69 protein-coding genes and 1 riboswitch (1 of these 70 cut by a window edge) are annotated in these 81414 nt (G+C 52.1%); of the genes, 46 read left to right on the top strand and 23 right to left on the bottom strand.

What is annotated here, in order from left to right:
- From H8K27_RS16400 to H8K27_RS15205, 7 genes are all read left to right on the top strand, one after another.
- Window positions 1-241, top strand: a 241-nt coding sequence (locus H8K27_RS16400) for a hypothetical protein (RefSeq protein ID WP_222610694.1), incomplete at its 5' end; no start/stop codon positions are given.
- A 32-nt stretch (window positions 242-273) separates the two neighbouring features.
- The gene (pilV, locus tag H8K27_RS15230; RefSeq protein ID WP_186864024.1) at window positions 274-846 is read left to right on the top strand and encodes a type IV pilus modification protein PilV; all 573 of its coding nucleotides are present in this window, start codon (window positions 274-276) and stop codon (window positions 844-846) included.
- Between the two features lie 2 nt (window positions 847-848).
- The gene (locus H8K27_RS15225) at window positions 849-1901 is read left to right on the top strand and encodes a PilW family protein (RefSeq protein ID WP_186864023.1); all 1053 of its coding nucleotides are present in this window, start codon (window positions 849-851) and stop codon (window positions 1899-1901) included.
- Between the two features lie 7 nt (window positions 1902-1908).
- Complete coding sequence (locus H8K27_RS15220; RefSeq protein ID WP_186864022.1) at window positions 1909-2562, top strand: pilus assembly PilX family protein; 654 nt, start codon at window positions 1909-1911, stop codon at window positions 2560-2562.
- Window positions 2563-2609: 47 nt separating this feature from the next.
- Window positions 2610-6530 (top strand): pilus assembly protein, encoded by a 3921-nt coding sequence (locus H8K27_RS15215; protein ID WP_186864021.1) that lies wholly within the window; start codon window positions 2610-2612, stop codon window positions 6528-6530.
- 7 nt (window positions 6531-6537) lie between these two features.
- Window positions 6538-7020, top strand: a complete 483-nt coding sequence (locus tag H8K27_RS15210) for a type IV pilin protein (protein ID WP_329604418.1) — start codon at window positions 6538-6540, stop codon at window positions 7018-7020.
- Window positions 7020-7586: a GspH/FimT family pseudopilin gene (locus tag H8K27_RS15205; protein ID WP_186864019.1), complete on the top strand. Its 567-nt coding sequence runs from the start codon at window positions 7020-7022 to the stop codon at window positions 7584-7586. The genes H8K27_RS15210 and H8K27_RS15205 overlap by 1 nt, the downstream gene beginning before the upstream one ends.
- Window positions 7587-7661: 75 nt before the next feature.
- Here H8K27_RS15205 and nrdR read toward each other — a convergent pair whose 3' ends face one another.
- Window positions 7662-8153, bottom strand: coding sequence for a transcriptional regulator NrdR (gene nrdR, locus H8K27_RS15200; protein ID WP_186864018.1), 492 nt, complete (start codon window positions 8151-8153; stop codon window positions 7662-7664).
- Window positions 8154-8255: 102 nt separating this feature from the next.
- Window positions 8256-9506 carry a serine hydroxymethyltransferase gene (gene glyA / locus H8K27_RS15195; protein ID WP_186864017.1) on the bottom strand — a complete coding sequence of 417 codons (1251 nt, stop codon included), beginning with the start codon at window positions 9504-9506 and terminating at the stop codon, window positions 8256-8258.
- A 115-nt stretch (window positions 9507-9621) separates the two neighbouring features.
- A riboswitch (ZMP/ZTP riboswitch) is annotated at window positions 9622-9747 on the bottom strand.
- A gap of 205 nt (window positions 9748-9952) precedes the next feature.
- Between glyA and H8K27_RS15190 the strand changes: the two genes are divergently transcribed.
- The 8 genes from H8K27_RS15190 to ribA all read left to right on the top strand — a co-directional run bounded on the left by H8K27_RS15190 (window position 9953) and on the right by ribA (window position 21837).
- Complete coding sequence (locus H8K27_RS15190) at window positions 9953-10705, top strand: SDR family oxidoreductase (protein ID WP_186864016.1); 753 nt, start codon at window positions 9953-9955, stop codon at window positions 10703-10705.
- A gap of 105 nt (window positions 10706-10810) precedes the next feature.
- Entirely contained in the window at window positions 10811-11230 is a 420-nt protein-coding gene (gene ybgC, locus H8K27_RS15185) for a tol-pal system-associated acyl-CoA thioesterase (RefSeq protein WP_186864015.1), read from the top strand.
- Window positions 11231-11382: 152 nt separating this feature from the next.
- Window positions 11383-12078: a protein TolQ gene (gene tolQ / locus H8K27_RS15180; RefSeq protein ID WP_176804419.1), complete on the top strand. Its 696-nt coding sequence runs from the start codon at window positions 11383-11385 to the stop codon at window positions 12076-12078.
- A gap of 15 nt (window positions 12079-12093) precedes the next feature.
- Complete coding sequence (locus tag H8K27_RS15175) at window positions 12094-12537, top strand: ExbD/TolR family protein (protein ID WP_186864014.1); 444 nt, start codon at window positions 12094-12096, stop codon at window positions 12535-12537.
- Between the two features lie 6 nt (window positions 12538-12543).
- Window positions 12544-14439: an autotransporter assembly complex protein TamA gene (locus H8K27_RS15170; protein WP_186864013.1), complete on the top strand. Its 1896-nt coding sequence runs from the start codon at window positions 12544-12546 to the stop codon at window positions 14437-14439.
- A 1-nt stretch (window position 14440) separates the two neighbouring features.
- Window positions 14441-18715: a translocation/assembly module TamB domain-containing protein gene (locus H8K27_RS15165; RefSeq protein WP_186864012.1), complete on the top strand. Its 4275-nt coding sequence runs from the start codon at window positions 14441-14443 to the stop codon at window positions 18713-18715.
- Window positions 18716-18990: 275 nt separating this feature from the next.
- The gene (ilvD, locus tag H8K27_RS15160; RefSeq protein WP_186864011.1) at window positions 18991-20868 is read left to right on the top strand and encodes a dihydroxy-acid dehydratase; all 1878 of its coding nucleotides are present in this window, start codon (window positions 18991-18993) and stop codon (window positions 20866-20868) included.
- Between the two features lie 327 nt (window positions 20869-21195).
- Window positions 21196-21837 (top strand): GTP cyclohydrolase II, encoded by a 642-nt coding sequence (gene ribA / locus H8K27_RS15155; RefSeq protein WP_186864010.1) that lies wholly within the window; start codon window positions 21196-21198, stop codon window positions 21835-21837.
- 86 nt (window positions 21838-21923) lie between these two features.
- On the opposite strand, the gene H8K27_RS15150 is transcribed toward ribA, so the two are convergent.
- The 4 genes from H8K27_RS15150 to zwf all read right to left on the bottom strand — a co-directional run bounded on the left by H8K27_RS15150 (window position 21924) and on the right by zwf (window position 26089).
- Complete coding sequence (locus tag H8K27_RS15150) at window positions 21924-22751, bottom strand: HDOD domain-containing protein (protein WP_230419374.1); 828 nt, start codon at window positions 22749-22751, stop codon at window positions 21924-21926.
- Between the two features lie 166 nt (window positions 22752-22917).
- Window positions 22918-23811: an SIS domain-containing protein gene (locus tag H8K27_RS15145; protein WP_186864008.1), complete on the bottom strand. Its 894-nt coding sequence runs from the start codon at window positions 23809-23811 to the stop codon at window positions 22918-22920.
- 101 nt (window positions 23812-23912) lie between these two features.
- The gene (locus H8K27_RS15140; protein WP_186864007.1) at window positions 23913-24590 is read right to left on the bottom strand and encodes a 6-phosphogluconolactonase; all 678 of its coding nucleotides are present in this window, start codon (window positions 24588-24590) and stop codon (window positions 23913-23915) included.
- 38 nt (window positions 24591-24628) lie between these two features.
- The gene (gene zwf / locus H8K27_RS15135) at window positions 24629-26089 is read right to left on the bottom strand and encodes a glucose-6-phosphate dehydrogenase (RefSeq protein WP_186864006.1); all 1461 of its coding nucleotides are present in this window, start codon (window positions 26087-26089) and stop codon (window positions 24629-24631) included.
- Window positions 26090-26533: 444 nt separating this feature from the next.
- Here zwf and edd point away from each other — a divergent pair, with 444 nt between their 5' ends.
- From edd to ppc, 4 genes are all read left to right on the top strand, one after another.
- Window positions 26534-28384, top strand: a complete 1851-nt coding sequence (gene edd / locus H8K27_RS15130) for a phosphogluconate dehydratase (RefSeq protein ID WP_186864005.1) — start codon at window positions 26534-26536, stop codon at window positions 28382-28384.
- Window positions 28385-28548: 164 nt separating this feature from the next.
- Complete coding sequence (eda, locus tag H8K27_RS15125) at window positions 28549-29190, top strand: bifunctional 4-hydroxy-2-oxoglutarate aldolase/2-dehydro-3-deoxy-phosphogluconate aldolase (protein ID WP_186864004.1); 642 nt, start codon at window positions 28549-28551, stop codon at window positions 29188-29190.
- Window positions 29191-29320: 130 nt separating this feature from the next.
- Entirely contained in the window at window positions 29321-30955 is a 1635-nt protein-coding gene (pgi, locus tag H8K27_RS15120; protein ID WP_186864003.1) for a glucose-6-phosphate isomerase, read from the top strand.
- A gap of 223 nt (window positions 30956-31178) precedes the next feature.
- Entirely contained in the window at window positions 31179-33965 is a 2787-nt protein-coding gene (ppc, locus tag H8K27_RS15115; RefSeq protein ID WP_222610693.1) for a phosphoenolpyruvate carboxylase, read from the top strand.
- Between the two features lie 79 nt (window positions 33966-34044).
- Here ppc and H8K27_RS15110 read toward each other — a convergent pair whose 3' ends face one another.
- Window positions 34045-35169, bottom strand: a complete 1125-nt coding sequence (locus H8K27_RS15110) for an ABC transporter substrate-binding protein (RefSeq protein ID WP_186864002.1) — start codon at window positions 35167-35169, stop codon at window positions 34045-34047.
- 189 nt (window positions 35170-35358) lie between these two features.
- Between H8K27_RS15110 and mobB the strand changes: the two genes are divergently transcribed.
- The 3 genes from mobB to H8K27_RS15095 all read left to right on the top strand — a co-directional run bounded on the left by mobB (window position 35359) and on the right by H8K27_RS15095 (window position 36769).
- Entirely contained in the window at window positions 35359-35898 is a 540-nt protein-coding gene (gene mobB / locus H8K27_RS15105; protein WP_186864001.1) for a molybdopterin-guanine dinucleotide biosynthesis protein B, read from the top strand.
- Between the two features lie 52 nt (window positions 35899-35950).
- Complete coding sequence (locus H8K27_RS15100) at window positions 35951-36151, top strand: YjfB family protein (RefSeq protein WP_186864000.1); 201 nt, start codon at window positions 35951-35953, stop codon at window positions 36149-36151.
- 186 nt (window positions 36152-36337) lie between these two features.
- Entirely contained in the window at window positions 36338-36769 is a 432-nt protein-coding gene (locus H8K27_RS15095; protein ID WP_186863999.1) for a hemerythrin domain-containing protein, read from the top strand.
- Between the two features lie 3 nt (window positions 36770-36772).
- On the opposite strand, the gene H8K27_RS15090 is transcribed toward H8K27_RS15095, so the two are convergent.
- Together H8K27_RS15090 and H8K27_RS15085 are read right to left on the bottom strand one after the other, a co-directional pair.
- The gene (locus H8K27_RS15090; RefSeq protein WP_186863998.1) at window positions 36773-36991 is read right to left on the bottom strand and encodes an RNA-binding S4 domain-containing protein; all 219 of its coding nucleotides are present in this window, start codon (window positions 36989-36991) and stop codon (window positions 36773-36775) included.
- A gap of 37 nt (window positions 36992-37028) precedes the next feature.
- Window positions 37029-37301: a hypothetical protein gene (locus H8K27_RS15085; protein WP_186863997.1), complete on the bottom strand. Its 273-nt coding sequence runs from the start codon at window positions 37299-37301 to the stop codon at window positions 37029-37031.
- A gap of 188 nt (window positions 37302-37489) precedes the next feature.
- On the opposite strand from H8K27_RS15085, the gene H8K27_RS15080 reads away from it, so the two are divergent.
- From H8K27_RS15080 to H8K27_RS15070, 3 genes are read left to right on the top strand one after another with little or no spacing between them, the layout of a single operon-like run.
- A complete protein-coding gene (locus tag H8K27_RS15080; RefSeq protein ID WP_186863996.1) occupies window positions 37490-37747 on the top strand; it encodes a BufA1 family periplasmic bufferin-type metallophore in 258 nt (85 codons plus the stop codon).
- A 39-nt stretch (window positions 37748-37786) separates the two neighbouring features.
- Entirely contained in the window at window positions 37787-38707 is a 921-nt protein-coding gene (bufB, locus tag H8K27_RS15075; RefSeq protein WP_186863995.1) for an MNIO family bufferin maturase, read from the top strand.
- Window positions 38694-39467 carry an HvfC/BufC N-terminal domain-containing protein gene (locus tag H8K27_RS15070; RefSeq protein WP_186863994.1) on the top strand — a complete coding sequence of 258 codons (774 nt, stop codon included), beginning with the start codon at window positions 38694-38696 and terminating at the stop codon, window positions 39465-39467. The genes bufB and H8K27_RS15070 overlap by 14 nt, the downstream gene beginning before the upstream one ends.
- Before the next feature lie 46 nt (window positions 39468-39513).
- Here H8K27_RS15070 and H8K27_RS15065 read toward each other — a convergent pair whose 3' ends face one another.
- Window positions 39514-42492, bottom strand: a complete 2979-nt coding sequence (locus H8K27_RS15065) for a hybrid sensor histidine kinase/response regulator (protein WP_186863993.1) — start codon at window positions 42490-42492, stop codon at window positions 39514-39516.
- A 17-nt stretch (window positions 42493-42509) separates the two neighbouring features.
- Window positions 42510-43334, bottom strand: a complete 825-nt coding sequence (locus H8K27_RS15060) for a substrate-binding periplasmic protein (RefSeq protein ID WP_186863992.1) — start codon at window positions 43332-43334, stop codon at window positions 42510-42512.
- A gap of 513 nt (window positions 43335-43847) precedes the next feature.
- Between H8K27_RS15060 and H8K27_RS15055 the strand changes: the two genes are divergently transcribed.
- Window positions 43848-45374: an alpha/beta hydrolase family protein gene (locus tag H8K27_RS15055; RefSeq protein WP_186863991.1), complete on the top strand. Its 1527-nt coding sequence runs from the start codon at window positions 43848-43850 to the stop codon at window positions 45372-45374.
- Window positions 45375-45389: 15 nt separating this feature from the next.
- Window positions 45390-46067 carry an OmpW/AlkL family protein gene (locus H8K27_RS15050; protein ID WP_186863990.1) on the top strand — a complete coding sequence of 226 codons (678 nt, stop codon included), beginning with the start codon at window positions 45390-45392 and terminating at the stop codon, window positions 46065-46067.
- 107 nt (window positions 46068-46174) lie between these two features.
- On the opposite strand, the gene H8K27_RS15045 is transcribed toward H8K27_RS15050, so the two are convergent.
- The 3 genes from H8K27_RS15045 to H8K27_RS15035 are packed head-to-tail and all read right to left on the bottom strand — an operon-like array spanning window position 46175 to window position 48369.
- Window positions 46175-47146 (bottom strand): GGDEF domain-containing protein, encoded by a 972-nt coding sequence (locus H8K27_RS15045; protein ID WP_230419373.1) that lies wholly within the window; start codon window positions 47144-47146, stop codon window positions 46175-46177.
- Between the two features lie 48 nt (window positions 47147-47194).
- Window positions 47195-48049, bottom strand: a complete 855-nt coding sequence (locus H8K27_RS15040; RefSeq protein WP_186863988.1) for an HDOD domain-containing protein — start codon at window positions 48047-48049, stop codon at window positions 47195-47197.
- Window positions 48046-48369 carry a hypothetical protein gene (locus tag H8K27_RS15035; RefSeq protein ID WP_186863987.1) on the bottom strand — a complete coding sequence of 108 codons (324 nt, stop codon included), beginning with the start codon at window positions 48367-48369 and terminating at the stop codon, window positions 48046-48048. Before H8K27_RS15035 ends, H8K27_RS15040 begins: the two co-directional genes overlap by 4 nt.
- Window positions 48370-48590: 221 nt before the next feature.
- On the opposite strand from H8K27_RS15035, the gene H8K27_RS15030 reads away from it, so the two are divergent.
- A complete protein-coding gene (locus H8K27_RS15030) occupies window positions 48591-49238 on the top strand; it encodes a DUF1345 domain-containing protein (RefSeq protein ID WP_186863986.1) in 648 nt (215 codons plus the stop codon).
- A gap of 31 nt (window positions 49239-49269) precedes the next feature.
- Here H8K27_RS15030 and H8K27_RS15025 read toward each other — a convergent pair whose 3' ends face one another.
- On the bottom strand, window positions 49270-49719 hold the full coding sequence (locus H8K27_RS15025) for a hypothetical protein (RefSeq protein WP_186863985.1): 450 nt from the start codon (window positions 49717-49719) through the stop codon (window positions 49270-49272).
- Window positions 49720-49928: 209 nt separating this feature from the next.
- Here H8K27_RS15025 and H8K27_RS15020 point away from each other — a divergent pair, with 209 nt between their 5' ends.
- Window positions 49929-51167: a nucleoside recognition domain-containing protein gene (locus H8K27_RS15020; RefSeq protein ID WP_186863984.1), complete on the top strand. Its 1239-nt coding sequence runs from the start codon at window positions 49929-49931 to the stop codon at window positions 51165-51167.
- Between the two features lie 62 nt (window positions 51168-51229).
- Here the strand turns inward: H8K27_RS15020 and H8K27_RS15015 are convergent, their stop codons facing one another.
- On the bottom strand, window positions 51230-52993 hold the full coding sequence (locus tag H8K27_RS15015) for a M14 family metallopeptidase (RefSeq protein ID WP_186863983.1): 1764 nt from the start codon (window positions 52991-52993) through the stop codon (window positions 51230-51232).
- Between the two features lie 63 nt (window positions 52994-53056).
- Window positions 53057-54376, bottom strand: a complete 1320-nt coding sequence (locus tag H8K27_RS15010; protein WP_186863982.1) for a TRZ/ATZ family hydrolase — start codon at window positions 54374-54376, stop codon at window positions 53057-53059.
- A gap of 155 nt (window positions 54377-54531) precedes the next feature.
- Between H8K27_RS15010 and H8K27_RS15005 the strand changes: the two genes are divergently transcribed.
- Both H8K27_RS15005 and maiA read left to right on the top strand, forming a co-directional pair.
- Window positions 54532-55230 carry a fumarylacetoacetate hydrolase family protein gene (locus tag H8K27_RS15005; protein ID WP_186863981.1) on the top strand — a complete coding sequence of 233 codons (699 nt, stop codon included), beginning with the start codon at window positions 54532-54534 and terminating at the stop codon, window positions 55228-55230.
- An 11-nt stretch (window positions 55231-55241) separates the two neighbouring features.
- Window positions 55242-55898: a maleylacetoacetate isomerase gene (gene maiA / locus H8K27_RS15000; protein WP_186863980.1), complete on the top strand. Its 657-nt coding sequence runs from the start codon at window positions 55242-55244 to the stop codon at window positions 55896-55898.
- A 57-nt stretch (window positions 55899-55955) separates the two neighbouring features.
- Here the strand turns inward: maiA and H8K27_RS14995 are convergent, their stop codons facing one another.
- Window positions 55956-56594, bottom strand: coding sequence for a response regulator (locus H8K27_RS14995; RefSeq protein WP_186863979.1), 639 nt, complete (start codon window positions 56592-56594; stop codon window positions 55956-55958).
- A 336-nt stretch (window positions 56595-56930) separates the two neighbouring features.
- Between H8K27_RS14995 and H8K27_RS14990 the strand changes: the two genes are divergently transcribed.
- Together H8K27_RS14990 and H8K27_RS14985 are read left to right on the top strand one after the other, a co-directional pair.
- The gene (locus H8K27_RS14990; RefSeq protein WP_186863978.1) at window positions 56931-59672 is read left to right on the top strand and encodes a PAS domain S-box protein; all 2742 of its coding nucleotides are present in this window, start codon (window positions 56931-56933) and stop codon (window positions 59670-59672) included.
- A 179-nt stretch (window positions 59673-59851) separates the two neighbouring features.
- Window positions 59852-62101 carry a TonB-dependent receptor plug domain-containing protein gene (locus H8K27_RS14985; RefSeq protein WP_186863977.1) on the top strand — a complete coding sequence of 750 codons (2250 nt, stop codon included), beginning with the start codon at window positions 59852-59854 and terminating at the stop codon, window positions 62099-62101.
- An 81-nt stretch (window positions 62102-62182) separates the two neighbouring features.
- On the opposite strand, the gene H8K27_RS14980 is transcribed toward H8K27_RS14985, so the two are convergent.
- On the bottom strand, window positions 62183-62671 hold the full coding sequence (locus H8K27_RS14980) for a pilin (protein ID WP_186863976.1): 489 nt from the start codon (window positions 62669-62671) through the stop codon (window positions 62183-62185).
- 182 nt (window positions 62672-62853) lie between these two features.
- On the opposite strand from H8K27_RS14980, the gene pnuC reads away from it, so the two are divergent.
- Together pnuC and H8K27_RS14970 are read left to right on the top strand one after the other, a co-directional pair.
- Entirely contained in the window at window positions 62854-63441 is a 588-nt protein-coding gene (gene pnuC, locus H8K27_RS14975; protein ID WP_186863975.1) for a nicotinamide riboside transporter PnuC, read from the top strand.
- 2 nt (window positions 63442-63443) lie between these two features.
- Window positions 63444-63959, top strand: a complete 516-nt coding sequence (locus H8K27_RS14970) for an AAA family ATPase (RefSeq protein ID WP_408058461.1) — start codon at window positions 63444-63446, stop codon at window positions 63957-63959.
- A gap of 100 nt (window positions 63960-64059) precedes the next feature.
- On the opposite strand, the gene rpoD is transcribed toward H8K27_RS14970, so the two are convergent.
- On the bottom strand, window positions 64060-66483 hold the full coding sequence (gene rpoD / locus H8K27_RS14965; RefSeq protein WP_408058462.1) for an RNA polymerase sigma factor RpoD: 2424 nt from the start codon (window positions 66481-66483) through the stop codon (window positions 64060-64062).
- A 1009-nt stretch (window positions 66484-67492) separates the two neighbouring features.
- On the opposite strand from rpoD, the gene H8K27_RS14960 reads away from it, so the two are divergent.
- A complete protein-coding gene (locus H8K27_RS14960) occupies window positions 67493-68398 on the top strand; it encodes a hypothetical protein (protein WP_186863973.1) in 906 nt (301 codons plus the stop codon).
- 26 nt (window positions 68399-68424) lie between these two features.
- Here H8K27_RS14960 and pstS (H8K27_RS14955) read toward each other — a convergent pair whose 3' ends face one another.
- Window positions 68425-69468: a phosphate ABC transporter substrate-binding protein PstS gene (gene pstS, locus H8K27_RS14955; RefSeq protein ID WP_186863972.1), complete on the bottom strand. Its 1044-nt coding sequence runs from the start codon at window positions 69466-69468 to the stop codon at window positions 68425-68427.
- A 182-nt stretch (window positions 69469-69650) separates the two neighbouring features.
- Between pstS (H8K27_RS14955) and H8K27_RS14950 the strand changes: the two genes are divergently transcribed.
- From H8K27_RS14950 to H8K27_RS14940, 3 genes are all read left to right on the top strand, one after another.
- A complete protein-coding gene (locus H8K27_RS14950; protein ID WP_186863971.1) occupies window positions 69651-70079 on the top strand; it encodes a hypothetical protein in 429 nt (142 codons plus the stop codon).
- Window positions 70080-70256: 177 nt separating this feature from the next.
- Window positions 70257-71018 carry a GNAT family N-acetyltransferase gene (locus tag H8K27_RS14945; RefSeq protein WP_186863970.1) on the top strand — a complete coding sequence of 254 codons (762 nt, stop codon included), beginning with the start codon at window positions 70257-70259 and terminating at the stop codon, window positions 71016-71018.
- A 3-nt stretch (window positions 71019-71021) separates the two neighbouring features.
- The gene (locus H8K27_RS14940) at window positions 71022-71891 is read left to right on the top strand and encodes a UDP-2,3-diacylglucosamine diphosphatase (protein WP_186863969.1); all 870 of its coding nucleotides are present in this window, start codon (window positions 71022-71024) and stop codon (window positions 71889-71891) included.
- Between the two features lie 67 nt (window positions 71892-71958).
- On the opposite strand, the gene H8K27_RS14935 is transcribed toward H8K27_RS14940, so the two are convergent.
- On the bottom strand, window positions 71959-72438 hold the full coding sequence (locus tag H8K27_RS14935; protein WP_186863968.1) for a SixA phosphatase family protein: 480 nt from the start codon (window positions 72436-72438) through the stop codon (window positions 71959-71961).
- On the bottom strand, window positions 72438-74657 hold the full coding sequence (ppk1, locus tag H8K27_RS14930) for a polyphosphate kinase 1 (RefSeq protein ID WP_186863967.1): 2220 nt from the start codon (window positions 74655-74657) through the stop codon (window positions 72438-72440). The genes H8K27_RS14935 and ppk1 overlap by 1 nt, the downstream gene beginning before the upstream one ends.
- A 198-nt stretch (window positions 74658-74855) precedes the next feature.
- On the opposite strand from ppk1, the gene pstS (H8K27_RS14925) reads away from it, so the two are divergent.
- The 7 genes from pstS (H8K27_RS14925) to phoR all read left to right on the top strand — a co-directional run.
- Window positions 74856-75899 (top strand): phosphate ABC transporter substrate-binding protein PstS, encoded by a 1044-nt coding sequence (gene pstS / locus H8K27_RS14925; protein WP_186863966.1) that lies wholly within the window; start codon window positions 74856-74858, stop codon window positions 75897-75899.
- Between the two features lie 233 nt (window positions 75900-76132).
- Window positions 76133-77065 carry a phosphate ABC transporter permease subunit PstC gene (pstC, locus tag H8K27_RS14920; protein ID WP_408058460.1) on the top strand — a complete coding sequence of 311 codons (933 nt, stop codon included), beginning with the start codon at window positions 76133-76135 and terminating at the stop codon, window positions 77063-77065.
- A complete protein-coding gene (gene pstA, locus H8K27_RS14915; RefSeq protein WP_176804372.1) occupies window positions 77065-77937 on the top strand; it encodes a phosphate ABC transporter permease PstA in 873 nt (290 codons plus the stop codon). Before pstC ends, pstA begins: the two co-directional genes overlap by 1 nt.
- A gap of 13 nt (window positions 77938-77950) precedes the next feature.
- Window positions 77951-78730, top strand: a complete 780-nt coding sequence (gene pstB / locus H8K27_RS14910) for a phosphate ABC transporter ATP-binding protein PstB (RefSeq protein ID WP_186863965.1) — start codon at window positions 77951-77953, stop codon at window positions 78728-78730.
- A gap of 36 nt (window positions 78731-78766) precedes the next feature.
- A complete protein-coding gene (phoU, locus tag H8K27_RS14905) occupies window positions 78767-79477 on the top strand; it encodes a phosphate signaling complex protein PhoU (protein WP_176804374.1) in 711 nt (236 codons plus the stop codon).
- A gap of 8 nt (window positions 79478-79485) precedes the next feature.
- Window positions 79486-80172, top strand: coding sequence for a phosphate regulon transcriptional regulator PhoB (gene phoB, locus H8K27_RS14900; RefSeq protein ID WP_186863964.1), 687 nt, complete (start codon window positions 79486-79488; stop codon window positions 80170-80172).
- Between the two features lie 204 nt (window positions 80173-80376).
- A protein-coding gene (gene phoR / locus H8K27_RS14895) for a phosphate regulon sensor histidine kinase PhoR (protein ID WP_186863963.1) crosses the window boundary here: on the top strand, window positions 80377-81414 show its 5' portion. The gene runs 258 nt beyond the window's last position; only the first 1038 of its 1296 coding nucleotides appear in the window; the start codon lies at window positions 80377-80379; the stop codon falls past the right edge of the window.

The following is an 81414-nucleotide window of genomic DNA, read 5'->3' as shown; positions in this document are numbered from 1 at the left end:
GCCACTGCCTGAGTGCTGCCGTTCTCCCGAAACCCGAAACCCGAAAACGTGCAGTGCTCAGACCGGGCGCGGCCAGTGCCGTGCCGGTCAGTCAAAGCCGTCTTCAGAAGGGGAAGCCGGCCTTGAGAACTGCCAGGTTCGCTCCAGGGTTCGGGTGCTTGATGGTTGTATTTTCGATATTTCCGATCAATGGATGATAATGGGAGACGAAAGGTATCTTGCAAATAAGAAAATATATTAAAATGAAATCGTTAAATATTTCTTGTTGGCATCATGATTTCAAATCAAACCCAGGGTTTTTCGCTGATTGAGGTATTAGTTGCTGTGTTTGTACTTGCGCTGGGAATTATTGGTGCAGCCGGGCTGCAGCTTGCTGCGGTTAGGACATCTCAACAAAGTGGATACCAGACTATTGCGGTGGAGCTGGCGAATGAGCTTGCGGATAAAATGCGCTCTAATGATGCACAGATGAAATTATCTGATGCCGCCAATGTTTTTGCTTCAATTAATTACAATTCAGCAACAGATCCCGATCCCACAACACCAACCCTTTGCTATACCTCCGCGGCAAATTGTAACGCGACGGATTTAGCAAAAGCTGATATCTATGAATGGCTGGTTCGTGTCAAAAAAACTTTGCCTGCAGGCCGGGTGCTGGTTTGCCGTGATTCCTCACCTTTTGATAGCTCTACCAAAGCACTGACTTGGACCTGTACCTCGGATCCGAATGCTGGCCTGACAATCAAACTGGGTTGGAAAAGCAAAAATCCTGATGGCAGTTTTGTATTAACGAATGGTGTTAATCCCCCCAGTGTGGCAGTGACTGTGGAATCTTACGTCAAATGATTATGAAATCAATTTCCAGGAATTTTGCTGTCACACATCATATTTCCATCGTGAAATATCGTCAGGCAGGTCTGACATTAATTGAATTGCTGATCTCCGTTTCAATTGGCTTGTTGGTAGTCTTCGCCGCAACCAGTCTGGTGGTTTCAACCAAAACCCTTTTCATGACGCAGACTGACGGGAATGATACGCAGGATATTGCCCGGTTTGGTTTGGATAACATTTCACGTTCGCTGCGTCAGGCGGGTTATGTTAACTATGATTTCAATAATTCCCCGCAAATTACGCCATCTACTGCCAGTGCAGATCTGAGTGGGATGGATGCCAACAGTGTTTCTGCAACATCGACGGATATTTCCTCTCCATTAGGGGCATCGGTCAATTTTAGCGATGTATTGGCGGTACGTTTTTTTGGTTCAGGAAATACCGGAAGTGGTGATGGTACGGTGATTAACTGTGCAGGATTTTCAGTTCCGGCTCCGGTCTCATCCAATACCGCCGATCAGGATAGAGGCTGGAGCATTTACTATGTCGCTAACGGGGCAAGTAATGAACCTGAATTGTTTTGCAAATACTATAACCCTGTATCAGGTAACTGGAGCGCACAGTCTATCGTCAAAGGCGTGGAGTCTTTTCAGGTTTTATATGGTGTTGATACGAGTAATCCTACCGATGGGACTGCGAATAAGTTTCTAACTGCGACGGCAATTAATGCACTCGATGCCAGTCTGGTATTAACTGGGACAACCGCTGCGCAACAGGCACAGGATTTAAACCGCAAAACCTACTGGAAGAAAATCACAGAAGTGAAAGTGGCTATGCTCGTCAGCGGTACGCAGAATTCAAGGGTTGACACAGCGACCACCACTTACAATCTGTTCGGCCCTGATTATGCAGCCGCCAATTCCGGTGTTGACAAAGGGACGACCATCAAAGATCAGGATCTCCCGTCTTCCAGGCAGAACCGTGTCCGCAAAGTGTACACGGCAACTGTCTTTATCCGGAATATCTGTAATGTTGACCCTGTCAGGGGTACCTGCCTTCCTCCAAATTGAGTCCGTTATGTCCAACGAAAAATTTATCTCTTTTCACAGATACGCATATCGGCATTTACCGGGAAATCAAAGGCAGACGGGCGTTTCCCTGGTCGTATCTTTATTAATGTTGATCGTCGTGCTTGTCCTTAGCATGTCGTTGACAACAATTTCTTTGCAAGGTGAAAAAGCCTCACGGAATGACCGTGACAGGCAGATTGCTCTGATGTCGGCTGAGGCAGCGTTAAAAGATGCGGAAATGGATATTGATCCTCAGGTTGCTCTGGCAAACGGACGCAGCAATGTCTTTGATGCGACCTCCAATCTTTTTTTTGAGGCCGGTTGTGCAAGTGGTGATGGCAATCTGTATCAGGGAATGTGTTTGCCAGCGGCGAATGGTCAAACGCCGGTATGGCTGAGCATTGATTTGTCGAATGACGCTTCTGGTGCCCCTAGTGTTAAATACGGCCGCTTTACCGGACAGACGATGGTGACCGGTAAAGGTGCTTTCCCGGCTAAATTGCCACGCTACATCATAGAAGCTGTGCAAGACGTCGAGGCCGGAGGAAAGGCTGACGAACAGACTAAATATTTTTTCCGTATCACTGCAATTGGTTTTGGTCCGAATCCGAATACCCAGGTTGTATTGCAGTCCTTTTATAGAAAAGCTGTCAGATCTTAAGTCATGTGCGTAAAGTGCAGATGAATCATCCTGACCGGAGAGTCAAATTGAATAAATTGTTTAAATCGGCGATTGCCAGTTACCTGATCGTGATGCAAACGCTTGTCTTTGCGGCACCACCCGTCGTACCTCTTTCAAGTACCCCGTTGTATTCCGGGGGGGGTAATGTCCATCCTAATTTACTGCTTGATCTATCGGTAGAGTTCCCAACCGTCAAGGCCGCATATAACAACGCCAGTGATTACAATAAAACACTGGACTACATTGGCTATTTCAATACCAAAAAGTGTTATATGAATGGTGCCGGCCTGAGATTGTTTACCCAGGATGCATATGGCGATCCAATTTCACGTTCAGTCAGTACTTCTGATATGACGAATGGCTATTTTTATATCGTCAAAGATGCGGACGTAAACCATGAATGCGGAGGAACCGCTTTCAGTGGAAACTTCATGAACTGGGCTGCATCTTCTGCTATTGATATGTTGCGTCTGGCGTTGACTGGTGGTGACCGTTTTATCGACTCTACAACTCAGACAGTTTTACAGAGAGCATTTTTGTACAACAGTTTTTATAACAATGGCAGTTATTTTAAGAAAAAAATCGTCACAGCCAGTTCAACAATGAGCGCGCCATATGGAGTTACGCCATATAACGTGTCAACCCTGTATGTCCTGAATTGCGATAATAAAATTTTATTCAGTGACGTCAACACATCATCTTCCTGTGCAACACAGAGAACTTATCCGGATAATATTCCAACGACAGATACCCAGCTTGATACGTCGACGGACCGCGTTCTGGGGGAGTTTCTGGTACGTGTTCAGGTTTGTGACAGTATGGAAAATACGACACGCACAGATCTTTGTCAGCAATATCCAAATGGTACTTATAAACCTGTCGGTAATATGCAGCGTAATCAGAATAGTGTCCGTTATGGCGCTTTCGGTTATTTGATCGATCAGGTGAATACACGTTATGGTGGTGTGCTGCGAGCCCCGTTGAAGTATGTCGGGAGTAAGCAATACCGTCCTGTGAACGGCTTTGCTGAAGAGGTCAATGATCGCCCGGAATGGGATGCGAATACAGGGATTTTTGTTGCTAATTCAGAGAATGATGCAACGGGAAACAGCGGAGTTGTTAATTATCTCAATAAATTTGGACGTACCGGCAATTACAAAGCTTACGATCCTATCAGTGAGTTGTATTACGAAAGTATCCGTTATTTACAAGGCAGAGCACCGACGGCGAATGCGCTGACTGGTAAGACTGCTGCGATGCAGGACAACTTTCAGGTCTTATCTACCTGGGTTGATCCGATCGAAGCATCCTGTCAGAAGAACTACATCATTGTGATTGGTGATGCGAATACCCATCAGGATACGTATATTCCAGGGGGAACTCTGAATGGAAATGGTCGTGGTCTGCGTTCTGCGGATGTCGCTTCTGCACAATGGCCGGCATTTGATGTCAAAGCGCAGACCGCATTGGTTGCGGCAATGGAGTCCTCTTCTTCATCTGGAAACTCTGCGCCGGCTGCCTCTTTAGCGAATATGGCCACGGCATATACGGGCGCGAGTAACGGCACTTTTTATATGGCAGGCGCAGCTTACTGGGCTCACACCAACGATATACGTCTGGATAAGCCTGTCCGCGTCAAAACATTCACGATTGATGTGGACGAAAACGGAAATGGCTTGATTGATAACCCAACCAGAGCACGCACGGCACCCAGATTGTCACAACTTTATCTGGCCGCAAAATATGGCGGATTTAATGATTTGAATCTGGATCAAAACCCTTACAAAACTTTTGATGTTGATGGCAAGACGGTTATTACCAATAACATTGAATGGGCAAATGGGAATGGCACGGATCCTGATAATTTTTTCCTTGCAAGTAATCCTGCGAAAATGATCGCAGCGATTAATGCTATTTTTCAGAATGTCGCATCGACAGGCGGTACCTTGGCTGGCGTTGGCATTTCATCAACCAGTGCCAGCGATAATCCTTATGTGTATGAACCCGGATTCAAAGCGGATAAATGGTCGGGCAGCCTGAAAAAAGAATCTGCGACAATTTCTAATCCGCCAGCTATCTGGGATGCAGGATTAATTCTGACAGGGGATCCGATTGCAAAAATCACTCCGAATCCTGTTCCTGGCAGCCGCAATATTTATACTTCTAAAATCAGTCTGGACGGTTCGCTGGCATTAGTTCCATTTACCTGGGCGAGTGGAGGAAATTTCAGTACCAGCGATCAGCTCGCTTTGAATACCGACCCGCATACAGGAACAGTGGATAATTTTGCTGCTGACCGGATTAACTATCTGCGCGGTGACCGCACGCAGGAGTTGAGTAAAGATGCGAATGGTAATGTGGTGGGTAAATTCCGCGCACGGGATAGCGTTTTGGGAGACATCATCAACAGTGCGCCGGTTTACTATGGCGCACCCGCCAAAAATATTTCTGGCTCTGGATATTCTGCTTTTTATCAAACCTATGCCAACAGGCAGAAGGCAGTCTATGTTGGCTCTAATGATGGTATGTTGCACGCATTTGATGCGGTCAACGGCACAGAACTGTTTTCTTATGTCCCGAATACCCTGATCTCGAAATTAAATAATCTTTCGGATCCTTATTACAATCACCAGTCTTACGTTGATGGCCGGATTACGATCAAAGAGGCGCAGGTAAAAGGGAACTGGAAAACTTTACTGGTTTCCGGTTTCGGGGCCGGCAGTAAGGGATTGTTTGCACTGGATGTCACGAACCCGGCCAACTTTACCGGCGGTCTGGGAGCCTTGTGGGAGTTCAGTGACAAAATTGATGCTGATATGGGATACGTGCTTGCGCCGCCAATGATTGCCAAATTCCGGACCGGCGGAACGACAGCGAGCCCGACTTATGGAAATTTTGTGATTGTTTCCAGCGGCTACAATAATTATGATTCCAATCCGGTGGCAACCGGGCAGGGCGCCTTGTTTCTGCTGTCACTGGATAAAAATCCGGGTGATCCGTGGGTATTGAATACCAATTATTTTAAATTGATGACCCCGATTAAAGACCCGACCAGTAAAAATGGACTGGGCGCTCCTAACGTTGCGTATGGAGGGGATGGTGCAGTCAATTATGCGTATGCGGGAGATCTGCAGGGAAATATGTGGCGTTTCAATTTTGTCGGGGCGACACTGAATGCTGCAACTGTTTCCAGTACGCCGGTCTTTACTGCCAAAACATCCACTGGCTCTGTGCAGCCAATTACAGTTCAGCCGCAAATTGTGTTCGCTCCTGGCGGCGGCTACATTCTCTTATTCGGTACCGGGAAATATCTGGAAACTTACGATGTAACCCCGTCAAATTACATGACGAACACGTACTATGCGATTCTGGATACCACATATCCTGCAGATGCAGTGACGGGACGCAGTCAGCTGGAGCCGCGAACCGCCACACCATCTGGTTCGGGCTTTACGCTGACGGGTAATAATTTTACTTATGGTACAACCGCAGGAACTAAAAAAGGCTGGTATTTTGACTTTTATAATTCCCAGACAACCGGCGAGCGGATTCATCACACCCTGACCGGAACCACTGCTGGCAACTATCTGTTCTTTAATACCTTAATTCTGAGCAGTGACCCCTGTTCCGGAGGGAGTGGCCGTAAATACATGGTCGATGTGTTAACCGGCATGAGCACAGATGTGACTGGTACTTTATCGACTATTGGTCTCCTGACTTCACCGGTTGTGCTGAATATTTCAACCACAACTGGCGACAGAAATGCGACGGGCAGCCGCAGGATCACGACCAAAATTACAGTACGGACCGCGGGAACAGGCAATTCCTCCGGCGTGACCAGCGATAATGTCGCCGCGCCAGATGCGGTAACCAGAGCAGGGCGTGTGAGCTGGAGGGAGCTGCAAAATTACCAGGATATGCGTAAAGCTGCCCAAAGCGGACAATAATCACACTATGAAAAACTTGAGGGAATTTATGAATTGGAATAAAGCACGGGGCTTCACGCTGATCGAATTGCTGATTACTCTGGTCATTGCCGGAATACTCTCGGCAATTGCATATTCTTCATATAATTCGAGCGTGCAAAAGGCCCGGCGCTCAGAAGCCAAGTCGGCATTGATGAAACTGATGCAGCAGGAGGAGCGCTACTACACGCAAAATAACAGCTATATTGTTTTTTCAAAATCCTCGACCGATGCCAATGAAATGAAATTTAACTGGTTTTCAGCGGATGCCGCTGCCAGCAGTTTTTACGAAATAAATGGCGCAGCCTGCACGGGAGATACGATTCAGAATTGCGTACTTCTGACAGCTACACCAGGAACGACCAATGTCAATAGTAATTATAAAGATCCTGTCTGCGGTAATTTCACTCTGACCAGTACCGGTGTCAAAGGGTTTACCGGGGCATCTGGCACCAAAGATCAATGCTGGTAATGATGAAAAAATTGATTGATACGTCTGAAACAAAAGGCTTTTCGTTGACTGAGCTCATGGTTGTCGTCGCTATCGCAGCGATTTTGATGGCAATGGCCGCCCCTGCGTTTAACAGTTTTATCGATAATCAGAAATTGCTGGCAACTGCGACTGAGTTTTATTCGGCAACGAATCTGACGCGGACGGAGGCCATCAAGCGTGGCGGGCAGGTGACGATGGCGGCGAATGACGGCGCGAACTGGAGCTCTGGCTGGACCATTTTTGTGGACGCCAATGCCAATGCCATTCCTGATGCCGGGGAGACTATTATCATTATTCATGAGGCCATTCCCGGCAAGATTACGGCAACGAATAATTTTACGGATTCGACGGTGCCTTATGTTTCCTATACCGGTAATGGCCGCAGCAGGACAAATGCGAACGGTCAGCAACCTCAGGCGGGAACGGCGTCGTTTACCCTGGGATCGTCGATCCAGCGTGTGAAGCTGAATTTTTTAGGGCGGGCACGGATCTGCAATCCGGCAGTGGATCAGGTGAGTTGCGCCGACACCAATACAGGGAACTGATTCCGTGCATCACTGACGTTAGTCCTGGAATGTCAAGATACGTTGAGCCTATAACTCACCCTGGCAGCAGCGTCTTTATTCCGGTTCTGCTGCTTTCTTGTTTTTTCCGACCTTGTTTTCTACATTGATTTCCTGAATGGCTTCTGCGAATTCGGAGATGTCTTCAAAACTTTTGTAAACGGAAGCGAAGCGGATATAGGCGATTTTATCCAGCCGCTTTAGCTCACGCATGACCAGTTCGCCCAGTTGTACCGAGAGAATTTCACGTTCGCCGCTGGAGAGTAATTTTTCTTCTATGCGCTGAATGGCGCCATCGACGGCTTCCGCCGATACCGGCCGTTTACGAAGTGCCAGCATCAGGCTGGCGCGTAGTTTGACGGATTCATATTCTGTCCTGCTGCCATTTTTTTTGACAATTACGGGCATTGCCAGCTCTATCCGCTCATAAGTCGTGAAACGCTTATCGCAATGCGCGCAGCGGCGGCGACGGCGCATGACATTTCCTTCTTCTGACACCCGGGTGTCAATCACCTGAGTATCATCGTGGTGGCAATAGGGACATTTCATAGAATGACGAGTGAGGGATTCCGATATCAGAACCGAATGATGCGGGACAGGAACAGGTCAGAATGCAAAATGCTGTCGCAGCACTCTGACCCGTTATCATGCTCAGGCCTGATAAACAGGGAATGCGTCAGTCAGTTTTTTGACTTCTGCTTTCACTTTTTCAATAGTGGCCGGATCATTCGGATTGTCGAGTACGTCAGCAATCAGGTGACCGACCTTGATGGCTTCCGCTTCTTTGAAACCGCGGGTGGTAAACGCCGGGCTGCCCAGACGGATACCGGAAGTGATCATTGGTTTTTGCGGATCATTCGGAATACCATTTTTGTTGCAGGTCATGTGGGCAGAGCCGAGAATCGCTTCTGCTTCTTTGCCGGTCAGACCTTTCGGACGCAGATCGACCAGCATCACGTGCGATTCGGTGCGGCCGGAAACGATGCGCAGGCCGCGCTCGGTCAGAGTGTTGGCCAGTGCGGCAGCATTTTTAACGACTTGTTCCTGATAGGCTTTGAATTCCGGTGACAGTGCTTCTTTGAAGGCAACTGCTTTGCCGGCGATTACGTGCATCAGAGGACCACCTTGCAGGCCTGGGAAAATCGCAGAATTGATTTTCTTGGCGATGGTTTCGTCATTCGAGAGAATGATGCCGCCGCGCGGGCCGCGCAGGCTCTTGTGGGTAGTGGATGTCACGACGTCGGCAAATGGTACCGGGTTAGGGTACACACCGGCAGCGATCAGGCCGGCATAGTGCGCCATATCGACCATGAAATAAGCGCCGACTTCTTTGGCGATTTTGGCAAAGCGTTCAAAATCGATGCGCAGCGCAAAAGCGGATGCACCGGCGATGATCAGTTTCGGTTTCGCTTCGCGCGCCAGTTTTTCCATGGCATCGTAGTCGATGTCTTCTTTGTCATTGAGTCCGTAAGACACGACGTTGAACCATTTACCGGACATATTCAGCGGCATGCCGTGCGTCAGGTGACCGCCTTCGGCCAGACTCATGCCCATGATGGTGTCGCCCGGGTTCAGCAGGGCGAAGAATACGCCCTGATTCGCCTGCGAGCCGGAGTTTGGCTGGACGTTCGCGAAATTGGCACCGAACAATTGTTTCAGACGATCGATGGCCAGTTGCTCGACGACGTCGACATATTCGCAGCCGCCGTAGTAACGCTTGCCGGGATAGCCTTCAGCGTATTTGTTGGTCAGCTGGGAGCCCTGCGCTTCCATGACAGCTGGCGATGTGTAATTTTCGGAAGCGATCAGTTCGATATGCTCTTCCTGACGGTGGTTTTCTTTCTGGATGGTCGCAAATATTTCTGGGTCGATATGGGCGAGCGTATGAGTTTTAGCAAACATGGTTTTCCTGATTCCTGTTGAATGATTGAGAATAAGCTGAACAACGTAAGTTGATTGTATTCTGTGAGGTGTCGCTCGGAATGGTATGACGAATGGCAGCCTCACTGCTTTACCATCAGGCTACCCAGGCGCACGGCTGGAGTCATCCGACTCCGACATCTCACGCTTCCCGATGGATCTCCATCTTTGCCGGAACGGAATTATCCGTTTTCCGGCATTTTCGCCAGTTACGTGAGACAAAATGGTGAGAGGATTTTACGTGATGCGCTATGAATGGGCAAGCAGCGCCTGATGAGAAAGGCTTGACTGAAAAGCAAAAAAATTCCCGGGGAAGCAGGGAAAGTGCGGTGCTTCTGAGCGGAATGCAGTGCATCGCCGTAAAAGCCCTTAAAATACGGCATCGTCAGTTGTGCGGTATTCATTTAACTTTTCAGCAGAGGGCAGACATGATTGTATTGATTACAGGGGCAAGCTCAGGCTTTGGTGAGGAAATGGCGCGGAAATTCGTACGCGAAGGGCATCGCGTGATTGCCGCCGCGCGCCGGGTTGAGCGTCTGAGCGCATTACAGGCCGAACTGGGCCCGCATCTGCTCCCGGTCAGCATGGATGTGACGCAGAAATCCTCCATCATGAACGCGCTGTCCGGATTGCCGGCAGACTGGCAGCCGGTGGATGTGCTGATCAATAATGCGGGTCTGGCGCTGGGGACTGAGCCTGCGCACCTGGCTTCGCAGGATGAATGGGATACCATGATTGATACCAATACCAAAGGACTGGTGACGGTGACCCGTGCCATTTTGCCGGATATGGTCGCACGCAACAGTGGCATGATTATCAATATTGGCTCGATTGCCGGTTCAACCCCGTATCCTGGCGGCAATGTCTATGGTGCCACCAAGGCATTTGTCGATCAGTTCACCCGTAATCTGCGGGCCGACATGGCGGGCACCAATGTGCGCACCACCAATATTGCGCCGGGATTGTGCGGCGGTACGGAGTTTTCCAATGTCCGTTTCCGCGGCGATGACGGTGCGGCAGCCAAGGTGTATGAGGGAACGGTGCCGTTAACGGCCGTCGATATCGCAGAAACAGCGTACTGGATTGCGACATTGCCGCCGCATGTGAATATCAATTACATTGAAATGATGCCGACCTGTCAGGGTTTCGGACCGTTGAACATCAAACGCCAGCCCGTCTGACACTGATCTACAGTCTCTGGATACTGGGGGGAGTATCTGGAATGCTCCTTTATTTTCAAGGGCAACAGGCCGAAATAGTCATATACTCCCCCGGAAATGAAAACAATGCAGAACACATTTAACTGGAATGTCCGGGTGTATTACGAAGATACAGATGCCGGCGGCATCGTGTTTTACGCGAATTACCTGAAGTTTTTTGAGCGTGCCCGGACCGAATGGCTGCGGGCGACCGGGGTGCATCAGCAGACTTTGGCGGAAACGGCGGGCGTGATGTTTGTCGTCAAAGCAAGCTCAGTCGAGTATCATGCTCCCGCAAGGCTGGATGATGAACTCCGTATCACCGTGACGGTCGAAAAGCTGGGGCGGGCATCCGTGCAGTTTGTACAGGAAGCCTGGTGCGGCGATCGCTTGCTGACGCGTGGAAAGATCAAGGTCGGCTGCGTCGGCACCAGCAGCCTGCGTCCTGCACCGATGCCGGAAGATGTGCTGGAAAAAATATCGGCCTTCAAGCCGCTTAATGCCTGAGCGCTATTGATGCGGCAGCCTTTATCGTGGCTGTCTGCAGCGGCAGGGCAGCGGACTCTTGCATGCGAACCAGTTGGCCGGCCGGCTTGTTGAAAAACATGTGATACGGCGATCCTGCTTAATTTTTTTTGTCGTGATTGAACTGATTTATGATGACTGTTACCCAAGACCTTTCGTTTGTGAGCCTCATTGCCAATGCCTCCGTGCTGGTGCAGCTCGTGTTGTTGTTGTTAATCGGTGTTTCCCTGACCAGCTGGACCTATATTTTCAACAAAATGTTTACCATCCGGAAAGCCCGGTCGCAGACCGAGATTTTCGAGCGGAATTTCTGGTCCGGCGGCAATCTGGTGGAGCTGTATCAGGAAGCCAGCCAGAACCGTCGCACCGGGCGCGACAAAGCGGGCTCGCTGGAACGTATTTTTGAAGCCGGAATGAGCGAATATCACAAAGTTAAAAATGCGAATAAGGCCTCGCTGGATGCCGGTGCGATGCTCGATGGCGCGCGCCGCGCGATGCGGGCAGCCTACCAGCGGGAAATGGACATGCTGGAATCGCATCTGTCGTTTCTTGCTTCCGTGGGCTCGGTATCGCCTTATATCGGCCTGTTTGGTACCGTCTGGGGCATCATGAATGCATTTCGCGGACTGGCCAATGTGCAGCAGGCGACACTGGCGGCGGTTGCGCCGGGTATTGCCGAAGCGCTCATCGCCACGGCGATCGGCCTGTTTGCCGCGATTCCGGCGGTGCTGGCCTATAACCGTTATTCGCACGATATTGACCGTCTGGCGATTCGGTTTGAAACCTTCATTGAAGAGTTTTCCAATATTCTTCAGCGCCAGTCCCGATAAGCACAGGGAGTCAGCATGAGTTACCTGCGTGGCGAACGTAAACGCAAATTCAAGGCCGAAATCAACGTCGTGCCCTATATCGACGTGATGCTGGTGCTGCTGATTATTTTCATGGTGGCATCCCCCATGACCAATCCCAGCGTGATTAATCTGCCGACGGCAGGGCAGTCCACCCAGCCGCCATCCGATTACATTGAAATCACGCTGAAACCCGATGCCAATGCCACCATCAGCCTGAACAGCCGGAATGGTGCGAATGGACATAATCTGCAGGAAAGCAAGGAAGAAGCACGCAACCGCCAGCAATTGTTGCAAAAGCTGCGGGAATACCACGATGCCAAACCGGATTTGTCTGTGCTGGTGTCTGCCGATAAGGGCATCGTCTATGATGATGTGGTGCAGGTGATTTCCGAAGCCAAAAAACTGGGGATCAATCGAGTAGGTCTGGCGACCCGATAAATCAGGATGACAATCAGACAGTGTTCATTGCCTTTGCTGTTGAGCATGTTGTTGGTGGGATGGTGTGCTCCTGTCCGTCCGCTTGCTGCGCAGACGGTTCCCGCTGCGCAGGAACGTCAAAGCAATGAAACTCCTCCGACAGCCGAAACCACGCATCCTGATGACGCCATTACCGACCCCGAGAGCGTCGTGCGCAGTACCAGCGGGCGGTTTGCATTGCAGGCGGAAGCGGCTGGCTGGGCAGCGTTGCTGCGTGAGCATATTGCCGAATTTTCGCCGGGTGCTGAAGCCCAAAATATCACGCCATCCCTGATCCGGCGTCTGCGCCAGGACATCAGCGGCATTCTGGCGACCGAAGGATATTTTTCGCCGCAGATCCAGTTCAGAAACCTGGAGGAAGCGACTACACCGGCCGCGGCTCAAGGGACGGCCGGCAATGCGCTTAAGCTGATCCAGGTGGCGGTCAGCCCGGGTCCGAGGACAATCATCGCTGAAGTCGGAATCCATTTTCAGGGTGCACTGGCATCGGCAGAACCGCTTGCGCAGGAACGCCAGCAGCGGTTGATCCATGAATGGGGGCTGGCCAAGGGGCAGCCATTCAGAGAGGACGACTGGAGCGAAGCAAAAACCCAGTTGCTCGAAAGCCTGCGCGCCGATACCTATGCAGCAGCACGTATAGCAGACAGCGCGGCGAATGTGGATGCCGATCAGCAGCGTGCCGTGCTGGCGCTGGAAGTTGACAGCGGCCCGGTATTCCGGCTGGGGGAACTGCGTGTCAATGGTCTCAGGCGTTATCCGTCCTGGCTGCTGTCCCGGTATCAGCCGCCGGTGCCGGGGGAACTGTATTCACGCGCGCGTTTGCTGGAATTTCAGCGTAATTTGCAGAACTCTCCTTATTTTGCGACCGTTGCTGTGTCGATCGATGCTGATCCGGAGCAGGCTTTGGCGATACCGGTTGATGTCAGCGTGGTCGAGCGCAGGGCGCGTGACCTGAGTTTTGGCGTCGGTTATAGCAGCAATACCGGATTTCGCGGAGAAGTTGCCTACCGTGACCGCGATATTCTGGGAAAAGCCTGGGATTTGCGCAGCGCGATCCGGATCGAGCAAAAGCGGCAGCTGGGGTATGCCGATATTTATCTGCCGCCGCATGATAAGCAGCTTGATTCCTTCGGTGTGATTGCCGATCGTCAGGATCTGTCGGGCGTGCTGTCCCTGCGCAATGCCGTCGGTATCAAGCGCACCAGTCATCGCGGTTTACTGGAGCAAAGGCTGGCGCTGAAACTGATCCGCGAACGTAAAACCGTCGAAGGAGAACCGCAGGAAATCAGCAAGGCGCTGGTCGCCAGCATAGGCTGGACCTGGCGTGATGTGGATGATGCGTTTTCGCCGCGACGGGGAGAGATTTATCAGCTTGATCTGGATGTCTCCGATAAGGCGTTATTTTCTGACCAGCGCTTTATTCGGGGCTATGGCAAATACCAGCGCTGGGTTCCGGTTGGCAAGACCGACAGCGTGATTTTGCGGGCTGAGGCCGGTCAGGTTTTTGCGCAGGGCGATGCCGGTATTCCGGAAGACTACCTGTTTCGTACCGGCGGCAGCACGACGGTACGCGGCTATGCTTATCAGAGTCTGGGTATCCAGCATCTGAATGCGGTGACTGGCGGACGCGTGATGGGTGTGGCCAGTGCGGAATATGTGCACTGGCTCAACAGTACCTGGGGCGCGGCGACTTTTGTCGATGTGGGCGATGCGGCGGAGACCTGGCGCGATTTCAGCCTGCGGCAGGCAATCGGCATCGGAGGCCGTTACCGCACACCGGCTGGTCCGATTGCACTGGATATGGCGTATGGGCGGCAGTCGAAGCGGGTCCGGCTGGATTTTTCTATTGCCATCGCATTCTGATATGACGCAAGCTGATCACAACGGAACAGCACCATTGCCGCCTGAACACAACAGCGGGCAGGATGATGTACCTGTACCTGCACCGGTGGCGGTGAAATGCCGGTCGCTGAAATGGCTGCGCTGGCTGCTTGCTGGCGTGGTGACAGTGCTGCTGGCGGTTGTGCTGCTGATTGGCTGGGCCGTTAAATCAGAAAGTGGCACCCGGGTTTTTTTCGCTGTTGTGGATCAGCTTACTGCTGGCAGCATACAGACCAGCGGTGTGCGGGGGACGCTCAGTCACGCACTGGAAATAGATCAGTTCCGCTACCGTGACGCCAGTACCGGCGTGCAGGCCAGTGGCGTGCAGTTAGCATGGCAGCCGCAGGCGCTATGGCGGCGCGAACTGGTGTTTGAACGTTTGCACATCAGCTATCTGCAGATTGCTACCTTGCCCAGTAACACGCCGGTCAGTCTGCCGCAACAACTGACGCTGCCGCTTTCGCTGAACGCCGCCGATCTGGCTGTGGGGCGCCTGCAGATCGCAGACATGCTGGCAGACGGAAAGCAAAAAGAAGTGCTTGCCCTGACTGCTTTGCAAGGACAGCTGACGTATCACCAGAATCAGTATCAGGCCCGGTTGCGCCTGAATTCACCGTGGGGAAAACTGGAAACCGGTGCCGTCAGCCTGTCGGGCGCGCGACCATTCAGTCTTCGCGGTAATGCCCGTCTGCAAGGGCGGGTGCTGCAGGATATTCCACCGGTGTCGGCACAACTGCAGATCAGCGGAGATCTCACTGCGTTGCAACTGGCATTGCAGGCCGAGTTGCAGCAGTCTCCAGCCGGCACAACCGCGACAACGACCACAACCGCGGCACAGCGATTAAGCGGCACCGCCAGTGCGCTGCTGGCGCCCTTTGAAACGCAAATTATCCGGCAGGCGCAGATCGATATCCGGCATCTGAATCCGGCTGACTGGTCCGCCCAGGCACCGCAGGCCGATTTACGGATTCTGGCAGACCTGCAGCCGGAGACGATCATGACACCTGCTGCCGCGCCAAATAAAAATCCGGCGCAGAAAACAGCCGCAGCAGTCACCGGGCAGATCCGCGTTACCAATGGCAATCCCGGCACACTGAACCGGCATGCCTTGCCACTGGAAGGCCTGCAATCCAGCCTGCTGTGGCGGGATGATCTGCTCGATATCCGTGACCTGAAGCTGCGGCTGACCCATCAGGGCGAAGTGCAGGGTGGTGGAAAAATCCAGTTCAGCAACAGCAGTTTCAGAGCCGATGCCCGGTTGAAACTCGCGAATGTCGATCTGAAAGCCCTGCACCCGGCATTGCGCAGTACGCACATTCAGGGAGAGCTTAGTCTCCGTACCGATGCACAGCAGGTCATGCAGCTGTCCACCCAGCTGAAGGATGCGCAGGCCGTGCTGAAAGCTGACGCCGGCTATGATATCCGCCAGCAGTTACTGACGCTGTCCAGTTTGCATTTACAGGCCGGACAGGCGCAGCTGGAAGGGAAAGGAACGCTGGCATTGCGCGGTGAGCAGGCGTTTCACTTTGCCGGCAATCTGGGACATTTCAATCCCGCATACTGGGCGGATACCGAAGCGGGTGAACTGCACGCCGGAATCCGTGTTGACGGCCGTCTGACACCCGATGTCCAGTTGCAGGTTAAATTACCGCAATTACAGGGACAGTACGCCGGGCAGCCGGTACAGGCCGAGGCTGAATTCATGTGGCTGCACGAGCAGTTGCGGGTATCCCGGCTTGATCTGCGCTGGGGCGATAATCATCTGAGTGGTCACGGGGTGGCCGGCACGCCCGGCGACAGTCTGCAGTTAGCGCTCGAGGCACATGATCTCAGCGCCTTCAATCCGTTATTGCGCAGTCAGCAGCTGGCGCTGCGCGGCAGGCTGGATGCCGCGCTGGAACTGCAGGGACGTTTCCGTGATCTGGCAGGGCAGGTGACGCTGGACGGCAGCCAGATCGGTATCGCACGGCAACAAAAAAATTATACGGTGGCCAGCCTGAATGGCAAATTACAGCTTGCCGGTGGCGACGCCGGTCTGGTTGCCGGTGAACTGAATGTGCAGCAACTGGGAGGCGACTTTCCCGGCTCCGCCGATGCTGATCCGCTGTCGTCTGGCAAGGCAGTGAAAATCAGCCAGCTGCAATTGCAGCTGAGCGGCAAAAAAGACGACCACCGCCTGAGCGCCAAGATGACTTTCCCTGGCAAACAGCAATTCAGCGCCGCATTGCAGGGTGCACTCAATACCGGCAGCGGCACCACCTTAAGCCGGGCAAATCAGCGCAGTTCCGCACCGGGTGCCGGGTGGGACTGGCACGGGGAATTGCAGACGCTGACGCTTAGCGGCAAGGCCGATGCCCGGCTGATGGCGCCTGCTGCCGCGCAGATCAATGCGCAGACTTTCCGTATCGGGAAACTGCAGCTGCAGAGCGCTTTGGGTGCACTCTCGGTGGATCAGCTGGAGTGGGCCAACGGGCAGCTGATGACGCAGGGTACTGTCAGTAATGCGCGCGTGCTGGAGCTGGTCAATCTGCTGCGGCCACAGTATGCCGTGACCGGCAATCTGACCCTGAATGCGGCGTGGAATCTGCAGCTGAAAGACACGGCGCGTGGCGACATCTCGATTCAGCGTCAGGGTGGCGACCTGCGCTTTAACGACCCGGATGGCACGGCCACCGCGATACCGCTGGGGATACGTGATGCCCGGCTGAAAATCCATCTTGGCGGTCTGGTGGCAGGGACCGATGGTGAGCGCATCAGCCTGCAGATGAGCGCCGATGGCAGCCGTCTGGGACAATGGCAGATCACGGCTGATTCCTGGCTGCATCAGGCGCAGGGGCAATGGCAATTACCGCCTGAGGCAGCGCTGAATGGCCAGGTCAGCGCCGTGATTCCTGATCTGGAGTGGCTGGGACCATTGCTGAATCCGGGGCTGGTGCTGAAAGGAAAACTGAATCTGGATGCGCAGTTAAGCGGTAATCTGGAAAAACCGCGTTACCGGGCAGCGGTCAGCGGACGCGAACTGGAATTGGCGTTTGCTTCCGAAGGTCTGCTGCTGCCGAATGGCACGCTCGATGCGCAGATCGAAGACAACCACCTGACGCTGAATCAGCTGCAGTTTTCCAATGTGGTGACGATGCTGCCGCAACACGCCCAGTTCAAAGGCGCGGAGATGCTCGGCAAGCGCGGCCTGTTCACCGCCAGCGGCGAGGTGGATATCGGCAAGGAAACCGGCGCCATTCAGGCGCAATGGCAGCAATTTCCGTTATTGCAGCGCAAGGACCGCTGGCTGATTGTGTCAGGGCAGGCCAGCATTGTAGAAGCCAATCATATCTGGAGCCTGACTGGCGGCGTGAAAGCCGACGGCGCTTATTTCAGATTGCCGAAATTACCGCCGCCCAGCCTGTCCGGCGATGTGAATGTGACACGTAAAAATGAGCGGACGGATAACCGCACAGCCAGCGACAGCAGCGCACGCAAGGGATTGAAAACGCGGGTCGATGTGAGCTTTGAGATGGGGCCGCGCTTTGTGTTTGTCGGACGCGGACTTGATACCGGTCTGGAGGGCAGCCTGCGCCTGCGCTCGGTGGATGGCAGTCCCTTGCAGGCGACCGGCTCCATCAACACGGTGCGTGGTGTATATGAGGGTTACGGCCAGCAGCTGGCGATTGAACGCGGCATCCTGAATTTCCAGGGGCCACCTGCTAATCCCGGCTTGAACATCCGCGCCCTGCGGCAAGGACTGGCCGTCGAGGCCGGGGTGGAGGTGGTCGGCACCGTTGTCGCGCCGCAGGTGCGGCTGGTGTCGGAGCCGGCAGTGCCGGATGCCGAAAAGCTCTCCTGGCTGGTACTGGGGCGCGGGTCGGATCAGTTGGCGGGCGGCGATGCCTCGCTGCTGATGTCAGCCGCCACCGCGATTTTTGGTGGCGACGGCAGCCGCAACGTGCCGCGCGATATCGTGCAGGGACTGGGTTTTGACGAATTTTCGATCGGCTCTGCCGGACGCAGCAGCACTTCACACGTGCCGGGACAAACTGTTGCCGGAACCACTGGTGTGTCCAGCAGCACTTCCGGCAGCGATCAGGTCATCAGCGTGGGAAAACGCCTGATGCCGGGGCTGGTGCTGTCGGTTGAGCGCGGTCTGGGTGATGCCAGTGGTGCGATTCGCCTGAGCTGGCAGCTGACGCGCCGTATTACCGTGGTCGGGCGCACCGGTAGTGAATCGGCAGTCGATGTCACGTACACCTTCTCTTTCAATTAAACCAGAGCTGAGTCCGCAATCGGCCTACACTGAGGCAGGCAGCATTGGCGGCGGATGACGGGCGGGGTACAGCGCCGATCGCCGGCGCCACCACACTTTACCCAGATGCACCGCCGTCGCGCCAGTGAGGCTGGGTTTTTATTTGCGGCGATTAATATGCAATGCAACTTAATTTTCTTCTTAAATGATATTTGACATATCAAAACAAGCAATGCAAGCTGATGCTTTCTCATTTTTCCTGGCCAGCCTGCGCTGACCATTATCAGGAGTGAATCATGCCGCAATATCGTTCCCGGACTACCACCCACGGCCGCAATATGGCTGGTGCGCGTGCCTTATGGCGTGCCACTGGCATGACAGATGGTGACTTTGATAAGCCGATCATTGCCGTGGTGAATTCGTTTACCCAGTTCGTGCCGGGCCATGTGCACCTGAAGGATCTGGGGCAGATGGTGGCCCGTGAGATCGAAGCGGCGGGCGGGGTGGCCAAGGAATTCAATACCATTGCCGTGGACGACGGCATTGCGATGGGACATGGCGGGATGCTGTACTCCCTGCCTTCGCGTGAACTGATTGCTGATTCCGTGGAATACATGGTCAATGCGCATTGTGCCGATGCGATGGTCTGTATCTCGAACTGCGACAAAATCACACCCGGTATGCTGATGGCGGCGATGCGGCTGAATATCCCGGTCGTGTTTGTGTCCGGCGGGCCGATGGAAGCCGGAAAAGTGCTGGAAACCCTGCACCCGAAACAAAGCGGCGAACAGAAAATCATGAAAATTGATCTGGTCGATGCCATGATCAAAGCTGCCGACGACAAGGTCAGCGATGAAGAAATCGGCCGGATTGAACGCTCTGCCTGCCCGACCTGCGGTTCTTGTTCCGGCATGTTCACCGCGAACTCGATGAATTGCCTGACCGAAGCGCTGGGCTTGTCCCTGCCGGGCAACGGCACGATTCTGGCGACCCATGCCGACCGCAAGGAACTGTTCCTGCGCGCTGGCCGTCTGGTCGTGGAACTCGCCAAACGGTATTACGAACAGGATGATGATTCCATCCTGCCGCGCAGCATCGCCAGCAAGGCGACTTTTGAAAACGCCATGGCGCTGGATGTGTCGATGGGCGGCTCCACCAACACTGTGCTGCACCTGCTGGCTGCCGCGCATGAAGCCGGCGTTGATTTCAGCATGGCAGATATTGACCGCATTTCCCGCAAGGTACCCTGCCTGTGCAAAGTGGCGCCGATGACGGACAAATACCACATCGAAGACGTGCACCGCGCTGGCGGCATCATCGCGATTCTGGGGGAACTGGCGCGCGCCGGCCTGCTCGACACCAGCCGCCCGACCGTGCACAGCGCTTCACTGGCCGAAGCGATTGCCCGTAACGACATCATGGTCAGTCAGGACGCCGTAGTGCGCACCCTATTCCTGGCAGCACCGGGCGGTGTGCCGACGCAGCAGGCGTTCTCGCAGGCGAAGCGTTTTGATTCGCTCGATACCGACCGGTCCGGCGGCTGCATCCGTGAACGCGCCCATGCTTATTCGCAGGACGGCGGTCTGGCCGTACTGTATGGCAATCTGGCTGAAAAAGGCTGTATCGTGAAAACTGCCGGTGTCGATGAAAGTATTTTGAAATTCACCGGTAAAGCACGCGTATTCGAGAGTCAGGATGCCGCAGTCGAAGGCATTCTGGGCGACACCGTGCACGAAGGTGATGTGGTGATCATCCGCTACGAAGGACCGAAAGGCGGGCCAGGCATGCAGGAAATGCTGTATCCGACGTCCTACATCAAATCCAAAGGTCTGGGCAAAGCCTGCGCCCTGTTCACCGACGGTCGTTTTTCCGGCGGCTCATCCGGGCTGGTGATTGGTCATGCCTCGCCGGAAGCAGCCGAAGGCGGCACCATCGGTCTGGTGGAAGAGGGCGATATCATCGAGATCGATATTCCGGCACGCACCATCCATCTGAAAGTCAGCCAGGATGAACTCACGCGGCGCCGTACCGCGATGGAGGCGCGCGGCGCCGGCGCCTGGCAACCGGTGAACCGTGAGCGCGTGGTGTCGCAGGCGTTGCAGGCGTATGCAGCGCTGGCAACTTCGGCAGACCGTGGCGCGGTGCGTGATATTTCCCAGTTGCGCCGCAAATAAGCAGTGCAATAACAACAAGGCAACAGCAATAATCATGAAGAGGTAAAAGCGGCCACACAAAATGGCTGCCAATGCCGCATTTTTATTGTGCACTGTCTGTATCTTGCAGCGTCGGTCAACCGGCGCTGCTTGTTTTCCTGAATTTTGCCCTCACCTGCAGAAAATAGAAGAAGCGTTCAGCATCCCCGGTCAGAAAGGCGCTGGTCGTTTATACTCTCTGTTTTGGCGGCGCCACGGCCCGCTGGAATCCATTGACACCCTGTCGGGACGCCGTCTGGCAAAGCTCAGTTCGTCCGGGTCCTGTAAATCAAAATTCGTGAGAACGGTATGTCCAGCAACACCCCGCCTGTCGAGCCTGCAACTCCTGCAACCGCGGCACTTGAATACGTCGATTCCTGCAATCTGCCTACCACCTGGGCCAATTTCCGTATGCATGCTTTTTTTGAACCGGCAACCGGCAAAGAGCATATTGCGCTGACACTGGGCGATGTGGCGAACGGCCAGCCAGTGCTGGCACGGATTCATTCCGAATGTCTGACCGGCGATGCACTGTTCAGCCAGCGTTGCGACTGCGGGCCACAGCTGGAAATGGCGTTGCGGAAAATTGCGGAAGAAGGGCGCGGCGCCTTGCTGTATCTGCGACAGGAAGGACGGGGCATCGGCTTACTGAATAAAGTCCGCGCCTATCACCTGCAGGACGACGGCGCCGATACGGTGGAGGCCAATCAGCGGCTCGGCTTTGCGGCAGACCTGCGCGATTACAGCCTGTGCGACCCGATGCTGCGGCATCTGGGCATACAGTCATTGCGGCTGATGACGAACAATCCGCGCAAGCTGGCCGCGATGGAAGGCCTGAAAGTCACGATCAGTGAGCACGTGCCGCTGATCATCCAGCGCAATCCCTACAATAACCGTTACCTGAACACCAAAATCAGCAAGCTCGGTCACATGCTGTCGCCGGAACTGTAAGGTGTTTCTGAGCAATCCCTGGTTTGACTGGAAGCATCAGTCAGCAGGTGATGATGTTTGCCCCGTGGATATTGCCGGCGTCCTGATTACAGATCGACCTGCTGGCGCAGTTTGCTGAATTCCCGGGCGGCTTCTTCCAGCACCTGATCCAGCCCATTCTGGTCCAGCCCCAGGCTTTCCCATGACAAAGCGGAGATTTCCGGGGTGCTGTGATCCGGCGTCGCCGTCACGTTCAGGACATGCGCGATACCGTTGGCGACATGAATGATGGTCGCCAGAAAACCGAGTCCGGGCCGGTCTGGCTGGTGATGTCCGCCGATGGCATTTTTGATGGCGTCGGAAAAATTCCAGCATTCCGCCAGCGCATGGCCAACCGCCGCATGATCGAGGCCGAGCACTTCCTTTTCTGCTTCCGGTTGTGTGCTCTGGTGTTCATTTTGCCAGGCGATGACCGCGGCGTAGCGCTCCGGATGATAAGCCACCAGCACCAGGGTTCCAATGTCATGCAGCAGCCCGGCGGTGAAGGCAATATCCTGCGAAAAGTTCAGTCTGCGCGCCAGGATGCGGGCAATGATGGCGACCGCATTGGCATGCTGCCAGAAATCTTTGTGGCTGAAACCGGGACAGTTATTGTCGGGAAAACAGCCGGTGACGGCCGCAGTCAGGATGATCTGGCGCACCGTTGTCATACCCAGCAGCGAGATTGCCTGCTGAATCGTGGTGACCTTGACCAGCGTGGTGTAATACGCGGAATTGGCGATGCGCAGGGTTTTTGCGGTGAGTGCCAGGTCATGGGTGACCTGTTGTGCCAGCGCGTGGATATCGACATCGTCGCGGTCCACACTATTGAGTAATTCCATCACGACGGCCGGCAGACTCGGCAGGTCATTCACATCGTCCGTGATCTGTCGCATGCTGATCATTCGCTGAACTCATTCCTGAAGTTAACATGTGTTCAGTATTACCCGAATGCCACCGCGATACCCAGAGGAATCACAAAGATGTGAAATAATTACTACATCAATTGAGTAGATTATTTCTTACCGGAAATTTATTGATGGCAGCGTGCCGTATCCGGCTTCAGATTTTTGAACCCAGCCGTTTTTCGCTGATGCTGATTTTTGCGCGTTCCAGCATGTCAATCGCAGCCGGGCCGCGCATTAGCGTGACAGCGACGGCCAGCGCATCAATGTAGGTCAGATGCGCCAGGCGCGAAGTCATCGGCGTGTAGATGTCAGGGTCTTCCTCCACATCGACGCTGATATGCACATCGGCCAGCTCAGCCAGCGGCCCGCCGCTGGCGCACAGCACCAGCACTTTGGCGCCGGCGTTTTTTGCCAGCTGTACGCTGTTGATCAGGTCACGTGTGCGTCCGGTACGGGAAAATGCCACCACCACGCAGTCGCTGTTAAGGAGCGTCGCCGATTGCGCCTGCAAATGGGCATCGCAGAATACGGTGGTCGGAATGCCGAAACGGAAAAACTTCAGCTGCGCATCAATTGCCAGCGCGCCGGAATAACCCAGTCCATAACATTCGATGCGGCGTGCGCGCGCCAGCAGATTGACGGCGGCTTCAAAGTTGGCGGGATTGGCATTGTTGCGGGCTTCCATCAGCGCTGCGATGGTGCGGTCAAATACTTTCGGCAAGACATCCTTGACCTGATCCGCCTGATTCACATCGAGGTGCAGATAAGGAATGCCGGTCGCCAGACTTTTGGCAAATGCCAGCTTGAAGGATTTAAATCCGTCGAATCCCAGGCTCTGGGCGAAACGCGCCACGGTCGGCTCGCTCACATCGCAGGCCTGTGCCAGCACGCGGATCGACATTTCCAGCGCATCGTGCGGTTTTTGCAGCAGAAATTCCGCGACCTGCCGTTCAGCGCGGCTCAGCGCGGTGCTGGCAGTGCGGATACGGGCCAGCAAGCCTTTTTCAGAAGGCGGGACAGGGCGGGGTTCGGAAAATGGATTTGCCATAATGTGTGCAGATGTGGGCAGAGTGAATGACGCTCAACACGGATCAGGTGATGCGCCGGGCAAAACCGTATTGTGCGTCATAAGCCAGCTGAAAGACACTGTTACGGGCACCAGAAAACATCGATATCGCATCCGGCTTCGCGCAGCAGGGCAGCAACCGGCAGATTGGCTTCGACGGCATGTTCCAGCACATCGCGCTTTTCCTGACCGGTAATCACCAGCCAGATGCGCTGCGTATTGAGCAGGCGCGGCAGCGACAGCGACATGCGGCTTTGCCGGGTCTGCGGATGCACCGCCGCCAGACAGGTCAGGTCATCATGCTGCACCGGCGCGCCGGGAAACAGCGAAGCGATATGACCGTCAGCGCCCATGCCGAGCAGGATGGCGCTGAATGCCTGCGGCAGCTGCGCATTGAGGCGCGCATCAATCGCTTCGGTGGCGACTTCCGGCGTGGAGGATGCATTTTTTAACGAGACCAGCTGCCAGCGTTTGTCGCGGGCGGATTTCTGCAGGCAGCGGCGGAACAGGCCTTCATTGCTCTGCTGATCTTCGTCGGCGACCCAGCGCTCATCGGTGGCGACCAGTTTGATCGGATTGCGCTGATCCATATGCGTCAGCAATTCATCGAGCCGCTGATACACCGGTGCCGGGGTCGTGCCGCCGGCGAGAGCAAAGCTGCTGCCGCCCGGCGTGCTGCGGATGATTTCCGCCCACTGCTGGCTGAGCGCTTCGCTCAGTGCCGCAAAATTGTCGAAGGTATGATATTGGATAGGTCTCATGTTTTTCTTTTCTGTATGACGGGGCTGAAACGCCGCGTTCAGCCTTCTACGTATTCTTCACCCCATGCGGCGCCATGCTGTGCCAGCAGATAGCTGGCGGCGGCCGGCCCCCAGCTGCCGGCGATATACGATTTCAGGCCTTCGCTGTCGTTCTGCCAGGCCAGCATGATCGGGTCTATCCACGCCCAGGCGGCGCTGAGTTCGTCATCGCGGACGAACAACGTCAGGTCGCCGTGCATCGCATCGAGCAGCAGACGCTCGTAAGATTCCACACGGCGGGAATTGGATGCTTCTGCGAAATCCAGATTCAGCGCCACATCGGACAGGCGGATGCCTTCGCCCGGCTCTTTGGCTTTCATGTACAGTTGTACGCTTTCTTCAGGCTGCAGCGAAATCACCAGCCGGTTAGAGCGCAGCGGTCCCTGGTTTTTCCCGAAAATGGAATACGGGATCGGTTTGAAATTGATCGTGATCTCGGCGCAGCGGCTCGCCATGCGTTTGCCTGTGCGCAGGTAAAACGGCACGCCTGCCCAGCGCCAGTTATCGATTTCGGCGCGGATCGCGACAAAAGTTTCGGTACGCGACGCTGGCGGCACGCCCGGTTCGGCCTGATAGGCAATCACAGGCTGACCATCGACGGCACCGGCGCGATACTGGCCGCGCACTGTTTTTTTGCTGACTTCATCCGGTGTGAATTTGTGCAGGGCGCGCAAGACCTTGACCTTCTCATCGCGGATCGCATCCGGATTAGCGTTCACTGGCGGCTCCATCGCCACGATCGATACCAGTTGCAGCAAGTGATTTTGCACCATGTCGCGCAGGGCGCCGGTGTGGTCGTAGAAATCGCCGCGCGATTCGACGCCGACCTGCTCGGAGATCGAAATCTGCACATCCTGAATCCACTTGCGGTTCCACAGCGGTTCGAGGAAAGAATTGGCAAAGCGTAGCGCCAGCAGATTCTGCACCATTTCTTTACCGAGGTAATGGTCGATACGGTAAATCTGGTTTTCATTCAGATAATTGCGCAACGACTGATTGATTTCCTTGGCGGACTGCGCATCGCGGCCGAGGGGTTTTTCAACCACTACGCGGGCATTGCCTTCAACCAGACCGTGCTTCGATAATTGCTCCACCACCGGGATGAAAATATCCGGGCCGGTCGCCAGATAAAACAGTGTGGCATTGGTATCGGAAGTGCGCAGGCTGCCTTTGAGTTTTTCGAAGTCTTCGGGGACGCGGGCATCGATCTTGGCATATTGGGTCAGCTCCAGGAACGCCGCCAGTTTTTCCGGGCTGCCGCCGGTGACTTTGGAGGCATAGTGCGCCACGCTGTCACTGACGCGCTGGCGATATTCGTCATTCGACAGAGCTTCACGGGCGGCGCCGATAAACTGGAAATGCTGGTCCAGCCTGCCATTCACAAACGCGCTGTACAGCGCGGGGATGAGTTTGCGTTTGGCGAGATCGCCTGTGCCGCCGAATAAGACAAAAGTGGTCATGCTGACTCCGAGATATGTTCTGCTTCTGGGGATGCAGTCAAAAGCGTCCGCCGGACTGCATTTGCTGCTGTTCTGCCGCTGCCATGGTGTTTTTTTGCTGCCTGACTGATTGTGCCTGAATCCTGTGCGGCGGAGGTATTCAACGCCGTCGCTGAAAGAATCCGAGCAATTTCATTATGCCAGAAAAACTTCAGAAATGTAGTTTCATTACGGTAAATTTGACGTTTTTGTACAAAAAATCAGCATTAAAATAAAATTCTGAAAGTTTGTTACGAAAAATTTCGGATTTATGCTATCTTTATCGTCATCGTATGCAAGCTCTTTGATGTTCTTTCGGGGAGCGCTGTCGCCGGACGCCGTATCGCGTCGGACAGATCAGGAAGGCAGTTTGCATCACTATGCAGTTTTTCTATTCTTTCGCTCTGCGGAGCAACAGGTGAGTTTATGACGACATCCTCTTCATTTTCAGCCGCCGCGCTGCATCCTGTCATCGACAAGGTGACCCGGCGCATTACCGAACGCAGCCAGACTCTGCGTCAGGCCTATCTGGCCCGTATCGATCAGATGCAGCAACGTGGTCCGCGCCGTGCATCGCTGTCCTGCGCTAATCAGGCGCATGCCAATGCGGCGATGGACAGCAAGGCCAAGATCTGGCTGAACCAGGCGCAGAAGCCGAACATCGGCATTGTGACGGCTTACAACGACATGCTGTCAGCACATCAGCCTTACGAATCCTATCCGCAGCAGATCCGAGACACAGCCTTGCGCTTTGGCGCTACGGCGCAGGTGGCGGGTGCCGTGCCTGCGATGTGCGACGGTGTGACGCAGGGACGCCCCGGGATGGAGCTGTCGCTGTTTTCGCGCGACGTGATTGCGCAGGCCACTGCTGTCGCCTTATCGCATGACGCATTCGATGCGACCTTATGTCTGGGCATCTGCGACAAGATTGTGCCGGGTTTGCTGATCGGCGCGCTGGCGTTCGGGCATTTGCCGACGATCTTCATTCCGGCCGGACCGATGGGTTCCGGTCTATCGAATAAAGAAAAAGCCGCTGTGCGCGAACGTTATGCGCAGGGCAAAGCAACCAAGGAAGAATTACTGGCGGCTGAAAGTGCGGCTTACCACAGCGCCGGCACCTGCACGTTTTACGGCACTGCCAACAGTAACCAGATGCTGCTCGAAGCCATGGGACTGCATTTGCCCGGCGCGGCTTTTGTGCATCCGTCCGACCCGTTGCGCAGCGCATTGACGGAAGCGGCGGTGGAGCGCGTGCTGCAAATCACCGAGCAGAGCGGTAATTACAAACCAATTGGCCGTCTGGTCAATGAAAAAACCATCGTGAATGCCGTGATCGCCCTGCTGGCAACCGGCGGTTCGACCAATCATACGATTCACTGGATTGCCGTGGCGCGTGCCGCCGGCATCCTGATTGACTGGCAGGATTTCGATGAATTGTCTTCCGTCGTGCCTTTGCTGACCCGCGTGTATCCGAACGGCACTGCCGACGTGAATGCGTTTCAGGATGCAGGCGGCCCGACTTTTGTGATGCGTGAATTGTTGTCAGCCGGACTGATGCATGGCGACGTGATGACCGTGTACGGCGATCAGGGATTGCACAGCCATACCGGACGTCCGGTGCTGAATGCCTCAGCGCAGGTGCAGTGGGAAGCGCTGCCTGCCGCATCGACCGACACCAGCGTGGTGCGCAATGTAAGCGAGCCGTTTGCCGCAACCGGTGGCCTGCGTCTGCTGCAAGGCAATCTGGGGCGTGCGATTGTCAAAGCCTCTGCCGTGCCGGAAGAGGCATGGATCATCCGGGCGCCAGCCAAAGTGTTTGAGTCGCAGGATGCGCTGGTCAGGGCTTACAAGGCGGGTGAACTGAATCAGGATTTTGTCGCTGTGGTGATTTTCCAGGGGCCGCAGGCGAACGGCATGCCGGAGCTGCACCAGTTCACGCCGGTTCTGGGCAGTCTGATGTCGGCCGGATACAAGGTGGCGCTGGTGACGGATGGCCGCATGTCCGGCGCTTCCGGTAAGGTGCCGGCAGCGCTGCACGTCAGTCCCGAAGTGGCGCAGGGCGGGCCGCTGGGCAAGGTGCGCGACGGTGATCTGATCGAGCTGAATGTGCATACCGGTGAACTGCGTGCGCTGGTCGATGAGCAGGAATGGAATCAGCGTCCGGTGCGCGAACGCAGCAAAGAGGACACCTTTGGCTTTGGCCGCGACCTGTTTGCGGCGCAGCGCCGGGTCGTGACCGCGCCGGAGCATGGCGCATCGACGCTGTTTATCGACTGACGGCGGCATCACGCAGGGAAAACTGAACACAAGATTCAGAACATATCGGTAAGCATATCGGCAAAACCCGCATGACAGGCGGCAGGGCGCTGCCTGCGATGCGGTTTCGGAAATTTCCGGCCTGACCCGATGCAGGCAATTTTATTTTTTATGTGAGAGACATTATGAGCCACACGCAACAGAGCATCATCACCCAGCTGGAACAGATCCGTGTTTTGCCGATTTTGGTCACTGATGACGTCGATCAGGCCATCCGGTGCGTCGCTACGCTGGCGGAAAACGGTTTGCCTGCGGTGGAAATCACGCTGCGCACACCGAATGCGATGACGGTGGTGCGTGAAGTGGTGCGCGCCTGCCCGGATGTGACTGTCGGCGTCGGTACGATCCTGACCGCTGCGCAGCTCGATGCGGTCAAGGCCAGCGGTGCGGCATTCGGCATCAGCCCCGGCATCACGCCAGTACTGGCAAAAGCGGCGCAGGAATCCGGTCTACCGTATTTCCCCGGTGTCGGTGGTGCCAGTGATCTGATGCTGGCGCTGGAACATGGCTTTCATGTCGTCAAACTGTTCCCTTCCGATGTGGTCGGCGGCACCAAGATGGCCAAGGCGCTCGGCGGCCCCTTCCCGGAGGTGCGTTTTTGCCTGACCGGCGGCGTGACGGTGGAAGCCACGCCGGCACTGTTGCAGCAGTCCAACGTGCTGTGCGTCGGCGGCTCCTGGATGTGCCCGGCAGGACTGATCAACAGCGGGGACTGGAATGCTATCGCCACGTTGGTAAAAGCGGCCGTCGCCGCTGGCAAGGCATAAATATACTCCGGGGGAGTATTTTATATAGTCCTTTGTTTATCTGGATATCAAGCCGGAAAATAAAGATACTCCCCGGATAAATCCCGATTTGACCCGTCGTTCCGACTTATCCCGACTTCTGAGCAAGATCATGGCAAATTCTGTTTCCCGTACTCCGCTCTGGTGCCTGTTGCAGCAGCGCGCTACCAACATGCCCAGCCTGAAAGAGCTGTTCCGTGCTGATCCGCAGCGTTTCACCCATTTTTCGGCTTCTGCCTGCGGCATCCTGCTCGATTATTCCAAACAGCGCATCGACACCACAGCCAAGCTGAATCTGCTGGCAATGGCGCGGCAGCAGGAAGTGGAAACGCGGCGTGACGCCATGCTGCGCGGTGAGGCGATCAACCACACTGAAAACCGTGCCGTGTTGCATACCGTGCTGCGTTTGCCGAAAGGCGAGAAATTCATGCTGAACGGTGAAAACATCGCCGCCGACGTGCATCAGGTGCTGGCGCAGATGCGTGCATTCAGCGATGCCGTGCGCGAAGGGCGCTGGCTGGGTTATACCGGCAAGGCGATTCGCACGATTGTGAATATCGGCATCGGCGGCTCTGATCTTGGCCCGCAGATGGCATGCATTGCGCTGGCGCCGTGGTCGCAGAAAAATCTCTCGCTGCATTTTGTCTCGAATGTCGATGGCCGCCACGTGGCGGACGCGCTGGCGAATGCCGATCCGGAGACGACCTTGTTCGTGGTCGCATCCAAGACCTTCACCACCATGGAAACCCTGACCAATGCCCGCACGGCGCGTGAATGGATGCTGTCGCATGGTTGTCCGGCAGATCAGATCCGCCAGCATTTCGTGGCGCTCAGCACCAATGTGACTGCAGCGGCGGAATTTGGCATTGCAGAAGAAAACGTCTTCCCGTTCTGGAACTGGGCGGGTGGCCGGTATTCGATGTGGAGCGCGATCGGCCTTTCGATTGCGCTGTATGTCGGCATGGACCGGTTTGAAGAAATGCTGGCCGGCGCGCACGAGATGGATCTGCATTTTGCCCAGGCGCCGCTGGAACAGAATCTGCCGGTGCTGATGGCGCTGATCGGCGTCTGGAATATCAACTTCCTCGGTTTGCAAGCCTTGTCGATTGCACCTTATCACCAGCGTATGACGCGCGTGCCGGCCTATCTGCAACAGCTGGAAATGGAAAGCAACGGCAAATCCGTGACCCGCGAAGGGCAGCGCGTTGATTATTCAACGTCAGCGATTCTGTTTGGTGAGGCCGGTACGAATGGTCAGCATGCGTATTTCCAGTTGCTGCATCAGGGCGCGACGATCATCCCGACAGACTTTATCGTGGTTGCCGACGATGATGCCGGTTTGCCGGGACATAATCAGGCCTTGCTGGCAAATTGCTTTGCGCAATCGAAAGCCATGGCGCTCGGCAAGAGCATGGAAGAAGTGCGTGCCGAACTGGGCGACCTGCCGGACAAAATCCTGGCTCCGCGTGTCTTTGAGGGTAACCGCCCGACTTCCACGCTGCTGCTCGATGCGCTGACCCCGCGTTCGCTGGGCGCGCTGATTGCTTTGTACGAACACAAGGTGTTTGTGCAGTCGGTGATCTGGGATATCAACGCTTTCGATCAGTGGGGCGTGGAACTCGGCAAAAAACTGGCGCAGCAGCTGATCAGCCTCGATCCGGCGGCAGTGAAAGAAGAATACGACAGCTCCACCAAAGGCTTGCTGCAGGCTGTCAGACGCAGCCAGAAAGTCAGAAAAGCCGCCTGATCCGGGCTAACCCGGGCTAATGTCTGACGGCGACCCGGCTCTTGTGCCGGAACCGCGCCAGAGTCACTACCGGGGGCGCCATCCTGTCCGTCAGCCTGCGTACAGGCTGAACATCTGAGCCGGCAGGCGGTATTTCTCCTGATGCATCATCGGATCAAATACTGCTTGCCTTGCAAGAATTTTCATCATTCGATTTCCTTACTTACCGTAGAATTTTGTCAGCATGAATGCCCACCTCCAACCACCACTCAAAATGAACGACAAAGATGACGACAAAGACCAGAGTCTGCGCGAGGATATCCGCCGTCTGGGACGCCTGTTAGGCGATACGGTAAGAAATCAGCATGGCGATGATGTGTTCGACCTGATCGAGCAGGTCCGGCAAAATTCCATCCGTTTCCGCCGCGATGCCGATGAGGCAGCGCGTGCCGAACTGGAAAATACGCTCGATAGCCTGACCAATGACCAGACCACGCAGGTGATCCGCGCATTCAGCTATTTTTCGCATCTGGTCAATCTGGCGGAAGACCAGCATCATATCCGCCGCACCAGGGCGCATCAGATTGCCGGTTCGGCGCCCCGGTCCGGCAGTCTGGCGCATACCATTGAAGCCCTGTACAACACCGGTCACAGCACGCAGCAATTGCTCGATTTTTTCCAGACGGCGCAGGTCGCACCGGTGCTCACCGCGCATCCGACCGAAGTGCAGCGCAAGAGTATCCTGAATTGCCAGATGGTGATTACACGCCTGCTCGATGAGCGCGACCGTATGCAGCTCACACCGGAAGAATCTGCTGCCAACGAAGAGGCACTGGGACGCGCCGTGCTGACGTTGTGGCAGACCCGCATGCTGCGCACTTCAAAATTATCGGTGCTGGACGAGGTCGAGAACGGCCTGAGTTTTTATGACTACACCTTCCTGCGCGAATTGCCGCAGCTATATGCCGGTCTGGAAGACCTGCTGGCCAGCAAAGACCCGACACTGAAACAGCGTGAATTGCCCAGCTTTATGAAAATGGGCAGCTGGATTGGCGGCGACCGCGACGGCAATCCTTTCGTCACCGCCACTGTGCTGGAAAAAACACTGGCGATGCAGTCCACGCGGGCATTCCGCTTTTATCTGGATGAACTGCATACCCTGGGCTCCCAGTTATCGATGGCAAATCTGCTGGTGAAAGTGTCAGATGAGTTGCTGGCGCTGGCTGAGCGTTCGCCGGACCATTCGCCGCACCGCTCTGACGAGCCATACCGTCTTGCCATCAGCGGCATTTACGCCCGCCTGGCAGCGACTTATACCCAGTTGCTGGGGTTGTTGCCATCGATCCCGCCGAGCGGGGAAGCCGCACCTTACCGTGCGGCGGAAGAGCTCGCAGCAGACCTGGATGTGATTCACAACTCTCTGATGGCGAACGGCTCGGCTGCGATTACGCGCGGACGTCTGCGTCATCTGCGGCGCGCAGTCCGGGTATTCGGCTTTTATCTGGCGCCGCTGGATCTGCGTCAGAATTCCGATGTGCATGAGCGCGTGGTCGCTGAGTTACTGCAGGCCGCCGATCCGGCGACAGATTATCTGGCATTGAACGAAGAGCAGCGTATCGGCGTGTTGATTCAGGAAATCAGCTCCGCCCGTCCGCTGGCTTCGCCTTACCTGACGTATTCAGAAGAAACCCAGTCCGAACTCGCGATTTACCGGGCTGCAGCCACGGCCAAACAACGTTATGGCGCCGGTGCGGTACCGAACTGCATTATCTCCAAGACCGATGGTGTGTCGGACATGCTGGAATTGGCGCTGCTGCTGAAAGAATCCGGTTTGCTGCATCCGGCAGAAGGGCGGCTGGATGTAAACATCATCCCGCTGTTTGAAACCATCGGCGACCTGCAGAACAGTGCGCCAGCGATGGATCGTTTGTTTGCGATTCCGGCCTACGCCCGCCTGCTGGCCAGCCGCGACCAGGCGCAGGAGGTGATGCTCGGCTATTCCGACAGCAACAAGGACGGCGGTTTCCTGACTTCCGGCTGGGAGTTGTATAAAGCCGAACTCGATCTGGTGGAAGTCTTTAAAAAACATCAGGTGCGCCTGCGTTTGTTCCATGGCCGCGGCGGTTCGGTTGGTCGCGGCGGCGGTCCCAGCTACCAGGCCATTCTGGCGCAGCCAGCCGGTGCGGTTCAGGGACAGATTCGCCTGACCGAACAGGGCGAAGTGATTACGGCAAAATACGGCAATCCCGAAGTCGGACGCCGCAATCTGGAAGTGCTGGCTGCTGCCACGATGGAAGCCAGTATGCTGGCGCATACCGAGCCAGCCCCGCCTGCTGTATTTTTGTCGGTGATGGAAGAGCTGTCGGATTACGCATTCCATGCCTACCGTGATCTGGTGTATGGCACGGAAGGATTCGAGCAGTATTTCTGGGAATCGACAGTGATCTCTGAAATTGCCGGCCTGAATATCGGCAGCCGTCCTGCTTCCCGTAAAAAATCCACCGCCATTGAAGACCTGCGCGCTATTCCGTGGGTATTCAGCTGGTCGCAGTGCCGCCTGATGCTGCCGGGCTGGTTTGGCTTTGGCACCGCCGTACGGCGTTACCTGGCTGCGCATCCGGCAGATGGTTTGCCGACTCTGCAGGCGATGTTCCGTCAATGGTCTTTTTTCAGCACCTTGTTGTCCAATATGGAAATGGTGCTTGCCAAGAGTGATATCGGTATCGCCAGCCGCTATGCCCAGCTGGTCAAAGACCAGGCATTGCGTGACCGGATTTTCCCGCGGATTCAGGCAGAGCATGAAGCAACCATCGATGTGCTGAAATCGATTTCCGGGCAGGATGAACTGCTGGCGGCCAATCCGCTGCTGGCACGCTCTATCCGTAACCGTTTCCCTTATCTGTCGCCGCTGAACCACGTGCAGGTCGAATTGCTGCAGCGTTATCGTCAGGGCGATCCGGATGAACGGGTCAGACGCGGTATTCACCTGTCGATTAACGGTATTGCGGCAGGCCTCAGAAACAGCGGTTAAGCCGGGTTTCGCCGGTGCGCTAAGTATAAAAAAATGCCCTCTGTTCAGAGGGCATTTTTTCTGGTGGGATCAATCGGCATCAGAACATCAGGCCGCCGCCTTTGCGGAACAGCGCGATATCCACATACGAAGACATCCGGTAAGTTCCTTCACCCGGCGTCAGCAGAATCCCGCCCAGATCCATCGTGCCTTTCTGCGCAGCCAGCGTCTGCAGGCCATCCCGTCCGGCTTTGGATAAATGAATTCCTTTGACCAGTGTTTTTGCAACCACGAATCCTTCGAAGGTCAGGGCGGACAAATCCTCGTCACGGAATTTTTTCATCATATTGTTGTGATCGAGCTGGATGATGGATTTTTTCCCCTGCGGGTTCGGCACCACTTGCGAAAATACTGTCCACTCCAGATTTTTCGGCCCGGCTACTTCGGCCAGCGTATCCAGATTCGTCAGCGACATACCGGCGACAAAGGTGCGTGGTGCATGTTTGCGGAATTCCTTCAGAAACAACCCGGTGCCCAGCGTGTCAGCCACCACGATCACGATATTCGGATTGGCATTTGCCAGCACTGCGGATTCACGGTCGACGTCAGCCGGGGTGGCGGTGATGTGAACAATACCGCTCATCTGCATTTTGCGTTTCTTCACCTCATTGGTCACGTACTGAAACATATCCTGATTCAGGCTGTTTTCCTGCACGGCAATGCCAACGCTTTTAATGCCCAGTTTGTCAAAGTAAGAGAAGATGTACTGCATTTCCTGCTCAGGGCTGGGGCGCCAGAACAGGACGCGGTTGCCATAATTTTTTACCGATCCGATCAGGGGTGCAAACAGTGTCTGGCCACTCTGGATAAATTTAGGTGCATTGATGACAGCATCGGTGACGGCAGCGCCGATACCACCCAGCAAATATTCGGCTTTATCTTTTTCCAGCAAATCACTGACCACTTTGGCGGAGTGCGCCGGATTACCCTGATCATCACGCACCAGATATTTGATACGGCGTCCGTTGATGCCGCCGCTGACATTCAGGCTGTCAAAGTAAGTGGTGATTCCGGCAACATAATCCCGGCCAATGCTGCCATTCGGGCCGGACAGATCAATTGCCTGACCGATAATGATGGGATTATCCTGAGCCATGGCAAAGGCAGCCAGGAGATTACTCAGTACAATAACGAAAGCGATGAGTTGTCTGGAAAGCAAGCGCATGAGAGTAGGGTCGGTTGTTGCAGTGCGAAAGATTCTGACACCGGATTGTGACTGCCAAGTGACTGAGTGATAACAGTTTTTCCGCTTGGGCATGAAAAATAAATACTTTATGGTCTGTAATACAGCGAGGCTGGGTGGCCAGACCGGATTCGTGAATTGTTGCTCAGACTGAATGATGAAAATACAAAAATGATCAAAAACTTGTTGGGAATTATCGGATGGTCAGGAAGCGGCAAAACGACATTGCTGGAATTTCTGATCGGGCAGCTGACTGCGGCAGGCCAGCGCGTGAATGTTGTCAAACACAGCCATCACGACATCATCATTGAGCCGCCGCAAAAAGACAGCGCCCGTTTTCGCACTGCCGGGGCCGCAGAGGTGATGCTGGTGTCGCCATACCGGTATGTGATTACCAGGGAGCTGCATGCCGAGCCGGAGCCTGCATTGCAGACTTTGCTTGCCCGTTTTTCCGCGGCGGATATTCTATTAATTGAAGGATACAAATGGGAACCCATTTCCAAGCTGGAGGTGCATCGCCCGGCACTGGGAAAGCCGCCGCTGTATCCCGACGATCCTTGTGTGATTGCCGTTGCTTCGGACATGCCAGCGCCTCCCGGACTGCGGGACGGTATTGCATGGCTGGACCTGAACCGGCCTGATGAAATTCTGGAATGGTTGCTTATCGTAATGCGAGATGGAAAAATTCAAAAAAAGGAATATCCGGGCTAAAGAAAACCCTTTTTTCTGCCGTTACAGGGGTAGACGGATAAGGAGAATTGTCATGGATGTTGCAGGAATAGCAAATGTAGCAACGACACTGGCGGATGTTGGAATCAGTCAGGCAGTCAGTATTGCCATGCTCAAAAAGGCAAATGACATTCAGACTGAAAATGCCACCGCGCTGATTCAGGCGATTCCTGACAGTCAATCGATTGCCAACCTGCCTTCTCACCTGGGTCGCAATATCAATACAACGGCGTAAGCCGCATCACTGTCGCAGAGCAAACCGGTTTTTAGCCGGTGTCTGGTGACCGTGAACAAGCTGCATTCGTATACACCCATAAAACAGCGCATTGATTGCGCTGTTTTGCTTTGTGGCTGATCTGACGCAAGCAATATTCTGCTGTATCAGCCATAATCTGCGGCATTCACTTTTTCTGGAGCAGAGATGACAACAGCATGGGGATGGTCGGACAGGTTGAGCCTCAGTTATGAACCGATGGATGAAACGCATCAGGAGTTCGTACAATTATGCGCTGCGTTGGCAGAAGATAATCCCTCCACATTTGTTCAGCGTCTGGATGCCTTGATTGAACACTCTATCCGTCATTTCGATCAGGAAAATGTCTGGATGACGGAAACTGCTTTTCCGCCGGCAGCCTGCCACAAGCAGGAGCACGATGCTGTACTGGAGGTGATGCAGGAAGTGCGGCGCCGGGTTACGTCCGGTGAGGCAGATCTTGCCGCACGTCTGGCAGAAGAGTTGCCACATTGGTTTGAACATCACGTTGATACTATGGACAATATGCTGGCGCGCTTCATGCTGGCACAATCCCGTCAGGATGCAGGGCTTCAGGACGCGCAGCAGCTATCAGCCTGATTCTTATTCAGCGTGGACCCGGATCTGGATGCCGCCCAGTTCCACCATCTGGCCGGCACGGATTTTTGCTGTTTTCCGCAGTTCCTGCTGGCCATCCACATACACGTCACCGCTGGCAACAATCATTTTTCCCGCACCGCCGCTCTCGCATAAACCGGATAGTTTTAATAATTGGTTTAATTCAATGTATTCGCCGCTCAGGCTGAAGTCTAATATTTGCATGTGATGTCAGGAATTGGAAAAAAGGGCGCAGGATACACTAAATCGCTTGCAGACGGGCATGGGCTTTATCCAGCCAGGTGTGCAGTTCGGTAATCAGGTCGCGTTGACTGAAGGAACAGCTTTCTTCGGTAAACATACTGCCGGATTCCAGTCTGAGCAAGATATTTTCCATTACGGCCCGGTATTGCGGCGGCAGTTGCGTCAGCAAAACATCGCTGCTTCGCCAGCACTGGCAAAGCTGGCTGACAGTAATCTGTTGCCGCAGAAAATCATCCAGACTTTGCCTGAGTTCAGGGATAGAGTTACTCATCGGTAGGCCGTTTTTCAGAGAATAAAAATGGTAGGATAAGACGCACTGGTGATTCATATGAGTAACTGTTGAGGCCTGGTGTTGCCCATACAGGTATTCAGTAGCTGGAAAAATGTCAGTCATCCGGAACTGTTTCACCTCATGCAGATCAGACCGGATTTCTTATTTTAACTTTTCAGGAGATAAACATGAATAACAAAGCCTTGATTGCTGCAGCTTTGACTGGTTTGCTCGGTACGACGGTTGCTACTGCAGCCGAGCCGGCTAAAACTGAAAAATGTTATGGCGTGTCAAAAGCAGGGAAAAATGATTGCGCTGCCAAGGATGGTTCGCATTCCTGTGCAGGTCAGGCAAAGACAGATAGCAATCCCCAGGACTGGAAAAAAGTCCCGGCCGGCACGTGCGAGAAAATGGGTGGTAAAACCGATGCACCCAAGGCTTCCTGAGCCTGAACACCTGTATCGCGCTATCTTCAATGTTGTCGTATGACTCCACCTACAACGCGGCTGGCTAATCCGTTTTCAATTCAGCATTCAAGCGATGCGGCTCTGGATCTGCGTGGAACCGGAGTCGGACTGCGGGTGCCGCATTACCAGGATTTTTTGCGTGAACCGGTGGATGTCGCCTGGCTGGAGGTGCACTCTGAAAATTATTTCGGAGATGGTGGTTACGATCTGCATGTATTGACGTCGCTGCGGAGGGATTATCCTGTCAGCCTGCACGGCGTTGGGCTGGGACTGGGCTCGGCCGAAGGATACAGGCAAGACCATATCGACCGGTTACAGCGTCTGGCTGAGCGTATTGAACCGGCGCTGGTTTCGGAACATCTGTGCTGGGGCGCTGTTGCCGGAAGAGCTTTGCATGACCTGCTGCCGATGCCATTAAATCCATCATCCCTGAATTTACTGTCAGACCGGATTGACGATTTACAGACGCAATTGAAGCGTCGTGTGCTGATCGAAAATGTGTCGACTTATATCCGTTTCCGGGATGATCAGATGTCAGAGGCCGAATTTCTGGCACAGCTGGCGCTGCGTACCGGCTGCGGGATTGTGCTGGATATAAACAATTTATATGTCAATCAGCTTAATCATCAGGAGTCTGCGACAGAGGCCTTGCTGACCTTGGCACGGCTACCTGCCGGATCGGTCGGTGAAATTCACCTCGCCGGACATCGGCAGATGGACGGATGCCTGATTGATGATCATGGCAGTCATGTTGCCGAGCCGGTCTGGGATTTATTCCGCAAGTCATGCAGTTTATTGGGAACGGAAATTCCGGTACTGCTTGAATGGGATACGCATATTCCTTCTTTGCCGGTCCTGGTGGCGGAGGCACAAAAAGCAGAGCAATACCGGAGCGCCGCGCAATCTCAAAACAGAGAAATAATGAATGCCTTACCCTGATCTGGCTGATCTGCAACGCTGCTTTGCTGCGCAGTTATTGCAGAAAACGTTATCGGCGGATTTTTCTGCGATGTTGCGCAATCCTGAATCTGTGCAACGTTTTTCCTATTACCGTGGTAATCAGCTGGCAAACTGGAGCGCAGCCTTGCGTAATGCTTATCCCGTGTTGCTGCAACTGGTGGGAGACGATTTTTTTGAACAGATGGCTTATCACTATGGACTGAATACGCCTTCGGAAACCAGTGATCTGAATCGGTTTGGCGACCGCTTGCCGGATTTTTTGCGTCAAAGCGATTTCGTTAAAGATTATCCATATTTCCCGGATGTCGCCGGTTTGGAATGGGCGATCCACCGCGCTTATTATGCGGCTGACGCTTCGCTGCTGGAGCTAGACATATTGCTTGCTACTGTCAGACAAGGAAAAGATTTTTTGGCTGTGCGACTGATTCCACATCCTGCTGCCGCGCTGTATCAGGCTGATTTTGCGAGTATCCCGATATGGCGTGCCCATCAGAAACCGGTAGCTGATCTGAGTCATATCGAGATTAATATGCCCTGTGCCGGCATTGTCACGAGGCAAGACTGGCAAGCCTCTGTGACTGAGCTGGATCAGTTCCAGTACCGAGCATTGCACTATCTGTTTGACGGTCAATGTATCGGCGATGTGCTTGACTATGCGCTAAGCCAGAATCATAAGCTGGATATTCAGGAACAATTGCTGTACTGGCTGTCATTACGCTGTTTCAGTGATTTTGCCTGAACGTTCTGCCAGACCGGCAGATACCTGATTTAAAACAAAATACCCTTTAAGTCGTTACTCTGAACGTGGCCAGATACGCTGTGAAACGCTGGAAAGCCTGCAGCAATGAGGTCTGAAGTGCATGAATCCGGGTCATGTCATGATGCTGCGTGATCGCTTCCAGCTCGTTCGCAAGAGCGTCCAGTTCCAGCAGACCGAGATTACCGCTGGCGCCCTTTAATTGATGACCAATCTGGCTGATTTTTTGCAGATCAGCCTGGCTGATTGCGACAGATAACGCATCTAGCACAGATTGGGTGGAATCAGCATACATGTTTAATAATACGGTCTGCATTTCCGGATCATTGTCAGTAATTTCCTGAAGTCGCTGGATGTTTATCACATCTTTCAGGTTTTCAGGACGAAGATTTTCAGAGGGCATTAAGGCACTTTGTGCTTGTGGCCAGTATTGCTGCAACATCCTGCCCAGATCGTTCCGGTTAATCGGTTTGGCAAGATAGTCATCCATGCCGGCTGCGAGGCACAGAGATTTTTCTTCCTGCATGACGTTCGCTGTCAGCGCAATGACCGGAATGTGCGTGTTCTGGTTTTTTTCGAGATGACGGATTTGGCGTGTAGCCTCGAAGCCATCCATGACCGGCATCTGGCAATCCATCAGTATCAGTGCATAATCACCAGTCTCCAGTATCTCCAGACATTCTTTTCCGTTTTGTGCCAGATCGGCGAGATATCCCATTTGTTGTAACAGATGCAGGGCAACTTTCTGATTGATCAGATTATCCTCGACTAACAGCAGGCGTTTTTTCTGCGCTAAAACTGGAGGTGCAGGATTGGTCAGAACGGAATCTTTTCCGGATAGCGGATCCGGTTTGGGACTGCGTAAATTTTCTTTAGCCTGTATGACGGCAGTTCGCAGCATTGCTTGTTTTACTGGTTGTCTGAGGAAGGAAGAAGTCAGCGAATCTCTGGATTGTTCCGCATTTGCCGTTGTCCTGACGATCCGGATAATCGGAACCTGCGGGGCGTCACGATGAATTTTCTGTGCAGTTTTCGTTGCGAAACTCGCATCGTCCACTTCATCGATAATCGCGGCGGCGATATCGGGATAGGCGATCAGGCTGTAGCGCATGTCCTCTTCGGTTGTGACGAGAACCGGCAACATGCCAAAGGATTTCAGATAAGACACGATGGCGGATGACAAAGTCCGGTTGGGAAGGCAGAGCAGTACCCGCAACTCAGTTTCCGGAAGGTTGACATCAATTGCAGCTGGTTTGTTCCTGACGGAATGAAGCGGGATTTCAAACCAGAAAACGGAGCCCTTTCCCTGTTCGCTATTTACCCCGATTTCACCTTCCATTAATTCGACCAGACGCTTACAGATCGACAGTCCAAGTCCGGTTCCGCCAAAACGACGGGTAATGGAGCCGTCTGCCTGCGTAAACGGAGTAAATAAATGTGCCATGACTTCCGGTGCAATGCCGATTCCTGTATCGCGGATTTCAAACCGGATAGTTTGGTGGCGTGCATGTTTCCTGGCCCGGACATCGATGCTGACTTCCCCCGCATCGGTAAATTTAATAGCATTGCCGATCAGATTCAATAAGATTTGCCGCAATCTTCCGGGATCTGTGCTGATGATTCCGGGTAATTTCGGATCAATAAAACTGATGAGCCGGATATCCTTCAGTTCAGCTCTCTCCGTCAGGATTTCTGCACACGCCTCCACAATGCTGACCAGATCGCATTCTGAATGATCAATCTGCATTTTCCCGGCTTCTATCTTGGAAAAATCCAGAATGTCATTGATGATCGACATCAGGGCATTTGCAGATTCATCAATCACTTTCAGAAATTCCTTTTGCCGCTGATCGAGCGGCGTTTCCATGAGCAGATTGGTCATGCCGATCACGCCATTCATGGGCGTGCGGATTTCATGGCTCATTGTTGAAATAAATGCGCTTTTTGCGTTGTTTGCCTGTTCTGCCCGGATTTTCGATAATTCAAGCTCCGCTTCAAATCTGTCGCGGGAACGCATGAACCAGGTCAGTAATGTGGCACAGAGCAGCACAAAACCAGCAACGATCAAGCCACTCCACTTCAGGTTTCTGGAATTGTTGTACCACTGGCTGATGGCATAGGTTTCAGAAATGGCGGTAACGAGCACAATCGGATACTGACGCGGTGTCCGGAAATTGAATATGTAACTGTCTTCGTTGTCTGCCGTTTTCGTGACATAGTGCAGGCTGCCAAATTCAGCATCTTTTTGTATCGCAGAAAATACCGGTAGTTCCGGATAGTTTTTCCCCAGCATGAAGTGCTCATTGTCGGTCGTTCCCAGTACTTTGCCGCGATAATCAAACAGCGTGACGAAATTCACTTTGGGACCGATGATGTCGTTGAAATTTGCCAGCAGGTATTGCGGATTGATCATCGTCAGCATAACGACGTCCATGCTGCCGACCCGGATCTGCTTTGCAAAAGGCAGGGCATGTGTGCGGTTATGCGGATTTTCTTCGGCGAAGCCCTGATCATCCAATTCCTGGATATCACGGATAAAGACAGGACGCCCCGCTTCCAGCGTTGAGGTGAGTCCGTCGTTAAATCCCATCCAGTGCAAATTGATATGCCTGCCGATTTCATGCACGGCCGAGCTTGCCAGAATTTTACCGTGGGTATCCAGGATGGAAATGGAGCGAAGATGCGTTGAATTACTCGCCGTCACCTCCAGAAATCTGCTGATATTCCGGTAGGTTTGTTTCCCCGGGGTTTGTGCTTCCTGGTCGTTGAGTATCCCTGAAATGATGTTGAGTGAATTGTCGATAGAGGAGAGCGTCCGGGTCAGATGATTCTCGAGCATCCTGGCCAGTAATTCTCCTTTGGTATTCGCTTCGTCGAGTATCTGGGCCTTATCGCGGTTCAGAATAAAACTGGTTGCCAGTAAAACGCCTGCACTGAAAATTACCCCCAGGATCATCCAGACCGGTAATTTTCTGTTCAGCTGATACAGTCGTTCTATTGGCAGCATAAATAGCAGGTTCTCGTTTAGTCTTTAACGACAATTGGTTCAAGCTTGTGTTTGCTTGCTGCAGCCTGAAGCCTGCCATCTTTTTTGATCGTGCTGACGAAAAGATTAATGCGCTCCAGAAAAATCTTGTCGCCCGGTGCAATCGCATAGGCATAGTCGGTCAGATGAAATGGCTTGACCGGTGCGACAAGGCGGGCCCAGTCTGTCGTTTCCAGCATGCGGCGGCTGTATGGGTAATCTGTCATAAATACGTCGGCACGTCCGGATTCCACTTCCTGCTCCCTTGTCATTGGGGGCGTGACCAGTAATATCTTTGCCTGCTTCAGTGCTTGCTGCATGACCGGCACCATGATTGTTCCGGTCTGGACGGCAATAATGTGACCGGGACGGTCAATATCGTCCCAGGTTTTGACCGATGTTCCGGATTTTGTAGTGATTGCATATATATCGCTGCGCAAGTAAGGTTGACTGAATTGCAGGCGCGCTGCTCTGGCGGCAGTGACGCCGACAGCGTGCATCGCGATGTCGCATTCATCGTTGAGCAGTTTGTCAATCAGCGTGGGGAAAGAACTGTCGACATATCTGGGATAAACACCCAGGTCTTTGGCCAGTTCCGACGCTAAATCAATATCAATGCCGCTTAACAGCTTGGTTTTCGGATTGCGGAAGGTAATGCCGTAATAATCCGGCCAGATACAGACACGGATTTCTTTTTCCCGGAGAATTTTTTGTAATCTGCCGCTGACCGCTTGTGCTTGTGCGTTTGCAATGCAGAATCCTGAAAGGCAGATTGAAAATGATATCAACGTCAGGAATGATGTGAGTAGGCGATACATTTTCATAACAGCTTCCTTTATGGGAAGGACGCGCCCTCTCTGACAATGATGACTTCCGCAAAGTAAAGATTTCGTGGCGGAAGATATGCAGCAGCGATTTTAATTGGAGCAACAGGTAAACTTGGATGACTGCCGTAAAAATATTGTTAAATAAGAGTTGAATTCATGGATAAGGAAAATATTGCTAACCGCTTTTTGGATATTCACATGCAGAGATGTTGGCAAGTGATTTGTCAAATGATGCTGTCAAGACAGTGACTGAGGATTTTTAAAAAACGAGTCCAATCTTGTTTTGATCTGTGTTTTACCTATAATGCGCATCCTTGATCAGTGTTCGCTGCGCATTTGTTGTTTTGGATGAATGCATTTTAAGAATGTTTACTCTAGAACTGTACAAGCGGCTATTAAAGCATTTAAGCTGGTGACATACTACCTGTTGAGTTTTTAGAACGATCGTTCCTTTAATTTTCCATCGGACTGTTCTTGTAACTTACATACAAAATTTTTAAGGAGACAATAATGCGTCATTATCAGTTAACGCTGGGTCTGCTGTCGGCGATGGTTTTGTCGGCATGCGGCGGTAGCGGTAGCCCAGGCCCAACGATCGACACTTCGGTAGCACGCGGCACACTGGTGGCTAATCCACCTAATCTTGTACCAATTCCTCAGGCATCCGGTCCGGCCCTGACTAAATTGGATCCTGTTGTCTTCGGCGCGATGCTGGAGGCCGCAAAGCCAGGTTTCACTCAGGTGACAGGTGTGCCCAAGTGTGCCATCTCGACGTATTACATGAAATATACAACGGTTGGCGGCGCGAATGAACCAACAGATGCGACCGGTGCAATCATGGTGCCGTCCGGCAGCGATCCCGCATGTGCTGGTCCACGTCCTGTATTGTTGTATGCGCATGGTACAACCGTCGATAAAACCTTCAATATGGCAAACCTGCGCGACAACGCAGAAGCTACGATGGTGGCTGCGATGTATGCTGCACAGGGCTTCATTGTCGTTGCATCCAACTATGCCGGTTACGATGTTTCTTCCCTGAGTTATCACCCGTACCTGAACGCAGAGCAGCAAGCGAATGATATGGTTGACTCGCTGCGCGCAGCGCGTAAAGCGTTCCCGAATATTGGCGCTCAGGATTCCGGTAAGCTGGTGATCGCGGGTTATTCGCAAGGCGGTCACGTTGCAATGGCGACACAACGCGCTATGCAGACCACTTACTCATCTGAATTTAAAGTCAGTGCTCTGGCAGGTATGTCTGGTCCTTACGCCATGGCTTTATTAGGTGATGCTGTGTTTGCTGGCAGCCCGAATGCCGGTGGCACCGTATTTTTCCCGATGATTACCACCAGCTGGCAGAAATCTTATGGTGGCCTGTATTCCACTCCGGGCGACATTTATGAAGATAAATACGCTGCGGGTATCGAAAGCCTGATCCCGGGTGCTTTGTCTTTCAGTGATTTGTTCACAACCGGAAAATTGCCGGCGACTGCACTGTTTGCTAAAAACTCTATGCCTGGCCCATCCACACCGGCTTTCAGCGTATTTTTTGGCGATGGTAATCTGATTAAAACCAGTTATCGCAACGCTTATCTGGCTGACGCACAGCAAAATCCGTGCAATGTAAATCCTGCTGATCCGCTGAACTGCACGCCAGCCAATGGTCTGCGTAAAGCCGGCGTGAAGAACGATCTGCGGAATTATGTTCCTAACGTGCCAGTGATGTTGTGCGGTGGTGGCAGCGATCCGACAGTCTTTTTTGTCAGCACTCAGGCAACAGCAGGATTCTTCCTGGCGAAGGGCTTGCCTGCAGCAGCATTGACGACACTCGACGTGGATACCAGCCCAACCAGCGCTGCCGATCCGTTTGCTGCGGCAAAAATCGGTTTTGCTCAGGTGAAAACTGCAACGATTAATGCCGCCATTGCTGCCAAGCAGGATCCGGCTGCAGCGGTTGCCAGTGTCTATCATGGCGCCTTGGTTCCACCGTTCTGCAATGCAGCTGCGCGTGGTTTTTTCCAACAAGTGCTGGCTAAATAAGCGGAGAAACGGATCATGAAAAAAACTCAAATCGCCGCTGCAGTATTGTTGGGATTGCTGTCGACAGCTTCTTTTGCCGACGAATATAACAACACCGTCAGGGCTGGTGTGATTGGCGTGTTCCTGCACCCTGAGTCACCAGACTTCACCAGTAATGGACCCGCATTCCTGACGCCTCAGCCCGCAGGGCTGACTGTTGGTAATGCAAATACGGTTTTGTTTGGTATTACGCACCGGTTGACAGATCATCTGGATCTGGATCTGACTGCAGGTTTGCCGCCAGAGCATAATGTCTATGGACGTGGCGTTCTTGGTCCTTACGGTGTGATTGCCAAAGTGAAGCAGCGCGCTCCGACTGTATTCATTAACTATAATTTTGGCGCTGCTTCTGACACATTCCGTCCCTACGTCGGTCTGGGTCTGAACTACACCCAGTTCTTTGATGCGACCGCGACGGCCTCCAATAATATCGCGACTGGCGGTCCGACAAAGATTGAACTGAAAGAGTCTTTTGGTCTGGCAGCCCAGATTGGTGCGAGGTACAAGCTGAATGAGCGCTGGTCACTGATTGGTTCCGTTGCCACAGCAAAAGTGAAAACGGATCTGACGGCGACAACCGGCAGTATTGAGCGTAAAACTAAAATCGACTTCAAACCTATCGTAGTGACATTAGGTGTCGGCTATAGTTTTTGAGTACATCTATACAAACTTGTTTCTGAGTAGATGTGAAAAAGGGGTTCTTCGGAACCCCTTTTTTTCATTTATTTGATGATGGTTGAGGCGGTGAGTGTCTTACACGATTAAATTGCAACCTGATTCCGTCCGCCATTTTTTGCCCGGTACAGCGCCCGGTCTGCCGCATCAATAAGGTCTGCTGCATTTTGATGTGGCTGCAGGGTTGCGACGCCAAAGGAGCCGGTGATGTGCGGTAAAACCTTATGCTGATCCGCAAAGATCCTGGTTTTACTGAGTTTTGTACATAAGCGCTGGGCCACACCCAGTGCGGCTTTCTGGTTGGTGCCAGGCAGAATCACCATCATTTCTTCCCCACCGTAACGGGCGGCAAAATCAGTTGGTCTCAGACCGGCATTCAGCACTTTGGCCGCGCTTTGTAAGGCATCATCTCCCAGCAGATGGCCATGTTCGTCATTGAATTTTTTAAAATGATCCAGATCCACCAGAATGATGCTCAACGGGTTACTGCTGATCAGTGCATGTTCTATCAGACCGGGCATTTGTGCATTGAGCCAGGCTCTGTTATGCAAGCCAGTCAGGCCATCAACCATTGACAGCTGGCGGTAAAATTCCCCGACTTTCTGTCGGCTGCGGATTTGTGCATTGGCGGCACGAATCCGGAAAGACAGTAATTGCAGCAGGTTGCGCGCGACACCATTCGATTCATCGATCAGCCGCCACATCGTATCTGCTTCTATGAGCAGCAGATCGCTGTCGCACAAAGCCGAGATGGTGGCGGAATGAATTTCTTCATCCAGGACGGAAATTTCCCCGACACATTCGCCGGGCAAGTATTGCGTAATCGAATTCTCAACATGATTATTATCTTCATTGAGTTTGGTGATGCCGAGTGCGCCATCGAGAACAATGTACAGCCGGGAACCCGAGCTGTTTGCGTCCAGCACAATCTGACCTGCTCTGGCTTTCACCACCGGACAATCCTGGATGATCTGGCGAATTAAAAGCAGGTCGCTGTCACTGATGTCACGGAATAAATGAATATCCTCAATTCGGTATGCGGCATTCTTAAAATACATCAATTGTTCCAAGATCGTTTTATCCAGATACATGAGCACATTAATTTATCAGGTTAAAATTTGATTCACAGCTTCCACCCGCATTTCGGTTTCTTTGAAAATAGCGAGATATTCCGTTTCACTCAGTGCCAGGGTATCCCAGGCACGTTTTGACAGCGTCGGCACGAGATCGTTCTGGTCTTCGGATAAATCAAGTGCATGTGTGATGGCATCCGCAACATGAATCACTGACGCCAGCGAGTGGATGCCGGGAATTTCCGGCTGATGATGACCACGGATGGCATCCTGCACGGCGTCGGCAAAATGCCATTGCTGGGCCAGGGCCACTCCGGCTTCAATATGATCCACCTGTAATATCGTTCTCTCTGCATCCAGCATGTAGCAGTCATGCATGTTTCTGTACTGAATCGCGGCGGCATAGCGGTCGGGGTAGGAGATGACCAGAACCAGCCGGCCTATGTCGTGCAGCAGACCGGCAGTAAATGCAAAATCGTGTTTCATATGCAGTGCGCGCGAGATCAGCTCGGCACAGATAGCAGTCGCAATACTGTGACGCCAGAACACGCGGAAATCAAATCCCTCGCAGGGTGTCGGTGGAAAACGGTTTGCCAGAATAGTTGTGCGGATCAGATTTTTAATACTTTTAACGCCGAGCAGTGAGGTTGCCTGCTGTACCGTGACTACACGGGAATTCATGCCGTAATGCGATGAGTTGGCAAGCCGAAGGACTTTCGCTGTCAGCGAATGGTCCATCGAAATTTTTTCATTAATCAGATCCAGATTATTTTCATCATTATCGAGCTCTGCCAGTAATTCCTGAGCGACTTCCGGCAGCGTAGGCAAGTCCCTGATATGCCGGATGACATCATCCAGATGAATGGAAAATCTGGTGTCAGTCGTCATGATGTACCTCTTTCGCGATAAACCTGTACATAATGTCGCAAGGTGTTTGCTGGTTCGATATCATCAGGCTGTTTCCGGAACAGTTTGGTCAGCCGAAGCCTCTGGTTCTGCAGTAATTGCTCCGCGTCCTCCGCGGAAGGCGCTTCTTTTTCCAGACAGAGTTGGGTGATGTGGTGGTTCTCAATGGAGCGCAGCATGCCATCTGTCAAGACGGTGCCGGCTGGAAGCAGGATATGGCCGACTTTATCTAAAAGGTTTTCAGCCAGGATCATACCGGCAGTAATTTTGCTTAACGGCAGGTAATGACTGTGTGTACTCATTCGGGCATCTCCTGATCAAAACCATCCGGTACAGAAATCCTTGTGCAGTGGTTCAAGGCGCTGAATGATGGATGTCTGTTCTTGTTGTGTGGCAATTTTTGATACAGATATACTACACTGCCCATCCATTTTTTCTACAGATTCATCTCAGAAATAAGTGATTTCGTTGAAAATAATCTGATCCGGGACGATTTATCTCATACTTGCTGATGAAAAATTTTATGACGAATATCCTGATACAACGTCCCCGGCTGGCGATTACTTTCGGACTGGCTCTGATCAGTATTTTATTTTTACCCGTGCACTGGGCCTGGACGACAAAAGCCCTGTTTTGCTGGAATATGGCAGTCTGGTCTTACCTGGGTCTGATGGCATGGCTGATGAGCAGAGCCAAAGGAATTCATGTGCGCGAAATCGCTCTTCAGCAGGACAGCAGCGCAATTGTCGTTCTGGCTTTGCTGTCATTATCTGCCACCATCAGTCTGGGAGCGATTATCCTGGAGCTGTCCGGCAGTAAGACTTTGCCGGCAGATATCCGAATGGCGAAATATTTTTTTGCCAGTATCACGGTTCTTGGTTCATGGCTGCTGCTGGGAGTGATTTTTTGTTTTCATTACGCACTGTTGTTCTATAACTCTCCGGAGAAACATCGCGCTTTGAGGTTTAATGATGACGAACAGATGCCGGATTACTGGGATTTCCTCTACTTTTCTTTCACGATTGCGGTGGCTGCGCAAACATCCGACGTCGCGGTGGCATCGCGCAGCGCACGCAAGACCGTGCTGGCGCATTCTGTGCTGAGTTTCCTGTTCAATCTGGCGGTATTGGGTTTTTCTATCAATATTGCGGCAGGATTGGTAGGGAACTGAGGCTGCCTGATTTGGGGCAGATCAATCAGAATCAATGATGATGGTGATGCCAGTATCGGTCGTGGTCATCGTCGTCATCCTGATCCTCATCATGCCAGTCCCGGTATCTGCGCCATGGCCTGCCGTAATTCTGCTCGACGTACACATGCTCTGTATACGGGTAAGGGGAGCTCAGTGAGACCGGAATGCCGCCGGCACGGAAATCTATTCTGAAGTAAGGGGGAAGCTGGCTGCCGCTGACCCAGCCACGGCCATCAGGCCAATACCAGGTGCGGAACTGAGGTGAAAAATAGATTTGCCGGGCGGGGTAGTAAATGTATTGGTAACCGGGAGAGTAACGACGTACCTGCTCTGTTTCATATCGCTCATGTCCTTCCCGCTCGCCATGTTCATGAGCCTGTACGTTGTTTGAGATGATTGTCGTCGTGGCCAGCATCAGCATGGCGCAGGCAGTCAGACGTGATAATAAAGTGGTGGACATGGTAATTCTCCTGTTGTTCTGGCGTGGATAGTTCTGCAACGTCTTTCATTACCGCCGCGATGACATGAAATTCTGTGCGGGCAGTAAGAACTGCAACAGGATGTTTCTTCCATGTCGTGCGTCTATGGACAGAATGAAAAAAATCATTCGTGATTCGTTTCTTTTCATGTTAAAACGCCTGCACGGATATTCATTTAAAACATTCAACGATGGCACTTAACTATATTTGGACCGGATTTTTTCTGGTCAGCTTTATTGCGGCACTGGCTCAATGGCTGTTGCTGGGCGATGCCGATGTTTTCAAGCGCATCATGGATGGCACATTTGAATCCGCCCGCCTCGGCGTCATGGATGTCGCGCTGCCTTTGGCGGGTGTGATGACGCTGTGGCTGGGAATGATGAATATTGGTGAAAAAGCCGGTGTTATCGGTTTTTTTGCAAAAGTGATCGGCCCTTTTTTTGCACGTATTTTCCCGGGAGTACCCAGTGATCATCCGGCAAACGGGCACATGGTCATGAATTTCTCCGCCAACTTGCTTGGTCTGGATAATGCAGCCACCCCCTTTGGTCTGAAAGCCATGGAAAGCCTGCAGACATTAAATCCGAAAAAAGAAGAGGCGAGTGATGCGCAGATTATGTTTCTGGTACTCCACACCTCCGGCCTGACCTTGATTCCGCTGGCGATCATGGCGCAACGGGCCGTGCTGGGCGCGAAAGACCCGTCGGATATTTTCATTCCCTGTCTGATTGCGACCTATGTGGCGACGCTGGTCGGATTGCTTGCGGTGGCAGTTTGCCAGCGCATCAATCTGTTGCAGCCGGTGGTGATTTCCTGGCTGGGAGGCATCAGTGCCCTGATGATCGGACTGGTCTGGTATATGAGCCAGTACATGAGCCGTGCAGAAATAGAGCTGTTTTCACGGGTCAGCAGTAATTTGTTGTTGCTGACGATCGTGGTGGGGTTTATGGCTGCAGCGATGAGAAAGAAAATTAATGTCTATGACGCTTTTATCGAAGGCGCCAAAGGCGGTATTCAGACCTCGTTGACGGTGATTCCGTATCTGGTCGGCATGCTGGTCGCCATTGGTGTGTTGAGAAATTCGGGAGTGCTGAGTTATATCGTTGCCGGTTTCAATTGGGTATTTACGCAAGCGGGTCTGAACACTGATTTCACCTCAGCTTTGCCTGCGGCACTGATGCGGCCTCTGAGCGGCAGCGGGTCGCGAGCGATCATGATTGACGTTATCAAAACGTATGGCGTGGATTCTTTTGTCGGACGCCTGGCATGTATCTTTCAGGGATCTGCAGATACGACGTTTTATATTGTCGCTTTATATTTCGGCTCTGTCGGAATCCGTAAGACACGCTACGCCATTACCGTTGGGCTGATTGCTGATCTGGCCGGTGTGATTGCTGCAATTTTTGTGGCCTACCTGTTTTTCCATTGATGAATGTGCGGGCTGTTCAGATCAGCCCAGCCCGCTGCCAGACAACATTTCTGAATAACTGTTTACTTTGGTACGGTATTCAGCCGCAATACCGGATATTGCTGATACTGCTGATCCCATGAAGCGTGCCGGCGCGCAAAATACTCGAGCCGAGCCGCCGGATTTTTGGCGAATGCCTGATCTTCCTTTAATTGCTTTTCAAAAGCCGCTTTCAGTTCGGGTGAGGCTGCCAGCTGTTCCCGCGCCACTTCTTCAGCCACATACGCTTCCATGTATTCTTTTTGCTCGAACATATTGTTGAACAATCCCCAGTTAACCAGGGCATCTGGTGCCTGTGGCTCAAACATTGCCACCACCAAAGCCGACTTGGGCTGGGCAATCGGGATGAATAAAGCGCCCTTGCCGACACTTTGCCGGGTCGCCACCCAGTTTCCTTTCAGTTGTAATATTTGATGACCTTCGACAGACTCTGGCGACAACGTGGCTTTGGCAGTCGCAAATCGCTCGGCATCAATCTGATTCAGTGCCGTATTGAGTGTCTGAAACTGCAGTCCGTGAACACGCAATTTTTCAATGACTGAGCGGGCATGCGATGCCGGTACCAGATAACCTCCCAATGGCGCCTGAACAAGTGCATCAGGCAGGATCTCATCACGGAGCTTAACGTTCCAGATCTGCGGCTTTGTCTCGTCATAACTGGTCATCAGTGCACCGGAAATCTCGGATGGCTTTCTGGTGTAAGCATAGCCGCGGAAGGCGATCATTTTGAACTGCTCGCTGGCCTTATAGGTTACCGGTATATTTTTACCGCCATTGCTGACCGCGCGCATATCGGCTTCCAGTGCGATTTTCCGCCACTCTGCACCGTATCTGGATACTTGCTCAAGGACCGAAATAATCGTGTTACGAGTGATTCTGACCCGTGTCGGATACGTTTTCCAGGAATGCGTTTCCACCAGCATGCCAAATCGGTTTCTCAACTGGAAATATCCGTGTGAAAAACGTGGTGCAGGCACGCCGTCGGTAAATCCCGACATGGGGTCATCGTCCTTATTGAACGACATGTAAAAAGGTAATGGTAGCGAACCCGATTTGCTCAGATCGGTAATCACATTATTCTGTAATGTTTTGCCGGCCTCCCTGAGTGCGTTATCCCCTGCATGAACCGGTTCGACCTGAATCGAAATATCATGTTCAAACTTGGCGCCATCGGTGACGTGCAGATCTACCGTCAGCAACGGATCCCATTGGTTAATCAGCCGCAGCATGGACTGCATTTCAACAGTATCTGCTTTCAGATAGTCCCGGTTCAGGTTGTAATTCTGCGCTGTCGTGCGCCAGCCCATTTGTTCCGGGCCGCGCTGATTTGGTCGGTTCCACGCACCGAATCTTTCATGGCCGTCTACATTAAAGACGGGGACAAAAATCAATACCTGTTTATCTAAGGCTTCTTTGGCAGCAGTATTGTCCAGCAGCTCTTTGAGCGCCAGAAAACCAGCGTCTTTGCCATCGATTTCCCCTGCGTGAATCCCGCCTTGTATCAATGTGACTGGCAGCAGTTTTTCTTTTGCGAGATAAGGTGTGAAGGCACCGGTTCTGGTCGCGATCAGTGCCAGCATCGGGCGCCCCTCCGGTGTTCGGCCAAATTCCTGGCAACGGATCGCTTTGGGGTAATTTTTCTGGAAATTCCGGCACAGTAATTCCACTTCATCATAGCGGCCGGTTTTCTGATAAGCGCTTTGTTCTGCCAGCGTGGTCAGCGTATCCGCAGCAAAGCATGCGCTGCTTGCGAGCAGCACAGCCAAATAAAAAGACAGTCGTTTCATCAGTCAGAAATCATCAAAATATCAGCGCGTTTGCTGAAGTAAGGTGAGTGGAAGTGGCGGAGTTCAGCAGGATGGAGATTTGATCCGTCGTTGCCACCATGCTGCTTTGCTGAGTAATGCTCCCTGATCCAGCGTGGTCAGCTGCCGTTCCTGCATGACGCATTGTCCATTAATCCAGACATGACTGACTTGTTCCCTGCCGCTGGCATAAACAATCTGGGACACCGGATCAAATAAAGGCTGGGTTTCAATGCAGGACAGATCAATCGCAATGAGGTCGGCGAATTTACCCGGAACCAGGCTGCCGGTTTGTTGTTCCATGCCCAGTGCTTTGGCGCCTGCCAGGGTTGCCATCTCCAGTGCCTGATGTGCTGTCAGTGCCGATGGGTTACCGGATTCTGCTTTGGCGAGGAGGGCGGCAAGACGGACATCGCCCAATAAATCGAGTTTGTTATTACTGGCTGCACCATCGGTGCCGATACCGACATTGACGCCGGCGTTCTGCATGGCATGAATACGGGCAAAGCCGGATGCGAGCTTCAGGTTGCTGGCCGGATTATGCGCGACGCTGACGCCAGTGTTAGCGAGCAAGGTAATTTCCTCATCGCTGGCATGCACGACATGGGCCGCAATCAGTTTCTGACTTAATAAGCCCAGCTGATGCAGGCGTTGCAGGGGCCGCATGCCGTATTGCTGGAGGCTGCTGTTGATTTCATCTTCCGTTTCGTGAATATGGCAATGAATGCCGATACCGTACTGATCTGCCGTCCGGATAATTTTCTGAAATGTTGTATCAGCCACGGTGTACGGAGCGTGCGGCGCCAGTCGGAAGTCGATGCATTGCTGATTTTCAAAACTGGCCCGGGCATTCATTGCCTTCTGCAGATATTCATCAGCATTTTGCGCGTAATTGGTCGGGAATTCGAGAATGCTGCAACCCACAATTGTTCGCATGCCTGACTGGACGCCGGCACGAGCAACGGCATCATGGTAGAAATACATATCATTCACGGTGGTTGTTCCGCCACGGATCATTTCCGCCATCGCATAACAGCTGCCGTCAAAGACGAATTCGTCCGAAACATGCTGTTTTTCGGCTGGCCAGATATGATGATTCAGCCAATCCATGAGTGCCAGGTCATCCGCCAGGCCACGCAGCAGACTCATGGCCGAATGGGCATGCAGATTGATGAGTCCGGGCATCAGGGCATGTGTTGTCAGCGGAATATGCGATGCTTCGGCATACTGGCGGCGCGCATCTGCGGCAGGCAGAATATCAAGAATGCTGTTGTCCTGCATGACCAGTGCATGATCGGACAGGACGGTGGCAGCAGGTTCGACAGGAATTAAGTATTGAGGATAGAGGCAGGTAGTTTGTGTCATGGCAATCTTCCGGATAAGCTGTCATTATATCCACAATGCATCAGATCACATTTGCTCATGCACTCTTTGAACAAGCTTGAATTGGCGTTCTGATTGTTTGCCGGGTTTGTTCAGAACAAAAATTTTAGCGTGATTTCATTTTCAGGATTCAGACGATGACACATTTTGTTTTTCCCGCCCCCGCAATACCGGCATTACCGATTGCTGGCTCTGATCTGTTGTTTCCGGTTAACCGGATTTATTGTGTGGGACGTAATTACGCGGATCATGCGATAGAGATGGGTGGGACGGGAAAAGAACCGCCGTTTTTCTTCATGAAGCCGGGTAATGCGGTGTTACCGGTCGGACAGGGTGAGACAGGCAAAATGCCTTATCCGCCCAAAACGGAAGATCTGCACCATGAGATTGAACTCGTAGTGGCAATTGGCCGGCCGGGCAGCAAAATTCCGGTGGATGAGGCAGAAAGTTATATCTGGGGATACGCTGTGGGTCTGGACATGACGCGCCGTGATTTACAGGCCGAAGCCAAAAAACAGGGGCGTCCCTGGTGTACCGCCAAGGGCTTCGATTATTCTGCCCCTGTCGGTGAACTCATGCCACGTGCCGCCACGGGCGATATCAGCCATGCCGGAATCCGTTTGTCCGTGAATGGCGCGGAGCGGCAGCACAGCAAGATCAGTAAAATGATCTGGAACGTGCCGGAAATTATTTCTGCCTTGTCGGAGTTATACACGCTGCAGGCCGGTGATCTGATTTTTACCGGCACGCCGGAAGGGGTTGCCGCGGTTAAGCGGGGTGATGTGCTGGAAGGTGCGATTGATCTGCTGGGATCTTTGACTGTCGAAATTATTTAACTGGAATACGTATGAAACTATATGGTTATTTCAGAAGCTCTGCTTCTTACCGCGTCAGAATCGGACTCAATCTCAAGGGGCTGGAGTACGAACAGGCAGCGATTCATCTGGTGAATCATGGTGGCGAACAATTGTCTGAGGCCTATCGCCAGCTCAATCCCGAAGCCTTGGTTCCCGCATTGACGGATACGGTCGCAGGGGAGCAAGTGGTGCTCACACAGTCATTTGCCATTCTGGAGTATCTGGATGAGGTATATCCGGATCATCCTTTACTGCCGGCAGATCCGGTGGCGAGAGCAGAAGTGCGTGCGCTCTCCTTGTCGATTGCATGTGAAATTCATCCGTTGAATAATCTGCGTGTGCTGAAATATTTGACGGGAGCGCTGGGATTGTCCGATACCGACAAAAATAACTGGTACCGGCATTGGTGCGAATCAGGGCTGGCTGTCATAGAAAAAAAACTGGCAGCACAAAAGACGCGGGGGAAGTATTGTTTCGGTGATACCCCAGGTTTTGCGGATTGCTTCCTGATACCTCAGATTGCGAATGCCCAGCGCTTCAAATGTGATTTGTCAGGCATGCCGGTACTGATGAAAATCAATGAAGCCTGCCAGACACATCCTGCATTCATCAAGGCGATGCCCTCAAATCAGCCCGATGCAGAATAACTGATTGATCCGGTGCCGTCAGCCGGATGTTTTTTGCCAATTTTCCGGCGACGGCTTTTAGTTCGGAAGGTGGCCGGAAGACTCTTTGCCGATCAGCGCATCATTTAAAACGGAGATCAGCAAAGACCGGGTCAGTTTCGATTTAGTGGTGTAACCGTCAATCGCGAACTGATGGCTGACCTTGTCTTCTGGCGCGTAACCGGGTTGCCCGGTGCGCAGCACGATTTTCAGATCTTTTTTTGCCAGTTCGTCCCGGATGACTTTAACCAGCTTCAGACCGGCATCCACGGTTTCCATTACCACGTCGAGTAAAACCAGCGATAAATCAGGATGCGCGAGAATCAATTCTTGCGCTTCTTTGGCTGAATACGCATGTAGGAATTCAAGAGGTCTGCCATGAATGCGCACACCGCTCAGCGCCAGCAGGGTCGTGTCATGAACATTGGCATCATCATCCGTGATCAGTATTTTCCACGGATGCAGCGCTCTTTTCAGATGAGAATCCAGCGGTTCCTCATCCAGGAAATCAATAAGGTCGTCGTCCAGACTGCCGGTGGCAGCAATCTCGTGATTGCTGCAGGCGATCAGACGCTGAATGTTAACAAACCCAGTGCATCCTGAGAGCTGACCTGAGCCAACGCTGACCAGGATGCTGTTCTTTTGCAAGCCGGGCGTTTTACTGTGTTCTGATTTCATCAGTGTTCCCCTGGTGCTTGAATAGATTGTTTTTCTTCCTGAATAGTATGTGATGCCGCCTCCTTAATCAAGGGTATGAAAAACAAAGTGACATTCCTCCAAATAATGTTGTAACTGACGATGATTTTTTCATTTTACCCGGAGGGAATGGTACTATTTTGAGCTATCTACAGGAAATCTGCCGAGTCTGACCGGAACGCACCGAGAGCAAAATTCTGATGCCTGCCTTTCATTGTGATGCTGCTGTCTGTATGCTCCGGAAAAAATTCCTCTACGCGCCGAATGGCATCGACGGGATAACTTTCTTACTCTGACATTAGCAATACCGGAAATTTTATGCACCAGATAAATGTTTTCTTTGCTAATGATGTATCGGTACTGGTATATGCATTGGCTGCACTGGCTTTGCTGGCCTTGCCTAAAATCAGCGCTGATTTTAGCGCTTCCCGCTACTGGGCATTTGCCTGCGGGCTGCAGGCCTGTCGTCATGCGCTGGATTTTTTTTACGGCGTATTCCCTTATCTTGATATTGCAGAAGCGTTTTTCTTTTTTGCGTATGCCAGTGCCCTATGGCTTGGTGTGCGCTTTTGTCTGCGACAGCCACTTCATGTGATCGAGATGATGTCCGGACTGGCTCTGGCGGTTATGTGGGTGCTCGTGACGCACCTGTCAGAGTTGACGGATGGCGGACGTGTGGCATCGAAGGTAGCTTATCCTGTTTTTATTTTTTTAGCCATTGGGATTTCTGCCTGGCGCCATCGCGGTAATGTCAACAATGCACCGGCCTTAGTCATTCCATTGGCAGTGTTATTGATCGCAGATGCGGTGATATTGGTGCTGTTGAATCTGTTTGACGAATTTTCCAATCAGGGGCAGATATTGCGGGGAGGCCGTAACCTGATCGAAATTGCGGTCATTTTTCTGACGATTTTGTCCGAAATTTCCCGCTTGAATGAAAAATTATCTTCCCCCGTAAATGAAGAGAAATTATCAGCCAAAACGGATGACGCTGAATTGCAACAAGCGCGCATGGCTTTATTTGAAAAAATTTTTCAACTGGTTCCTGATGCGTTGCTGATTACCAGAGATAGTGATGGCCGTTATCTGGAAGTGAACCGGCACTGGGAGCGTGTTACTGGTTATTCACGGGAAGAATCGCTGGGATGTTTTTCCGGAGAACTGAGCCTTTGGCGGGATGCTTCAGTCCGCGACAAAATGGTGTCTTTGCTGAGGGATGACGGTGAGGTGCATCACTTTGATGCCGAGTTCCGTCATAAACAAGGGCATTCATTCCATGTATCTATTTCTGCTACCCGCTTTAACGCAGGCGAAGAGGCTTATGTTATGTATGTCATGCAGGACATCACAGCGCTGCATGAAGCTGAGATCAAACGTGAAATCGCGGAACGGGAGTTGCAAGAACGAGAGAAAATTTTATCAACGGTTTTTCAACTGGTACCAGAGACGCTGACCATTACGAAATTAGAGTCCGGACAATATCTCGATGTGAACCGGAACTGGGAGCCTCTGAGTGGCTATACCAGAAATGAAGCGATCGGACATACCTCGGCAGAACTGAATCTGTGGGCAGACCCTCAGCAGCGCACAGACCTGATTGCCCGCATTAACAACGATGGTGAAGTCAGGGATGTTCAGGTCGCTTTCCGGCATAAAGATGGCCATATCGTTCAGTGCTGCATTTCCGGAACCCGTTTTGGGCTGGAGAATAAAGAATATTTATTGCTGACATCCAGGAGTATCGAGGCAGATATTCAGGCTGAGAATGCACGGGTCCTGGCAGAAAATCTCACCAGAGAGAACGAAAAAAAATATGCAACTTTATTCCAGTTGTCCCCGATTCCGCTGGGCTTGATGGATATTGATAAACGAGAGATTATTGAGATCAATGATATCTGGAGCAGGCAGTTTGGTTACGTGCGCGATCTGGTTTGCAATGCCGAACATGCGCATCATTTCTGGGTCAGTAACCAGCAGCCGGAAATAGCGATTCAACAGCTGTTGAATGGTAAAAATGTTGAACAGGTTGAGGTCAGCGTCAGACATGCTTCCGGTACGGTGATGACATGTCTGATGTCAGCCAGGCTGATGAGTGCGAATGCAGGAAGAGTATGTATTTTCTCGCTGATGGATGTTACCCGGCAGTACCAGATTGAGAAAGAAATCCGGGAAATTTCCAATGAACTGGAATTGCGTGTTGAGCAGCGCACCCAGAATTTGCAGGAGGCCAATGCCGAGCTGGCTTGTGCAATGGAATCTCTGCGGCACACTCAGGAGGAACTGATCCGTTCCGAAAAAATGGCGGCTCTGGGTTCGCTGGTTGCCGGAATCGCTCACGAATTGAATACGCCACTGGGAAACAGTGTGACTGTTGCCAGTACGCTGCAGGATCAGACGCGCGAGTTTGCCGCGATGATTTCAGCAGGCCAGCTGAAGCGCTCTGTACTCGAGCAGTATCTGGAGGTGGCGACGCATGGCGCCGACCTGCTGATGCGCAATCTGGAGGCCGCGCGGGACCTGATTGGCAGCTTTAAACAGGTGGCCGTTGACCAGTCGAGTAATCAGCGAAGAACCTTCGATTTAAAACTGGTGCTGGATGAAATCATTGCTACCTTGGCGCCGATGTATAAAAAAACACCCTATATATTGAAGCTGGATTTGCAGGCAGGGATTAAGATGGACAGTTATCCCGGCCCGCTGGGGCAGATCATGACGAATTTCGTGACGAACGCAATTGTGCACGCGTTTGATGGCCGTGATCATGGTGAAATACGTGTGTATAGCCGGCTGGTGGGTGACAGTCAGGTGGAAATTATTTTTTCTGATGACGGTATCGGTATCGGTGAGAGCGATCAGAAAAAAGTGTTCGACCCATTTTTCACTACCAAACTGGGGCAGGGTGGCTCAGGGCTCGGCATGAATATTGTCTACAACCTGGTGACCGGCGTATTAGGTGGTGAAATTCGTCTGCAGAGCAAGACTGGTGAAGGAACCAGTTTCATATTGTTGTTGCCTTGTGTCGCACCGCATATCTCAGGCGAGCTGCCAGCCATTCAGTGATCTGGATAGCATCTGCAACGCTGTGTACTGATCTTCGCTGTGGCAGTACAGATCAGCTTTCCGATGGTCTTACGATGTCGTGATGAATCTACTGTCATTGGGAACTTTTATTTTTATGATATGTCTGAACTGGGAAAATTATCTTCTGTTTCCGCAAGTATCACTCATATCATTTCTCCATGCCCACGCGATTCCCAAGTTTTTCCCTGAACCTGATGGCGATGTCGGTTTTACTGGCCTGTCATTCCTTCTCATACGCACAACAGAGCAGCGCTACACCGCCTGTTACCGCGGGTGACACAGATGCTTCTGTCAATGAACAGAAAAAAAAGCAGAAACCTGACAGCACCCCGATTCAGAAGGTCGAAGTTCAGGGTAATCGCACGTACGATGAGCGCCGTCAGGATACGGCAACCAAAATCGTTGTGACGCAGGAAGACATTGTCCGTTACGGAGATACCACGGTCGGCGACGTGCTCAAGCGTTTGCCCGGTATCACGATCGGTGGTGTGCAGGGACGCGGTGGTGAGATCCGTATGCGTGGTCTCGGTTCCGGTTATACCCAGATTATGCTCAATGGCGAGCCTAGTCCCCCCGGGTTTTCGCTCGACTCGCTGTCGCCCGATCTGATTGAACGGATTGAGATCATCCGCGCAGCGACAGCAGAATACAGTACCCAGGCGATCGCCGGAGCGATCAATATCGTCTTAAAAAAAGCAGTGCAGACCGCACAGAAAGAAATCAAGATCGGCGGCCAGCAGGATGGCGGTCAATGGGGTGAAAATGCCAATTTCCAGATTTCTGATAAGGCTGGACGTTACTCTTACTCGATCTCGGGCAACCTGAATCATGGCCGCTATGAGCGTCCTTCTTACTTTGACGAGCTCGTCACCAATGCGGCCGGACAAACAAATTTACTGCGTCATACTGATCAGCTGGGATGGGGAACTTTTAATGGCGTCGGGCTGGCACCGCGTGTGAATATTAATCTGCAGAATGGAGATACCATCACCACCCAGAGTTTTATTAACGCCAGCCGGTTTTCCGGGAATTTTTCAGAAAATTCCCAGACGGCGATGGGGCCATTACCTACGTATGTCAGTGACTTGCAACGGGTTCAATCAGATTTCGCCATGATCCGGACTAATCTGAACTGGATCCATAAGCTGGCAGACAGCGCCAAGCTGGATATCAAACTGGGGTTGAATTATAACCATCGTAATTCCGACGTCGATCTGCTTGGTTATGGCCTGAATGCCGCACAGATACTGGGTCGTAAAACGACTTCGGGCGCCAGCGACAAAGGTCTGACAACCAGCGGTAAATATTCCGCGTCATTGATTGAAGATCATGCTTTTGTTTTCGGCTGGGATGGTGCATACAGCAAGCGGAATGAAGAGCGACTGCAGAATGACGTGGTCAGTGCCGGCAGCATGTTGACGCCGATCAATCTGAATGAGGTGTTTTATGCAGATGTGACGCGCATGGCTTTATTTGCCCAGGACGAATGGAATGTCACCAAACAGTGGTCTGTCTATACCGGTTTGCGCTGGGAGGCGCTGGATACCCGCAGTCAGGGTAGTGCTTATAGCGAGGTAAGGAATAAATCCAGTGTCTGGAGCCCGATTTTACAAACATTGTGGAAGCTGCCGGACAGTAAAAATGACCAGGTGCGATTCGGTATTACCCGCACCTATAAAGCGTCGGATACGGGCCAACTGATTCCCCGTCGTTATATCTCAAATAATAACAGTGCGACCAGTCCTGACAGCATGGGAAATCCTGAGCTGAAACCAGAACTGGCTTGGGGCATTGATGCCGCATTTGAGCATTATCTCCCTGATGGTGGCATGCTCAGCGCCAGCGTTTATATGCGCCATATTAATGACATCATTCGTACGCAATTGAATTATTTCAATGGCTTATGGGTGACGATGCCTGTCAACGATGGTGTGGCGAATACCAAGGGCATTGAGCTGGAAGCGAAGTTTCCGCTGCGGTCCGTCATGAAGGATGCGCCAGCGATTGATTTTCGTGCCAACCTGTCCTTGAACTGGTCGGATCTGAAAACGGTTCCGGGACCGAATAACCGCCTGGATTCTCAAACACCTGTCAGCGCGAATATCGGTCTTGATTACAAGCTCGATAGCCTGCCGTTGACTATCGGTGGAAATGCCAGTTTCCAGGATGCAGGTCCGGTCAGAATCTCGGCCGCACAAAGCAAATATTCTGTGCCGAAGCGAGTGCTGGATCTGTATGCCTTGTGGAAATTTGATCCTAAAACCACGCTCAGGATTTCACTGGCGAACATGCTTCATCAGGATAATATTTCTTCCAGTACGTATGCTGACAACAGCGGCTCTGTCACGCAGACAAATATAACGCCGACAACCGTCGCTGTCCGTGCCATGTTTGAGCATAAGTTTTAATCAAAGTGTTGCACCGAAAAAAAGCCAGCAGATGCTGGCTTTTTTATAGTCATTGACTCTGACGCAGGAAACGTACGGTGATTATTTAGTTCGTTTGCGGCAGGCTAATGGCAGATATTCCGGTGGCAGGGTGGTTTTGTCTTCCCCTTTGACTGTCATTTTATCCGGCACTGCACCGCCGGCGCACACCCAGGTAACCGGGACAATATGTGCATCTTCAATTACCGCTGGACGCAGAGTCAGTATCTTTTTCTGGATAGCGTTGCTGGCGCTGTTTCCAAAGGTGATGTGTATTGCGCCGTTATCTACAGTGACGGCGCTGACATAGGTGCCGACAATTTTTTCAGGCACGGGCAAACCGGCAGACAGGTTATTCTGTGGTAAATCCTGATTGCTGGCCCAGGCAGCTTCAACCGGTTTTTTGACGAAAGCAGTCAATGGTATTGATGACTCAATCTGGTCTTTTACCATCTTATAGAGCAGGGATGGCGCTGCCATTGCGCCCAGTATGGCGATGATGGCAATCACTGCGAGAACTTCAAGTAAAGAAAAACCGTTTTTTGTTTTCATATGAATTCAAAAATGCAGAAGGGGTGAACGCGGACTGTTATCCTGACCCGGCACGATTGCAACATCTCTAACAAGAACATGACATCATCACCGCGATCACTGATAATGCCGTCTCGTTATGCGCATGCCGCTCAATCCGTAACAGATAAAACTGATCAACCAATAAGCCGATGACTGAACTGATGAATGAACCGATATTTTTCTGGAGCGTCAGCTCGACGCCGTTAGAAATTTTCTCTTTTGCTTTGTCGGTATGCACGGTTGCATTAAATATCCGTCAGATACATTGGGCCTGGTTGTTCTCTATCTTGTCCTCAGCCTTATATGGCATCGTTTTTTTTCACTCCAGATTATACGGCGACATGGGTTTGCAGCTGGCATTTATTCTGGTGTCAGTGTGGGGCTGGATATGCTGGTTACGCGGCACCGGGGACGTTTCTCTGCCTGTGTCTCGTTTGACGATGCAGCAATGGGGGGCTTCGGTTGCGACATGGGCTGCTGGATTTATACTGCTGGCCTGGTTTCTGAAAGTGCAGACCGATACCGATGTGCCTCAGATGGATGGTTTCCTGACGGCCGGCAGCTTATTAGGACAGGTTTTATTATCAAGAAAAAAAATAGAAAACTGGCTGATCTGGATAATGGTTGATCTGCTGTACGTGGGTTTGTATGTGTACAAAAATCTGGTGTTAACTGCGGTTTTATATGCCGTATTTGTGATAATGGCGATGGCGGGGTGGCGCGCATGGAGCAGGCTAGGCAAGGAATGAATGTGCAAAAAATCGCGATACTGGGCGCGGAATCATCCGGTAAATCTGCGTTGGCAGAGGCACTGGCGCTACGCTACCAGACTGTATGGGTTCCGGAGTATCTGCGTGAGTTCGTTGAGCAGCAGCAGAGAGTTCCGCTTGCCAGCGAACAGGCTGGCATCGCCCGGATACAGTTGGAGCGCGAAGCGGCTGCGCTGCAACAGGCGAATCACTGGCTTTTTTGCGACACCACGCCGCTCATGACGGCGATTTACAGCGAACATTATTTTTCTGAACCGGACCCCGAACTGGCCGCACTGGCAGCGGCACACCATTATGACTTTACGCTGGTCACTGCTCCCGATCTGCCGTGGGTGCCAGATGGTTTGCAGCGCGAATCTCCTGCCGTCAGGGCAAAGATCCATGAACGCCTGATGGATATTCTGGAGGAGCGTGGAATTCCTCATTTGCTGATTGAGGGCAGCCTGCCACAACGCGTGGAACAGGTTGAATTTGCCTTATCATTTCTGAGTATGTAAAAAAAGCCATTGATATCAAATCAAAGGCTTTTTTATTTTCTTCGTTTAGCTGTATCTCGCCGGTTTCCGGATGCCGTTATTTCCCGGCGATCTCCTTCGGTTACTGACTTTCCATCAGGCTTCTCAGATGTTCTGCCTTGCCCGGGTGCCGCAATTTTTTCATGGCTTTGGCTTCGATCTGACGAATCCGTTCGCGAGTGACTTCAAATTGCTTGCCAACTTCTTCCAGTGTGAATTCGCTGGCGGTATCCAGTCCAAAACGCATACGCAGCACCTTGGCTTCGCGTGGACTCAGCGAATCCAGTGCTTCCTTCAGTTTTGCCTGTACGGAGGCCTGCATGGCGGCAGCCATAGGCGACATGGTGGCATTGTCTTCAATGAAATCACCCAGCTGGGAATCACCATCATCCCCGATCGGGACATCAAGAGAAACCGGCTCTTTCGCAATCTTGAGGATTTCTCTGACTTTGACTTCAGGTAAGCCCATTTTTTCTGCAATGGCTGCCGGTTCTGGTTCCAGTCCGCTTGCCTGCAACAGCTGACGCTTGATGCGGTTCATTTTGTTGATGGTTTCAATCATATGTACCGGCACGCGGATCGTGCGCGCCTGATCGGCAATCGCACGGGCTATGGCCTGGCGTATCCACCATGTTGCATAAGTGGAGAATTTATAGCCGCGCCGGTATTCAAACTTATCCACGGCTTTGAGCAGGCCAATATTGCCTTCCTGGATCAGATCAAGGAATTGCAGACCGCGATTGACATATTTCTTGGCAATCGAAATCACCAGCCGCAGATTGGCCTCGGTCATTGCGCGTTTGGCTTCGCTGGAGCGCTTTTCGCCGGCAATCATTTGCTTGTTAATTTCACGCAGTGCATTCAGTGGCAGTTCAACGTGTTCTTCCAGCCGGATCAGTTTTTGCTGTAATTCCCGGGCGGCATGAATCTGACGTGACAGAACAGCAGCATAAGGCTGTGAAGACTGCATTTCCTGTTCAAGCCATACCGGATTGGATGCATGAATGCGCAACATTTCGATGAAATAAGCACGGGGCATGCCGCACTTGTTCACGAGCAATTCCAGCATCTGTTTTTCTGTATGACGCAATTCTTTCATTTGCTTGCGCAGCGTGTCGCATAATTTTTCAGCCGCCTTGACGGTAAAACGCATGCCTTGCAATTCACGCGACACAGCCTGTTGTGCTCGCGTATATTGAGCAGATGCATAACCATGTTGTTCTCGCGCAGATTGCATCTGCGCGAAATAGCGGCGGACTGCTGTAAATTTCTGGAGCGAAGCAGTTTTCAGCTGCTGCAACTGCTCATCACTGATTCCGGTGACCTGTTCCGAGACGGCATCGTCGTCATCTTCAACCTCTTCATGATCGTCGGCATCATTCAGCATCAGTGCCGACTCATCACTTTCTTCGGGATTCAGCAAACCATCAATAATGTCATCAATACGTGTTTCGTCCTTTTCTACCTTGTCAGCAATCAGCAGGATTTCTTTGATCGTAACAGGGCAGGCAGAAATCGCCTGAACCATGTCTTTCAGGCCTTCTTCGATACGCTTTGCAATTTCAATTTCACCGCTGCGCGTCAGCAGTTCAACACCGCCCATTTCGCGCATATACATGCGCACAGGATCTGTGGTGCGGCCGAAGTCGGAATCAACCGTCGCCAGTGCGGCTGCGGCAACCGATTCTGCCTCATCATCACTGACGGCGGTATTGGTGGTATCGGTCAACAGCATCATGGCCGCATCCGGAGCCTGATCGTAGACAGCAATCCCCATATCATTAAGCGTACTGATCACGTCCTGAATCATCTCAGGATCGGCCACTTCTTCCGGCAGATGGTCATTGATTTCCGCATGTGTGAGATAGGAACGGTCTTTGCCAAGCCGGATCAGCTTGGTAAGCTGCTTGCGATATTGTTCCAGCTGCGCTTCGTTATTCACGGTGCCGGGTTTTTTTGCTTTCGCGCGGGCAGCCCGTTTGAGTTCGGCAGACTCTGCCGCATTGAGCGCCTGAATTTCGTCATTCTCAAATGCATACTCGCTTGCCTTGCGTCCGCGTTTTGCCGGTTCTTTCATCTCCGGCAAAACATAGCCGGACGTATCAATTGCGTTGCTTGGGACGCTGTTTGCGGGCGAAGATTTCAACACGGTTGGCTCGGGGGCGCGGTCAGGCGTACCTGCCGTGATTGGTGCTGATCTGGCAACCTGAGGCGGAACCTGGGGAGATGCCTGAGCCGGCGATGGTACAGACGAGATTGCCTGGGGCGCAACCGCTTTTGCGGTTACGACCGGTACCGGAACAACGGTTCTTACTGCCGCAGGGCGGATTTCGCGTTTTACGACAGGAGTAGAATTGTTTTCCTGATCAGACAACAGCAATTTCTTGGCAACTTTCGGAGTGGTCTTCCTGATGACGGCGGCGCGTGGTTTGGCAATATCGGCACCGGTCAGGGTGAGTAACTCCGCTTTTAAATCGGCACGAATTTCTGTTTTTTCTGCCTTAATGGTTTCTTCGGCAGCAGTGACGACATTGTCCGAACTGCTGTCCGGTGTGTCTACATCGTCGCGGTTTTCCGGTGGTGCCGCTAATTCGGCTGGAAGTGAAATCGTTTCATCTGCAGGCATGTTGCTGATGGCTTCTATTTCTTCCGCAGTGAACGCTTTGACTGGGGTAACAATCGCTTCCGCCATCACAGGCTGTAGGCGGGAGCGGCGTCGGGTCACGACCGTAACTGGGGATGCCGCGCTGGTATCTGCCTGCGTGGCATGTTCATTGTCCTGAACCTGTGCGGATGCAGGCAGCACCGGGCGGCTGGCTGGCAAAGTTTTTTTGCCTAAGGTCAGTGTGGAGCCGGTCTTGGGAATAGAAATAGTTGAATCAGTTAAGCTGTTTTTCATGTAGCAAAATCGAGTACGACAACAAAAGCTTGTCAAAGTGTATGGTGATGGCAATAGCAACAGGCTGTTGACAATCAAATGTTTCAGATCAACGGCCGGTACGGACGAAAAAGCCCGCTGATTAAAGCGGGCTGCGCTGGTAAAAGCGATTCGGTTATCTCGCACTACGACTTATCTGAAGAGACGCGAGGGCAGAATTATCCTCGGGTTGGCACTTCTTGACAAGTTTTGTCTGCGTTTCCTGAAAATTTAATGGGGCGTTATTCTGGCGATTTATCGTGTGCGGCGTGGGGCTGCGGTATTCCGTTACTATCTGCAGATAGATGATCGTTATTTTTTATCTATGTAATCAAAAATTTCAGTCAAAACAGAATGTTATTTTTAAATTATTTATATTTTTATTTCAATTTTTTGTGATGAGACTGGATGTATTGACATACGTGCTATCGCGCAGAGTGATTCAGGTCAAGGTGTGTACCTGCCGGACAGCGACAGCCGAATGATGCATCCGGCTAAATGATGAACATAGGCATGGTTGCAGATAAAGCCTATCATGCAGGTGTATGCCGATATCTTCATTGAGTCGGGGCGCCTGGACATAACCAGGAAGACGGTCATGAAAATAAATAAGATACCGATGATTTTTCTGACAGTCTGGACACTGTGTTCCTGTTCGGTTTTTTCGGATGGGAAACGCCAGTCAGACGGTCTTTATACAGGGACAGCTATTCAGGAAATCAGCGTTGAGCGCACGCAGGATGGCCGTCAGTTTGTGACTGGCCTGTCGCCGCAATTTGTGATGGAGCGTTTTGAAACACGGGATACACAAGGACGCACCATCATTTATGTCGCCCTGACTGATGGCGACACAGGCGGACTGATATTTATTGATAATCATTTGTGGGCAACGGTGTCCAGACAGGATGCGCTGGCTTTTTACAGCTGTCGTGGTTATGTCACGGCTATTCAGCAGCACTGGGCCAAAGAGGCGGCACGGTGGGCGGACACCTTGTTGGCAGTCGCGCAGGAAACGCATAGCATCACCCTGCACCTGACAGGTAAATCCAGTTTGCGCAGCATTATCGAAGTGGTCAATGACCCATCTTTATCCCAGGTTGGTTCGCTGATTGATCTGGGCAGCAATCCGCTCGGCATTTTCAGGAAGCTCAGTTCTGCCCGGGATACGCTGGTCGAGCACGATAATTATCAAAAAACTTTGCAGCAGCTGACTGGCGTTACCACCGGCACGACGGAGGAAAAAATTGCGGAAATCATCAAGCCTGAGGATGTTTCTTTTGTGAATGGCGGACTGATCATGGCTTATCCCCGTTTTTCACTGGAGTATTTCGTCAGTAACGGTATTGTGAAGGTGGTGCAGCAGCCATCGTTTCATCAGCTGTCGCGCAGTCAGGCTGCATTGTTCTACCTGCCTGGGACAAAATGGGATCAATGCACTTTACAGGGCTGGCGCAATGCCGTGCCAGCCCAGACATTCGATGTGCTGCCACACAAAGCGCCATAATCCTGTCATCAGAAAAGCCGCCGGTATTACGGCTGTATGCGCCAGTTCAGCGGTTTATTTGTAGTGTCGGTCACTGTGGTCATTTCTTTGAAAACACGCGCTTGCAGCGCATCAGGTAAACGGACAAAATCGACGCTGTTCACGAAGCGATCACCATTCATGAATGCCCAGGTGAAGAACTTCAGGGTGGCGCTGGTTTTTTCAGGCTGTGATGTGATTTGCGGCAGGATAATGAATGTGCCCATGGTAATCGGCCAGGATTTTGCGCCGGCCTTGTCGGTCAGCATTTCCTCAAAATTACCCTGAGTTTTCCAGCTGCTGTTTGCCAGCGCTGTCGAAAATCCTTCCGCTGACGGCATCAGGAATTTTCCGTCACGGTTTTGCAGCTGGATGGCATCCAGCTTGTCCTGTACCACATAGTTGTAGTCAATATAGCTGATGGAGTAAGGTGTTTTTTTGACTGTGGCAGAAATTGTGCTGCTGCCTTTGACCTGATTCAGTTTCTGATTCCAGTTGATGGTGAAATTTTTTCCGAAAGCGGTTTGCCATGTTTTATCCACCTTGCTGAGATAATCGGTAAAGTTATACGTCGTCCCAGAACCATCCTGGCGGACGATGACTTCGATGGGCTTGGACGGTAAGCGGAGATTCGGGTTCAGTGCCTGAATTTCTGCCGCATTCCATTGCGTGATCCGCGAGGAAAAAATACCTGCCAGCAGTTCACCGTTCATATGCAACTCGCCAGACTTGATGCCTGGCAGATTTGTGACCACCACCACACCTGAAATAGCGGAAGGAAACTGGATCAGTTTTGATTTTTTTAATTCTGCCTGTGGCAGTGCAACGTCGCTGGCACCAAAGTCAATACTGGCTTCTTTAATCTTTTTAATACCGGCAGATGAGCCGACAGCTTGATAATCGATTTTATCGCCGGTGGATTTGGCGTAAGCTTCCGCCCATTTTTGATATAAGGGTGCGGCGGCAGAGGATCCGGCACCTTTGATGTCAGCTGCCTGCGCAGTGAGGGAAAATATAAGAAGCGATGATGCAATGTAATTAAGGTATTTCATGATGATTTAGGCAATATTCGATGCAGTTGGCGGAAAAATAGGCGTGATTATCTCACGATGTCGGAAGGGATTGCTTGGCGGGAAGTATTCGTAATGCCGTTGTCATCTGATCACGTTACTGTTTACGTCAATTGCTGAAGCGTATATGGTTTATATTGTTTTAATTTATATTGGAGATTGACATGGCGACCACTGTAGTTAAAAAAGAGCCGGTAACGACCAGAAGTCCTGCTGCGAAAAAGCCGGTCGCTAAAAAAGCGGCCCCCGTTACTGCGGCAAAAAAAGCGGCACCGGTGCGCACTGCTGCAAGAGTTGGTAAAACGGAGACGGTCGCACGTACAAAAGCGACTCCGGCAAAACCGGAGGTGGTTGCCGACATTAAGATCCGTAAACCCAAACTGGTGCGTGACAGCTTTACGATGCCGGAAGCAGAGTATGCCGTTCTCGGGCAGGTGAAGAAAGCCTGCCTGAAAGCCGGTATTGAAGTGAAAAAAAGCCAGTTATTGAGATTGGGTCTGGTTTTGCTAAATAAAACGGACGTTCCTGCCTTAAAGAAACTCATTGCCGAGCTGGCTCCTCTGAAGGCTGGCCGCCCTAAGAAAGAAAAGTAATCCGGTAACGGAAGGGCAGGAAAACCCGCTTCACTCTCTGTTTGTTGCAGAGATACGGTTTTGTTGTATTTTTGCCTGTCATAAAACCGACATATAACTGTCATCTTGCTGAAGTAATCGTCCTCTATTCTTCGCCTGTCGAATCAACGACATCCAGCGATTACAAGAGGACGATGAATGCGATTACTCACGATACCAGCAGATGCGAATCCCAGTTTTTCCAAGCTGAACCTGAGTCTGGCAACCACCCCGGAAGAAGTGACTGAAGTCCAGCGCCTGCGCTACAAAGTGTTCATTGAGAGCATGGGACTTTCTGCGCTGTCGAATCCGGAAGGTCTGGATAAGGATGATTTCGACGCATACTGCGATCACCTGATTGTGCGTGACAGTAAGACTTTGAAGGTAGTCGGCACCTACCGTATTCTCGGCCCGAATGCGGCACGTGAGATGGGGCGCTATTACTCTGAAACAGAATTTGATTTATCCCGCCTGCAACATATCCGCGGCAGCATTGCGGAAGCCGGGCGTGCCTGCATTCACCCGGATTATCGCAGCGGTGCTGTGATCATGATGTTATGGGCTGGTCTGGCGGCTTATATGCGCCGTGAGCGCTGCTCGCACCTGATCGGCTGCGCCAGTATCAGCCTGACTGATGGCGGGCAAAACGCGGCGGCGATTTATCGCAGTATGACAGAGCGTGATTTTTGCCCGCTGGAATATCGTGTGACGCCGCACGTACCATTCCCTCTGGATGAAATCGATACCAGTAATGTAGAAGTCAGAATCCCTCCGCTGCTGAAAGGCTATCTGCGTGCCGGTGCCTGGGTTTGCGGTGATCCTGCATGGGATCCTGATTTCCACAGTGCTGACTTGTTTGTCATGCTACCTCTCGCCAATCTGGATGGACGCTACGCTCGCCACTACGGCACAGGGGAATAAACCGTGAAAGCCGCTGATCAGTTCCTGAGCAAGAAATTATATAAAACCGGAAAAAAGGAAGTAACCCGCTTCCGGACGATCTGGATTTCTGATCTGCATCTGGGAACCAGCGGCTGCCAGGCGACCAAGTTGCTTGAATTTTTAAAAGCGACAGAATCTGAAACCCTGTATCTGGTCGGGGATATTATCGACGGCTGGCAATTAAAGCGGCGCTGGTACTGGGATCAGACGCATAACAATGTGGTGCAGACCGTTCTGAAAAAAGCCAAAAAGGGAACGAATGTTATTTTTGTTCCCGGTAATCACGATGAGTCGATCCGACAGTTCATCGACCTCGATTTTGGTGGTATCAAAGTCCGCGATGAACTGGTGCACACCACTGCAGATGGTAAGCGTATGCTGGTGCTGCATGGTGACCGGTTTGATGGTGTGATTGCCTGTGCCAAATGGCTGGCATATGTCGGCGACAGTCTGTATACGGTAATCCTGAAATTTAATCAGATCTTCAATCAGTGGCGGGCACGTGCTGGCTTGCCTTACTGGTCTTTGTCTCAGTACCTCAAACTGAAAGTCAAAAATGCGGTGAGTTATATCACCCAATTTGAAGATGCCCTGGCAGAAGAGGCGCGTCGCAAAGGGGTGGATGGCATTATTTGCGGTCACATCCATAAACCTGAAATTCGTGAGATTGACGGCGTTTTATATTGCAATGATGGCGACTGGGTTGAAAGTCTGTCGGCATTGGTTGAGGATGCGCAAGGTCAGCTGCGACTGATTACCTGGCATGACGTGGTACCGCATGCAAACCGCATGGAAGTACCGGATGCCGATCAGGAGATCGAGCATGAGCTTGATGCGGAAGTGGTGATGTAATCAGGGGTGGTGGAGTTGTATACCGCCTTTGTTACTCAGTTCACTTTTTTTATAATCAGTCAACGTCTTATTTCACCACCAGATCAGGCGACATGATTGCTTTCAGGTAGGTCATCAGATTTTCCGAATCCCGCTGCTTCTGAGAAATCCACCACACATTGGCTTTTCTGACACTGTGCTCCTGCAGCGGTTGATCCAGCAATTCTCCGACAACTTGTCCAAGGTAAGGCTGGTGTCCCACGATCAGAACGGGTTCCCGGCTGTTGGGCCAGTTGGCGGCACGCAGGATATCGATCGCGGTCGCTTCCGGTGACAGTTCAGGCATGATTTTAATTTTCCGGCCGCGCACTGCCAGCGCTTCGGCGGTATCCCTGGTGCGGATAGCCGGGCTGACCAGGATGCGGCAGGTATCCGGCAGCGTGCTGTCAAGCCAGTAAGCCATTTTATTCGCCTGCCTTAAACCCTTGCCGGTCAGCTTCCGGAATTCATCCGTCATTGTTTCACTGACCGGTTCAGCTTCTGCATGTCGCCAGAGTATCAGATCCATTATTCTTCATCCGAATCGGAAAGAGAGCCGAGCTGTTGCATCAGATATTGCTGGGCGCAGAAACGTGACTGGTTGCCGCGTGCTTTTTTCCGTTCATAATGCCCCTCTGAATCCAGTACCCAGGCATTTACATTGTCTTTGAGGTAGGGGTCGAGCCCTTCGGTGATGACGCGTTTTTTCAGCGATTTTTCCAAAACCGGGAAGGCAACTTCGATGCGGCGGAATAAATTCCGGTTCATCCAGTCTGCGCTGGCCAGATAAACATTGTGTTCCAGATCATTACGGAAATAATAGATGCGACTGTGCTCCAGGAAGCGGCCAATGATGGAACGCACCCGGATATTTTCAGACAAGCCAGGCACACCGGGACGCAGCGCACAGGCGCCGCGTATGATCAGATCAATTTTGACACCATCTGCCGAAGCTGCATACAGGGCGCGTATCACTGATTCATCCAGTAAAGCGTTCATCTTGGCGATGATGCGGCCTGGTCTGCCTTCGCGGGCAATGCGTGCTTCGTTGCGGATCGCTTTGATGATTTGGGGCTGCAGCGCAAATGGCGCCAGCCACAGGTAGTCAAATTTCTTGGGTTTGGTCAGACCGGTCAGGTGGATGAAGACCTCGTTAATTTCAGCAGCCATGGCCGGATGCGCGGTCAGCAGGCCAAAGTCGGTGTAAAACCGGGTTGTCGAAGGGTGGTAGTTGCCCGTTCCCATATGTGCATAATGGCGCAGGATACCGCCTTCTTCCCGACGGATCACGAGTGCCAGTTTGGCATGGGTTTTCAGTCCGACCACGCCATACACAACCTGGGCACCGGCACGCTGCAGTTTGTCTGCCCAGTTGATATTGGCCTCTTCGTCAAAACGGGCCATCAGTTCCACGATGACAGTGACTTCTTTTCCAAGGCGGGATGCCGTGATCAGCGACTCCATCAGATCGGAGTTCATGCCGGTTCTGTAAATGGTCTGTTTAATTGCGACCACATTAGGATCGAGCGAGGCAGAGCGGATAAAGTCGATGACTGTCTGGAACGGCTGGAATGGATGATGCAGCAAGATATCCTGCTTGCGCAGCAAAGTGAAGATGTCGTTATGGGAATATTTGGCGACAGTTTTGGCAGAAAATGGCGGGAAGCGCAGATTCGGTTGTTTGACGTAATCGACGATTTCTCCCAGTCTGACCATATTCACCGGACCATCGACCGGATATAAACGGTCAGGGTCGAGAGTAAATTGTTCGAGCAGGAAGCGGGCCAAATCTTCAGGGCAGTTTTTTGCCACTTCAAGACGAACAGCCGCACCAAACTGGCGGGTCTGCAGTTCGCCCTGCAGAGCCTGGCGTAAATTTTTAACCTCTTCTTCATCCACCCATAAATCGCTGTCGCGCGTTACCCGGAATTGTGAGTAGTTAATGACTTCCCGGCCATTGAACAGGTCTTCAATGTGTGCGTGAATGACTGATGATAGCAGGCAGAAAGACAGCCCATTTGAAGAAATTTCATCCGGGAGTTTGATGATGCGTGGAAGTACTCTTGGTGCCTTGACAATCGCAATGCCCGTGCCGCGACCGAATGCGTCCTTGCCCGCAAGGGATACGATGAAATTCAGACTTTTGTTCACCACCTGCGGGAACGGGTGAGCAGGGTCAAGGCCAATCGGCGTCAGCAAAGGTCTTACTTCCCGTTCGAAGTAAGACTTCACCCAGGCACGCTGGGCTTCATTCCGTTCAGAATGGCGTAACAGGTGCACGCCCTTTTTGGACAATTGCGGCAGAATTTCCTGATTCAGCAGTTCGTATTGACGTTTCGTTAACTGATGGCACTCGTTGCTGATTCGTTTCAGCATGGCCTGAAAGGCCGGATGTTCGACCAGTTCGCCATCGACGGTATTTTGTGCCAGCAAACTGGCAACCCGTACCTCAAAGAATTCATCGAGGTTGCTGCCGACAATGCACAGGTATTTCAGCCGTTCCAGTAAAGGAATGCTGCGGTCTTCGGCCTGAGCCAGCACGCGCCAGTTAAAAGCAATCTGGGATATTTCCCGATCCAGGAAGATGGCTGTTTTAGACAGGTCGGTGTGATTTTTTGAGGTGGCAGAGGCTGGCGGTTTTGTTTGATGAGGCTGGTCGGCCGCTTTGAGGGGCGTGCGTGCATCCTCCTCGGCCGGGGTGTTATTCTCGGTTTCCGGCGGAATAGTTTTAATTTCTTGGATTGGCATAAGGGTCCGGATGTCACAAAAACTGTCATATATATGTGAGACTCATTTTAATGAGACTGAATGACAAGTTTATGACAAAAAAAATGACAATAAATAAAATATTTCATGGAGCGGTAAAAGTGTCATTATCTTGTCATAATTGGCTTGTAGAGTGCGCAGCGTAGTAACGAATAAATGTAATTTAACCTTGAGGTGAACATGCAAATCAATCGTGTCGTTAAATCCCTGGTTGCTGCAATTGGTGCAGTGGCTGCATTCTCTGTTGCTCAGGCAGCGGATATCACTGGCGCAGGTGCGACCTTTCCTTACCCGATTTATGCAAAATGGGCAGAGGCTTATAAAAAGGCAACAGGCAATGGTCTGAATTACCAGTCTATCGGTTCTGGTGGCGGTATCAAGCAAATCAAGGCGAAGACAGTTGACTTCGGTGCTTCCGATATGCCTTTGAAATTGGAAGAACTGGATGCAGAAGGCCTGACACAGTTCCCAGCGATTATTGGCGGTGTGATTCCTGTTGTGAATCTGGATGGCGTTGCTCCAGGCAAGATGAAAATGACAGGTGAAGTCCTGGCAGGCATCTACATGGGCAAAATCACCAAGTGGAATGCAGCAGAAATCGCAGCGATCAACCCTGGCGTTAAATTGCCAGCAGAAGAAATCACAGTTGTGCACCGTTCTGATGGTTCAGGTACTACATTCTTGTGGACTGATTATCTGAGCAAAGTCAGTGCTGAATTCAAGACAGCAGTTGGTTCTTCCACTGCGGTGAAATGGCCAGTCGGTCTGGGTGGCAAAGGTAATGAAGGCGTTGCTGCCAACGTTCAGCGCATCAAGAATTCCATCGGTTATGTGGAATATGCTTATGTGAAGAAAAACAAAATGACTTACACACTGCTGAAAAATGCAGATGGTCAGTTTGCTGAGCCTGATGACGAAAACTTCAAAGCCGCTGCAGCTGGCGCTGACTGGAATAAGGCTCCTGGCATGTATCTGGTGCTGACTAACCAGCCAGGTAAGCTGACATGGCCAATCACTGGTGCATCCTTCATCCTGATGCACAAATCTCAGGCTGAAGCTGAAAAAGGCAAAGAAGTATTGAAATTCTTTGACTGGGCATTCAAGAACGGTGGCGCAATGGCAACTGAACTGGAATATGTTTCTCTGCCAGCTCCGGTTGTGAAACTGATTGAAGATGGCTGGAAAGCAAAAATCAAGGATGCTTCCGGTAAAGCAATCTGGTAATTGGTTTTAACATCAGTAAGATGTACCCGCCTTGGTCGGTAAGTTAAGGCGGGTCTGCAACAAACAGAGGGCGGTCCGGTCAGTTTTTGCCGGACTGCCTTTCGGTGGAAATGACACCCATGCCTACATCAATGTCCCCCGTCACTATGACCGCATCATCTGTAAGTCCAACAGTTTCTGAGTCTAAAAATAATGAATCGTCGCAGTTAAGTCATGAGCGGCTGGTTGCTGTTATGCGTCGTCAACGATGGCAAGATTTTTTATTTCATAAGTTAACCCTCGGCTTTGCCGCACTGGTACTGGTTGTGCTGCTGGGGATTATCGTTTCTCTGTTTCTGCGCGCCATACCGGCCATGCAGGAATTCGGTTTGCCGTTTATCACCACGATAGAGTGGGATCCGGTGAATGACAAGTTTGGCGGTCTGATCGCCATTGCCGGCACCTTGAGCACATCCATCATTGCGCTTCTGATTGCGTTCCCGGTCAGTTTCGGCATTGCTTTATTTCTGACTGAAATTTGCCCCGCCTGGCTCAAACGTCCTTTAGGTACAGCCATTGAATTGCTGGCAGGTGTGCCGAGTATTATTTATGGCATGTGGGGACTGTTTATTTTTGCACCTTTATTCTCGACCTACATTCAGCCTTTCCTGGTGATGACGCTTGGGAAACTGCCGGTTATTGGCGTGCTGTTTTCCGGTCCGATGATCGGTCTGGGTATTTTATCGGCAGGCATCATTCTGGCGATTATGATTATCCCTTTTATTTCTTCCGTCATGCGGGATGTATTTGAAGTGGTGCCGCCGGTGTTGAAAGAGTCCGCATACGGACTTGGCTGCACCAAATGGGAAGTGGTCCGGAAAATTGTGCTGCCTTATACCAAAATTGGTGTGGTCGGTGGCGTGATGCTCGGTCTGGGACGCGCACTTGGCGAAACGATGGCAGTTACATTCGTCATCGGTAACGCACACAAACTTTCCTGGTCTTTGTTCTCAGCCGGTAACAGTATTGCTTCGACGCTGGCGAATGAGTTTGCCGAAGCCGAATCAGTGCTTCACACTTCCTCCCTGTTTTTATTAGGCCTGATATTGTTTGTGATCACCTTTGTTGTGCTGGCGGCGGCGAAGCTTTTACTGCTGGGATTGAGCCGTAAAGAAGGAACGAAATAATGGAAAATACCGCTCTGCAGTCTGCACAAAACCCAGTTTATCGGCGCCGTCTGCTAATACATCGTATGGGCATTGCGTTGTCATCGATTGCGATGGCTTTTGGTATCGGTTTCCTGATGTGGATTTTATTCACATTGTTAATCAAAGGATTTTCTGCCATCAATCTGGCTATGTTTGTCGAGACGACTCCCGCACCGGGCAGTGATGGTGGCGGCCTGATGAATGCGATTGTCGGCAGTGTGATGATGGTGGGTTCTGCCACACTGATTTCGACGCCGATCGGCATCCTCGCCGGTATTTATCTGGCTGAATACGGTGATAAAAGCTGGTTTGGCGGTATTACCCGGTTTGTGACGGACATTATGTTGTCGGCTCCCTCGATTGTGATCGGTTTGTTTGTGTATGCAATTTACGTTGCTAACGTCAAGCATTTTTCCGGCTGGGCTGGCAGCGTGGCTATTTCACTGATAGCGATTCCGGTGGTGGTGCGTACGACAGACAACATGTTGGGATTGGTACCTGCAAGCCTGCGTGAAGCAGCGTTTGCGCTCGGCGCACCACGCTGGAAGGTCGCATTGCTGGTGCGTCTGCGCGCAGTGAAAGCGGGTGTGGTCACGGGTATTTTGCTTGCCGTTGCCAGGATTTCCGGCGAGACAGCGCCTTTGCTGTTCACCGCGCTGAATAATCAATTTTTTAATGGCAACATGAATAAGCCAATGGCCAATCTTCCGGTCGTGATTTATTCGTATGCAATGAGCCCTTACGACAACTGGCGTGAGCTGGCATGGGGCGGAGCCTTGCTGATCACTTTTAGTGTACTGGGCCTGAATATTTTGTCGCGTACCTTGTTTAACCAAAAATCACAGCACTAATCTGAGTATCGATATGACTACGAATCCAACAACGACACAGAAAAAAGCAATCGAAATCAACGGGCTGAATTTTTATTACGGTGCCACACGCAGTCTGCGCGATATTAATCTGAATATTTTTGATAAAAAAGTCACCGCTTTTATCGGACCATCCGGTTGTGGTAAATCGACCTTATTGCGCACATTAAACCGTATGTACGACTTGTATCCTGGTCAGCGCGCCGAAGGACAGATTATTTATAACGGAAAAAATATTCTGGATGCCGATCAGGATATTAATCTGCTGCGCGCCAAGGTTGGTATGGTGTTCCAGAAACCGACACCGTTTCCGATGTCGGTTTATGACAATATCGCTTTTGGTGTACGTCTGTATGAAAATTTGTCCAAGGGTGAAATGGACGAGCGCGTCGAATGGGCATTGAAGAAGGCGGCGATCTGGAATGAGGTCAAAGACAAGCTCAATAAGAGCGGCCTGAGCCTGTCTGGCGGGCAGCAGCAGCGTCTGTGCATTGCGCGCGGCGTTTCCGTCAAGCCGGATGTATTGCTGCTGGATGAGCCGACGTCGGCACTGGATCCGATTTCCACCGTGAAGATCGAAGAGCTGATCAACGAACTGAAAGAGGAATACACGATTGCCATCGTCACGCATAACATGCAACAAGCGGCACGTTGTTCGGACTATACCGCTTACATGTATCTGGGAGAACTGGTCGAATACGGGGAAACCGATCATATTTTCATGAATCCGGTGAAAAAAGAAACCCAGGACTATATTACCGGTCGTTTCGGTTAATTGATTTCTCAAAGATCAGAAAGACAGGAGAACCCCGTGACAGGCGAACACTCTTCAAAACAATATGATATGGACCTTGAAACCATTCGTTCCAAGGTTCTGATGATGGGCGGCTTGGTTGAAAGCCATTTTCATGATGCGATGTCCTGCTTCCGGACCGGCAATGCAGAGCAGGCTGAAGCAGTCATTCAGTCCGATCTGGAAGTAAACCGGCTGGAAGTTTCACTCGATGATATGTGCAGCCACCTGATTGTAAAACGTCAGCCGGCAGCGAATGATCTGCGTACTGTCATGGCGACCGGAAAGGTGATTACCGATCTGGAGCGTATTGGCGACGAATCCACCAAAATTGCGCGGATTGCCAAAGAATCGCAAAACGGCCGCCGGGTCAACTCCATGTTTAATGGCCATGAAACCGTGCGCGTTCTGGCCAGCAGCGTGGCAGACATGCTGCATCAATCGCTGGATGCATTTGCCCGCCTGGATGATGCCAAAGCGGTGCAACTGATTGCACAGGATGCCATTATCGATAACGATTTCCGTTCGATCATGCGTAACCTGATTACGTTCATGATGGAAGATCCGAGCACGATTTCTTACGCGCTGAATGCATTATGGGTGGCAAAGGCTATCGAGCGTATCGGTGATCATGCCAAGAATATCGCGGAACACACAATCTATATTGTCGAAGGTAAAGATATCCGGCATTCAGATTATGTCGCCGTCAAACAGGATCAGAAAAACTAAAAAAGACAATGGCTGCCGATACCACTATATTGATTGTTGAAGACGAACCAGCAATTGTCGAGCTGGTCAGTTTCACTTTGCGCGCTGCTGGCTGGAATACCTTTGCGGTAAATAATACAGCTGAAGCATGGGAATTTATCCAGCGCCGGACTCCGCAACTGATCCTGCTGGACTGGATGCTGCCTGACCAGAGCGGTCTGCGTCTCTTGTCACGCATTCGTTCCGATCGGCAGTTCAACGAAATCCCGGTGATCATGCTGACTGCGAAAAGCATGGAAGAAGACAAGATCGCCGGTCTGGATCATGGTGCCGACGATTATATTACCAAGCCATTTTCACCCCGAGAGCTGACAGCCCGGATGAAGGCGCTGTTGCGCCGCAAGAGTCCGGAACATGCGCAGACTGCCTTGACTGCTGGCAGCGTGGTACTGGACCCGGTCAGCTGCACGGTCAAGATCAATGACCAGAAGGTCGATATCGGCCATGCCGAATACAAGCTGCTGAAGTTTTTTATGGCGCATCCAGAACGGGTTTTTTCACGCAGCCAGTTACTCGATAAAGTATGGGGTGACCATGTGGTGATTGAAGAGCGTACGGTGGATGTTCATGTCCTGCGTTTGCGTAAAGTATTGAAATCTGCCGAGTCGCTGATCAAGACTGTGCGCAGCGTTGGCTACATGCTGTCGGAAAAATAAACGGCACCGGTTCCGGTGACAAGCTGTACCGGAACCCGATTCATCGCAGCAGTGATAGCATGAAAAAAGTTGTCAGAAAAATTTTCGGATCGTTCAATCAGTTTCATGAAAAATAAATGAAATCTGTTGCTGTTTTTGATAGTCTGACCAGCCGTTCACACTGATTCTACCTACCCCATTTCAATAAAAATATCAGGGATTTTCATGTCTCCGCGCCTTATATTCTGGATTTCCAATTCTGTACGGATGTTGCTCGTCATTGTTGGAACGGTCATTGCTTCCTCTATGTGGGGCATTACGTGGGGATTATTCCTTGGACTGGTGGCGATGGCTGCACTGATCGTGATGCAGTTGTTTTATCTGCAGCGGCTGGCTGACTGGCTCGATAATCCAAGAAGCTCGCGTCTGCCAGATGGATGGGGCGCGTGGACCGATATTTTTTCGCGTTTGTATAAATTGCGCCGCGAAGATGAAAAGAATCAGACCGAACTGACTGAGTGGCTGGCACGCTTCAGACAGGCGATGACATTATTGCCGGATGGCGTGGTCATCATGGATGATGTTCTGTTTCTGGAGTGGTGTAATCCGGCTGCAGAGAGCCATCTGGGGCTCAGTCTGGCGCAGGATAAGGGCATGCGTGTCACGAATCTGGTGCGCAGCCCGGAATTCATGGACTACATTATTCTTGGCCGTTACGATACACCGCTCACCTTGTCGTTCCGGGATCGCAAACTGATTACCCATATCATTCCGTTTGAAAACCGGCGTCAGATTCTGGTCACGCATGACATTACCGAGTCTGAGCGTATTGATATGATGCGTAGGGACTTTATTGCCAATGCTTCGCACGAGTTGCGCACACCGCTGACGGTGATTAACGGTTTTCTGGAAATTGCATCATTGCAACCGGAACTGGATGCCGCAACCCGGAGTGCGCATCTGAAACTGATGTCGGAGCAGGGCGCGCGCATGCAGCGGCTGGTCGAGGATATGCTGACGCTGACCCGGCTGGAGTCTATGGATCATCTGCTGCGCACGGAAACGATTAATATGCGCGCGATGCTGGAGCAGATATTGCAGGAAGCACATGCACTGTCTGCAGGGCATCATCAGGTGACATTGGATTTCAATGGCCCCGATATTCGCGGCAGCACGGATGAAATCCGCAGTGCGCTGACGAATCTGGTGACGAATGCAATTCGCTATACACCCGAAAACGGCACCATCCAGATCAGCTGGGCG

This window comes from Cognatundibacterium griseum (assembly GCF_014284195.1).
In the GTDB taxonomy this organism is placed as follows: domain Bacteria; phylum Pseudomonadota; class Gammaproteobacteria; order Burkholderiales; family Burkholderiaceae_D; genus Undibacterium; species Undibacterium griseum.
The sequence above is the reverse complement of the archived record's forward strand: the minus strand, read 5'-3'. Positions and strand labels throughout refer to the sequence as shown.

Coding starts and splice junctions, on each gene's coding strand:
- pilV (WP_186864024.1), top strand. CDS start 274: ATGATTTCAAATCAAACCCAGGGTTTTTCGCTGATTGAGGTATTAGTT.
- H8K27_RS15225 (WP_186864023.1), top strand. CDS start 849: ATGAAATCAATTTCCAGGAATTTTGCTGTCACACATCATATTTCCATC.
- H8K27_RS15220 (WP_186864022.1), top strand. CDS start 1,909: ATGTCCAACGAAAAATTTATCTCTTTTCACAGATACGCATATCGGCAT.
- H8K27_RS15210 (WP_329604418.1), top strand. CDS start 6,538: ATGAAAAACTTGAGGGAATTTATGAATTGGAATAAAGCACGGGGCTTC.
- H8K27_RS15205 (WP_186864019.1), top strand. CDS start 7,020: ATGATGAAAAAATTGATTGATACGTCTGAAACAAAAGGCTTTTCGTTG.
- nrdR (WP_186864018.1), bottom strand. CDS start 8,153: ATGAAATGTCCCTATTGCCACCACGATGATACTCAGGTGATTGACACC.
- glyA (WP_186864017.1), bottom strand. CDS start 9,506: ATGTTTGCTAAAACTCATACGCTCGCCCATATCGACCCAGAAATATTT.
- H8K27_RS15190 (WP_186864016.1), top strand. CDS start 9,953: ATGATTGTATTGATTACAGGGGCAAGCTCAGGCTTTGGTGAGGAAATG.
- ybgC (WP_186864015.1), top strand. CDS start 10,811: ATGCAGAACACATTTAACTGGAATGTCCGGGTGTATTACGAAGATACA.
- tolQ (WP_176804419.1), top strand. CDS start 11,383: ATGACTGTTACCCAAGACCTTTCGTTTGTGAGCCTCATTGCCAATGCC.
- H8K27_RS15175 (WP_186864014.1), top strand. CDS start 12,094: ATGAGTTACCTGCGTGGCGAACGTAAACGCAAATTCAAGGCCGAAATC.
- H8K27_RS15170 (WP_186864013.1), top strand. CDS start 12,544: ATGACAATCAGACAGTGTTCATTGCCTTTGCTGTTGAGCATGTTGTTG.
- H8K27_RS15165 (WP_186864012.1), top strand. CDS start 14,441: ATGACGCAAGCTGATCACAACGGAACAGCACCATTGCCGCCTGAACAC.
- ilvD (WP_186864011.1), top strand. CDS start 18,991: ATGCCGCAATATCGTTCCCGGACTACCACCCACGGCCGCAATATGGCT.
- ribA (WP_186864010.1), top strand. CDS start 21,196: ATGTCCAGCAACACCCCGCCTGTCGAGCCTGCAACTCCTGCAACCGCG.
- H8K27_RS15150 (WP_230419374.1), bottom strand. CDS start 22,751: ATGCGACAGATCACGGACGATGTGAATGACCTGCCGAGTCTGCCGGCC.
- H8K27_RS15145 (WP_186864008.1), bottom strand. CDS start 23,811: ATGGCAAATCCATTTTCCGAACCCCGCCCTGTCCCGCCTTCTGAAAAA.
- H8K27_RS15140 (WP_186864007.1), bottom strand. CDS start 24,590: ATGAGACCTATCCAATATCATACCTTCGACAATTTTGCGGCACTGAGC.
- zwf (WP_186864006.1), bottom strand. CDS start 26,089: ATGACCACTTTTGTCTTATTCGGCGGCACAGGCGATCTCGCCAAACGC.
- edd (WP_186864005.1), top strand. CDS start 26,534: ATGACGACATCCTCTTCATTTTCAGCCGCCGCGCTGCATCCTGTCATC.
- eda (WP_186864004.1), top strand. CDS start 28,549: ATGAGCCACACGCAACAGAGCATCATCACCCAGCTGGAACAGATCCGT.
- pgi (WP_186864003.1), top strand. CDS start 29,321: ATGGCAAATTCTGTTTCCCGTACTCCGCTCTGGTGCCTGTTGCAGCAG.
- ppc (WP_222610693.1), top strand. CDS start 31,179: ATGAATGCCCACCTCCAACCACCACTCAAAATGAACGACAAAGATGAC.
- H8K27_RS15110 (WP_186864002.1), bottom strand. CDS start 35,169: ATGCGCTTGCTTTCCAGACAACTCATCGCTTTCGTTATTGTACTGAGT.
- mobB (WP_186864001.1), top strand. CDS start 35,359: ATGATCAAAAACTTGTTGGGAATTATCGGATGGTCAGGAAGCGGCAAA.
- H8K27_RS15100 (WP_186864000.1), top strand. CDS start 35,951: ATGGATGTTGCAGGAATAGCAAATGTAGCAACGACACTGGCGGATGTT.
- H8K27_RS15095 (WP_186863999.1), top strand. CDS start 36,338: ATGACAACAGCATGGGGATGGTCGGACAGGTTGAGCCTCAGTTATGAA.
- H8K27_RS15090 (WP_186863998.1), bottom strand. CDS start 36,991: ATGCAAATATTAGACTTCAGCCTGAGCGGCGAATACATTGAATTAAAC.
- H8K27_RS15085 (WP_186863997.1), bottom strand. CDS start 37,301: ATGAGTAACTCTATCCCTGAACTCAGGCAAAGTCTGGATGATTTTCTG.
- H8K27_RS15080 (WP_186863996.1), top strand. CDS start 37,490: ATGAATAACAAAGCCTTGATTGCTGCAGCTTTGACTGGTTTGCTCGGT.
- bufB (WP_186863995.1), top strand. CDS start 37,787: ATGACTCCACCTACAACGCGGCTGGCTAATCCGTTTTCAATTCAGCAT.
- H8K27_RS15070 (WP_186863994.1), top strand. CDS start 38,694: ATGCCTTACCCTGATCTGGCTGATCTGCAACGCTGCTTTGCTGCGCAG.
- H8K27_RS15065 (WP_186863993.1), bottom strand. CDS start 42,492: ATGCTGCCAATAGAACGACTGTATCAGCTGAACAGAAAATTACCGGTC.
- H8K27_RS15060 (WP_186863992.1), bottom strand. CDS start 43,334: ATGAAAATGTATCGCCTACTCACATCATTCCTGACGTTGATATCATTT.
- H8K27_RS15055 (WP_186863991.1), top strand. CDS start 43,848: ATGCGTCATTATCAGTTAACGCTGGGTCTGCTGTCGGCGATGGTTTTG.
- H8K27_RS15050 (WP_186863990.1), top strand. CDS start 45,390: ATGAAAAAAACTCAAATCGCCGCTGCAGTATTGTTGGGATTGCTGTCG.
- H8K27_RS15045 (WP_230419373.1), bottom strand. CDS start 47,146: ATGTATTTTAAGAATGCCGCATACCGAATTGAGGATATTCATTTATTC.
- H8K27_RS15040 (WP_186863988.1), bottom strand. CDS start 48,049: ATGACGACTGACACCAGATTTTCCATTCATCTGGATGATGTCATCCGG.
- H8K27_RS15035 (WP_186863987.1), bottom strand. CDS start 48,369: ATGAGTACACACAGTCATTACCTGCCGTTAAGCAAAATTACTGCCGGT.
- H8K27_RS15030 (WP_186863986.1), top strand. CDS start 48,591: ATGACGAATATCCTGATACAACGTCCCCGGCTGGCGATTACTTTCGGA.
- H8K27_RS15025 (WP_186863985.1), bottom strand. CDS start 49,719: ATGTCCACCACTTTATTATCACGTCTGACTGCCTGCGCCATGCTGATG.
- H8K27_RS15020 (WP_186863984.1), top strand. CDS start 49,929: ATGGCACTTAACTATATTTGGACCGGATTTTTTCTGGTCAGCTTTATT.
- H8K27_RS15015 (WP_186863983.1), bottom strand. CDS start 52,993: ATGAAACGACTGTCTTTTTATTTGGCTGTGCTGCTCGCAAGCAGCGCA.
- H8K27_RS15010 (WP_186863982.1), bottom strand. CDS start 54,376: ATGACACAAACTACCTGCCTCTATCCTCAATACTTAATTCCTGTCGAA.
- H8K27_RS15005 (WP_186863981.1), top strand. CDS start 54,532: ATGACACATTTTGTTTTTCCCGCCCCCGCAATACCGGCATTACCGATT.
- maiA (WP_186863980.1), top strand. CDS start 55,242: ATGAAACTATATGGTTATTTCAGAAGCTCTGCTTCTTACCGCGTCAGA.
- H8K27_RS14995 (WP_186863979.1), bottom strand. CDS start 56,594: ATGAAATCAGAACACAGTAAAACGCCCGGCTTGCAAAAGAACAGCATC.
- H8K27_RS14990 (WP_186863978.1), top strand. CDS start 56,931: ATGCACCAGATAAATGTTTTCTTTGCTAATGATGTATCGGTACTGGTA.
- H8K27_RS14985 (WP_186863977.1), top strand. CDS start 59,852: ATGCCCACGCGATTCCCAAGTTTTTCCCTGAACCTGATGGCGATGTCG.
- H8K27_RS14980 (WP_186863976.1), bottom strand. CDS start 62,671: ATGAAAACAAAAAACGGTTTTTCTTTACTTGAAGTTCTCGCAGTGATT.
- pnuC (WP_186863975.1), top strand. CDS start 62,854: ATGAATGAACCGATATTTTTCTGGAGCGTCAGCTCGACGCCGTTAGAA.
- H8K27_RS14960 (WP_186863973.1), top strand. CDS start 67,493: ATGAAAATAAATAAGATACCGATGATTTTTCTGACAGTCTGGACACTG.
- pstS (WP_186863972.1), bottom strand. CDS start 69,468: ATGAAATACCTTAATTACATTGCATCATCGCTTCTTATATTTTCCCTC.
- H8K27_RS14950 (WP_186863971.1), top strand. CDS start 69,651: ATGGCGACCACTGTAGTTAAAAAAGAGCCGGTAACGACCAGAAGTCCT.
- H8K27_RS14945 (WP_186863970.1), top strand. CDS start 70,257: ATGCGATTACTCACGATACCAGCAGATGCGAATCCCAGTTTTTCCAAG.
- H8K27_RS14935 (WP_186863968.1), bottom strand. CDS start 72,438: ATGGATCTGATACTCTGGCGACATGCAGAAGCTGAACCGGTCAGTGAA.
- ppk1 (WP_186863967.1), bottom strand. CDS start 74,657: ATGCCAATCCAAGAAATTAAAACTATTCCGCCGGAAACCGAGAATAAC.
- pstS (WP_186863966.1), top strand. CDS start 74,856: ATGCAAATCAATCGTGTCGTTAAATCCCTGGTTGCTGCAATTGGTGCA.
- pstC (WP_408058460.1), top strand. CDS start 76,133: ATGCGTCGTCAACGATGGCAAGATTTTTTATTTCATAAGTTAACCCTC.
- pstA (WP_176804372.1), top strand. CDS start 77,065: ATGGAAAATACCGCTCTGCAGTCTGCACAAAACCCAGTTTATCGGCGC.
- pstB (WP_186863965.1), top strand. CDS start 77,951: ATGACTACGAATCCAACAACGACACAGAAAAAAGCAATCGAAATCAAC.
- phoB (WP_186863964.1), top strand. CDS start 79,486: ATGGCTGCCGATACCACTATATTGATTGTTGAAGACGAACCAGCAATT.